At 71.8% G+C, this 111,746-nt stretch carries 111 protein-coding genes, 1 rRNA gene and 1 riboswitch; of the genes, 75 read left to right on the forward strand and 37 right to left on the reverse strand.

Features of this window, described 5'->3' with window-relative positions:
* A 5S ribosomal RNA gene (gene rrf, locus AB0C03_RS32385) occupies positions 1-72 on the forward strand; the annotation flags it as partial.
* Positions 73-157: 85 nt separating this feature from the next.
* On the opposite strand, the gene AB0C03_RS30235 is transcribed toward rrf, so the two are convergent.
* Positions 158-844, reverse strand: a complete 687-nt coding sequence (locus tag AB0C03_RS30235) for a hypothetical protein (RefSeq protein WP_357640572.1) — start codon at positions 842-844, stop codon at positions 158-160.
* Between the two features lie 69 nt (positions 845-913).
* Here AB0C03_RS30235 and AB0C03_RS30240 point away from each other — a divergent pair, with 69 nt between their 5' ends.
* From AB0C03_RS30240 to AB0C03_RS30250, 3 genes are read left to right on the forward strand one after another with little or no spacing between them, the layout of a single operon-like run.
* The gene (locus tag AB0C03_RS30240) at positions 914-3,532 is read left to right on the forward strand and encodes a valine--tRNA ligase (RefSeq protein WP_357640575.1); all 2,619 of its coding nucleotides are present in this window, start codon (positions 914-916) and stop codon (positions 3,530-3,532) included.
* Positions 3,529-4,863: a bifunctional folylpolyglutamate synthase/dihydrofolate synthase gene (locus AB0C03_RS30245; protein WP_030336592.1), complete on the forward strand. Its 1,335-nt coding sequence runs from the start codon at positions 3,529-3,531 to the stop codon at positions 4,861-4,863. Before AB0C03_RS30240 ends, AB0C03_RS30245 begins: the two co-directional genes overlap by 4 nt.
* On the forward strand, positions 4,860-5,294 hold the full coding sequence (locus AB0C03_RS30250; protein ID WP_030336590.1) for a DUF4233 domain-containing protein: 435 nt from the start codon (positions 4,860-4,862) through the stop codon (positions 5,292-5,294). The genes AB0C03_RS30245 and AB0C03_RS30250 overlap by 4 nt, the downstream gene beginning before the upstream one ends.
* A 42-nt stretch (positions 5,295-5,336) precedes the next feature.
* Here AB0C03_RS30250 and AB0C03_RS30255 read toward each other — a convergent pair whose 3' ends face one another.
* Entirely contained in the window at positions 5,337-6,794 is a 1,458-nt protein-coding gene (locus AB0C03_RS30255) for a VOC family protein (protein ID WP_210866644.1), read from the reverse strand.
* Between the two features lie 142 nt (positions 6,795-6,936).
* Between AB0C03_RS30255 and ndk the strand changes: the two genes are divergently transcribed.
* A complete protein-coding gene (gene ndk, locus AB0C03_RS30260) occupies positions 6,937-7,362 on the forward strand; it encodes a nucleoside-diphosphate kinase (protein ID WP_210866643.1) in 426 nt (141 codons plus the stop codon).
* Positions 7,363-7,423: 61 nt separating this feature from the next.
* Here the strand turns inward: ndk and sigJ are convergent, their stop codons facing one another.
* Together sigJ and AB0C03_RS30270 are read right to left on the reverse strand one after the other, a co-directional pair.
* Complete coding sequence (sigJ, locus tag AB0C03_RS30265; RefSeq protein WP_357640581.1) at positions 7,424-8,302, reverse strand: RNA polymerase sigma factor SigJ; 879 nt, start codon at positions 8,300-8,302, stop codon at positions 7,424-7,426.
* On the reverse strand, positions 8,299-8,730 hold the full coding sequence (locus AB0C03_RS30270; RefSeq protein WP_247676182.1) for a carboxymuconolactone decarboxylase family protein: 432 nt from the start codon (positions 8,728-8,730) through the stop codon (positions 8,299-8,301). The genes sigJ and AB0C03_RS30270 overlap by 4 nt, the downstream gene beginning before the upstream one ends.
* Before the next feature lie 216 nt (positions 8,731-8,946).
* On the opposite strand from AB0C03_RS30270, the gene AB0C03_RS30275 reads away from it, so the two are divergent.
* Positions 8,947-10,497, forward strand: coding sequence for an alkaline phosphatase D family protein (locus tag AB0C03_RS30275; RefSeq protein ID WP_030336580.1), 1,551 nt, complete (start codon positions 8,947-8,949; stop codon positions 10,495-10,497).
* A gap of 66 nt (positions 10,498-10,563) precedes the next feature.
* Here the strand turns inward: AB0C03_RS30275 and AB0C03_RS30280 are convergent, their stop codons facing one another.
* Both AB0C03_RS30280 and AB0C03_RS30285 read right to left on the reverse strand, forming a co-directional pair.
* On the reverse strand, positions 10,564-11,742 hold the full coding sequence (locus AB0C03_RS30280; RefSeq protein WP_209444607.1) for an acyltransferase family protein: 1,179 nt from the start codon (positions 11,740-11,742) through the stop codon (positions 10,564-10,566).
* 294 nt (positions 11,743-12,036) lie between these two features.
* Positions 12,037-13,056 (reverse strand): ArsR family transcriptional regulator, encoded by a 1,020-nt coding sequence (locus tag AB0C03_RS30285; RefSeq protein WP_357640586.1) that lies wholly within the window; start codon positions 13,054-13,056, stop codon positions 12,037-12,039.
* A gap of 306 nt (positions 13,057-13,362) precedes the next feature.
* Here AB0C03_RS30285 and ileS point away from each other — a divergent pair, with 306 nt between their 5' ends.
* Positions 13,363-16,509: an isoleucine--tRNA ligase gene (ileS, locus tag AB0C03_RS30290; RefSeq protein ID WP_030336574.1), complete on the forward strand. Its 3,147-nt coding sequence runs from the start codon at positions 13,363-13,365 to the stop codon at positions 16,507-16,509.
* A gap of 96 nt (positions 16,510-16,605) precedes the next feature.
* Positions 16,606-17,295: a lysophospholipid acyltransferase family protein gene (locus tag AB0C03_RS30295; RefSeq protein WP_030336572.1), complete on the forward strand. Its 690-nt coding sequence runs from the start codon at positions 16,606-16,608 to the stop codon at positions 17,293-17,295.
* 9 nt (positions 17,296-17,304) lie between these two features.
* On the opposite strand, the gene AB0C03_RS30300 is transcribed toward AB0C03_RS30295, so the two are convergent.
* Positions 17,305-18,618 carry a hypothetical protein gene (locus tag AB0C03_RS30300; RefSeq protein ID WP_357640591.1) on the reverse strand — a complete coding sequence of 438 codons (1,314 nt, stop codon included), beginning with the start codon at positions 18,616-18,618 and terminating at the stop codon, positions 17,305-17,307.
* 107 nt (positions 18,619-18,725) lie between these two features.
* On the opposite strand from AB0C03_RS30300, the gene AB0C03_RS30305 reads away from it, so the two are divergent.
* The 10 genes from AB0C03_RS30305 to AB0C03_RS30350 all read left to right on the forward strand — a co-directional run bounded on the left by AB0C03_RS30305 (position 18,726) and on the right by AB0C03_RS30350 (position 31,836).
* The gene (locus AB0C03_RS30305; protein ID WP_030336569.1) at positions 18,726-20,720 is read left to right on the forward strand and encodes a TIGR03960 family B12-binding radical SAM protein; all 1,995 of its coding nucleotides are present in this window, start codon (positions 18,726-18,728) and stop codon (positions 20,718-20,720) included.
* Between the two features lie 248 nt (positions 20,721-20,968).
* Positions 20,969-21,409, forward strand: a complete 441-nt coding sequence (locus AB0C03_RS30310) for a hypothetical protein (RefSeq protein ID WP_030336567.1) — start codon at positions 20,969-20,971, stop codon at positions 21,407-21,409.
* A 10-nt stretch (positions 21,410-21,419) separates the two neighbouring features.
* Positions 21,420-22,913: a WXG100 family type VII secretion target gene (locus AB0C03_RS30315; protein ID WP_357640595.1), complete on the forward strand. Its 1,494-nt coding sequence runs from the start codon at positions 21,420-21,422 to the stop codon at positions 22,911-22,913.
* Positions 22,914-22,923: 10 nt separating this feature from the next.
* A complete protein-coding gene (mycP, locus tag AB0C03_RS30320; protein ID WP_210858160.1) occupies positions 22,924-24,342 on the forward strand; it encodes a type VII secretion-associated serine protease mycosin in 1,419 nt (472 codons plus the stop codon).
* Positions 24,343-24,499: 157 nt separating this feature from the next.
* Positions 24,500-25,312 (forward strand): TIGR03936 family radical SAM-associated protein, encoded by an 813-nt coding sequence (locus AB0C03_RS30325; protein WP_081884033.1) that lies wholly within the window; start codon positions 24,500-24,502, stop codon positions 25,310-25,312.
* 131 nt (positions 25,313-25,443) lie between these two features.
* On the forward strand, positions 25,444-28,590 hold the full coding sequence (locus tag AB0C03_RS30330; RefSeq protein ID WP_357640599.1) for an Rne/Rng family ribonuclease: 3,147 nt from the start codon (positions 25,444-25,446) through the stop codon (positions 28,588-28,590).
* 579 nt (positions 28,591-29,169) lie between these two features.
* On the forward strand, positions 29,170-29,484 hold the full coding sequence (rplU, locus tag AB0C03_RS30335; RefSeq protein WP_007464063.1) for a 50S ribosomal protein L21: 315 nt from the start codon (positions 29,170-29,172) through the stop codon (positions 29,482-29,484).
* An 11-nt stretch (positions 29,485-29,495) separates the two neighbouring features.
* Positions 29,496-29,750: a 50S ribosomal protein L27 gene (gene rpmA, locus AB0C03_RS30340; protein ID WP_007464062.1), complete on the forward strand. Its 255-nt coding sequence runs from the start codon at positions 29,496-29,498 to the stop codon at positions 29,748-29,750.
* A gap of 96 nt (positions 29,751-29,846) precedes the next feature.
* Positions 29,847-31,316, forward strand: coding sequence for a GTPase ObgE (obgE, locus tag AB0C03_RS30345; protein WP_030336558.1), 1,470 nt, complete (start codon positions 29,847-29,849; stop codon positions 31,314-31,316).
* A gap of 70 nt (positions 31,317-31,386) precedes the next feature.
* Positions 31,387-31,836 (forward strand): GNAT family N-acetyltransferase, encoded by a 450-nt coding sequence (locus AB0C03_RS30350; RefSeq protein WP_030336557.1) that lies wholly within the window; start codon positions 31,387-31,389, stop codon positions 31,834-31,836.
* Positions 31,837-31,852: 16 nt separating this feature from the next.
* Here AB0C03_RS30350 and AB0C03_RS30355 read toward each other — a convergent pair whose 3' ends face one another.
* Together AB0C03_RS30355 and AB0C03_RS30360 are read right to left on the reverse strand one after the other, a co-directional pair.
* The gene (locus AB0C03_RS30355; RefSeq protein ID WP_030336555.1) at positions 31,853-32,512 is read right to left on the reverse strand and encodes a DUF6766 family protein; all 660 of its coding nucleotides are present in this window, start codon (positions 32,510-32,512) and stop codon (positions 31,853-31,855) included.
* A 64-nt stretch (positions 32,513-32,576) separates the two neighbouring features.
* Positions 32,577-33,068: a DUF4383 domain-containing protein gene (locus AB0C03_RS30360; RefSeq protein ID WP_030336554.1), complete on the reverse strand. Its 492-nt coding sequence runs from the start codon at positions 33,066-33,068 to the stop codon at positions 32,577-32,579.
* A 230-nt stretch (positions 33,069-33,298) separates the two neighbouring features.
* On the opposite strand from AB0C03_RS30360, the gene AB0C03_RS30365 reads away from it, so the two are divergent.
* Genes AB0C03_RS30365 through AB0C03_RS30375 form a run of 3 tightly spaced genes read left to right on the forward strand, consistent with a single transcriptional unit; the run spans position 33,299 to position 35,290 of the window.
* A complete protein-coding gene (locus AB0C03_RS30365; RefSeq protein ID WP_030336552.1) occupies positions 33,299-34,144 on the forward strand; it encodes a hypothetical protein in 846 nt (281 codons plus the stop codon).
* 31 nt (positions 34,145-34,175) lie between these two features.
* Positions 34,176-34,643, forward strand: coding sequence for a phage holin family protein (locus AB0C03_RS30370; RefSeq protein ID WP_030336550.1), 468 nt, complete (start codon positions 34,176-34,178; stop codon positions 34,641-34,643).
* Positions 34,640-35,290: a DUF3618 domain-containing protein gene (locus AB0C03_RS30375; RefSeq protein ID WP_030336548.1), complete on the forward strand. Its 651-nt coding sequence runs from the start codon at positions 34,640-34,642 to the stop codon at positions 35,288-35,290. The genes AB0C03_RS30370 and AB0C03_RS30375 overlap by 4 nt, the downstream gene beginning before the upstream one ends.
* 61 nt (positions 35,291-35,351) lie before the next feature.
* Here AB0C03_RS30375 and AB0C03_RS30380 read toward each other — a convergent pair whose 3' ends face one another.
* A complete protein-coding gene (locus AB0C03_RS30380) occupies positions 35,352-36,407 on the reverse strand; it encodes a glycosyltransferase family 2 protein (protein ID WP_357640607.1) in 1,056 nt (351 codons plus the stop codon).
* 157 nt (positions 36,408-36,564) lie between these two features.
* Here AB0C03_RS30380 and AB0C03_RS30385 point away from each other — a divergent pair, with 157 nt between their 5' ends.
* Positions 36,565-37,203 carry an SRPBCC family protein gene (locus tag AB0C03_RS30385; RefSeq protein ID WP_357640610.1) on the forward strand — a complete coding sequence of 213 codons (639 nt, stop codon included), beginning with the start codon at positions 36,565-36,567 and terminating at the stop codon, positions 37,201-37,203.
* The gene (locus tag AB0C03_RS30390; RefSeq protein WP_210860857.1) at positions 37,200-38,369 is read left to right on the forward strand and encodes a zinc-dependent alcohol dehydrogenase; all 1,170 of its coding nucleotides are present in this window, start codon (positions 37,200-37,202) and stop codon (positions 38,367-38,369) included. The genes AB0C03_RS30385 and AB0C03_RS30390 overlap by 4 nt, the downstream gene beginning before the upstream one ends.
* 48 nt (positions 38,370-38,417) lie before the next feature.
* Here AB0C03_RS30390 and AB0C03_RS30395 read toward each other — a convergent pair whose 3' ends face one another.
* Complete coding sequence (locus AB0C03_RS30395; protein WP_030336540.1) at positions 38,418-39,680, reverse strand: cytochrome P450; 1,263 nt, start codon at positions 39,678-39,680, stop codon at positions 38,418-38,420.
* Between the two features lie 146 nt (positions 39,681-39,826).
* On the opposite strand from AB0C03_RS30395, the gene AB0C03_RS30400 reads away from it, so the two are divergent.
* On the forward strand, positions 39,827-40,228 hold the full coding sequence (locus AB0C03_RS30400; protein WP_357640615.1) for a hypothetical protein: 402 nt from the start codon (positions 39,827-39,829) through the stop codon (positions 40,226-40,228).
* Between the two features lie 120 nt (positions 40,229-40,348).
* On the opposite strand, the gene AB0C03_RS30405 is transcribed toward AB0C03_RS30400, so the two are convergent.
* A complete protein-coding gene (locus AB0C03_RS30405) occupies positions 40,349-40,567 on the reverse strand; it encodes a DUF397 domain-containing protein (RefSeq protein ID WP_030336536.1) in 219 nt (72 codons plus the stop codon).
* Between the two features lie 69 nt (positions 40,568-40,636).
* On the opposite strand from AB0C03_RS30405, the gene pepN reads away from it, so the two are divergent.
* On the forward strand, positions 40,637-43,153 hold the full coding sequence (pepN, locus tag AB0C03_RS30410; RefSeq protein WP_357640618.1) for an aminopeptidase N: 2,517 nt from the start codon (positions 40,637-40,639) through the stop codon (positions 43,151-43,153).
* Positions 43,154-43,201: 48 nt separating this feature from the next.
* On the opposite strand, the gene AB0C03_RS30415 is transcribed toward pepN, so the two are convergent.
* Together AB0C03_RS30415 and AB0C03_RS30420 are read right to left on the reverse strand one after the other, a co-directional pair.
* Positions 43,202-44,407: an FAD-dependent monooxygenase gene (locus tag AB0C03_RS30415; protein ID WP_357640621.1), complete on the reverse strand. Its 1,206-nt coding sequence runs from the start codon at positions 44,405-44,407 to the stop codon at positions 43,202-43,204.
* A 185-nt stretch (positions 44,408-44,592) separates the two neighbouring features.
* The gene (locus AB0C03_RS30420) at positions 44,593-45,261 is read right to left on the reverse strand and encodes a PadR family transcriptional regulator (RefSeq protein ID WP_357640624.1); all 669 of its coding nucleotides are present in this window, start codon (positions 45,259-45,261) and stop codon (positions 44,593-44,595) included.
* Positions 45,262-45,415: 154 nt separating this feature from the next.
* Here AB0C03_RS30420 and nadD point away from each other — a divergent pair, with 154 nt between their 5' ends.
* From nadD to AB0C03_RS30470, 10 genes are all read left to right on the forward strand, one after another.
* A complete protein-coding gene (gene nadD, locus AB0C03_RS30425; RefSeq protein ID WP_030336528.1) occupies positions 45,416-46,012 on the forward strand; it encodes a nicotinate-nucleotide adenylyltransferase in 597 nt (198 codons plus the stop codon).
* Positions 46,013-46,122: 110 nt separating this feature from the next.
* Entirely contained in the window at positions 46,123-46,530 is a 408-nt protein-coding gene (rsfS, locus tag AB0C03_RS30430; RefSeq protein WP_030336526.1) for a ribosome silencing factor, read from the forward strand.
* A complete protein-coding gene (locus AB0C03_RS30435; RefSeq protein ID WP_210866635.1) occupies positions 46,527-47,156 on the forward strand; it encodes a histidine phosphatase family protein in 630 nt (209 codons plus the stop codon). The genes rsfS and AB0C03_RS30435 overlap by 4 nt, the downstream gene beginning before the upstream one ends.
* A 48-nt stretch (positions 47,157-47,204) precedes the next feature.
* Positions 47,205-48,059 (forward strand): DegV family protein, encoded by an 855-nt coding sequence (locus tag AB0C03_RS30440; RefSeq protein WP_030336523.1) that lies wholly within the window; start codon positions 47,205-47,207, stop codon positions 48,057-48,059.
* A gap of 3 nt (positions 48,060-48,062) precedes the next feature.
* Entirely contained in the window at positions 48,063-48,836 is a 774-nt protein-coding gene (locus AB0C03_RS30445; protein WP_210866634.1) for an SDR family NAD(P)-dependent oxidoreductase, read from the forward strand.
* Between the two features lie 240 nt (positions 48,837-49,076).
* Positions 49,077-49,451 carry a VOC family protein gene (locus AB0C03_RS30450; protein ID WP_030336519.1) on the forward strand — a complete coding sequence of 125 codons (375 nt, stop codon included), beginning with the start codon at positions 49,077-49,079 and terminating at the stop codon, positions 49,449-49,451.
* A gap of 185 nt (positions 49,452-49,636) precedes the next feature.
* Complete coding sequence (locus AB0C03_RS30455; RefSeq protein ID WP_357640630.1) at positions 49,637-50,467, forward strand: ComEA family DNA-binding protein; 831 nt, start codon at positions 49,637-49,639, stop codon at positions 50,465-50,467.
* A 110-nt stretch (positions 50,468-50,577) separates the two neighbouring features.
* On the forward strand, positions 50,578-52,917 hold the full coding sequence (locus AB0C03_RS30460) for a ComEC/Rec2 family competence protein (RefSeq protein WP_357640694.1): 2,340 nt from the start codon (positions 50,578-50,580) through the stop codon (positions 52,915-52,917).
* A 135-nt stretch (positions 52,918-53,052) separates the two neighbouring features.
* Positions 53,053-54,033, forward strand: a complete 981-nt coding sequence (gene holA, locus AB0C03_RS30465; protein WP_357640633.1) for a DNA polymerase III subunit delta — start codon at positions 53,053-53,055, stop codon at positions 54,031-54,033.
* A gap of 29 nt (positions 54,034-54,062) precedes the next feature.
* Positions 54,063-54,452: a hypothetical protein gene (locus tag AB0C03_RS30470; RefSeq protein ID WP_357640636.1), complete on the forward strand. Its 390-nt coding sequence runs from the start codon at positions 54,063-54,065 to the stop codon at positions 54,450-54,452.
* A gap of 171 nt (positions 54,453-54,623) precedes the next feature.
* On the opposite strand, the gene rpsT is transcribed toward AB0C03_RS30470, so the two are convergent.
* A complete protein-coding gene (gene rpsT, locus AB0C03_RS30475; RefSeq protein WP_030336508.1) occupies positions 54,624-54,890 on the reverse strand; it encodes a 30S ribosomal protein S20 in 267 nt (88 codons plus the stop codon).
* A 298-nt stretch (positions 54,891-55,188) separates the two neighbouring features.
* Complete coding sequence (locus AB0C03_RS30480; RefSeq protein WP_357640639.1) at positions 55,189-56,175, reverse strand: phosphotransferase family protein; 987 nt, start codon at positions 56,173-56,175, stop codon at positions 55,189-55,191.
* Positions 56,176-56,236: 61 nt separating this feature from the next.
* On the opposite strand from AB0C03_RS30480, the gene AB0C03_RS30485 reads away from it, so the two are divergent.
* The 13 genes from AB0C03_RS30485 to AB0C03_RS30545 all read left to right on the forward strand — a co-directional run bounded on the left by AB0C03_RS30485 (position 56,237) and on the right by AB0C03_RS30545 (position 68,627).
* Positions 56,237-56,773 carry a DUF4240 domain-containing protein gene (locus AB0C03_RS30485; RefSeq protein WP_030336505.1) on the forward strand — a complete coding sequence of 179 codons (537 nt, stop codon included), beginning with the start codon at positions 56,237-56,239 and terminating at the stop codon, positions 56,771-56,773.
* Positions 56,774-56,889: 116 nt separating this feature from the next.
* On the forward strand, positions 56,890-58,767 hold the full coding sequence (gene lepA / locus AB0C03_RS30490; RefSeq protein ID WP_030336504.1) for a translation elongation factor 4: 1,878 nt from the start codon (positions 56,890-56,892) through the stop codon (positions 58,765-58,767).
* A gap of 462 nt (positions 58,768-59,229) precedes the next feature.
* Positions 59,230-59,514, forward strand: a complete 285-nt coding sequence (locus AB0C03_RS30495; protein WP_030336503.1) for a GlsB/YeaQ/YmgE family stress response membrane protein — start codon at positions 59,230-59,232, stop codon at positions 59,512-59,514.
* A gap of 671 nt (positions 59,515-60,185) precedes the next feature.
* Complete coding sequence (locus AB0C03_RS30500; protein WP_030336502.1) at positions 60,186-60,470, forward strand: GlsB/YeaQ/YmgE family stress response membrane protein; 285 nt, start codon at positions 60,186-60,188, stop codon at positions 60,468-60,470.
* Positions 60,471-60,719: 249 nt separating this feature from the next.
* Positions 60,720-62,006: a sugar ABC transporter substrate-binding protein gene (locus AB0C03_RS30505; protein WP_030336500.1), complete on the forward strand. Its 1,287-nt coding sequence runs from the start codon at positions 60,720-60,722 to the stop codon at positions 62,004-62,006.
* Entirely contained in the window at positions 62,003-62,989 is a 987-nt protein-coding gene (locus tag AB0C03_RS30510) for a carbohydrate ABC transporter permease (RefSeq protein WP_210857840.1), read from the forward strand. The genes AB0C03_RS30505 and AB0C03_RS30510 overlap by 4 nt, the downstream gene beginning before the upstream one ends.
* Complete coding sequence (locus AB0C03_RS30515; RefSeq protein ID WP_030336496.1) at positions 62,986-63,816, forward strand: carbohydrate ABC transporter permease; 831 nt, start codon at positions 62,986-62,988, stop codon at positions 63,814-63,816. The genes AB0C03_RS30510 and AB0C03_RS30515 overlap by 4 nt, the downstream gene beginning before the upstream one ends.
* Before the next feature lie 72 nt (positions 63,817-63,888).
* Positions 63,889-64,530, forward strand: a complete 642-nt coding sequence (locus AB0C03_RS30520) for an MOSC domain-containing protein (protein WP_357640646.1) — start codon at positions 63,889-63,891, stop codon at positions 64,528-64,530.
* 81 nt (positions 64,531-64,611) lie between these two features.
* Positions 64,612-65,208, forward strand: coding sequence for a helix-turn-helix domain-containing protein (locus AB0C03_RS30525; RefSeq protein ID WP_210857844.1), 597 nt, complete (start codon positions 64,612-64,614; stop codon positions 65,206-65,208).
* Positions 65,208-65,579 carry a hypothetical protein gene (locus tag AB0C03_RS30530; protein ID WP_210857838.1) on the forward strand — a complete coding sequence of 124 codons (372 nt, stop codon included), beginning with the start codon at positions 65,208-65,210 and terminating at the stop codon, positions 65,577-65,579. Before AB0C03_RS30525 ends, AB0C03_RS30530 begins: the two co-directional genes overlap by 1 nt.
* Entirely contained in the window at positions 65,576-66,496 is a 921-nt protein-coding gene (locus AB0C03_RS30535; protein WP_030336489.1) for an ABC transporter ATP-binding protein, read from the forward strand. Before AB0C03_RS30530 ends, AB0C03_RS30535 begins: the two co-directional genes overlap by 4 nt.
* On the forward strand, positions 66,496-67,293 hold the full coding sequence (locus tag AB0C03_RS30540; protein ID WP_030336487.1) for an ABC transporter permease: 798 nt from the start codon (positions 66,496-66,498) through the stop codon (positions 67,291-67,293). The genes AB0C03_RS30535 and AB0C03_RS30540 overlap by 1 nt, the downstream gene beginning before the upstream one ends.
* 137 nt (positions 67,294-67,430) lie before the next feature.
* Positions 67,431-68,627 (forward strand): low temperature requirement protein A, encoded by a 1,197-nt coding sequence (locus AB0C03_RS30545; protein WP_357640651.1) that lies wholly within the window; start codon positions 67,431-67,433, stop codon positions 68,625-68,627.
* A 28-nt stretch (positions 68,628-68,655) separates the two neighbouring features.
* On the opposite strand, the gene AB0C03_RS30550 is transcribed toward AB0C03_RS30545, so the two are convergent.
* From AB0C03_RS30550 to AB0C03_RS30560, 3 genes are all read right to left on the reverse strand, one after another.
* Complete coding sequence (locus AB0C03_RS30550; protein ID WP_030336483.1) at positions 68,656-69,858, reverse strand: low temperature requirement protein A; 1,203 nt, start codon at positions 69,856-69,858, stop codon at positions 68,656-68,658.
* A 159-nt stretch (positions 69,859-70,017) separates the two neighbouring features.
* Complete coding sequence (locus AB0C03_RS30555; protein WP_030336481.1) at positions 70,018-70,920, reverse strand: phytanoyl-CoA dioxygenase family protein; 903 nt, start codon at positions 70,918-70,920, stop codon at positions 70,018-70,020.
* A gap of 222 nt (positions 70,921-71,142) precedes the next feature.
* Positions 71,143-72,003, reverse strand: a complete 861-nt coding sequence (locus AB0C03_RS30560; protein ID WP_030336480.1) for a hypothetical protein — start codon at positions 72,001-72,003, stop codon at positions 71,143-71,145.
* A gap of 320 nt (positions 72,004-72,323) precedes the next feature.
* On the opposite strand from AB0C03_RS30560, the gene AB0C03_RS30565 reads away from it, so the two are divergent.
* The gene (locus tag AB0C03_RS30565) at positions 72,324-73,088 is read left to right on the forward strand and encodes an SDR family NAD(P)-dependent oxidoreductase (protein ID WP_030336478.1); all 765 of its coding nucleotides are present in this window, start codon (positions 72,324-72,326) and stop codon (positions 73,086-73,088) included.
* A 42-nt stretch (positions 73,089-73,130) separates the two neighbouring features.
* Here AB0C03_RS30565 and AB0C03_RS30570 read toward each other — a convergent pair whose 3' ends face one another.
* Positions 73,131-73,919: an enoyl-CoA hydratase-related protein gene (locus AB0C03_RS30570; RefSeq protein WP_030336476.1), complete on the reverse strand. Its 789-nt coding sequence runs from the start codon at positions 73,917-73,919 to the stop codon at positions 73,131-73,133.
* Between the two features lie 19 nt (positions 73,920-73,938).
* On the opposite strand from AB0C03_RS30570, the gene hemW reads away from it, so the two are divergent.
* Positions 73,939-75,162, forward strand: coding sequence for a radical SAM family heme chaperone HemW (gene hemW, locus AB0C03_RS30575; RefSeq protein ID WP_030336474.1), 1,224 nt, complete (start codon positions 73,939-73,941; stop codon positions 75,160-75,162).
* Between the two features lie 50 nt (positions 75,163-75,212).
* On the opposite strand, the gene AB0C03_RS30580 is transcribed toward hemW, so the two are convergent.
* On the reverse strand, positions 75,213-75,836 hold the full coding sequence (locus AB0C03_RS30580) for a DUF4870 domain-containing protein (protein WP_030336472.1): 624 nt from the start codon (positions 75,834-75,836) through the stop codon (positions 75,213-75,215).
* Positions 75,837-76,061: 225 nt separating this feature from the next.
* Here AB0C03_RS30580 and hrcA point away from each other — a divergent pair, with 225 nt between their 5' ends.
* From hrcA to AB0C03_RS30595, 3 genes are all read left to right on the forward strand, one after another.
* Entirely contained in the window at positions 76,062-77,084 is a 1,023-nt protein-coding gene (gene hrcA, locus AB0C03_RS30585; protein ID WP_030336470.1) for a heat-inducible transcriptional repressor HrcA, read from the forward strand.
* Positions 77,085-77,159: 75 nt separating this feature from the next.
* Entirely contained in the window at positions 77,160-78,302 is a 1,143-nt protein-coding gene (dnaJ, locus tag AB0C03_RS30590) for a molecular chaperone DnaJ (RefSeq protein WP_030336468.1), read from the forward strand.
* Entirely contained in the window at positions 78,303-79,037 is a 735-nt protein-coding gene (locus AB0C03_RS30595) for a 16S rRNA (uracil(1498)-N(3))-methyltransferase (protein WP_030336466.1), read from the forward strand.
* Positions 79,038-79,319: 282 nt separating this feature from the next.
* Here AB0C03_RS30595 and AB0C03_RS30600 read toward each other — a convergent pair whose 3' ends face one another.
* A complete protein-coding gene (locus tag AB0C03_RS30600; protein WP_030336465.1) occupies positions 79,320-80,081 on the reverse strand; it encodes an SDR family NAD(P)-dependent oxidoreductase in 762 nt (253 codons plus the stop codon).
* Positions 80,082-80,180: 99 nt separating this feature from the next.
* On the opposite strand from AB0C03_RS30600, the gene AB0C03_RS30605 reads away from it, so the two are divergent.
* The 7 genes from AB0C03_RS30605 (at position 80,181) to era (ending at position 86,285) form a co-directional block, all read left to right on the forward strand.
* A complete protein-coding gene (locus AB0C03_RS30605) occupies positions 80,181-80,540 on the forward strand; it encodes a histidine triad nucleotide-binding protein (RefSeq protein WP_030336463.1) in 360 nt (119 codons plus the stop codon).
* Entirely contained in the window at positions 80,537-81,925 is a 1,389-nt protein-coding gene (locus AB0C03_RS30610) for a serine hydrolase domain-containing protein (RefSeq protein ID WP_051708795.1), read from the forward strand. The genes AB0C03_RS30605 and AB0C03_RS30610 overlap by 4 nt, the downstream gene beginning before the upstream one ends.
* Before the next feature lie 131 nt (positions 81,926-82,056).
* The gene (locus AB0C03_RS30615) at positions 82,057-83,115 is read left to right on the forward strand and encodes a PhoH family protein (RefSeq protein WP_030336459.1); all 1,059 of its coding nucleotides are present in this window, start codon (positions 82,057-82,059) and stop codon (positions 83,113-83,115) included.
* A 15-nt stretch (positions 83,116-83,130) separates the two neighbouring features.
* Positions 83,131-83,604, forward strand: coding sequence for an rRNA maturation RNase YbeY (ybeY, locus tag AB0C03_RS30620; protein ID WP_030336457.1), 474 nt, complete (start codon positions 83,131-83,133; stop codon positions 83,602-83,604).
* The gene (locus AB0C03_RS30625; RefSeq protein WP_156057900.1) at positions 83,580-85,004 is read left to right on the forward strand and encodes a hemolysin family protein; all 1,425 of its coding nucleotides are present in this window, start codon (positions 83,580-83,582) and stop codon (positions 85,002-85,004) included. Before ybeY ends, AB0C03_RS30625 begins: the two co-directional genes overlap by 25 nt.
* Complete coding sequence (locus tag AB0C03_RS30630) at positions 84,997-85,383, forward strand: cytidine deaminase-like protein (protein ID WP_030336454.1); 387 nt, start codon at positions 84,997-84,999, stop codon at positions 85,381-85,383. The genes AB0C03_RS30625 and AB0C03_RS30630 overlap by 8 nt, the downstream gene beginning before the upstream one ends.
* Positions 85,384-85,388: 5 nt before the next feature.
* A complete protein-coding gene (era, locus tag AB0C03_RS30635; protein WP_156057903.1) occupies positions 85,389-86,285 on the forward strand; it encodes a GTPase Era in 897 nt (298 codons plus the stop codon).
* A gap of 31 nt (positions 86,286-86,316) precedes the next feature.
* Here era and AB0C03_RS30640 read toward each other — a convergent pair whose 3' ends face one another.
* Positions 86,317-86,502 carry a hypothetical protein gene (locus AB0C03_RS30640; protein WP_357640661.1) on the reverse strand — a complete coding sequence of 62 codons (186 nt, stop codon included), beginning with the start codon at positions 86,500-86,502 and terminating at the stop codon, positions 86,317-86,319.
* Between the two features lie 204 nt (positions 86,503-86,706).
* Here AB0C03_RS30640 and AB0C03_RS30645 point away from each other — a divergent pair, with 204 nt between their 5' ends.
* Positions 86,707-87,837, forward strand: a complete 1,131-nt coding sequence (locus tag AB0C03_RS30645) for an acyltransferase family protein (RefSeq protein WP_357640664.1) — start codon at positions 86,707-86,709, stop codon at positions 87,835-87,837.
* Here AB0C03_RS30645 and AB0C03_RS30650 read toward each other — a convergent pair.
* Complete coding sequence (locus AB0C03_RS30650; protein ID WP_210859607.1) at positions 87,824-88,636, reverse strand: DUF4097 family beta strand repeat-containing protein; 813 nt, start codon at positions 88,634-88,636, stop codon at positions 87,824-87,826. The two genes, AB0C03_RS30645 and AB0C03_RS30650, sit on opposite strands and share 14 nt — an antisense overlap.
* Positions 88,637-88,738: 102 nt before the next feature.
* Between AB0C03_RS30650 and recO the strand changes: the two genes are divergently transcribed.
* The 5 genes from recO (at position 88,739) to AB0C03_RS30675 (ending at position 91,868) form a co-directional block, all read left to right on the forward strand.
* Entirely contained in the window at positions 88,739-89,605 is an 867-nt protein-coding gene (gene recO / locus AB0C03_RS30655) for a DNA repair protein RecO (RefSeq protein WP_030336445.1), read from the forward strand.
* 4 nt (positions 89,606-89,609) lie between these two features.
* Positions 89,610-90,422 (forward strand): isoprenyl transferase, encoded by an 813-nt coding sequence (locus AB0C03_RS30660; RefSeq protein WP_030336443.1) that lies wholly within the window; start codon positions 89,610-89,612, stop codon positions 90,420-90,422.
* A 71-nt stretch (positions 90,423-90,493) separates the two neighbouring features.
* Complete coding sequence (locus tag AB0C03_RS30665) at positions 90,494-90,679, forward strand: hypothetical protein (protein WP_030336441.1); 186 nt, start codon at positions 90,494-90,496, stop codon at positions 90,677-90,679.
* A gap of 203 nt (positions 90,680-90,882) precedes the next feature.
* Positions 90,883-91,110, forward strand: coding sequence for a hypothetical protein (locus AB0C03_RS30670; RefSeq protein WP_030336439.1), 228 nt, complete (start codon positions 90,883-90,885; stop codon positions 91,108-91,110).
* Complete coding sequence (locus AB0C03_RS30675) at positions 91,107-91,868, forward strand: pirin family protein (protein ID WP_030336436.1); 762 nt, start codon at positions 91,107-91,109, stop codon at positions 91,866-91,868. Before AB0C03_RS30670 ends, AB0C03_RS30675 begins: the two co-directional genes overlap by 4 nt.
* 240 nt (positions 91,869-92,108) lie before the next feature.
* On the opposite strand, the gene gnd is transcribed toward AB0C03_RS30675, so the two are convergent.
* The gene (gene gnd, locus AB0C03_RS30680; RefSeq protein WP_357640671.1) at positions 92,109-93,551 is read right to left on the reverse strand and encodes an NADP-dependent phosphogluconate dehydrogenase; all 1,443 of its coding nucleotides are present in this window, start codon (positions 93,549-93,551) and stop codon (positions 92,109-92,111) included.
* 189 nt (positions 93,552-93,740) lie between these two features.
* The gene (locus tag AB0C03_RS30685; RefSeq protein ID WP_357640674.1) at positions 93,741-94,037 is read right to left on the reverse strand and encodes a thiamine-binding protein; all 297 of its coding nucleotides are present in this window, start codon (positions 94,035-94,037) and stop codon (positions 93,741-93,743) included.
* A 288-nt stretch (positions 94,038-94,325) separates the two neighbouring features.
* Between AB0C03_RS30685 and AB0C03_RS30690 the strand changes: the two genes are divergently transcribed.
* Entirely contained in the window at positions 94,326-94,766 is a 441-nt protein-coding gene (locus AB0C03_RS30690) for a hypothetical protein (protein WP_357640677.1), read from the forward strand.
* A gap of 336 nt (positions 94,767-95,102) precedes the next feature.
* On the opposite strand, the gene AB0C03_RS30695 is transcribed toward AB0C03_RS30690, so the two are convergent.
* The 3 genes from AB0C03_RS30695 to AB0C03_RS30705 all read right to left on the reverse strand — a co-directional run bounded on the left by AB0C03_RS30695 (position 95,103) and on the right by AB0C03_RS30705 (position 98,032).
* Positions 95,103-95,903 (reverse strand): energy-coupling factor transporter transmembrane component T family protein, encoded by an 801-nt coding sequence (locus AB0C03_RS30695; RefSeq protein ID WP_030338167.1) that lies wholly within the window; start codon positions 95,901-95,903, stop codon positions 95,103-95,105.
* On the reverse strand, positions 95,900-97,330 hold the full coding sequence (locus tag AB0C03_RS30700; RefSeq protein WP_357640680.1) for an ABC transporter ATP-binding protein: 1,431 nt from the start codon (positions 97,328-97,330) through the stop codon (positions 95,900-95,902). The genes AB0C03_RS30695 and AB0C03_RS30700 overlap by 4 nt, the downstream gene beginning before the upstream one ends.
* Positions 97,331-97,444: 114 nt before the next feature.
* Positions 97,445-98,032, reverse strand: coding sequence for an ECF transporter S component (locus AB0C03_RS30705; RefSeq protein ID WP_030338170.1), 588 nt, complete (start codon positions 98,030-98,032; stop codon positions 97,445-97,447).
* Between the two features lie 73 nt (positions 98,033-98,105).
* Positions 98,106-98,210: riboswitch (TPP riboswitch) on the reverse strand.
* A gap of 107 nt (positions 98,211-98,317) precedes the next feature.
* Here AB0C03_RS30705 and AB0C03_RS30710 point away from each other — a divergent pair.
* The 4 genes from AB0C03_RS30710 to AB0C03_RS30725 all read left to right on the forward strand — a co-directional run bounded on the left by AB0C03_RS30710 (position 98,318) and on the right by AB0C03_RS30725 (position 102,643).
* A complete protein-coding gene (locus AB0C03_RS30710) occupies positions 98,318-99,139 on the forward strand; it encodes an alpha/beta fold hydrolase (protein WP_210859058.1) in 822 nt (273 codons plus the stop codon).
* Positions 99,140-99,168: 29 nt separating this feature from the next.
* Entirely contained in the window at positions 99,169-99,918 is a 750-nt protein-coding gene (locus AB0C03_RS30715; RefSeq protein WP_030338174.1) for a sugar isomerase domain-containing protein, read from the forward strand.
* Between the two features lie 119 nt (positions 99,919-100,037).
* Positions 100,038-100,541 (forward strand): DUF6328 family protein, encoded by a 504-nt coding sequence (locus AB0C03_RS30720; RefSeq protein ID WP_030338176.1) that lies wholly within the window; start codon positions 100,038-100,040, stop codon positions 100,539-100,541.
* Positions 100,542-100,645: 104 nt separating this feature from the next.
* Positions 100,646-102,643, forward strand: coding sequence for an acyl-CoA dehydrogenase family protein (locus AB0C03_RS30725; RefSeq protein ID WP_030338178.1), 1,998 nt, complete (start codon positions 100,646-100,648; stop codon positions 102,641-102,643).
* An 88-nt stretch (positions 102,644-102,731) separates the two neighbouring features.
* On the opposite strand, the gene AB0C03_RS30730 is transcribed toward AB0C03_RS30725, so the two are convergent.
* From AB0C03_RS30730 to AB0C03_RS30765, 8 genes are all read right to left on the reverse strand, one after another.
* Positions 102,732-102,899: a hypothetical protein gene (locus AB0C03_RS30730; protein ID WP_167337361.1), complete on the reverse strand. Its 168-nt coding sequence runs from the start codon at positions 102,897-102,899 to the stop codon at positions 102,732-102,734.
* Positions 102,900-102,908: 9 nt separating this feature from the next.
* The gene (locus AB0C03_RS30735) at positions 102,909-103,517 is read right to left on the reverse strand and encodes a hypothetical protein (RefSeq protein WP_357640687.1); all 609 of its coding nucleotides are present in this window, start codon (positions 103,515-103,517) and stop codon (positions 102,909-102,911) included.
* A gap of 109 nt (positions 103,518-103,626) precedes the next feature.
* Entirely contained in the window at positions 103,627-104,025 is a 399-nt protein-coding gene (locus AB0C03_RS30740) for a Fur family transcriptional regulator (protein ID WP_030338188.1), read from the reverse strand.
* The gene (locus AB0C03_RS30745; protein WP_030338189.1) at positions 104,022-104,321 is read right to left on the reverse strand and encodes an ArsR/SmtB family transcription factor; all 300 of its coding nucleotides are present in this window, start codon (positions 104,319-104,321) and stop codon (positions 104,022-104,024) included. Before AB0C03_RS30745 ends, AB0C03_RS30740 begins: the two co-directional genes overlap by 4 nt.
* 42 nt (positions 104,322-104,363) lie before the next feature.
* The gene (locus AB0C03_RS30750; RefSeq protein ID WP_030338190.1) at positions 104,364-105,230 is read right to left on the reverse strand and encodes a metal ABC transporter permease; all 867 of its coding nucleotides are present in this window, start codon (positions 105,228-105,230) and stop codon (positions 104,364-104,366) included.
* 3 nt (positions 105,231-105,233) lie between these two features.
* Positions 105,234-105,995, reverse strand: a complete 762-nt coding sequence (locus tag AB0C03_RS30755) for a metal ABC transporter ATP-binding protein (protein ID WP_030338193.1) — start codon at positions 105,993-105,995, stop codon at positions 105,234-105,236.
* On the reverse strand, positions 105,992-106,933 hold the full coding sequence (locus AB0C03_RS30760; RefSeq protein WP_030338195.1) for a metal ABC transporter substrate-binding protein: 942 nt from the start codon (positions 106,931-106,933) through the stop codon (positions 105,992-105,994). Before AB0C03_RS30760 ends, AB0C03_RS30755 begins: the two co-directional genes overlap by 4 nt.
* A gap of 54 nt (positions 106,934-106,987) precedes the next feature.
* A complete protein-coding gene (locus tag AB0C03_RS30765) occupies positions 106,988-107,245 on the reverse strand; it encodes a hypothetical protein (protein WP_030338196.1) in 258 nt (85 codons plus the stop codon).
* A gap of 29 nt (positions 107,246-107,274) precedes the next feature.
* On the opposite strand from AB0C03_RS30765, the gene AB0C03_RS30770 reads away from it, so the two are divergent.
* The 4 genes from AB0C03_RS30770 (at position 107,275) to dusB (ending at position 110,853) form a co-directional block, all read left to right on the forward strand.
* Positions 107,275-107,616, forward strand: coding sequence for an antibiotic biosynthesis monooxygenase family protein (locus AB0C03_RS30770; RefSeq protein ID WP_030338198.1), 342 nt, complete (start codon positions 107,275-107,277; stop codon positions 107,614-107,616).
* Between the two features lie 24 nt (positions 107,617-107,640).
* A complete protein-coding gene (locus AB0C03_RS30775) occupies positions 107,641-108,120 on the forward strand; it encodes a hypothetical protein (RefSeq protein WP_030338200.1) in 480 nt (159 codons plus the stop codon).
* 116 nt (positions 108,121-108,236) lie between these two features.
* The gene (locus AB0C03_RS30780) at positions 108,237-109,616 is read left to right on the forward strand and encodes a glycine--tRNA ligase (RefSeq protein ID WP_030338202.1); all 1,380 of its coding nucleotides are present in this window, start codon (positions 108,237-108,239) and stop codon (positions 109,614-109,616) included.
* Between the two features lie 64 nt (positions 109,617-109,680).
* On the forward strand, positions 109,681-110,853 hold the full coding sequence (gene dusB / locus AB0C03_RS30785; RefSeq protein ID WP_030338204.1) for a tRNA dihydrouridine synthase DusB: 1,173 nt from the start codon (positions 109,681-109,683) through the stop codon (positions 110,851-110,853).
* Positions 110,854-111,746 lie beyond the last annotated feature (893 nt).

Raw genomic sequence — 111,746 nt, forward strand, 5'->3', positions numbered from 1 at the left:
CCGGAAGCTAAGCCCTCCAGCGCCGATGGTACTGCACTCGTGAGGGTGTGGGAGAGTAGGACGCCGCCGGACAATCTTTCAGAAAAGGCCACCCCACCCGGGGTGGCCTTTTCTGCGTCTGCTCGTTTTCCGTGAACTGGGCGCCGACCGGTGCGGGTCAGTTTCGGGTCTGCATGCCGTCGCGGAGGTCGCGCAGCAGGTCGCCGGCGTCATTGACGGACCGGCCCGGGAACATCGCCATGACCACGCTGCCGTGGTCGGCCCAACCGCACACCGCGAAGTCCCCTCCCTCGCCGCTGGTGCTGCCACACTTCAGCACGCCGCCGAGGTCGCCCGCGGGCAGCTCGCGCAGCCCGTTCACCGCACCGGTCTCGTCCGACATCAGGCGGAAGAGGCTGTCCAGGTCGCGTTCCGGCTGCCAGAGCAGGGTGGTGCCGCCGAAGATGAGCACCGATCGCTTCTCGTCGGCCGGGTCGCGGTAGACGGTGCCGAAACTGCGGTCCAGCTCGATGTTCGCCGCCAGGCCGCTGCGCAGATAGTCGGCGGTGCTCTTCGCCCGCTCGCTGTCGTCGCGGGTCAGGCCCACCACCTGATCGGGTGAGGTCAGTTGGGTGTCCTTCTGCTGCGACACCCGCCACCCAGCGACACCGAGCACCCCGGCACCGGCGAGACCGACCACCAGCGCGGCCCCCCAAGCGATCTTGCGGCGGCGGGACCAGCCACTGGATCGCTCGTCGGGATCGCCCCCGGAGTCTCGGGTGCTCAGCTGGATCGGCTCTTCGGTCAGCTCGACCGGCTCACGGCCGCCGTCGAGCGACCGCTGGGTGAGATGTGCGTCGGACATAGCCGACACCGTACGCGAACGGCAGGTGGCGCACGTCAGGTCTGCGGAAGCGCTCCGTAGACTTGTCCGGTGACCGAGAGACTGGATGCCCGACGCCCCGACGCCCCGACCCTTGCCGGCCAGTATCAGCCCGGTGAGGTAGAGCAGCGACGGTACGAGCAGTGGGTAGCCGGCGGGCACTTCCGGGCCTCCGCCGACAGCGACAAGCCCCCCTTCACCATCGTCATCCCGCCGCCGAACGTCACCGGCTCTCTGCACATGGGCCACGCGTTCGAGCACACGCTGATGGACGCGTTGACCCGTCGCAAGCGGATGCAGGGTTTCGAGGCGCTGTGGCTGCCCGGGATGGACCACGCCGGCATCGCCACCCAGAACCTGGTCGAGCGTCAGCTCGCCGCCGAGGGGCTGTCCCGACATGACCTCGGTCGGGAGAAGTTCGTCGAGCGGGTCTGGCAGTGGAAGGCCGAGTCCGGTGGGGCGATCCTCGGTCAGATGCGCCGCCTCGGCGATTCCGTCGACTGGGACCGCGAGCGCTTCACCATGGACGAGGGGCTGAGCCGCGCCGTCCAGACGATCTTCAAGAAGCTCTTCGACGACGGCCTCATCTACCGGGCCAACCGGATCATCAACTGGTGTCCGCGGTGCCTCACGGCACTCTCCGACATCGAGGTCGAGCACACCGACGACGACGGCGAGCTGATCTCGATCCGCTACAGCGACGAGGTCGTGGTGGCCACCACCCGGGCCGAGACGATGCTCGGCGACACCGCCGTGGCGGTGCACCCCGACGACGAGCGCTACCAGCACCTGATCGGCACCGAGGTCGAGCTGCCGCTGACCGGCCGTCGGATCCCGATCGTCGCCGACGCGCACGTCGACCCGTCCTTCGGCACCGGCATGGTCAAGGTGACCCCGGCCCATGACCCGAACGACTTCGAGATCGGCCAGCGGCACGACCTGCCCGCGCTGACTGTGATGGACGAGCGGGGTGTGATCACCGTCCCCGGCCCGTTCGAAGGGCTGGACCGGTTCGAGGCGCGCCCGGCGATCGTGGCAGCGCTGCGGGAGCAGGGCCGGATCGTCGCCGAGAAGCGCCCGTACGTGCACGCCGTCGGGCACTGCTCGCGGTGCAAGACCACCGTCGAGCCGCGGCTGTCGTTGCAGTGGTTCGTCAACACCGCCCCGCTGGCCCAGGCCGCGGGTGACGCGGTGCGCGACGGCCGGGTCCGCATCGAGCCGGCCGAGCTGGCCAAGCGCTACTTCGCCTGGGTCGACAACATGCACGACTGGTGCATCTCCCGCCAGCTGTGGTGGGGGCACCGCATCCCGGTCTGGTACGGCCCGGCCGGTGAGATCGTCTGCGTCGGCCCGGACGAGGCGCCGCCGACCGGCGAGGGCTGGCACCAGGACGAGGACGTCCTGGACACCTGGTTCTCCAGCGGCCTGTGGCCGTTCTCCACACTGGGCTGGCCCGAGCAGACCCCGGACCTGGCGAAGTTCTACCCGACCAGCGTGCTGGTCACCGGGTACGACATCCTGTTCTTCTGGGTCGCCCGGATGATGATGTTCGGCCTCTACGCGATGGACGGCCGGCCGCCCTTCGACGTGGTCGCGCTGCACGGCATGGTGCGCGACCAGTTCGGCAAGAAGATGTCGAAGTCGTTCGGCAACGTGGTCGACCCGCTGGACTGGATCGACCGGTACGGCGCCGACGCCACCCGGTTCACCCTGGCCCGGGGCGCGAACCCCGGCCAGGACGTCCCGGTGAGCGAGGAGTGGTGCCAGGGCTCGCGCAACTTCTGCAACAAGCTCTGGAACGCCACCCGGTTCGCGCTGATGAACGGCGCCCACACCACGGGTGACCTGCCCCCGACCGAGCAGCTCTCCACCGTCGATCGGTGGATCCTGTCCCGGTTGGCGCACGTCACCGCCGAGGTCGACGAACAGTTCGAGGCGTACGAGTTCGCCAAGGTGTGCGACCTGCTGTACCACTTCGCGTGGGACGACGTCTGCGACTGGTACGTCGAGCTGAGCAAGCCGGTGCTCGCCGAGGGCGGCGAGCGGGCCGAGGCCAGCCGTCGGGTGCTCGGGCATGTGCTCGACCAGCTGCTGCGGCTGCTGCACCCGGTGATTCCGTTCGTCACCGAGGAGTTGTGGCTCGCGCTGACCGGCGGCGAGACGGTGCAGGCCGCCACCTGGCCGGTGGCCGACCGGTCGATGGTCGACGACGCCGCCGAGGCCGAGCTGCTCGGCGTGCAGCGGGTGGTCACCGAGATCCGTCGGTTCCGTTCCGACCAGGGGCTGCGTCCCACGCAGCGGGTGGCCGCCCGGCTGGACGGGCTGTCCGGTGCGGGTATCGCGGCCCACGAGCCGCTGATCCGTTCGCTGGTCCGGCTGGACCCGGCCGGTGACGACTTCCAGGCCAGCGCCACGCTGGCCATGCCCGGCGCGGTCGGTGTCGCGTTGGACACGCGGGGGTCGATCGACGTGGCCGCCGAGCGGGCCCGGCTGACCAAGGATCGCGCGGCGGCCGAGAAGGAGGCCGCGCAGGCCCGGGCGAAGCTCGGCAACCCGGCCTTCATCGGGAAGGCCCCCGAGCCGGTGGTCGCGAAGATCCGCGACCGGCTCGCCACCGCCGAGGCCGACCTGGTCCGGATCGACGCTGCTCTGGAGACACTGCCCTCGTGACCGACCGTACCGATTTCGCCGCCGTCGAAGCCGAGCTGAACGCCCGCGGTTTCACCCGCATGGTCTTCGAGCTGGACCGGATCGAGTCGCTGCTCGACCTGCTCGGCAGCCCGCAGCGGGCGTACCCCGCGATCCACCTGACCGGCACCAACGGTAAGACGTCCACCGCGCGGATGATCGACTCGCTGTTGCGGGCGTTCGGGCTGCACACCGGTCGCTACACCAGCCCGCACCTGGAGACCGTGCGGGAGCGGATCAGCCTGGACGGGGAACCGGTCAGCGAGGAGCGGTTCGCGGCGGTGTATCAGGAGATCAAACCGCTGGCCGAGCTGGTCGACGCGCGGTCGGACGAGCCGCTGACGTACTTCGACATGACCACCGCGCTGGCGTTCGCGACGTTCGCCGACGCGCCGGTCGACATCGCGGTGGTCGAGGTCGGTCTCGGCGGTGCCGAGGACGCCACGAACGTTCTCCAGGCCGGGGTCTGTGTGATCACCCCGATCGGGTTGGACCACACCGAGTGGCTCGGCGACACGCTCCAGGACATCGCGTTGGCCAAGGCCGGCATCATCCACCCGGGCGCCACCGTGATCGCGGCAGCGCAGGAGGAGGAGGCGGCGGGCCCGCTGCTCGAACGCTGCGCCGAGGTCGGGGCCACCATCGCCCGGGAGGGCGGCGAGTTCGGCGTGCTCGGTCGGGCGGTCGCGGTCGGCGGTCAGGTGCTGCGCCTCCAGGGCCTGGGTGGCGTGTACGACGACGTGTTCATCCCGCTGCACGGCGCCCACCAGGCGCAGAACGCGGCGGTGGCGCTCGCCGCGGTGGAGGCGTTCCTGGGTGCGGGGGCTCGACGTCAGCTCGACATCGAGGCGGTCCGGGAGGGTTTCGCCTCGACCAGCTCCCCGGGCCGGCTGGAGCGGGTCCGTAACGCCCCGACCGTCCTGCTGGACGGGGCGCACAACCCGCACGGCATGAAGGCCACCGTCACCGCGCTCCAGGAGGAGTTCGCGTTCAGCAAGCTGGTCGCCGTGCTCGGCGTCCTCGCCGACAAGGACGCGGAAGGGCTGCTGGAGCTGCTGGAGCCGGTGGTCGACCAGGTGGTGGTCACCCGCAACAGCTCGCCACGGGCGATGCCGACGGAACAGCTGGCCGCGCTGGCCGCAGAGATCTTCGGCGAGGAGCGGGTGGCCTCGGCCGAGGAGATGCCGGATGCGATCGAGCTGGCGGTGGCGATGGCCGAAGAGGACGTCCCCGGTGAGCTGAGCGGGGTCGGGGTGCTGGTCACTGGGTCCGTGGTGACTGTCGCCGACGCGCGCCGGCTGCTGAAGCGATGACCAGCCCGGAGCGGGACCCGCACACCGCCGAGGACCCGACCGGTCCGCCGGTCGAGCCGCCGGTGGGGGAGCAGCCCACGGCCGGGCAGCCACGGCGCTCCGGGTTGCGCAACCCGGAGCGGGCGGTACGCGGTCTCGGTGCGGGCACGCTCAGCCTGGAGGCGCTGGTGCTGCTGCTGGCGATCCAGCCGATCCGGGTGGTCGGCGGTGACCTCGGCGGCGCCGCGATCGGCGCGGTGGTGGCGTTGGCGGTGGCCGCCGTGGTGCTCGCCGGCATGATGCGCCGCCCGTGGGCCTGGAACGCCGGCACCGTGCTGCAGGGCCTGCTGCTGCTGGGCGGTCTGCTGCACTGGTCGCTGCTCGGGCTGGGCATCATCTTCGCCCTGGTCTGGGCGTACGCGTTGCACGTTCGCCGCGTCATCCTCGGCTGAGAACGACCCGTCGGCGACGCCCGGAGGCGGGAGCGGGCCGGGTCAGGCGTCGGCGCGTTCGCGCCACTGGGTGAGGGCGACACCGTGGCCGTCCGGGTCACGGAAGGCCGCCGCCCAGCCCTCCAGCTTGGTGCCCCGGTTGACCACCCGGGGCGCGTACGTGAAGCGGACGCCCGACCCGCGCAACCGTTCGTACGCGGCCTCGATGTCGTTGACCTCGAGGTTGACGTGCACGAGGCGGCGGCTGATGGGCGCCGCCCCGGTCACCTCGCGCAGCACGATCCGGGTCGCCCCGGAGGCGAGGACGGCGTTGTGGGCGCCCTGGTCGACCTCGCTGAAGCCGAGCACGTCGCGGTAGAAGCCGAGCGACCGGGAGAGGTCGGTGACCAGCAGGGTGAGGCCCACCCCGCTGATCGGTGCGGCGGGATCCGCTGCCGAGTCGGCGGCGAACCCGAAGATCGCCCGGTCGAACTCCTCGTCGGTCACCGTCTCGGGTGCGGCACCGGCCGGGGAGGGATCGTCCAGCGGAAGGTCGAGCGGGTCCAACGGGTCGGCCGCACCGGGGCCGGACCGCTGCGCGGGCGGCGGGTCGAAGCGCTGCGCCGGCGGGTCGACGGTGTCGTCGGAGGGCGGGATGACAGTGTCGTCCTCCGTGGCGTCGAACCGGTCCGCGACGGGTTCGTCGAAGCGCTCCTCGGCGGGTGAGCGGGGGGCTGGGGTGGCCCGCCGTGGCAGCCCGCCGGCCTGCGGTTCGACGACGACGCCCTCCAACACCACCGGGCCGCCCGGGCTCTGGTGCATCACCACGGGCTCGCGTTCCTCGGCCACGACGCCCGCGTCGTCACGCCGGAGATCGTCACGCCGGGAGTCGGTGCGCAGCGGGTCGGCGCGCACAGGGTCACCGAGCGGGTCCCGGAACGGGTCACCGACCGGGTCACGGAAGTCCTCGCGGAAGTCGTCGTCCGGTGCGCGGTCGGCCCACGGCGGCGCGTCCTGCTGGATCAGCACCTCGTCCATCGCCTCCGCGTCGGCGAACTCCGGCGGGAGGTCGGCGACGGCGGCGGCGGTCTCGGCGTGGGTCGGCACCTCGTCCCAGAGGACCTTGACGTGCCGCTGGTCGTCCAACGCGACCCGGATCGGCAGGGTCTGGCCCAGCGACGGCCACTTGGAGACCGGCACCCTCGGCTCGATGATCTTCTTGGACCGGGGCGGCAGACCCGGGGCGTCGAGCACCAGTTGGAGTTCGCAGCGGCCGAACGCGTACTGCGTGGGTGGTTCCGAGGCGCTGTGCACGTGCCCGACGCCGACCACCCAGGTACGCCCGCCGCCGCGTACGGTCGCCAGCGCGATCGCCAGCACCAGCAGGGCGACCCCGAGAGCCACGATGGCCCAACTGGTCATGCCCAGGCCGAAGAGGACGACGAACGTGGCAACGGTGCCCAGCACCGCGCCGATCAGCTTGCGTACCGGCGCGATGGGTCGGTTCCCGCCATTCGCCACAGTGGACCTCCCGGGGGTCAGGACCAGGCTAGGCCGGATCGGCCACCGGGGGAAAGACCGGCCGCCGCGCCGACGCCGGGGCCGGGTCGCTAGGCTGACCGTACCGACCCCGAGCGTGAAGCGCGTACAGGAGGAACCCAGCGTGTCCAGCAACAGCCCGGAAGAGCGCAGCCTCGTTCTGATCAAGCCCGACGCGGTTCGCCGCGGCCTGGTCGGCGAGGTCCTCTCCCGCTTCGAGCGCAAGGGGCTGCGGATCGACGCGATGGTGCACCGGACGATGGACGCCGCGCTCGCCGACGAGCACTACGCCGAGCACGTCGACAAGGCGTTCTACCCGCCGCTGAAGGACTTCATGACCAGCGGCCCGTTGGTCGCCCTGGTGCTCTCCGGCGACCAGGTCATCGACGTGGTCCGTGGGCTGGTCGGGGCCACCGACGGGCGCAAGGCCGCCGCCGGCACCATCCGCGGTGACCTGTCGCTGTCCAACCGGGAGAACCTCGTGCACGCCTCCGACTCGACGGACAGCGCCAAGCGCGAGATCGCGCTCTGGTTCCCCGAGCTGGGCTGACGCCCCACCGGCCGGGGGCCCGACACCACTGACGGGCCTCCGGCACCACTGACGCCCGAATTCAGCCGGTCGCCGGCACCTTCGCCGGGTTGCCGATCACGTAGATCCCGGTGATCCGTCCGTCGGCCGCGGCGATGGTCAGCGTGTACCGGCTGCCGTCCGCGCGGGTGACCAGCACCGCGGGTTCCGCGTTGAGTTCGATCGGCTCCATGGTCACCTGATGACGTGGGCCGTAGACCCCGGCGTAGAACCGGGCGATCCGGTCCGCGCCGGTGACCGGGTTGAGGGCGGCCCGGGCCCGGCCGCCGCCGTCGTTCCAGGCGGTGGCGTCGGCGGCCACCAGGTCGGTGAGGGTGGCCAGGTCGCCGTCGCGGGCGGCGGCGAGGAACGCGTTCAGCAGCCGCTCCCGCTCCGGGCGGCTGGCGGTGAACCGGCGCTGCTCCTGGCGTACCCGGGCGGTCGCCCGGTGGTACAGCTGCCGGCAGTCGGCGACGGACCGGTCCAGGATCTCGGCGATCTCCGCGTACGGCAGGTCGAAGGCCGTGTGCAGGACGTACACCGCCCGCTCCGGCGGGGTGAGCCGCTCCAGGACGTGCAGCAACGCGGTGGAGAGCGAGTCGCGCAGCTCCACCCGGTCCAACGGCCCGAACGGCGAGGGCGCGGTCGGCACCGGCTCGGGCAGCCACGTGCCCACGTACGTCTCGCGGGCCGCCTGCCGGGCGCGTAGGCGGTCCACTGCCAACCGGGTGACCACCCGGGACAGGTACCGGCGCGGCTCGTCGACCCGTGCCCGGTCCACTCCCAGCCAGCGCAGGTACGCCTCCTGGAGCACGTCCTCCGCGTCGTGCAGGCTGCCGAGCAGCCGGTACGCGAGCCCAAGCAGCATCGGCCGGTGCGCCTCGAGCGCACCGGCCGCCTCTGCTGCCGCCTGGGTGGTCACGCCTGGGCCGGAGGCTCCAGCCGCATCGTCACCCCGATCCGATTCCACACGTTGATTGTGGCAATCGCGATGACCAGGTCGGCCAGTTCCTTCTCCGACCAGACCTTCGCGGCGTCATCCCACACCTCGTCCGGCACCCCGTGCTCGCCGAGCCGGGTGACCGCGTCGGTGAGGGCCAACGCGGCCCGTTCCCGCTCGTCGAAGAAGGGCGACTCGCGCCAGGTGGCGACCGCGAACAGCCGCCGGCTCGATTCGCCGCCGGCGAGCGCGTCCCGGCTGTGCATGTCCACGCAGTACGCGCACCCGTTGATCATCGACGCCCGGAGCTTCACCAGCTCCAGCACCGTGTGGTCGACGTTCGTCTGGACGTACTTCTCCAACCCGAGGACGGCCTTGTACGCCTGCGGCACGACCTCGGTCGGGTTCATCCGTTGCACGACTACCTCCTGATCGGTTCCGACACCCATACGACGGTTGCGCCGGGCGGGGCGTGACAACCGGGACTGTGACCCCGCTCATGCCGGCGGCGATCGGGGGCGACTGACGACCGACGGCCGGCGTTCGCGTCCGCGTCACCCGGGCCGCCGCTCACTGTCACCTCCGCCCGATAGACCCACGGGGTCAACCCATGATCGGGAGGAAGCATGACCGAGCTTGATCGACGTACCCTGCTGCGCACCGGCCTGATGGTCGGCGCCGGAGCCGCCGGCGGCGCGCTGTTGGGCGGTGCCGGCGCGAACGCCGCCCCGGCCTGGCGCCCGGCGGCGCGCCCGGTGCTCACCCACGGGGTGCAGAGCGGCGACGTGACCGCGGACTCGGCGCTGGTCTGGACGCGGGCCGACCGGCCGGGCCGGATGCTGGTCGAGGTGAGCCGACGACCGGACTTCCGGGGGGCGCGTCAGCTGCGCGGTCCGGTGCTCACCCCGAACGGCGACTTCACCGGGAAGGTCCGGCTGCGGGGCCTGCCGGACGCCGAGCGGCTGCACTACCGGGTGCGGGTGGAGAGCCTGGATCGGCACGGGGTGGTCAGCGAGCCGCGGACCGGGACGCTGACCACCGCGCCGGGACGGCACCGCCGACGTGACGTGAAGTTCGTCTGGACCGGCGACGTGGTCGGGCAGGGCTGGGGCATCGCCCCCGACTTCGGCGGCATGTCGATCTTCCGGGCGATGCGGCAGGCCCGACCGGACTTCTTCCTGTGCAGCGGCGACACGGTGTACGCCGACGGCCCGCTGGTCGAGTCGGTGACGCTGCCCGACGGGCGGATCTGGCGCAACCTGGTCACACCGGAGAAGAGCAAGGTCGCCGAGACGCTGGCCGAGTATCGCGGGCAGTTCGCCTACAACCTGCTCGACGAGCACCTGCGGGAGTTCGCCGCGGCGGTGCCGCAGATCAACCAGTGGGACGACCACGAGGTCCTGAACAACTGGTACCCGGGCGAGATCCTGGACGACCCGCGCTACACCGAGCGGCGGGTGGACGTGCTCGCCGCGCGGGCCCGCCAGGCGTTCAACGAGTGGCTACCGGTGCCGGTCGACGGGCCGATGTACCGGCGGCTGTCGTACGGGCCGTCGCTTGACGTGTTCGTGCTCGACATGCGCACCCACAAGGACCCGAACGACGGCAACACGTACGCCGACCCGAAGCGTGGTCTGCTCGGCCGGCAGCAGCGGGAGTGGCTGATCCGGGAGCTGAAGCGCTCCACGGCGACCTGGAAGGTGATCGCCAACGACCTGCCGATCGGAGTGGTGGTGCCGGACGGTCCGGGCGCGCAGGAGGGTGTCGCGCAGGGCGACCCGGGTGCGCCGGCGGGTCGGGAGCTGGAGTTCGCCGAGGTGCTGCGGGCCACCCACCGGGCCGGGGTGACCGGCATGGTCTTCCTCACCGCCGATGTGCACTACTCCGCCGCGCACCACTACGACCCGTCCCGCGCGGCGGTCGGCGACTTCACCCCGTTCTGGGAGTTCGTCTCCGGCCCGGCGCACGCCGGCGCGTTCGGCCCGAACGCGTTGGACGGCACGTTCGGGCCCCGGGCGGCCTTCGTGCACGCGCCGCCGGTGGCCAACACGTCTCCGGCGGAGGGCTTCCAGCACTTCGGTGAGGTCACCATCGACGGTGAGTCCGAGGCCCTGACAGTCCACCTGCGCGACCGGGACGGCGCCTCGCTGTGGAGCACCACCCTCCCGGCCCCCTGACCACAGCTCGTTGATCGTGAGGTTGGCGGGGCGGACTGGGCAACCTGCCGTCCGCCAACCTCATGATCAGCGGCGGTCGCCGCCGGGAGTGAGGGCCGGCAGGGCGGGCACCGTCCGCTCGTTGGGGTCGGCCGACATGGAGGGCTCGGGGGTCGTCGGCGCGGGGGACGTCGGCGTGGCGGCCGGTGTGGCGGGGACCACCTTTCCCCGGCCGGAGAACCGGCGTCCCACCCCGATCATCGGCTGCTCCACCCAGCGGTAGAGCAGATCGGCGGCGAGCAGACCGACCACCGTGGTGGCGACGAACAACCGGGTGCTGTGCCCGGCGTACGACGGGACCAACGCGATCACCGTCGTCATGGCGAGGTACTGCACCAGGTACAGCGAGTAGGAGCGTTCGCCCACGAACACCAGCGGTCGCCAGGAGAGCAGCTTCGTCGGCAGGCCCGAGGCCAGCATGGCCGGGAGCAGCACCGCCACCGCCACCGCGTAAACGCCGATCATCAACTCCGAGTGACCGTCCTCGGCGGGCGGCCAGTACGGCAGCGACAGGTGCACGGCGACGAACCCGACGAGTACGGCGAGGGACGCCACCGGATGGGTCAACGGCCGGAACAGCGCGTACCCCCGGGGGTGGTGCATGACGACCGCCAGCAGGCAACCCACCAGGATCGACACGTAGTGGATCGGCCAGTAGGGCCAGTCTTTCTCGAACGGGATCAGCGCGACCAGAGCGGCGATGGCCAGCAGCGTCACCGCCATCCGGCGTAGGAACGCGGTGCGGACGAACACGAAGGCGAGCAGCGGCCAGACCAGGTAGAACTTCCACTCGATCGCGATCGTCCAGGAGTGCGGGAACGCCTGGTTCGGCGCGAACTCGTTGACCATGAGCAGGTAGAACGGCATCGACTCGCGCAGCCTCGCGCTGGCGCCGTTGAGGTGCGCGAGGGCGTACGTCGCGGCGAGCACCACCAGGTAGACCGGCAGGATCCGGAAGATGCGCCGGACGTAGAAGGACCGCAGCGACACCCGCCCCCGCGACTCCTCCTCGCGCAGCATCAGCGTGGTGATCAGGAAGCCGGAGAGCACGAAGAACAGTTGGACGCCGACCCAGCCGGACAGCCAGGTCCATCGCGGCCCCCCGAAGTGGAAGGCGACGACGATCACCGCGGCGATCGCACGGAGCCCGTCGAGGGCAGGAAACCGGCGCATCGCTCGGTATTCGGCGTAACTTATCGTGGCCACCCGCTGAATTCTGGGGAGCGGCACACAACGCGTCAAGGCGGCTCTCTGACGCCGCCTCGCTCCGGAACGCCACCCTCCCCGTGACCCCGAGCCGTCGAACGGGGCGACAACTCCTTGATCAACAACGGTTGGGTGCCGGTCTTGCCAGCGCCGTTCGGCCCGGGCAGGCCGAACAGCTCCCCGTTGCCGACCGTCAGGTCGACGCCGCGGACCGCCTGGACCTTACGACGCTGTGATCCGCAGGCTAGGAGCGACGGGGACGGGTGGGAAACGGATTCGGATCGAGCCGAATGCTCAGGCCGAGACGTCCGCCGGCTCGTCACCGACGAGCTGTACCAGTGCCAGACCGGCCGGTTCCAGGCCGTACAACACCCGCCGGCCCACCCGGCGACGATGCACCACACCGGCGGCCAGCAGCGCGGAGAGCTGCTCCGACACCGTGCTCGGGGCGAGCCCCAGAGCGGCCGCGAGGCCAGCGGTGGTGGCTGGCCGCGCCAGCGCCCGCAGCACCTGGGCACGACCTCGGCCGACCAGCATCGCCAGCCGGTCCGTGACCGGTGTCGTCCGGGCCGTCGAGGTCGGCCCACCCTCGGCGAGCACCACCGCCCCGCGCGCCTGGTAGGAGACGGCGATGATCTCCGGATGGTCGGTGGCGCAGATGAGTGCTCCCTGCGCGAAGACCAGGGGAATCAGCAGCAGCCGCTGGTTCACCGCCGTGAACTCCTGCTCCGACGGCTTCACCAGCGTCAGCACCGGCTTGTCCCAGCGCACCCGCTCGTGCAGGTCGGCCAGCAGCGCGTCCGGACCGTACGCGGCGAGCGCCCGGGCCCGGTGCAGCACCTCCTCGTCCAGCGCCGCCTGCATCGCCGGCCACCACGGTGCGATGGCCGCGTCCCAGTACGCCTCGATGCCGTCGGCGAGTCGCTCCAGGGCGGCCCGCCGGTCCGTGACGAACGGGCGGAGCCACTCCGGCAGGTCGTCCGGCTGGTAGTAGTGGGGGATCTGCTCGGCGATCACCTCAGCCGGCGTCGCGCGCAGCTCGGCGAGCTGGTCGGCCAGGGTCGGCGCGGCCGACGTGGGGATCGGGCTGAGGAAGTCCGGTGCGGGTAGGCCGACGGTCAGCAGCCGGGCCGGCGCGGTCGCCGGCACCTCGTCGAGCACCCGCCGTGCGTGCCGCGCCCAGGCGGTGTACGGCCAGGGCGCCTGCACCGGATGGCGCTGCAGCACGAACAGGCTGGTCAGCACCTCCCAGAGCGGGCTGGTGGCGATCCGGGTGCGGGACAGGGTCGGCTCGTCCAACTCGATCCGGATCACCCGGTCAGCCTAGGGTGCCGGAGCGCGCGTCACTCGGCGGTGGGGTGGGGTGCGGGTCTTGTATCGTTGAGCACCGTAAGGCGATGACCCGGCCATCACCGGTGAGCCTCCGGAAGAACAGCCGGGCGACCGGCCCAGTAGAACCGGACGGGTGCGGCCCGTCACAGCCGGCAATGAGCGGGCGGTCGATCCTGACCGCCAAGCGGGGTGGTACCGCGGGCCACCCGGGAGCGCCGTCGTCGGCGTACCCGGACGGTTCGTCCTCGCAGACCCACGTTGAGTGAGCTGCGAGGAGAGCGACCCCCGATGGCCTATCCGTTGCACGACCCGACCGCCGCCGGTGTGCCGGCGAGCCCGGACCTGCCCGCGGTCGAGCGCCGGGTGCTGGAGCACTGGACGGCCGACAAGACCTTCGAGGCCAGCGTCGAGGCCCGTCCCGCCGGCACCGACGGTAAGAACGAGTACGTCTTCTACGACGGCCCGCCCTTCGCCAACGGTCTGCCGCACTACGGTCACCTCTTCACCGGCTACGTCAAGGACGTGGTGCCGCGCTACCAGACCATGCGCGGCCGGCACGTCGAGCGGCGCTTCGGGTGGGACTGCCACGGCCTGCCCGCCGAGGTGGTGGCCGAGAAGCAGCTCGGCATCACCAGCAAGGCGGAGATCATCGACCTGGGCGTGGCCCGGTTCAACGAGGCCTGCCGGACCTCGGTGCTGGAGTTCACCCAGGACTGGGAGCGGTACATCAACCGGCAGGCCCGCTGGGTCGACTTCACCAACGACTACAAGACCCTCGACCTGGACTACATGGAGAGCGTCATGTGGGCCTTCAAGACCCTGCACGACAAGGGTCTGATCTACGAGGGTTTCCGGGTGCTGGCGTACTGCTGGCGCTGCGAGACGCCGCTGTCGAACACCGAGACCCGGATGGACGACGTCTACCGGGACCGGCACGACCCCACCCTGTCGGTGTGGTTCGAGCTGACCGCCGACGAGTCCGCCCCGGAGCTGGTGCGCGGGCCGGTCAAGCTGGGCGTCTGGACCACCACGCCGTGGACCCTGCCGTCGAACCTGGCGCTCGCCGTCGGCCCGGACATCGAGTACGCGGTCCTGGAGCGCGAGGGCGAGCGGTTCGTGGTCGGGGCGGCGCGGCTGGCCGCGTACGCCAAGGAACTGGACGGGTTCGAGCAGGTCGGCACCGTGTACGGCCGGGACCTGGTCGGACGCCGCTACACGCCGCTGTTCGACTTCCTCGTCGAGCAGGCCGGGGAGAACGCCTACCAGGTGCTCGGCGCGGAGTTCGTCACCACCGAGGACGGCACCGGGATCGTGCACCTGGCCCCGGCCTTCGGTGAGGACGACCAGAACGTCTGCAACGCCGCCGGCATCCCCACCATCGTCACCGTGGACGACCACACCCGCTTCACCGCGCTGGTTCCGCCGTACCAGGGTGAGCAGGTCTTCGACGTCAACAAGCCGGTGATCCGGGAGCTGAAGGACCGGGGGGTGGTGCTCAAGCAGGACACCTACACCCACTCGTACCCGCACTGCTGGCGCTGTGACACCCCGCTGGTCTACAAGGCGGTCTCGTCGTGGTTCGTCGCCGTGACGAAGTTCCGGGACCGGATGGTCGAGCTGAACCAGGAGATCAACTGGACGCCGGCGCACATCAAGGACGGCTCGTTCGGCAAGTGGCTGGCCAACGCCCGGGACTGGTCGATCAGCCGTAACCGGTTCTGGGGCTCGCCGATCCCGGTGTGGAAGTCCGACGACCCGAACTACCCGCGCCTGGACGTCTACGGCTCCCTCGCCGACATCGAGCGGGACTTCGGCGTACGCCTGACCGACCTGCACCGGCCCGAAGTGGACGACCTGGTCCGCCCCAACCCGGACGACCCGAGCGGTCAGTCGATGATGCGCCGGGTGCCGGAGGTGCTGGACTGCTGGTTCGAGTCCGGTTCGATGCCGTTCGCCCAGGTGCACTACCCGTTCGAGAACGCGGACTGGTTCGAGCACCACTACCCGGGTGACTTCATCGTCGAGTACATCGGGCAGACCCGCGGCTGGTTCTACACGATGCACGTGCTGGCCACCGCGCTGTTCGACCGGCCGGCGTTCCGCAACTGCCTGAGCCACGGCATCCTGCTCGGCTCGGACGGGCGCAAGATGTCCAAGAGCCTGCGCAACTACCCGGACGTCTACCACGTCTTCGACTCGTACGGCTCGGACGCGATGCGCTGGATGCTGATGTCGTCGCCGGTGCTGCGCGGCGGGGACATGGCGGTGACCGAGACGCTGATCCGCGACGCGGTACGCCAGGTGCTGCTGCCGCTGTGGAACGTCTGGTACTTCTTCACGCTCTACGCCAACGCTGACGGGTATCAGGCGCGGCGGCGCACCGACTCCACCCATCTGCTCGACAGGTACATCCTGGCGAAGACGAACGAGCTGGTGTCGACGGTCGGCGCGCAGATGGACGCCTACGACATCTCCGGCGCCTGCGCCACCGTCCGGTCCTACCTGGACGCGCTGACCAACTGGTACGTGCGCCGGTCCCGGGACCGGTTCTGGTCCGGTGACGCCGACGCGTTCGACACCCTGTCGACGGTGCTGGAGACGCTCTGCCGGGTGGTGGCGCCGCTCGCGCCGCTGACCGCGGAGGAGATCTGGCGTGGGCTCACCGGTGAGCGGTCGGTGCACCTGACCGACTGGCCCTCGGCGGAGGAGTTCCCGGCCGACCACGACCTCGTCGCCGCGATGGACAACGTGCGGGCGGTCGCCTCGGCGGCGCTGTCGCTGCGCAAGGCCAAGGGGCTGCGGGTGCGCCTGCCGCTGTCGACGCTGACAGTGGCCTCGCCGGCGGCGGAGCAGTTGCGCCCGTTCGCCGACCTGGTCGCCGACGAGGTCAACGTGAAGACGGTGGAGTTCAGCGCGGAGCTGTCCGCGTACTGCGAGCAGGTGTTGACGGTGGTGCCCCGGGCCCTCGGCCCGCGCGTCGGCAAGCAGGTGCAGCAGGTGATCAAGGCGGTCAAGGCCGGTGACTGGGAGCTGGTCGACGGCGCCCCGGTGGCCGCCGGTGTCACCCTCGCCGAGGGCGAGTACGAGCTGCGCCTGATCGCGGCCGACGCCGAGCACTCCGCCCCGCTGCCCGGCGGCGAGGGCGTGGTGGTGCTGGACACCGACGTCACCCCGGAGCTGGCCGCCGAGGGGCTGGCCCGCGACGTGGTGCGGGTGGTGCAGCAGGCCCGCCGGGACGCCGACCTGGACGTCTCGGACCGGATCGTGGTGTCGGTGTCGGCGTCCGACGAGGTACGCGCGGCGGTGGCGGGGTACCTCGACTTCGTGGCCGGCGAGGTCCTGGCCGACTCGGTGGACTTCGCCGAGGGCCTCGACGGCTTCGCCGGCGAGGTCGGCGAGGGCGAGCGGGTCACGGTCACCGTCCGCCGGTCGTAGCACGCGGGGCGGACGCCGCCGCACCTCCGTCTGCGGGGTGTGGCGGCGTCCGCTACCGTGACACCGCCCGCTCGCACCTCATCTGCCGGAGGACCAGTGCCCCTGCTCTACACCATCGGCAAGCTGACCGTGGCGCCCACGCTGCGGGTGGCGTTCCGCCCGACCGTGGAGGGTCTGGAACACGTGCCGGAGACCGGCGGCGCGATCTTCGCCGGCAACCATCTCTCGGTGGCCGACGAGCTGTTCCTCGGCACCGTCGTGCCCCGGCACCTGGCGTTCTGGGCGAAGTCGGAGTACTTCAAGGGCGCCGGCGTGAAGGGCGCGATCTCCAAGTTCGTGCTCACCGGCCTGGGCGCGATCCCGGTCGAGCGGGCCGGCGGTCGGGCGGCGCTGTCCGCGTTCGACGCGGCGATCCCGGCGCTCAAGGGCGGTGACCTGGTGGTGGTCTACCCGGAGGGCACCCGCTCGCCGGACGGCAAGCTCTACCGGGGGCGTACCGGCGCGGCCCGGCTGGCCATCTCGGCCGGCGTGCCGATCATCCCGGTCGGCATGATCGGTACGGACAAGGCGCAGCCGATCGGCGCCCGGGTGCCCCGGCCGGGCGCTGCCAAGATCACGGTCCGGTTCGGCAAGCCGCTGGACTTCACCGGCCGGCCGGACGATCGCACCTCGCTACGGCAGATGACCGACGAGCTGATGAGTGAGATCCAGAAGCTCACCGGCCAGGAGTACGTGCCGCGCTACGCCCCGCCGCGGGCCCACCCGGACCCGACCCGCGACGCCTGAGGGCGCGGCTCAGCCCCGTTCGGGCTGGACGATCTGGGCGCGCAGGCTGGCCAGCAGGTCGGCGCTGTCGGCCACCGAGAGTCGGGTGAACACGCCGGTGGCGATGCTGCCGTGGTCGACCGACGTGCAGACCACCACGTCACTGCCGTCGGCGCTACCCACAGCGCATCGTTCGTGCCGGCCCCGGACACCGGTGTCCACGCTCTCCGGGGCGCTCAGCGCGTACCGATCGGTGAGCCGGCTGATCTCGGCCTCCGCGTCCGACTCCGGACTGAACCGGAAGCCGGTGCCGCCGAAGACCGTCACCCGCTTGCCGCTCGTCGTGGCGTAGACGCCGGCGAAGGTGTCCTCGGCCAGCCAGTGTTCCTTGCGTACCTCGTTCTCCAACTTCTTGGCGGTCTCGGTGCTGCGGTTGTCCTGGCGCAGGCTGAGGTCGTCCACCTGGACGGGCAGTGCCGCCCGCGCCGGGTACTGGGCCGAGATCGGGAACCCGTAGTAGGCGGGGCAGCCACAGCAGCAGGCCAGCGTGAGCAGCAGCAGCCACGGCCAGCGGCGTCGTCGGCGGACCGGGACCGGCACGTACCCCTTGGGCGCCTGCCAGCCCGGCGGCGGGGCGGGCGGTGACGCGGTGAACCGCTTGCCCCGGCGCTGCTTGGGCACCTTCGGCGGCGCGGGTGGCGACATCGGTCGGGCCGGCACCATGGGTCCGGCGGCTCGCGGCGCGCTCGGGGCGGCCGGCGGCGGCGCCACAGGTCCGACGGCCCGCGGTGCGATCGGGGCCGACGGCGACACCGGATACGGCCCGACCGGGGGAGCGGGCGGCCCGGAGGACCACTGCCGGGTCTCCGGCGGCGCCGGGTACGACAACGTCGGTGGCAGCGGCGGCAGCTCGGCGGAGGGCAGGTCCCAGCCGCCGGTGTCCACGCCGGCCCACGGGTCGACGGGCGTCTGGTGCTCGGGCGGCCCGACGGAGACCGGCGGGACAGGGGTCGGCTCGGCCGACTCGCCCCAGGCGGCCCGGCGGGGCAGCGGCGGCGGCACCGGAGCCGAACCGCTCCACCTGGGCGCCGGGACCTCCGCGGTGGCGGCAGGTTCCGGCTCGTCCGGCGGGTCCGGCTGGCCCGAGGGGTCCGGGGGGTCCGGCTGGGTCGGTGGTTTCGGCTTGTCCGGCTGGTCCGAGGGGTCCGGCTGTTCCGAGCGGTCCGGCTGGGTCCGGGGTACGGGTGGGGAGGTCGGCTCGTCGGCGACCGCCGGGTCCCGCTCCGGCTCGGTGCCCGGGGTGCTCCCGTCGGCCGGCCGTGCTCCCGGCTGGGGGTCCGGCATCGCGGCAATCTCCTCTCGCGCCGATCCGAGGTTAGTACCGCGCCGCCACCACCGCCGATCGGGCGTGCGCGCGATCCGCGCCGGGCGAACGCGTACCCTTGGGCATCATGAGTGCCCCGTCCACGACGCCGCGCGCGGCCGCGACCAATTCCGTGTGGTCCCAGCTCGAGCCGCTGCTGCCCCAGGTCTCCAAGCCCATCCAGTACGTCGGTGGCGAGTTGGGTGCGGTCACGAAGGACTGGGACGCCGCCACCGTGCGCTGGGCGCTGATGTATCCCGACGCGTACGAGGTGGGCCTGCCCAACCAGGGCGTGCAGATCCTCTACGAGGTGCTCAACGAACTGCCCGACACCCTCGCCGAGCGGACGTACGCGGTCTGGCCGGACCTGGAGACGCTGATGCGCACGCACGGCGTGCCGCAGTTCACCGTCGACGCGCACCGGTCGGTGCGCGGCTTCGACGTGTTCGGCATCTCCTTCTCCACCGAGCTGGGCTACACCAACATGCTCACCGCGATCGACCTGGCCGGCATCCCGATGCTGTCCGCCGACCGCACCGACGCCGACCCGGTGATCGTGGCCGGTGGGCACGCCGCGTTCAACCCGGAGCCGATCGCCGACTTCATCGACGCCGCGGTGCTCGGCGACGGTGAGGAGGCGGTCCTGGAGATCACCGCGATCGTCCGGGAGTGGAAGGCCGAGGGCTCCCCGGGTGGCCGCGACGAGCTGCTGCTGCGGCTGGCCCGCACCGAGAGCGTCTACGTGCCGCGCTTCTACGACGTCGACTACCTGCCCGACGGCCGGATCCAGCGGGTCGTGCCGAACCGGGCGGACGTGCCGTTCCGGGTGCACAAGCGCACGACGATGGACCTGGACGCCTGGCCGTACCCGAAGAAGCCCCTCGTGCCGCTGGCCGAGACGGTGCACGAGCGGTACGCGGTGGAGATCTTCCGGGGCTGCACCCGGGGTTGCCGGTTCTGCCAGGCCGGGATGATCACCCGGCCGGTGCGGGAGCGGTCGATCACCACGGTCGGGCAGATGGTCCGCGAGGGTCTGGAGTTCTCCGGCTTCTCCGAGGTCGGCCTGCTGTCGCTCTCCTCGGCGGACCACTCCGAGATCGGCGACATGTGCTCCGGCCTCGCCCAGCAGTACGAGGGCACGAACGTCTCGCTGTCGCTGCCGTCGACCCGGGTGGACGCCTTCAACATCGACCTCGCGCAGGAGCTGTCCCGCAATGGTCGGCGTACCGGCCTGACCTTCGCCCCGGAGGGCGGGTCGGAGCGGATCCGCAAGGTCATCAACAAGATGGTGTCGAAGGAAGACCTGATCCGGACAGTCGTCACCGCGTACACCAACGGCTGGCGACAGGTGAAGCTCTACTTCATGTGCGGCCTGCCCACCGAGACCGACGAGGACGTCCTCGAGATCGCGGAGATGGCCCACGAGGTGATCAGGGCCGGCCGCGCCGCGACCGGCTCCAAGGACATCCGCTGCACGGTCTCGATCGGCGGGTTCGTGCCGAAGCCGCACACCCCGTTCCAGTGGGCGGCGATGGACCGTCCGGAGGTCATCGACCACCGGCTCAAGATCCTCAAGCAGGCCATCAACGCGGACCGCTCGCTGGGCCGGGCCATTGGCTACCGCTACCACGACGGCGAGCCGTCCCTCATCGAAGGGCTGCTCTCCAGAGGTGACCGCCGGGTCGGCTCGGTCATCCGCAAGGTCTGGGAGAACGGCGGCCGGTTCGACGGGTGGAGCGAGCACTTCTCGTACCAGCGGTGGGTGGACGCGGCGGCCGAGACGCTGCCCGCGTACGGGGTGGACCTCGACTGGTTCACCACCCGTCAGCGCGACGAGCTGGAGGTCCTGCCCTGGGACCACCTCGACTCGGGCCTGGACAAGGACTGGCTCTGGCAGGACTGGCAGGACTCGGTGAGCGGGTTCGAGCAGGACGACTGCCGGTGGACGCCCTGCTTCGACTGCGGCGTCTGCCCGTCGATGGACACCGAGATCCAGATCGGCCCCACCGGCAAGAAGCTGCTGCCGCTCACGCCGCTGGGCGGCAACGGCATGAAGGTTCCGTCGGGCCACTCGCACCCCTGACCAGGCTGCCGCCGGCTGGCGGCGCCCGACCACCCTCCACATCCGACATGTTTTCCAACGGGCCCACGTCTCGCGGGCCCGTTGGCGTTGTCAGGGCCTCGCCGCGCTGTCGCCCGCACCGGACCCACCGGGATCGGCCGTCATCTGTACCACGTGGTGGTGGCTGGGGCTGCCCCGCCTAGGTCAGACTCGATACGCTGCGTCTGACATGGACCGACCCGGCGGGTCGGGGACGGGGGAGGAATCGCATGGGGAGCATCCCGCCGCCGAGCATCGGCGATCTGCACGTCAGCGTCGAGGACCTGGACGCCGCCGCAGCGTACGTCGAGCGGCTCAGGCAGTACGTCGACGACACCATCAAATACGAGATGGAACGCATCAAGACGCGGATGAAGGGCGACAGCAACAACGCCCAGACCGTCCCGAACGGCACCCCGTTCGGCGCGTACGAGGACGCCGTCATGCAGTGGCGGGCCCTGGAGACCTCCACTGCGAACATGGAAGCGCACCTCACGACGCTCTCCCAGAAGCTCGCCGCGCTGAAGGAGGGCACCGAGGAGATCGCCAAGGCGTTCCGCGACACCGAGGCGCGTAACGGCGCCAACGGCAAGGAGATCGAGCGGCTGCTGGAGTCGGCGTCGCCGCCGCCCACTGCCAGCGGCGCACCCACCTACCCGTACACGGCCTGAGGGGGACGTCATGGCTGGAGGAACCTGGGAGCGGTGCGTCCGCGAGGTGACGCTCTCCGCGGACCCGGAAACGGTCGGTTCGGTCGGAGCGGGCTGGAGCAATCTCTCCAGCGGCCTGCAACAGCTGCGCGACGCGCTCGTCGGTCGGTCGTTCGTCGGCCCGGTCGCGACAGGTCAGGAACGCCCCAACGTCGGCGGTCTGCCCGGGATGCTCGCCGGTTGGAAGGGCAGCGGTGGCGACGCGTACCGCGAGCACCTGGGCAAGATCGGCAAGCAGATCGAGGATCTGATCACCGACGCGACGAACGTCAGTGGCGCGTTGACGCGGATCGAGGGCGACATCCGCAAGTCGGTCTCCACGATCCCGATCCCGCTGATGGACGACTTCGGCTTCAACGAGTGGAGCCTGCCCAACGGCACCGAGCTCGACGACGCCCGCGACGGCGAGAGTTCGTCGGGGTTCCTCGCCGCCCTGCGTCAGGACTACCAGAACAATCCCGCCTCGTACGCCGACGGCGCGTTCCGGGACAAGGCCGACGACCTGGAAGCGACGATGAAGGTCGACGGTCAGGCCGGTGACCAGAAGCGGGGCGGCTGGTGGGACACCAAGTCCCACCTGGACAACTGGTACCGGGACAACCAGCAGGCGGCGAACACCGCGATGGCGCCGCTGCCCCAGGCGGTCTACACGGAGCGTCCCAAGCTGACAGTGGTCCCGCCGACAGGCATCGGTGATCCTCCGCGTGACGACGAGAACGACATCAGGCGTGACACCCGGATTCCGCCAACCGGGCGACCCGACATCGGTGGTGGGGATTTCGGCGGGAAGCCCGATATCGGTGGTGGCCCCACCATCGGCAGCAGGCCGCCGGGCATCGGCGAAACGGGCGGCCCGACGTCCACCGTCGGCCCGTTCTCCCCGACCACGCCGGGCGGGATCGGCGAGGGCTCACCCACCGGCGGCACCGGTCAGCTCACCTCCCCGTCGACCGGTTCCAGCTACCCGGGCAGCGACGCTGGCTACAGCAGCGGTCTGGCCGGCGCCAGTCCGAGCGGCGTCAGCGGCCTGGGCGGTGGCATCGGTGGCGGCGGGGTCGGCAGCGCCGGCCTCGGTGGCGCCGGCGGCGGGTTCGGTGGCGGCGGTGCCGGCGGCGGGTCGGCCGGCGGGATCGGTGCCGGTGGTGGCATCGGCGCGGGCGGTGGCATCGGCGTGGGCGGCATCCCCGGCATGGTGGGTGGCGGCAACGGAAAGCTGCCGCCGATGACGAGCGCCGCGAACGCGCTGCGCGCTGCCGCTGCCGCTGGCCCTGGTGGTGCCGGGATGGCGGGCGGCGCGCGTGGTGCGGGCATCGGCGGCGCCGGAATGATGGGCGGCGGCATGATGGGCGGCGCGGGCGGCGCCGGACACGGCGGTGGCGGCGGCTCCGAGCACTCGTCGTGGTTGACTGAGGACGACGATCCGTGGGGCCCCGGTGACGGGGCGTCCCCGGGCGTCCTTCGGTGAGGATGGACGGATGAGGGTGAACGTCGGAAGCCTCCGGCCGGTAGTCGCCTGTCTGTTGGCGGGGTTCCTGGTGGCGGGGGTCGCCCAGCCGGCGGCCGCCGCGCCTCGGCGGGCCGAGCAGTGGTATCTGGACGAGCTGCGGATCGACCAGGTGCACAAGGTCTCGACCGGGCGGGGCGTGGTCGTGGCCGTGCTCGACAGTGGCGTCGAGGCCAGCCACCCCGACCTGCGTGGCCAGGTGCTTGCGGGTGGTCGCAGCTACGGCGCGGCCGGCGACGGCCGGGCCGACGAGGACGGGCACGGCACGCACATCGCCGGCATCATCGCGGCGAAGGGTGGCTCCGACGGTGTGGACGGCATCGCTCCCGGCGCGAAGGTCCTGCCCATCAAGCTGCGCAAGGGCACCGGGAGCAACAGCGAGGCCGCGGTCGCCCTCGGCATCCGGATGGCCGTCGACGGCGGCGCCAAGGTGATCAACATGTCCTTCGGTGGCCCGGGCATGGCCAGCCCTCAGGAGGCGAGCGCGATCAAGTACGCGCTGGACCATGACGTCGTCGTGGTCGGCTCCGCCGGCAACACCGCCAACGGCAGAAACACAGTGAGCAGCCCGGCGAATACCCCGGGCGTGATCGCGGTGACCGGGACGACAAAGGGTGGCAAGTTCTGGTCCGGCTCCGTCCGGGGGCCGGAGGCGGTGGTCGCCGCTCCGGGCGACAGCGTCTACAACATCACCAACGAGGCGGGCTACGGCTGGGGCGACGGGACCTCCGATTCCAGCGCGATCGTCTCCGGCCTGGCCGCGCTGATCCGGGCGAAGTACCCGGACCTCAGCGCTCCGAGCGTGATCAACCGGATCATCCGGACCGCCCGGGACGCCGGCCCGTCCGGACGGGATCCGCAGTACGGCTTCGGGGTGATCGACCCGATGAAGGCGCTGACCGCCAACGTGCCGCCGGTCACCAGCAACCCGCTGCTCGGTCCGGCCGCCGCGACCGATCCGGACCCGGCCGGCACCGGCGGCCCGGCCCGTACCGGGGGTGCGGACGAGGAGTTCGACGTCACCCAGCACGGTGACCGCGGTGGTCCGACCGACCAGCAGGTGATGGTGGTGGGCATCGGCATCGCCGTGGTGCTGGTGTTGCTGCTGGGGCTGGCGGTGTTCCTCATCTGGAACCGGCGGCGCTACCGGCGGGAGGCGGCCCGAGCAGCCCAGATCCCGGACGAGGTGCTCGACCGGGTGACCCCTGGCGCACCTCCGTCGCCGGACGCGTACTACGGCCAGCCCTCCGGCTACGCACCTCCTCCCGGCTACCCGCCGCCACCCGGCCACGGCCAGCCCTCCGGCTACGCACCTCCTCCCGGCTACGGCCCGCCGTCCGGTTACGGCCCGCCGGGCGGGCCACCGCCGGTCCCGCCGACAGAGCGGTAACCGGTCCCGATCGTGATGGCCGGCTGGTGACCTCCGGGTCACCGGCCGGCCATCGGCATTCGCACCGGGTGGTCGCGCCCCTGCTGACCGGTTTGCACCCGTCTGCCGGGGCCATTCGGCTGCCCCGGCTGCGTACCGCCACGGGCTCTGCGCCAGGATGGGCGGACACGCAGGTACACCCGAGGAGCCCACGATCGCCAAGAAGCCTCAACCCGAGGGCGGCCAGGCACCGGTCGTCCAGCGCGTCCGCATCCGGTACGCCAAGCGCGGGCCGCTGCGATTCACCTCGCACCGGGACTTCGCCCGGGCGTTCGAGCGCGCGCTACGCCGGGCCGCCGTGCCGGTCGCCTTCTCGCAGGGTTTCCACCCGCACCCGAAGATCTCCTACGCCAGCGCCGCGCCCACCGGGGTGGCCAGCGAGGCGGAGTACCTGGAGATCGCCCTGCAGGCCGCTGTCGACCCGGAGGCGCTGCGCGCCGCGTTGGACGCCGCGCTCTCGCCGGGGCTGGACGTCCTGGACGCTGTGATCGCCGAGGGCGGCAACCTGCCGGAGCGGATCGAGGCGTCGCGCTGGTACATCGAGTTGCCCGAGGTCGACCCGGCGGTGCTGCGCGCCGCCGTGGACGCCTTCGTCGCGGCCGAGGAGGTGCTGGTCGAGCGGATGACCAAGCAGGGGCGACGTACTTTCGACGCCCGCGCCGCCGTGATATCGATCGATGTCCAACTACCTACGCCGACGCCTTCCGGGGCACCGGCCGTACCGTGTGCGATACTCGAACTGGTCGTGCGGCAGGTCACCCCGTCCGTACGGCCCGATGACGTCCTTTCCGGCCTCCGCGTGGTGGCCGACCTGGAGCCGCCGGTTTCGCCGAGGGTGACCCGGCTGGCTCAGGGCACGTTGACCGCGCAGGGTGCGATCGTGGATCCGTTGGATGCGGACCGCGACGGGGCAGCCATCGTTGGGCACTGACCGACGGTCCGTGCTCTGGCAGGCAGACTTCGGCGGTCGCGCACCACGCGCGCCCGGCGGAAACACTTTTGCGGCGACCCTGCGTGGCAGCGCTCACCCGCGCCCGGGGTAGCCAGAACTGGAGAACGTCCATGCTCGAGAACGAGCCCGAGGGCGGCGAACGGACCGGTTCACAGCCGGCCGGCGAGACCGCCGACCAGAGCAGCACTGCCGACGGCGCCGCTGTCGCGCCCCCCACCACCGAGGTCGGTTCGGCCTCGGTGGAACCAGCCGGCGCCCAGAGCGCTCCCGAGGCCGCCGAGCCGGCCGCGCCGGTGCGGCGCACCCGGGCGACCCGTCGCCGGGCCGCCCCGCTCAACCAGCCGGAGCAGACCGACGCCCCGGTCGAGGCGTCCACCGGTGGTGCCGGCAGTGCCGAAGCACCGCAGGCGGAGGTCTTCGCACCGATCTCCGGCGACCAGGACGTCGCTCCGAAGACCCCCCGGCGTCGCCGCAAGGCCACCGCCGTCGAGACGACCGCTGAGGAGCCGCTGGTCGCCGCCTCCGCGGAGGCGGCCTCGGCCGAGGTGGTTCCGCCGGTCAAGGTGACCCGTACCCGGCGCAAGAAGGCCACGCCCGCCGCCGTCGAGGAGCCGCCCGCCACCGAGCAGCCGGCCGCCGCCGTCGAGGAGCCGGCCGTCGAAGAGCCGGCCGTCGAAGAGCCGGTCGTCGAAGAGCCGGTCGTCGAAGAGCCGGTCGTCGAGGAGCCGGCGGAGTCCGACCTGCGCGAGGCCGAGGCCGAGTTGACCGACTCCCCGGCCCTCCCGAGCACGTCCGCCGCCGAGCTGGCCTGGAGCAGTGGCCCGCAGGAGCGCGCCGGCGACGTGGCACCGGGCGTGGCCGTGTCCGGTGTGACGGACGAGCCGAACGAGCCCGCCGAGATCGAGCCGGAGCAGCCGCGTACCCGTCGTCGGCGGGCTGCGCTCTCCGCGCCCACAGTGCTGTTCATGGCACCCCAGCCGGACGCGGTGCCGGTGACCCGACCGGTGGAGCCCGCCGCGGCGGCCGAGGAGCCGGCCGTCGAGGAAGCTGCCGAGCCGTCCCGTCGCCGTCGACGTGGCCGCCGCGAGGTCGAGCCGGTGGAGCCGATCGAGGCGATCGAGGCCGAAGAGGAGCCGACCGAGGAGGCCGACGAGGCCACCGAGGCGGATGAGGACGACGAGGACAGCGCCGCCGCGCGCCGTCGCCGCCGGCGTGGTCGTCGGGGTCGCGGCCGGGGCAAGGGCGGGGCCGACGACGCCGAGGACGAGGAGTCCGAGGAGGCGGCACAGACCGACGAGGAAGAGACCGCCGAGGCCGAGACCGAGGGTGACGAGGACGAGGAGTCCGAGGGCGGGGACGGCCTGACCCGTCGTCGCCGTCGTCGCCGCCGTCGTGGCGCCGGTGACACCGAGGGCGCCGCGGACGACGGCGTGCCCACCGTGGTGAAGATCCGCGAGCCGCGCCGCACCGTCGACGAGGTGCAGGGTGTGTCCGGCTCGACCCGGCTGGAGGCCAAGCGCCAGCGCCGCCGCGACGGCCGGGAGCAGCGCCGTACCCGCCCGCCGATCCTCAGCGAGTCGGAGTTCCTGGCGCGCCGGGAGGCCGTCGACCGGGTGATGGCGGTCCGCCAGCGCGGTGACCGTACCCAGATCGCCGTTCTGGAGGACGGGGTGCTGGTCGAGCACTACGTCACCCGCAACTCTTCCGCGACCATGGCCGGCAACGTGTACCTCGGCAAGGTGCAGAACGTGCTGCCGAGCATGGAGGCCGCGTTCGTCGACGTCGGCCGGGGCCGCAACGCGGTGCTGTACGCCGGTGAGGTCAACTGGGACACCTCCGGGCTGGAGGGGCGGGCCCGCTCGATCGAGCAGGCGCTGCGCTCCGGCGACTCGGTGCTGGTCCAGGTCACCAAGGACCCGATCGGGCACAAGGGCGCACGGCTGACCAGCCACATCGCGCTCTCGGGTCGGCACCTGGTCTACGTACCCAACGGCAACGCCTCCGGGATCAGCCGCAAGCTGCCGGACAACGAGCGTAAGCGGCTGCGGGACGTGCTCAAGAAGCTGGTCCCGGACGGCGCGGGCGTGATCGTCCGGACGGCCGCCGAGGGCGCCACCGAGGACGAGCTGGCCCGTGACGTCAAGCGGCTCCAGGCGCAGTGGGAGGACATCCAGGCCAAGGCCGCCGAGGGTGGTGCTCCGGTGCTGCTCTACGGGGAGCCCGACCTGGTCATCCGGGTGGTCCGGGACCTGTTCAACGAGGACTTCCGCGAGCTGGTGATCGAGGGCGAGCAGTCGTACGACATGGTCGAGTCGTACCTGTCGCACGTTTCTCCTGACCTGGTCGACCGGGTCCGCCGGCACGTCGGCACGAGTGACGTCTTCGCCGAGTACCGGATCGACGAGCAGATCATCAAGGGCCTGGACCGCAAGGTCTTCCTGCCCTCCGGTGGCTCGCTGGTGATCGACCGCACCGAGGCGATGACTGTCGTCGACGTCAACACCGGCAAGTACACCGGCTCCGGGGGCAACCTGGAGGAGACCGTCACCCGCAACAACCTGGAGGCGGCGGAGGAGATCGTCCGTCAGCTCCGGCTGCGCGACATCGGCGGCATCGTGGTGATCGACTTCATCGACATGGTGCTGGAGTCGAACCGTGAGCTGGTGCTGCGTCGGCTCACCGAGTGCCTGGGCCGGGACCGCACCAAGCACCAGGTCACCGAGATCACCTCGCTCGGTCTGGTGCAGATGACCCGGAAGCGGATCGGCGCGGGCCTGCTGGAGGCGTTCAGCGAGACCTGCGAGTGCTGCAAGGGCCGGGGCGTCATCATCCACACCGAGCCGGTGCCGGAGAAGCCGCGCCCCGCCGGTGCGGGAGAGAAGGTCAAGGCGGTCGCCGCGTCGGTGGCTCCCGCTCCGGCGGCCGAGCAGGGCGCCACGTCGTCCCGCCGGCGGGCCCGCAAGAACGCCCCGGCGGCGGCCGAGCGGACCGTGGTCGAGGTCGTCGACACCGATTCCAGCCCTGAACCGGACGCCGACTACCAGGACACCATGGGCTACGACCTGTCCCGCTACGAGTCGGACACCCCGGCCGCGCCGGCGATCTCCGACGCCCAACAGGGCGAGTCGGCTCGGCTGGCCGCGGCGGACGACCCGGACGCGCTCGCTGACGGTGAGGGCGACGAGGAGAGCACCGACGGCGGTGGCGGCCGTCGTCGGTCGCGTCGGGGTGGCGCCCGTCGGCGGACCCGCCCCTGAGCACCTGACCGGCCACGTGCGTTGACAAGGTCCCTCTCCCTGGCACAGTGCCCGGGAGAGGGACCTTGCCGTTGCGGTCAGCTGGCGACACCACCCAGGTTCGCGCCGCCGCGCAGGCGGCCCGCCGGCCCCGCTGCCGTGTGGACCTGCCGGAGCGGGACCCGCCGCTCGCGGCGGTGGGCGCCGGGGACGGCCGTACGACCGAGGGCTGCCCGGCGGCGGGCCGGGGCGGCGCTGGTCGACTGACGGACCGTGCGGCGGGGGCGGTCGGAGTGGGCCGACGATCCGCAGCTCACGACCCTGCTCACCGGAGTCGGGCCGAGGTTCGCGCGCGCGGGGTCGACGTCGGGTCGATCGACGATGGCGAACCCGGCCGGCTTCAGCAGCGCCTCGACCGGCTCTGCGCGCGCTGACCAGGGCGGGCCGGTTTGGGGTCCGGGCCGGCAATGGCGTACTCTTGCCTGCGGCCCACCTTTGGTGTGCCGAGTTCCCGTGTGCCCGCGCCGCCGTGCACTGCTACCCGGCGAGCCGCTGCGGGGACGACCGCCAGCAGCCTCAACGACAGGGAGTCCGCCTCCGATGTACGCGATCGTCAAGACCGGCGGCAAGCAGTACAAGGTCGCCGAGGGCGACGTGATCGAGGTCGAGAAGCTCACCGGTGCCCCCGGTGACGCGGTGAAGCTCACCGCGGTGCTCCTCGTCGACGGTGACGACCTGGTGACCGACGCGGCAAAGCTTGCCGAGGTCGCGGTGTCCGGCGAAATCGCCGCGCACACCAAGGGCCCGAAGATCCGGATCCACAAGTTCAAGAACAAGACCGGCTACCACAAGCGCCAGGGTCACCGCCAGCCGTTGACCCAGGTCAAGGTGACCGGCATCTCCAGCGGGAAGTAGGTCGTCCTCCAATGGCTCACAAAAAGGGTGCGTCCAGCTCGCGTAACGGTCGTGACTCCGCGGCCCAGCGACTCGGCGTGAAGCGCTTCGGTGGTCAGGTTGTCAGCGCCGGTGAGATCATCATCCGGCAGCGTGGCACCAAGTTCCACCCCGGTGACCTGGTCGGCCGTGGCGGCGACGACACGCTGTTCGCGCTGTCCGCCGGTGCGGTCCTGTTCGGCACCAAGCGCGGTCGCAAGACCGTCAGCATCGTTCCGCAGCAGTAGTTCTCGGGCTTAAGCGGGCCGCGGACCTCCGGGTCCCGGCCCGCTTAGCCTTTTTCGCGAAGTGCGGGGGTGGACCTCGCTGGAAGGATTGACGCCGTGGCAACGTTCGTTGACCGGGTCGTTCTGCATCTGCAGGCCGGCGATGGCGGGCACGGTTGTGTCTCGATCCACCGCGAGAAGTTCAAGCCCTTCGGCGGGCCGGACGGCGGCAACGGCGGACACGGCGGCAGCGTGTCCCTGGTGGTCGACCCGCAGGTGACCACGCTGCTCGACTTCCACTTCCACCCGCACGTCAAGGCCGACAACGGCAAGGGCGGTGCCGGCTCGAACCGGGACGGGGCCAACGGCCACAACCTGGTGCTCAAGGTGCCCAACGGCACCGTGGTGCAGACCACCGACGGCACTGTGCTGGCCGACATGGTCGGCGCCGGCACCACCTTCGAGGTCGCGCGCGGCGGGCGCGGCGGGCGCGGCAACGCCTCGCTGGCCAACGCCAAGCGCAAGGCGCCCGGCTTCGCCGAGCTGGGGGAGCCCGGCGACCAACTCGACATCGTGCTGGAGCTGAAGAGCGTCGCCGATGTGGGCCTGGTGGGCTTCCCGTCCGCCGGTAAGTCGTCGCTGATCTCGGTGATCTCCGCCGCGAAGCCGAAGATCGCCGACTACCCGTTCACCACCCTGGTGCCCAACCTCGGTGTGGTCCGGATGGACAACCACACCTTCACCGTCGCTGACGTGCCGGGCCTGATCCCCGGCGCGGCCACCGGCAAGGGCCTGGGCCTGGAGTTCCTGCGGCACATCGAGCGCTGCGCGGTGTTGGTGCACGTCATCGACTCGGCGACGTTGGAGCCGGGCCGTGACCCGGTGGCCGACATCGACGCCATCGAGGCCGAGCTGAGCCAGTACGGCGGCCTGGCCGACCGCCCCCGGCTGGTCGCCGTCAACAAGGTCGACGTGCCGGACGGCCGCGACCTCGCCGAGATCGTGCGTCCCGACCTGGAGGAGCGCGGTTACCGGGTGTTCGAGGTCTCCGCGGCCACCCGGGAAGGGCTCAAGGAGCTGACCTACGCGATGGCCGAGCTGGTAGAGGCAGAGCGCAAGGCCGCGCCGCCCGCCGAGCCGACCCGGATCGTGATCCGCCCGATCGCCGTGGACGACGACGGTTTCACCATCACGGCCGAGGCGGACGGCTCGTTCACCGTGCGCGGTGTCCGCCCGGAACGCTGGGTCAAGCAGACCAACTTCGACAACGACGAGGCGGTCGGCTACCTGGCTGACCGGCTGGCCCGGCTCGGGGTGGAGGACAAGCTGGCCAAGGCCGGCGCGCAGCCCGGTGATCTGGTCCGGATCGGCGTGCGCGAGTTCGACTGGCAGCCGACGCTCTTCGCCGGCGTGGAGTTCGTACCCGGCAACCGGGGCACCGACGTCCGCCTGGAAGAGAAGTCGAACCGGGCCTCCGCCGCGGATCGGCTCGCGGCCCGCAAGGCTCGTCGGGTGCGGTCGGCGGACGAGGTGGGCGCGGACGCGTCCGACGACCCCGACGACGAGGACGAGGACGACGCCGAGTAGTTCGTTGCGCTCCGTGATGGGGTTGATTTCCGGAAACCTTCGCGAAATCGGCGCGTCCTAGCGTGGGGTGATGCTGATCGAGTCCCGGCCTGCCATCGATCCGGAGATCGCCGCCATGGTCACCGCGCAGCAGCGTGAGCTGCGCGAGGCCGATGGCGGGTTGGACGGGCAGGTCTTCATGCCGCACGACGACGTCCGCTACCTGGCGGTGGTGGTGAACGGTCGGGCGGTGGCCTGCGGTGGGCTCCAGGCGCTCGACGCCGAGACCGGCGAGGTCAAGCGGATGTACGTCCGGCCCGCGTACCGGGGGCGGGGGATCGGTCGTCAGTTGCTCGCCGCGTTGGAGGAGTGCGCGTTCCGGCAGGGGCACTCGGTGGTCTGCCTGGAGACGGGCACCTACCTGCCGGCGGCGATCGCGCTGTACACCTCGTGTGGCTACCAGCAGATCCCGGTCTACGGCGAGTACGTGGGCAACCCGTACAGCGTCTGTTTCGCCAAGCGGCTGCCGGTCGCGGCCTGACTGCCGCGTCGCCCCCTCAGGCGCCGGTGCTGGCGTGCGCGACGGTCACCGGCTTCGACTCCGGCGAGGCGTGCTGGCGCAGCACGATGCTCAGCAGGATCAGCGCGCCCACAGCGAGGAACTCGCTCTGCCAGTTCTGCATCGACTGGAACCAGAAGTCGCTGGTGCCGAGGAACTCCCACACCCCGATCGGCGGCGCGCCGCTCTGGAGCGCCTGCTCCTGGTTGTAGGCGGCGGTGCCACCGAGCAGGTGACCGACGAAGGAACCGGCGAAGATCAGCAGCAGCGCGATGGAGAGGCTGTTCCGGTAGACCACCAACGGCAGGCCGCCGACGCGGACCGGCCAGGGTGACTGCGGGGTCGCGCGGCGCTCGTCGTCCTCCGGCCGGTCGGTCTGGTCCACCGGCTTGGACTCGGCCGAGCCCCGCTGCACCAGGTACGCGGTGAGCAGTACGTAGCCGCCCATCTGGAGGAACTCCGACTCCCAGTTCTCGAAGACCGCCTCGGCGAAGTGCCCGCTGGTCAGGTACGCCGGCCAGCTCAGCGGTGCGGCCCCGAACTCGGTCAGCTCCTCGTTGTGGGTCTGCCAGCCGAAGACGCTCTGCAACACGAGGAAGACCAGGAACGCGCCCAGCATGGCGACCGCCAGGGCGTTGTCACGCAGCCAACGAGGCATGATCGCACCTCCTTCGCCGGTCGATTACCCCTGTTTGCCTGGCGGCGAAACAAAGAGCGCCAGGTCAGCGCCGTTCAGCGGGGCTGTCCAGGCGTCCACCGGTGCCCGCCTGGTTCGACAGCAGCAGCCCGAGCGCCAGCATCCCGAAGCCGAGCGCGAGGTGCAGCCAGTTGTCGGCGTCGTTGACCGGCAGGATGTTCGCCCCGCCTTCCGGGTTGACCGCCTCGATGGCCAGGCCGTACAGCCAGAGGGCGAGGTAGATCGCGCCGCCGGCGGCCAGGAACACGCGGGCGCCGGCGATGCTGCGGGCCAGCACCAGGCCAGCCAGCCCGAAGAGCAGGTGCACCGCGTTGTGCAGGATCGACACCTGGAACAGCCCGAGCAGGCGGGCGTCCGAGTGGTGCCCGGCGAACCTCAGCTCGCCGTAGTCGGTGGTGATGCCGGGGATGAAGCCGAGGACACCGATCAGCAGGAAGACCCCGGCCACGACCAGTGCGGCCAGCTGGACGCGGGGTCGGGGACCGGCCGCCCGACCGCCTCGTGCGCCTCGTGCCATCGCTGCCCCCTCCGTGGATCTGTCGGCCTCGCGAACCTCACTGTCCGCAGCGGCGACGTGACGCAGCCCGACGATCCTCCATTTTGAAGTTCATCCGGTGGGCCGCGCAGAGAAATGCACGAAGAGGTATGGAAGCCGAAACGCAGGGTAGGTCAATGGTCAGCGGCGGCAACATCGCGCCGCATCCCCCCAGCACATACCGCGACGACTTGCTGAGCGGAAGGGAAATCATGACTTACGATCTTTCACCGACCTCCTCCACGTACGGGCAGCCCTCGACCAACGGCGGCGGCGTCCGCGACCAGGCGCGCCAGGTCGGGTCGGAGGCCGCGCAGGCCGGCGGTGCGGTCGCCCAGACCGCCAAGGAGCAGGGCACCGAGGTCGGCCGTGAGGCGGCCCGGCAGGCCCGCAACCTGTACGGCGAGGCTCGCAACCAGCTCGCCAGCCAGACCGGTGAGCAGCAGCGCAAGGCGGCCGGTGGGCTGCGTTCGCTGGCCGACGAGATGCGCTCGATGGCCGAGCAGGGTGGCCAGGCCGGCCCGGTGACCGAGCTGGCCCGCCAGGCCGCCGACCGGGTGCACGGTGTGGCCGGCTGGCTCGAGGAGCGCCAGCCCGGTGACCTCGTCACCGAGGTCCGCGACTACGCGCGGCGCAACCCGGGCACCTTCCTGGTCGGCGCGGCGGTCCTCGGTGTGCTGGCGGGTCGGTTGACCCGTGGCATCTCGGCGGCGGGTGACGACTCCGGCAACGGTTCCGCCGGCTACCGGGGTGCCGGCGCGTACGACCCGGAGCAGACCGCGGTGATCCCGACGCCGCCGCCGGCGCCTCGCGCGGTGCCGGACGCCGTTCCGGCCGGTGGCTACCTCGACCCGACCCCCGGCACGCACACCCCGCCGACGTCCGGTGGCTACGCCGACCAGACGGCTGCCGGCTACGCCGACCCGGCGTCCGGTGGTTACGCCGAGCCCGGCCGGGGCGACCACCCGGAGCACTCCGGCACCGGTCAGCCGCTGCCGCCGGTGACCCAGACCGACCCGCTGCCGGGCGTGCCGTCCAGCGGCAACCCGCGCCCGTGAGCCGCCGAGTCATCCGAAGGGAGACGACGGCATGAGCATGCCGACGCAGGGGTCCGGCCTGGACTCCGGTTACCACCCCACCGCGGGGGCCCCGCACACCGACGCGGAGGTGAAGAACAGCTCGCTCGGCGACCTGATGCGTCAGGTCACCACCGACCTGTCGACGCTGATGCGTCAGGAGGTCGAGCTGGCCAAGGCCGAGATCCGCCAGGAGGGCAAGAAGGCCGGCAAGGCCGCGGGCCTCTTCGGCGGTGCCGGCTTCGGCGGCTACATGGTGGCTCTCTTCGTGTCCATCGCCGTGTGGCAGTTCCTGGACAACGTCATGGACTCCGGTCTGGCCGCGCTGATCGTGGCCGTGATCTGGGCCGTGGTCGCCGCCGTCCTCTACTCGGCGGCCAAGAAGAACGCCCAGCACGTACGCGGGCTCAAGCAGACCAACGACAGCGTGCAGCGGATCCCCGACGCGCTCAAGCCACACCCGGAGGGAGTCACCCGATGAGCACCGATCCCGATCAGATCCGCCGTGAGATCGAAGCCACCCGCAACAGCCTCAGCTCCGATGTGGATGCGCTGGCGTACAAGGTCAGCCCCAGCCGCATCGTCGACGACCGTAAGCAGCGGGCCCGCTCCGCTCTGCAGAATGTGAGGGACAAGGTCATGGGAACTGCGTCTGACCTCGGCCACGGCACCGGCCAGGCCGCCCACTCGGTGGGCGACCACGCCTCGTCGGCGGCCTCCAGCGTCAGCGACGCCGCGCACTCGGCGGCGGCCACCGTCAGCGACGCCGCCCACAGCGCGCCGCGGGTGATCCGGCAGAAGTCCCAGGGCAACCCGCTCGCCGCCGGTCTGATCGCGTTCGGGGTCGGCTGGCTGGCCTCGTCGCTGATCCCGGCCTCCCGTCGTGAGCAGCAGGCCGCGACCCAGCTCAAGGAGCGGGTCAGCGAGCACAGCGGGGCGGTGACGGAGAAGCTGGGCGCGGTCGCGAACGAGCTGAAGGAAGAACTGCGCGAGCCGGCCCAGCAGGCCGCCGCGTCGGTGAAGTCCACCGCTCAGGATGCCGTGCACGCGGTCAAGGACGACAGCAAGTCCGCCGCGCAGGACGTCAAGGACCAGGCCCAGCAGGCCCGGCACCAGGTCAGCCCCTGACCGGGTCGACCACCGTTGCGACAGCTCGCGGCCACTGCGGTGACCGCGAGCTGTCGTGCTGTCAGGGGCGGTCACCCACCTGTGGGCGCAGGGCCCGGACCGGGTGGGCGGCCCGGCGGATGCGGGTGTCGCCGTACCGGACGCCGCCAAGCAGGAACCGCTGGGCGACCGCGAGCCAGCCGCACACGCCACGCTCCAGCAGCCAGAGCGGTGCCGCCAGCGCCGTCGTCGCGGGGAAGACCGCGACACCGCCTGCTCGACGGCGACCGACCTCGGCGAGCGCGACAGTGCCGGCCGCCGCGCCGAACACCAACCCGGGTCGCCGGGCCGCGACCGCCGCGGCCAGTGCCGGAAGGACCGCGAGCGCGGTCAGCAGGCGCGCCGGCTGCGCCAGATCGTCGTACGCCTGACGGACCCGTTGGCCGCGGAAGTGCGCGGCGTCCGGTGGCAGTCGGCGGACGTACAGCCAGGCCGGGGCGGCCTCGGTGCCACCGTACGCGCGCACGGTGCGGATCAGCTCCAGGTTCTCGAAGAGCACGTCCGGGTCGTACCCGCCCATGCCGAGGAAGGTGCTGTGCCGCACGGCCAGGGTGCCCGGGTAGTCCGCCCCGAGCGCCCGGTTGAGCAGCGTGCGACCGGTGTCCCACCAGGCGTGCCAGGGCAGCGGGTCGAAGTAGTTCTGCGGCCGGACCAGATCGACCTCGTCGAGCAGTAGGTGCACGGCGGTCAGCCCAGCCTGGTCGTACCGGACGTCGTCATCGGCGATCACCACGTGCTCGTGCTCCGCCGCGCGTACCCCGGTGCGTACGCCGACCACTTTTCCGTTGAGACCGGCACCGGTGACGTCGGGCGGGAGGTGCCGGACCAGCCCCGCCCAGGCGTCGGCGTGCCGGGCGAAGAGGTCCGGAGGTGAGCCGTCGACCACGAGCACCTCGACCCGGTCGGACAGCCAGCGCAGGTAGTCGGTCAGCTCGGCCAGGCCGTTGTCGGAGTGCCAGCGCAGCGGCAGGACGTACGTCATCGGCAGACGGACCGGCGACGGGCCGGCGCCCTCGTGTTCGACCTCCCGCCGACGCGCACCGCGCCGGGTGTCACCAGTGGGGCTGGACGGGGACATGACAACTCCGTGACGGACAGGGCCGCGGCCGGTGCCGAGCAGCGTGTGCCCGCAATCGCGGGGATCAAACGGCCGGGTCGTTTCGACGGCCGGGCCCGGGGTAGCGCTGCCCGTAAGGGCGGTCCATGCCCGGTTTTCCGTGGAGGAGAGAGACGTGATGACCAACAACGGAACCAGGTGGGCGCTGCTCGGCGTCACCGCGGCGACGGCGGTCGGCGTGGGCCGGGCGGTGGCCCGCCGCCGGCATCGGCATCAGCCGCAGCGGCAGGACGGCTGGTACGTGGTGCGTCGCGCAGTGACAGTGGACCGGCCCCGGGACGAGGTGATCGGCTTCTGGGCCGACCGCGAACGGCGGGACCGGGCGCTGGCCGGCTGGGCCACGTTGCGACAGCTCGACGAACGCCGGTGGCGGTGCGTGGCCCGGGACCGGGCCGCCGGTGAGACGCAGTGGCAGGCCGAGATCACCGTCGAGGAGGCGGGCACGCTGCGGTGGCGGGTCGAGGACGGGCCGATGCCGCAGCTGGGGCGAATCGAGCTGGCCGAGGCCCCGCAGGGCCGCGGCACCGAGATCCGCGCCGAGATGCGCTACCGCTCCGGCCCGCTGCGCCGGTTGGTCGGCCTGGTCGGCGGCGACGAACCGGACCTGGCGCTGCGGGACGCGCTGCGGCGGGCGAAGGCGCTGGTCGAGTGCGGCCAGGTGTTGGACACCCGGGACGACCCGTCCGGCCGCAGCCGGGCCCAGGAGAAGAGGACCGACAGGATGCGGGAGACGTTGATGACGGGAGGACGGGCGTGAGGGCGCTCTGCTGGGAAGGCGTCGGCAAGCTGGCGGTCCGGGACGTGCCGGAGCCCCGGATCCGCGCCGAGGGGGACATCATCGTCCGGGTCCGGGCCAGCAGTGTCTGCGGATCCGACCTGCACCTGATCAACGGGTACCTGCCGGCGATGCGGGAGGGGGACATCCTCGGCCACGAGTTCATGGGCGAGGTGGTGGAGACCGGGCCCGGCGTACGGCGGCACCGGGTCGGCGACCGGGTGGTGGTGGGGTCGGTGGTCGCCTGCGGTGGCTGTTGGTACTGCCGGACGGAGCAGTACTCGCTCTGCGACAACTCCAACCCGCAGCCGGTGTTCACCGAGAAGCTGTGGGGGCACGCGGCGGCCGGCATCCTGGGGTATTCGCACGCCGCTGGCGGCTACGCCGGATCGCACGCCGAGTACATCAGGGTGCCGTTCGGTGACATCGGCGCATTCGCCGTACCCGAGGGAGTGCCGGACGACTCGGTGGTGTTCGCCTCCGACGCGATGCCCACGGGATGGATGGCGGCGGACTTCTGCGGGCTGACCGGTGGCGAGGTGGTGGCCGTCTGGGGTGCCGGGGGAGTCGGTCAGATGGCGGCCCGCTCGGCGCAGCTCCTGGGCGCCGAACGGGTCATCATGATCGACCGGTTTCCGGATCGGCTCGCCACCGCCGCCGAACGGATCGGGGTCGAGACGATCAACTACGCGGAGACCGACGTGTTGGAGGCGCTGCGGGAGTTGACCGCCGGGCGCGGGCCGGACGCCTGCGTCGAGGCCGTCGGAATGGAGTCGCACGACGTCGGGCCGACCTACGCGTACGACCGGGTGAAGCAGGCGGCCCGGTTGCAGACCGACCGCCCGACGTCGGTCCGGCAGGCGATCATGGCCTGCCGCAAGGGCGGCACGGTGAGCATCGTCGGTGTCTACGCCGGCCTGGTCGACAAGTTTCCGCTCGGCGCGGCCATGAACAAGGCCCTGGTGCTGCGGATGGGACAGATGCACGCGCAGCGCTACATTCCGATGCTGCTCGACCGGCTCGCCGCCGGCGAGATCGAGCCCGGCTATCTGGCCACCCACCCGCTCTCCCTGGACGAGGGCGTCCACGGGTACGAGCTGTTCGAGAAGAAGGAGGACGGCTGTCTGCGCAGCGTGCTGCATCCCTGACGGGCCGGGGGCACCGGTCTCGCCGGGCACCGTGACCGGTGGGGCGGGTCAGGCCGGGCGGAGGTCGGGCGCGCGGCGGACGTTGGTGACGGTCAGGCCCAGCGGCGGCAGCGCCGGCATCCGGTGCAGGTCCAGGGCCAGGTCCTGGACCGGCACGTCGTAGCGCATGGCGGCGGTCAGGTTGGTGACCGCCCGCTTCATCAGGTCGATGGTGAGCCACTCGCCGGCGCAGCGGTGACCGGCCCAGTGATCACCGCCGCCCTGCGGGATCAGCTCGAACGGGTCCACCCGGCGGCCGGCGAACCGCTCCGGACGAAACAGCTCAGGTTGCGGCCAGATCGCCGGGTGGTGGTTGGTGCCGTAGAGGTCGAGCAGCACCCGCCGGCCCTTCGGAAAGTGATGGCCCTGCCAGTCGAAGGACCGCCGGACCCGGGCCGCCGCCAGCGGGAAGAACGGGTAGTAGCGGCGGACCTCCTGGACGAAGTGCTCGGTGGCCTCGTCGTCGTCGCGGACCCGTTCCCGCCAGGCCGGATGGTCGTGCAGGGCGAGCGCGGCGAAGGCGATGTACTGGTCGACGGCGACCACCGGGCGCAACACGTTGAGCAGCTCCACCGCCGCGATCCGGCGGGGGAGGAGGCGGCCGGCTCGGTCCCGGTGTTCGGCGATCACGGCCAGGGCGCTGCCGGCCGGCGCCGGGGCTGAGCCGACCCGGGTCCGTTCGACGAGGTCGGTGAGCCAGTGTTGGGCGCGGTACCGGGCGAGCCGCCCCCGCCAGTGCCGGGGGCCGATCGCCGCTGGGGCTTCGATCATGGCGTGCAGCTCGGTGGCACGGCGTTCGACCTGCGACGTCGGCAGTGGCACCCCGGCCCAGGCGCAGACCACCCGGGTCAGCAACCGGCCCAGCTCGTCGTAGAGCGACACCGGGCCGGCGCCCTCCCAGGCGGTGATCCGGGTCCGCCACTCGTCGTCGAAGAGCTGGCCGAGTTGCCGGATCGCGGTCGGTGTCATGATCGACATGAACATGGCCTTGCGGTCGTCGTGCTCCGGCCCGTCCAGGCCCTGCACCCCACCCCGACCGGTCAGGGTCCGCTGCACGCGCAGCGGCATCGCGGTGTCACGTTGGAAGCGGTCGTTGTCGTAGAACAGCTCCGCCGCCGGCCGGCCCCGTAGGCAGATGGTCGGGGTGAGCAGGATCCGGGTCTGGAAGACGTCGCTGCCGTACCGCTCGCAGCGCTCGCTGACGAACCGGTAACCGGCGCGCAGCAGTGCGAGGGTGCTGTCCGGGCTGCGGTCGGCCGGCATGGTCGCCATCGGGTCTCCTCACGCGCGGGCGCGGCTGGTCGCCGCCGCCCACCGCGGTTACCCCGGTCGACGCCGCTGAACCCCGGTGCGGCTGGCCCCTCCCAGGGGCGGCGGAACCTGGTTTGCTGCTGGTGGGACAACCACGGGGAGGGCGGATGCGTGACAACAGATCGCCGCACTGGCGGCAGCGGCGAGGGGCCGGAGCACTGGGCGGAGGCCGCGACGGGCGGTCACTGATCGGGCCACCACGGCGGCCCACCCGTCCGCACCGGTTCTTCACAGTGCACCTGGGCTTCACCGCGCCCGGCCCGGCCGAGGCGCGTGAACTGGCAGTGGCGTACGCCGAGGCGTTGAGCCTGCTCCGCTCGGAGGTGGCACTCGGGGCGGCGGCCCTGTCACCGGCCGACGCCTGGCAGCGGGCCGAGCGGCTGTTCTGCGGCGCGGTCGGCCCGGACGGGGAGCGCTGCGTCGACGTGGCCGACCACCCGGGCTTCCACCACGCCCCCGGTCCCGGTGGCCTCGGCTGGGGCGGCGGCGACGGCCCTGGCGATGACTGACCAGCGGCCCCGGGTGGTCGACCCGGGAGGGCGTCGACCCGGCCGCCCGCGTGGCCGTGCCGGTGTCCGCAGCACGGGCACCGGCACGGCGATCCAGCACCGACGGGTCGGCGGGCGCGATCAGTCCAGGTCGAACTCGCCGTCCTGCGCGCCGGCCACGAAGGCGTCCCACTCGGCCTGGGTGAAGACCAGCACCGGCCCGTCCGGCTCGGCCGAGTTACGCATGCCGATCAGGTCGTCGACGAACGCGACCTCAACGGCGCTGTCGGAGGTGTCCCCCTCGGCCCGCTGCCAGACCGCCCGAGAGAGGTCGAAGTCGCCCTTGGGGTGCTGCGCCATGGTTCTTTCCTCCAGTGCCGAGGGTCGTCTGGTGACCGGGTACCGATCCCCATCGGGCAGGATAAGCGGATGCCGAGCCTGACCCGTGTAGAGGCGACCGCGCGTGGCGCGGCGATTACTGTCGAGTCCTATCAGGTGGACCTCGACCTGACCGGTGACGGTGACGTGTTCCGTTCCCGCGTCGAGATCCGGTTCCGGGCGACCGCCGGCGCCGAGACCTTCGCCGAGGTCAAGCCCGTCAAACTGCTCGGGGTACGCCTCAACGACAGTGACCTCGACCTCGACCTGCTCACCGACAACCGGCTGCCGATCGGTGACCTGGCCGCGGAGAACACGCTCGTCGTCGAGGCGGAGATGGCGTACTCCAACGCGGGCGAGGGGATGCACCGCTTCGTCGACCCGGCCGACGGCGAGACCTATCTCTACGCGATGTCCTTCCTCGACAATGCGCAGCGCATCTTCGCCGCCTTCGACCAACCCGACCTCAAGGCCCCGTTCACCCTCTCGGTCACCGCGCCGCCGCAGTGGCTCGTCGCGGGCAACGCCGAGCTGGCCGCCAACCCGGCCCCCGGGCGCTGGGAGTTCGCCCCGAGCGCGCCCCTGGCCACCTACTTCTTCTCGTTGATCGCCGGGCCGTACCACGTCCGGCGGGCCGAGCACGACGGCGTACCGCTGGGCATCTACTGCCGCCGGTCGCAGGCCGAGCACCTGGACGCCGACGCCGACGAGATCTTCACCGTCACCCGGCAGTGCCTGGACCGGTTCCACCAGCTCTTCACCGAGCGCTACCCGTTCGGCAAGTACGACCAGGCGTTCGTGCCCGAGTTCAACGCCGGGGCGATGGAGAACCCGGGCATCGTCACCTTCCGCGACGACTACATCTTCCGCTCGGCGGTCACCGACACCCAGCGCGAGCAGCGGGCCGGCACCATCGCCCACGAGATGGCCCACATGTGGTTCGGTGACCTGGTCACCATGCGCTGGTGGGACGACCTGTGGTTGAACGAGTCCTTCGCCGAATACCTGGGCACCCGGGTCACCGCCGAGGCGACCCGCTTCGACCAGTCCTGGACCACCTTCGCCATGCGCCGCAAGGCCTGGGGGTATGCAGCCGACCAGCGCCCCTCCACCCACCCGGTCGCCCCACAGGAGGTGGCCGACGCCGACGAGGGCCTGCTCAACTTCGACGGCATCTCGTACGCCAAGGGGGCCAGCGTGCTGCGGCAGCTGGTCGCGTGGCTCGGCGACGAGGCGTTCCTGGCCGGTTTGAACGCCCACTTCGCGGCGCACCGCTTCGGCAACGCCACCCTCGACGACCTGCTCACCAGCCTCTCCGCCAGCAGCGGGCGGGAGCTGTCCGGTTGGGCCGAGCTGTGGTTGCGCCAGCCGCAGGTCAACACGTTGCGCGCCGAGGTCGCCGTCGACGCCGACGGCCGCTACACCGAGGTCGCCGTGGTGCAGACCGCACCCGAGTCGCACCCGGTGCTGCGCCCGCACCGGATCGGCGTGGGCCGCTATGCGGCGGACGGCACCGTCCGGCGCGACGAGGTGGACATCGACCCGGCCGCCGACGGTGGGCGCACCGTGCTGGGTCAGCTGACGGGTGAGCCGGCGGCCCGGCTGCTGCTGCTCAACGACGGTGACCTCACCTTCGCCAAGGTGCGTCTCGACCCGGCGTCGGCCGAGGCCGTCCCGCTGGTGCTGCCCGGCCTGACCGACCCGCTGGCCCGGGCGGTGCTGTGGGGTGAGGCGCTGGACGCGGTGACCGACGGGGAGCGGCCGGTCGCCGGCCTGGTCGACCTGATCGTCGCCGCGCTGCCCACCGAGACCGAGGTGATCATTGCGGAGGACGTGCTGACGCTCAGTCGGTCACTGATCGACCGATACCTCGACCCGCTGACCCGCTCGACAGCGTTGGCCCGGGTCGCCGAGGCGTGCCGGCGCCTGCTCGACGGCGCGCCGGCCGGGGAGTCGTTGCAGCTCGCCGCCGCACGGGGCTGGATCGCCGCCACCACCGACGCCGACCTGCTCGTCGGCTGGCTCGTCGGCCGGGACGTGCCGGCCGGCCTGAAGGTCGACGCGGAGCTGCGCTGGGCGGTGCTGCGCCGACTGGTGGTGCTGGGTGCCGCGGGCGAGGCGGAGATCGCCATCGAGGCGGCCGCAGACGTCAGCTCCGCTGGCGCGGAACGGGCCGCGCGGTGCCGGGCCGCCCTGCCCGACGCGGCGGCGAAGCAGGCGGCCTGGGAGATCATCGTGCGGGGCGACGACCTGTCCAACCGGCTGTTGGAAGCGACAGCCGAGGGGTTCTGGCAACCCGAGCAGGCCGAGCTGACCGCCGCGTACGTCGATCGATACTTCGCGGAGATGCCGGCCGCCGCGCGCCGGCGTACCCCCTGGACGGCCGACCGGGTGGCGGCCCTGGCGTTCCCCCGCTACGCCGTGGCGCAGCCGACCCGGGAGGCGGCCGCGGCGTTGCTGGCCCGCGACGACCTGACCCCCGGCCTGCGCCGGGTGGTGACCGACGCCGCCGACGACCTGCGCCGCGCGCTGGTCGTCCGGACGGCGGTGGCCGCCGCCTCGGCCTGAACGTTGACCAGCGGGGTGGCCGGCCGGCCACCCCGCTGGCCCACAACCTCAGCGCGGGGCGGGTACCGCAGTGACCGGCGCGTCCCAGTCGATGACGTAGCGCTGCTCGTCGGCGACGGTCTTCTCCGGGTCCAGCACCGTGCGCACCATCAGTGGCATCAGCAACGGCATCAGCGTCCGCGCGACTGCCCCGGGAGCCTTCGCGTGGTTGATCCGGGCCGCGCGCGCCGCCACCTTCTCCACCCGGGTACGACGCAGCCGCACGTACGCGTCGAACGCCGCCTCGACGTCCGGCAGGTCGCGGAGGCAGCGGGCGAGTTGCACGGCGCTCTCGATGGCCAGTGACGCGCCCTGCCCCGAACTGTTCGACGGCGCGTGCGCCGCGTCGCCGACCAGCACCATCCGGCCCCGATGCCAGTGCGGCACCGGCGGCATGATCTGCAACGACCCGACCACCTGGAGGTCGGCGGCGTTGCTGGTCGCCATCAGGTCCCGGCCCGGGTCGTCGTCGCCGTAGCTGCTGCGCAGCGTGTCCAGCCACTGCTCCGCCGGCACCGCCCGGGCCTCGACCAGGCTCATCGGCCGCTGCTGCGGCAGGTTGGCCCCCCACCGGGTGCCGCCGCCGGGCTCCGGCCAGTACAGGTAGTAACCCCGTCGCCCGAACGCGAACGTCATCGTGCCCGGCTCGGCGTCGACCTCGTGTCGGGCCACCGCCTCGAAGCCGAGCAGCCCGGTGAACCGAGGGCCGGGCGCGGCCGGGTCGATGAGACCCCGGATTGTGGAGCGGATTCCGTCCGCGCCGACGAGGATGTCGGCGGTGGCGGTGCTGCCGTCCTCGAAACGGGCGATCACGCCGTCGCCGGTCTGCTCGGCGGCGACCAGCCGCTTGCCGTACGCGAACGGCACGCCCTCAGCGGACGCCTGATCGTGCAGCACCTGGTGAAGCTCGGCCCGGTGCACCACGTGCAGCGGCGGCACCCCGGTCAGGGTGGGCAGGTCGATGCGTCGGCGGCCGACAGCCAGGGCGTTGCGTCCGATCGGTGTGGCGATCGCCGTCACCGCGTCGTGGACGCCGACCGTCCGCAGCGCCGCCATCCCGTTGGGCGCGAGGGCGAGGGTGCCGCCGATGCCGGTGGCCGTGCTCGGGTACGCCTCGTAGACGGTTGCGGTGATGCCGGCGCGGCGCAGCGCGAGCGCTGTCACCGGCCCGGCGATGCCACCGCCGATGACGATCGCGGTTCGTACCGTGGTCATGGTCTCTCCCTGGGTGTGGTCGGTGCCGACGCGCGGACCTGGTGTGGTCGGTGCGCGGGCACGCGGACCTGGGAGGGAGCCCGGTTATCCTCGTGGTTGCCGCTTCGGGCCGGGTGCCTTCCCAGGCGTCGGTTCGGGGTCAGGGCCCCGGTGAGGTGTTGGCGCACCTCGCCGGGGCCGTTCTTTCAGCCGGTGGGATCGCCCCCGCGGCTGTCGGTGCTGGTTCTCTCGGCCAGATCGGTCAGTTCGGCGGGCATCTCGCCGGTCTCGTGGAAGGCCCGCCAGGTGTCCAGGCCGGGGTAGCTTCCCGAGGTCAGCTCGGCGAGCAGGGCCCGCAGCCAGGCTGCCTCCGCGTCCCGGATGGCGAGGTCGTACTCCGACTCCACCAGGAACAGCCGGGGAATCTCCCGCAGGTGCGCGTCGAGCGTTTCGCGGTCCTGGCGGATTGCGTCCTCCAGCCGGGAGAGCCGTTGCCGCAGCAGGTCGGTGGCCTCGTCGGGGTGCAACGCGGCGAGCACTGACAGCCCGGCCCGGAAGCGGGGGTGCTCCGCCATCGGGGTGGAGACCAGCTCGCGGGCCCAGTCGATCAGCTCCGCCCGCCCGGCGTCGGTGATCCGGTAGACGGTGCGTTCCGGGCGGCGGCCCTCGCGCACGCTCTCCGCCGCCTCGATCAGGTGGTGTTTGTCCAGGTTGCCGATCACCGTGTAGAAGGACCCCCACTTGAACTCCATGTCCTGGTCCTTGCCCCAGGCGCGGAGTGCGGTGGCGATCTCGTACGGGTGCATGGGCCGCTGGACCAGGGCGGACAGCACGGCCAGCGCCAGCAGGTTGCCGACCTTGCGCCGCTTCGGCACGACGACCCCCTCGCTCGTCGACGGTTACTCGTCGACGAATATACGCCGCCGTGCAGGCTGCCGCGACCCCCTGTCGCACCGATGTCCGGCGACGCACGGGCCGACGGTGCCGGGCCGGGACGGTCGTCAACCACGCTCGGCCTACGATCACTGGGTGGAGGAAGATATCCGGCGGATCGGCATCATGGGTGGCACCTTCGACCCGATCCACCACGGGCACCTCGTCGCGGCCAGCGAGGTGGCGGACCGGTTCGGCCTGGACGAGGTGGTCTTCGTCCCCACCGGCCAGCCGTGGCAGAAGGCCGACGAGCCGGTCAGCCCGGCCGAGGACCGGTACCTGATGACCGTCATCGCCACCGCCTCCAACCCCCGCTTCCAGGTCAGCCGGGTCGACATCGACCGCAGCGGACCCACCTACACCGTCGACACGCTGCGTGACCTCCAGGCTGAGTACGGCCCGAAGGTGCAGCTCTTCTTCATCACCGGCGCGGACGCCCTGCAACGCATCCTGTCCTGGAAGGACCTGGACGAGATCTTCGAGCTGGCGCACTTCATCGGGGTGACCCGGCCCGGCTTCCCGCTGAGCGACAAGCACCTTCCGGCGGACACCGTCAGCCTGATCCAGGTGCCCGCGATGTCCATCTCGTCAACCGACTGCCGCGCCCGGGTCGCCAGAGGTGAGCCGGTTTGGTATCTGGTGCCCGACGGTGTGGTGCAGTACATCGCCAAGCGGAGCCTCTATCAGCGCTGAGCGCACCCGTTATGCCCAGGTTTGTGCAGCTAACCGGGCAGAACTGCACGATCGCGATGCCGTCGGGTATGAGACGCTTGGAGGATCGCACGCTTGATCGAAGGAGAACGGTGACAGTTTCCGAACGCGCTCACGAGCTGGCTATCGCGGCCGCCCAGGCCGCCGCCGACAAGAAGGCGCAGGACATCACGATCATCGACGTCGGCGACCAGCTCGCCATCACCGACGCGTTCGTGCTCGCCGCCGCCCCCAATGAGCGTCAGGTGCTGGCCATCGTCGACGCCATCGAGGAGAGCCTGCTGGAGCTGCCGGAGAAGGCGAAGCCGGTGCGGCGCGAGGGCGAGCGCGGTGGCCGCTGGGTGCTGCTCGACTACGTCGACATCGTGGTGCACGTCCAGCACACCGAGGAGCGCGAGTTCTACGGGCTCGACCGCCTCTGGAAGGACTGCCCCACCATCCCGTTCGTCGATCGCGACCTGGTCGAGGCCGACGCCAGCGGGTCCGCCGCCGCCGAATGAGCCGACTGATCGTCTGGCGGCACGGCAACACCGACTGGAACGCCGCCAACCGCGTCCAGGGGCAGACCGACGTACCCCTCAACGAGCTGGGCCGCGACCAGGCCCGCGCCGCCGCCCCGCTGCTCGCGGCGCTGCGGCCCGACGCGATCGTGGCCAGCGACCTGAGCCGCGCCGCGGACACCGCCGCCGCGCTCGCGGCGCTGACCGGGCTGCCGGTCCGCACCGACGCCCGGCTCCGTGAGCGGCACTTCGGCCAGTGGCAGGGTCTGCACCTCACCGAGGTCGCCGCGCGCTTTCCCGACGAGTACGCGCGCTGGCGAGCCGGCGACCCCGACCCGGGGGCGGGCCTGGAGCCCCTGCACGACCTCGGCGAACGGGTCGGTGTCGCGTTGCAGGAGGCAGCCGACGCGGCCGCGGGCGGCACCGTGGTGATCGCCACGCACGGTGGCGGCTCCCGGCAGGGCATCGGTCACCTGCTCGGCTGGGACAATGCCGTGCTGCGCACCGTCGGCTCGTTGGCCAACTGCCACTGGACCGAACTGCGTCACGACGACGTCCGTGGATGGCAGTTGCGGGCGCACAACGTCGGCCTGATCACCGCACCGGTCGCCGTCGACGCGGTCTGAGCAATCGCGCCTCGGCGTTCGCGGCCTCGATCGGCTAGCGTGCCGGGCATGCCCGTCGCGGTTGTCACCGACTCCACCGCCTACCTTCCGCCCGAGCTGGTGCAGGCGCACCGGCTGACCGTCGTGCCGTTGACCGTCGTCCTCAACGGCGCGGAAGGGCTGGAGGGGGTGGAGACCCAGCCGTCCGACGCGACAGTCGCACTGAGCGCCCGCCGGGTCACCGCGACCACCTCCCGCCCGGCACCGGAGCAGTTCGCCCGGACGTACCGCCAACTGCTCGACGCCGGCGCCGACGGGATCGTCTCGGTGCACCTCTCCGCCGCGCTGTCCGGCACCGTGGAGGCCGCCCGGCTGGCCGCCGCCGACCTGGACGGCCGGGTGGAGGTCGTGGACAGCCGCTCGACCGGCATGGGGCTGGGCTTTCCCGCCATCGCCGCCGCCACCGCAGCCCAGGCCGGCGCCGATCTTGCCGTGGTACGCGACGCGGCGCTCGCCGCCGTGGCCCGCACCACCGTCTGGTTCTACGTCGACACGCTGGAGTTCCTCCGTCGCGGCGGCCGGATCAACGCCGCCGAGGCGCTGGTCGGCACCGCGCTGTCCGTCAAGCCGATCATGCACATGCCGGACGGGGCGATCGTGCTGCGCGAGAAGGTCCGCACCGCCAGCCGGGGAGTGGCCCGCCTCGTGGACCTGGCCGTCGAGGCGGCCGGCGACGACGACGTGGACCTCGGGGTGCACCACCTGGCCGCACCGCAACGGGCCGAGGCGTTGCGTGCCGCGCTGACCGAACGGTTCGGCGACCGGCTGCACGACACCTACGTCTCCGAGGCGGGTGCCGTCATCGCGGCGCACGCCGGGCCGGGGCTGGCCTGCGTGGTCGTCCACCGCCGTCCGCAGGGCTGAGCAGTGCCCACGTCGTACGTGGTGACCGGGGGTGGGCGCGGTGTCGGCCGGGCTGTGGTGCAACGGCTGGTGGCCACCGGTGCCACCGTCGTCGTCCTGGAACGCGACGCCGAGGCTGTGGACTGGTTGGCCGGCCACCCGGCCGCCGATCGGCTCGTCGCGGTTCTCGGCGACGCCGCCGACGAGCAGGTGGCCGAACGCGCCGTCGAGCTGGCGGACCGGGCCGCGCCGCTGACCGGCTGGGTGAACAACGCGGCGGTGTTCCGCGACGCCGCGCTGCACTCCGCGTCGGCCGACACGGTGCTGGACCTGATCACCGTGAACCTGCGCCCGGCAGTGGTGGGCGCCGCGGTCGCCGTCCGCCACTTCCTGGCCCGCGCCACCGGCGGCGCGATCGTCAACGTCTCGTCGCACCAGGCCCGCCGGCCGGTGCCCGGTGCGCTGCCGTACGCAACGGCGAAGGCCGCCGTGGAGGGGCTGACCCGGGCGCTGGCCGTCGAGTATGGACGGCACGGCATCCGCGCCAACGCGGTAGCGCTCGGCTCGATCGCCACCGAGCGGCACGCAGAGTTCCTGGCCGCTCAGGAGCCCAGCCAGGCTGAGTGGATCACCACCGAGCTGAACCGGCTGCACCCGGTGGGCCGGATCGGGCGTACCGACGAGGTGGCCGAGGCGGTCGCGTACCTTCTGTCACCCGCGGCGAGCTTCATCAACGGGGTGACACTGCCGGTGGACGGGGGACGGGCCGTGCTCGGCCTCGACCCGGAGGCCCGCTGACAGGTTCTCGGGGGGCAGCTGCTCCGCGCCGCTGTGTTAGCCTCCGTGCGCGCCCCAGATGGGCCTACCCCCGGAGGTTCTGGCTACTTCAGCCACCACGCCGAGATCGACGCGTCGTCCGCGTCTCTCGTGCGGGATCCGGGGCGTCGGTGCCCCCGGGGCTTCGTCATCTGCGTGGCTGGGTGAATGCTGTGGGCCTGCGGTCGGGTCGTCGGATCGACCGGAAAGAAGACCGTACGCATGACAGTCACGTTCAACCACACCATCATCGCGAGCAAGGACAAGAGCGCCTCGGCCGCGTTCTACCGCGAGCTGTTCGACCTGCCGGAGGCCCCCTCGTGGGGGCCGTTCGCCAACGTGCGGTTGGACGACGGCGTACTGCTCCAGTTCGCCGAGCCGCCGGTGGACATCCAGATGCAGCACTACGCGTTCCTCGTCGACGACGAGGTGTTCGTGCGGTGCCTGGCGTTCGTCGAGGGGCGTGGCATCACGTACTGGGCCGACCCGCAGCTGAAGCGGGAGGGGGAGACCAACACCGAGCACGGTGGGCGGGGCTTCTACTTCTTCGACCCGGCCGGCCACGCCATCGAGATCATCACCCGGCCGTACCTGTAGGGGGCGACGGCGTCACCCTCAGCATGCGCGTGGTCTGGAGCCCGGTTACCCAGGCCACGCGCGGCGATTCGGCTCCGCCATAGCAGATCGGGGCATGATCAGGGCGTTGTCCACAGTGGGGGTGGTTGTCCACAGGATGCCGTCGTCACCCTCCACCGTCCCGGCCGCCGCCATAGCGTCGCGCTGTGTCGCACGACGAGGAGACAGAGGTACGCCAGCGCCTGCGCCGGCTGACGGAGGCGGCTGTCGCGCCGTCGCCCCGGCCGGCGGCGCCGCTCACGGGCGTACCCCCGTCGTCTCTGGTCGGCGCGCCGCCTGCGGACGTGCTCTCTTCCCAGCCTGCCGCGCCGGCAGTGGAGCCGGCGCCGGGCGGCCTCGCGGTTCCACCCGAGTCGCGGTTGCCCGGCCCGGGGGCGTTCGACCCCGGGCGACGCGGTGTGCGGGCGTTGGCGGTGGTGGCCGCGGTGGTGGTGGTGGGTGCGGCCGGTTGGGCCTGGCAGGCCCGGCCACGGTCGGAACCTGTCGCCCCTTTGCTCAGCGACGCCGCGTCGGCCGCACCGTCGGGTGGCCCCAGCGTGTCCAGCTCCGGCGAGGTGGTGGTGGCGGTCGCGGGCAAGGTCCGCAAACCCGGTCTGGTACGTCTACCGGCCGGGTCCCGTCTCGCCGATGCGGTGCAGGCGGCCGGCGGCGCATTGCCCGGGGTCGACGTGGCGCTGCTCAACCCCGCCCGCAAGGTCACCGACGGTGAGCTGATCGTGGTCGGGGTGACACCACCGCCGGACGGCGCGGCCGGGCCTGCGGCGGGCGGTGCGGCACCCGCCGTCGGGCCGCTGAATCTCAACACCGCGACGCTGGCGCAGCTCGACGCGCTGCCCGGGGTGGGGCCGGTGCTCGCCCAACGCATCCTCACCCACCGGGATCAGCACGGCGGGTTCACGTCCGTCGGCGACCTACGCCAGGTCGACGGGATCGGCGATGCCCGTTACGAGCAGCTCAAGGATCTGGTGACGGTGTGAGCGGGCCCGCCGCTGGTCCACCGCCGCCTCGCATCGCCCAGCCCGGCCCTCCGGTCGAGCAGTCGCAGACCGCGCCCCCGGCTGGTCGGGCCGGATCCGAGCCGCCGGACCTGCGACTGGCGGGGCTCGCCGTGGCGGCCTGGCTCACCGCGCTCGCCGGCCTGCACCTCGGCAGCCGCACCGTGCTGCTGGTGGCCGGCACGGCGGCCGGGCTGACGACGGTTGGTGCCGGGCACCTGCTGGGCCGCCTCGGCGGTCCCCGAGCCGTGGTGCGGCGTTACGGGTGGGTGGCGGTGGCGGTGGGCCTCGGTGTGGTCTGCGGTGGTGCCGCCACCGCCGCCCGGCTCGCCGTCCGCGACGCGCCGCCGATCCGGGCCCTCGCCGAGCAACGGGCTCCGGTCACCGCCGACCTTGTCGTCCGGGACGACCCCCGCCCGATCCGCAGCGCCGGGCGGCCGGGCATGTTGCTGGTGTCGACGCAGCTGGTCCGGCTCACCGGCCCGGACGGCCGGCGGATCCACGCGTCGGTGCGGCTGCTCGTGCTGACGACCGACCCGGCCTGGCGGGGCCTGCTGCCCGGGCAGCGCCTCAGCGCCGACGGCCGGCTCGGCGTTCCGCGCGGTGGCGACCTCACCGCGGCGGTGCTCAGCACCAACAGTCCACCGCAGCGGCACGGCGCGTCGTCCTGGGCGCAGCGGGCCGCCGGGGTGCTGCGTACCGGCCTGCAACGCGCCTGCGCGCCGCTGCCCGACGACCCCGGTGGGCTGCTGCCCGGTCTGGTGGTGGGCGACACCAGCCGACTACCGCCCGCCGTCGAGGAGGACTTCCGAGCCACCGGGATGACCCACCTCAACGCGGTCTCCGGCTCCAACGTCGCGATTGTGGTGGGTGCGGTGTTGTTGCTGGCCCGGTGGGCACGGGCCGGTCCGTGGCTCGCCGCCGCGCTCTGTGCGGTGGCGCTGGTGGGGTTCGTCATCCTGGTCCGCCCGTCGCCGAGCGTCGTACGGGCCGCCACGATGGGGGCGATCGGGCTCGCCGCGCTCGCCGCCGGTCGTCCTCGGGCGGCGCTGCCCGCGTTGGCCGCTGCCGTGACCGTGCTGGTGCTCGTCGACCCGGAGTTGGCCGGGGACCCGGGGTTCGCGCTCTCCGTGCTGGCCACCGGTGGCCTGCTGCTGCTCGCGCCGCGCTGGCGGGACGGGCTGCGGCGGCGAGGCGTACCGACAGGGCTGGCCGAGGCGCTGGCCGTGCCGGCGGCCGCCCAACTTGCCTGCGGCCCGGTCGTCGCCGGCATCTCCGGCACGGTCAGCCTCGTGGCGGTGCCGGCGAACCTGCTGGCCGTGCCGGCCATCGCGCCAGCAACAGTGCTGGGCGTGCTGGCGGCACTGGTGTCGCCGATCTGGCCGGCCGGTGCCGGGTTCGTCGCGTGGCTGGCGAGTTGGCCGGCCTGGTGGTTGGTGCTCATCGCCCGGCAGGGGGCTCGGCTGCCGGGCGGCACCCTGCCGTGGCCGGGTGGTGTGCCCGGGGCCCTGCTGCTGACCGGGCTGACAGTCGCGCTGCTGATCGCGGTGCGCCGACCACTCGTCCGCCGGCTGGTCGCGGTGGTCGGTGTCGCCGCGGTGCTGGGTGCCCTGCCGGTGCGGCTGGTGGCCGCCGGCTGGCCGCCCGCCGGTTGGGTGGTGGTGGCCTGTGCGGTCGGGCAGGGCGACGCCGTGGTGCTTCCGGTCGGCAGCGGCCGGGCCGTGGTGGTGGACGCCGGGCCGGAACCAGGTGCGGTGGACGGTTGCCTGCGCCGGCTCGGAGTACGGGAGGTGCCGCTGCTGGTGATCAGCCACTTTCACGTGGACCACGTGGGCGGGGTGGCCGGGGTGTTCCGAGGGCGGCGGGTGGGTGCCGTGCTGACGCCGTCATCGACGGACCCGGAGAGCGGCCGGGACCTGGTCCGGGCGGCGGCCACCGGCGGGCAGGCCGCGCTGCTGACCACCGTGGCCGGCGCTCGCCATCCCGTGGGCGGGGTCGACCTGTTGGTGCTCGGCCCGCCGTACCCGCTGGCGGGGACCAGATCCGACCCGAACAACAACTCACTGGTGCTGCGCGCCACGGTGGCCGGGGTGCGGATCCTGCTGGCCGGCGACGCGGAGACCGAGGAGCAGCACGCGATGGTGACCCGGGCAGCGCCCGGCCAGTTGAGGGCGGACGTCTTGAAGGTCGCGCACCACGGTTCGGCGTATCAGGACCCGGGCTTCCTCGACGCGGTGCGGCCGGCGGTGGCGCTCGTGCCGGTGGGCACCGGCAACACCTACGGGCACCCGAGCCCGGGGCTGCTCGCCCGCCTGAACAGCGGCGGCGTCCGGGTGCTGCGCACCGACACGGACGGCGATGTGGCGGCGGTCCGGACGGGCAACGGTCTCGCGGTGGCCCGGCGAGGTCTGCCCGCAGGCCGGCAGCCCTGAGCCGCACTCCGATTCGATGAACGATTTGCGGATTAAGGAGGGAATTGAGTTAGATGTCTTGATTTGCACTGTGTGCGGGCTGCGCCGACCAAGCAGCGAATGAGCAGGCACGATCCCGCCGCAGGCCGTGCGAATATGGGCGACGTGACCCCCGCCAGCCTCGCCCCCATTCTGCTCGTCCTCGGTGACGAGGAACTGCTCGCCACGCGCGCGGTCACCGAAGCTGTCGCGAAGGTTCGCGGCGTCGACCCCGAGGTGGACGTCCGCGAGTACCAGGCCAGTGCGCTCACCGTCGGTGAGATCGCCGAGATGCTCAGCCCCTCACTGTTCGGCGGACGGCGGCTGCTGATCCTGCGCTCCGGCCAGGATGCCCGCAAGGACCTGGTCGCCGCGCTGTTGGCGTACGCGAAGAACCCCGACCCGGACGTCCAACTGCTGGTGCTGCATCTGGGCGGCGCGAAGGGCAAGGCGTTCGCCGACGGCCTGCGGGCGGCCGGCGCAACGGTGGTCCCGGCCGGCAAGCTCAAGGGGCACCGCGAGCGGGTGGCCTTCGTCCGTGACGAGATCCGCCGGGCCGGGGGGAAGTGCACCGACGACGCCGCCGAGGCGCTCATCGCCGCCGTCGGCAACGACCTGCGCGAGCTGGCCGCCGCCTGCTCCCAACTGATCGCCGACACCGATGGGCGGATCAGCGCCGAGACGGTGTCCCGTTACTACCGGGGTCGGGTCGAGGTGACCGGCTTCACCGTGGCGGACGCCACAATGGTCGGCGACGTGCCGGCCGCGCTCGAGGCACTGCGCTGGGCCCTGCACGTCGGGGTCGACCCGGTGCCCATCGCCGACGCGCTGGCCGACGGGGTGCGGACGGTGGCCCGGGTGGCGTCGGCCGGGCGGGGCAGCCCGTACCAGCTCGCCAGCAGCCTCGGCATGCCCGCCTGGAAGATCGAGCGGGCGCAGCGGCAGGGGCGGGGCTGGACGCCGGAGGGACTGGTCCGGGCCATGCAGGTCGCCGCCGAGTGCAACGCGGCCGTCAAGGGCGGGTCCGACGACCGGGCGTACGCCCTGGAACGTGCGGTCTTCTCGGTTGCGGCGGCCCGGCAGGGCAGCGCCAGGTGACGGGGGCGAACCGCCCAGTGTGGGCCACCATGTCCGTGGACGAGGAGCGGTACCGGCCGCTCTACGCCCGGCTCCTCGGCCTGCGGTTCGTCAACCCCGGTGGCGTGCTGTGCTTCCTCTTCTTCGAGGGTGCCATCGCCCTGGCGGTCCTGCTCGCCCTCGCCGAGTTGGTCAGCTGGTGGGCGGTGCTGGTGCTGCCGGTCGTGGTGGCGGCCATGGTCAAGCTCAACGACATGGTGGCCGCGGTCGTGGTCCGCTCCGCCGCGCTCGTACCCGAGCAGGAACGGGACCGGTTTCGCCGGCAGATGGAACCGGTGGTCGGCCGAGCCCGGGTGGAGTGGATCTCGCACAGCGTTCCCGGCGTGGTGATCAGCGCCGACCCGCCGCCACCGCAGCGGCGGGCCAACCCGTCCGACTGAGCACCGACCCCCGCAGGGGCCCCGCACCGAGCGGCCGGCCCGGAGAAGCCCGGCCGGCCGGTGGCCCGGCGCTGTTCGAGGAGGCACGTCGGCCGACCGACGACTACCAGGACACACGGAAGCCCCGGACCTGGGCCCGGGGCTTTCCGAATCAGTCTGACGGTGAAGTCGTCAGGCGGAGAGCGCCACCACGCGCTTTGCGATCGCGGACTTGCGGTTCGCGGCCTGGTTGGAGTGGATCACGCCCTTGCTGACGGCCTTGTCCAGCTTGCGAGAGGCGTCCAGCATGAGCGCGGTCGCCTTCTCGACGTCACCGGCCTCGGCAGCCTCGTGGAACTTCCGGACGGCGGTCTTCAGCGACGACTTGACCGACTTGTTGCGCAGCCGGGCCTTCTCGTTCTGCCGGTTGCGCTTGATCTGGGACTTGATGTTCGCCACGCGACAGCCTCGTCTTGATAGCTCGGGTTGGTCAGCTTATTGCGCATGATGACGAACATGCGTCACCGCTGCGCGAAGAGCCAGGTTACCAGGTCGCCCGGGACGAGCCAAAACGGCTCGGCCGAAACCGCCTCCGCCCGGTTCGCGGGCTCATCCGGACGCTCGACGCTTGATCCACTCGCCTTCCTGCAAACCGGGCCATCCGACCACGGCTGACAGCCCGACTTCAAGAAACCCGAGTCGATCACGGGCCGCCCGGGCCGCCGGGCCGCCGGGCCGCCGGGCCGCCGGGCCGCCGTCACTGCCAGCCCTGGCGGTCGGCCAGCCAGCTGAGCGACTGCTCGCCGCTCCATCGCTGGTGTGCGCGCCGGTGCGGCGAGGCCGTGGGCGGTGCGGACGTGGCGCCGGTGAGGTAGTAGCCGGCGAGCGCGGCGAGCGCGGCGTCCAACGCGTCGGCGGGCGCGCCCGCGCACGCCGGGTGCGTGGCGAAGAGCCGGTCCGCGTCCAGCCCACTGGCGTACGCGGTGAGCAGCAGGCCGGCCAGGTCGAACCAGGCGGGCCCGGAGCAGACCCAGGTCCAGTCGCAGAACCAGGCTCGGCCGTCCGACCCGATCAACACGTTGTCGAGCCGTAGGTCGCCGTGGATCAGACCGGTCGCCCCGGCGGCGTACCGGGGGAGGAGCGACTCCAACTCCACCAGCTCGGGCAGCCGGGCCAGCAGCGGCGCGGGCAGGGGTGGGGTCGGCTCGCGACCGGCGGCGACCTCCTCCCACCAGAGGATGTCCGACCGGGCCAGGTCGGCCAGGCGCGGCAGGCCGAGCGCGGTCAGCTCGGCCGGCGGGTCGGCCAGGGCGGCGGCGATCTGCGCGTACCCGGCGAGGGTGGCGTCCAGCTCGGCGGGCGCCCAGGGCAGGCTCGGGGTGTGTCCGTCGACGGCGTCGGTGCACAGCACGAACCAGCCGGCCGCGGAGAGGGTCCACCGGGGGCGGGGCGCCGGCAGGTCCACCGGCAGCCGGTCGAGGATCGCTGCCTCTCGGGCGTACCAGTCGACCAGATGCGGTTGCTCGGCGGCGGGTGCGGCCTTGACGAAGGCCTGAGCACCGTCGGCGGTGTCGAGCACGGCGGCGAAACCTCTGGTGAAGCCCGCGCCCGCGACCCGGGCGGTGACCACCGGCGCGCCGAGCCGGTCCGCGACCGCGGCCCGCAGCGCCGCCGGTAACGCCGGCCACGACGGGCGCTGGGCGCTCGCGTGGTACGGCACCGGCGGCAGTTGGGGCGAGGACACCCCACCATGCTGCCCTGGGGTACGTGCACGACGCGCGGCGGCACTGCCAGACTGCCAAGCCATGAGGACCGAGGACTTCTGGCAGCTGATCGACGAGGCGCGGGCGGGCGGCGGTGGTGAGCCCGGCCCGGTCGCCGCGCGGGCCGTCGCGCTGCTCGCCGAGCGCGACCCGGAGGACATCATCGGGTACGCGCGGCATCAGACGCGGGTGCTCGCCGCCTCGCACAAGGCGGATCTGTGGGGCGCGGCGTACCTGATCAACGGCGGTGCCTCGGCCGACGGCTTCGAACACTTCCGGGGCTGGCTGATGACGCAGGGGCGTGCCGTCTTCGCCCGCGCTGTCGCCGAACCGGACTCGCTGGCCGAACTGCCCCAGGTGCGGGCGGCCTCGCTCACCGGCGAGGAGTTCTCCGCCGAGCAGATGCTCTCGGTGCCCTGGGACGCGTACCGCAAGGCCACCGCTACCGACCTGCCGGCGGACCGTGACCCGGTGCGGACGCCCGACCTCAACGACTTCTGGGACTTCGACGACGAGGACGAGGCGCGCCGGCGGCTGCCCCGGCTGGCCGCGCTCTTCGTCGAGCCGCCGATGGAGTGAGGGGTTCTCGGGCCGATCCATCGCCCGCGCAGTGGGGGCACCCCGGCGGCGTGGGAACATAGAGGGGGTCGGCGGCGCGCCGGCCTGTTCACGTCAGCCGACCAGAACGGACCGCTGTGCCACCGAAGCTCGATCCCGGCGCGAACGCCCCTGGTGCCACCGACCCCGGTCGCATCCGGAACTTCGGCATCATCGCCCACATCGACCACGGGAAGTCGACCCTGGCCGACCGGATGTTGCAGCTCACCGGCGTGGTCGACCCCCGGCAGATGCGCGCGCAGTACCTGGACCGGATGGACATCGAGCGCGAGCGCGGCATCACCATCAAGAGTCAGGCCGTCCGCATGCCGTGGACGATCCGCGAGGGTGAGCGGGCCGGCGAGCACGCCGTGCTCAACATGATCGACACCCCGGGGCACGTGGACTTCACCTACGAGGTGTCCCGGTCGCTGGCCGCCTGCGAGGGCGCTGTGCTGCTGGTCGACGCCGCCCAGGGCATCGAGGCGCAGACCCTGGCCAACCTCTACCTGGCCCTTGAGAACGACCTGCGCATCATCCCGGTGCTCAACAAGATCGACCTGCCGGCCGCGCAGCCGGAGAAGTACGCCGAGGAATTGGCCCACCTCATCGGCGGCGACCCCGCCGACTGCATCCGGGTCTCCGGCAAGACCGGCGAGGGCGTCCCGCACCTGCTCGACGAGATCGTCCGGCAGTTCATCCCACCGGTCGGCGACGCCGAGGCGCCCGCCCGGGCGATGATCTTCGATTCGGTGTACGACGTCTACCGCGGCGTCGTCACCTACGTCCGCGTCATCGACGGTCGGATCAGCGCCCGCGAGCGGATCAAGATGATGTCCACCGGCGCCGTGCACGAGCTGCTGGAGATCGGCGTCATCTCACCCGAGATGGTCAAGGCCGAGGCGCTCGGCGTCGGCGAGGTCGGCTACCTGATCACCGGCGTGAAGGACGTCCGGCAGTCCCGGGTCGGTGACACTGTCACCATCAACAGCCGGCCGGCGGCCGAGGCGTTGGGTGGCTACAAGGACCCGAAGCCGATGGTCTACTCCGGCCTCTACCCGATCGACGGGTCCGACTACCCGAACCTGCGCGAGGCGTTGGACAAGCTCAAGCTCAACGACGCCGCGCTGGACTACGAGCCGGAGACCTCCGGCGCGCTCGGCTTCGGCTTCCGCTGCGGCTTCCTCGGCCTGCTCCACCTGGAGATCATCCGGGAGCGGCTGGAGCGCGAATACAACCTCGACCTGATCTCCACCGCCCCGAACGTCGTCTACCGGGCGATCACGGACGACGGCGAGGAGATCGTGGTGACCAACCCGAGCGAGTACCCCACCGGCAAGATCGCCGAGGTGTACGAGCCGGTGGTCCGGGCCACCGTGCTGACCCCGAACGACTACGTGGGCGCGGTGATGGAGCTGTGCCAGGGCCGGCGCGGCACCCTGCTCGGCATGGACTACCTCTCCGCGGACCGGGTGGAGCTGCGCTACACGCTGCCCCTCGCGGAGATCATCTACGACTTCTTCGACCAGCTGAAGAGCCGCACCAAGGGCTACGCGTCGCTGGACTACGAGCCCTCCGGCGAGCAGGCGTCCGACCTGGTGAAGGTGGACATCCTGCTGCACGGCGAGCCGGTGGACGCGTTCAGCGCCATCGTGCACAAGGACAAGGCGTACAACTACGGCGTCACCATCGCCGCGAAGCTGCGCACGTTGATCCCGCGCCAGCAGTTCGAGGTGCCGATCCAGGCGGCCATCGGCAGCCGGGTCATCGCCCGCGAGACCATCCGGGCGATCCGCAAGGATGTGCTCGCCAAGTGCTACGGCGGTGACATCAGCCGCAAGCGCAAGCTGCTGGAGAAGCAGAAGGAAGGCAAGAAGCGGATGAAGATGGTCGGCCGGGTCGAGGTGCCGCAGGAGGCCTTCATCGCCGCCCTCTCCTCCGACTCCGGCGACGGCAAGGCCGCCGGCAAGAAGTAGTTCACGACGCTGTACGCGCCCGGGTGTCACACGCCCGGGCGTGTCGCGTTTCAGGGCGTCCCGGTCGCCCCGCGTGGTGTGGGCGTCGGCGTCGGCACCGTCTCCACTGGCGCGGGGCGCGGGGCGCGGGGTGCTTCGTGCTGGGAGCGTCGGCGCTGTGGCGCGGGGCGCTGTGGTGCGGGTGTTGGGGCGCGGGGTGCTGGGGCTCGGCGCTGTGGTGCGGCGGTGCGACCGTCGGTGCGGCAATTTTTTCCGTCGCTGTCGTCGGGTCGGTGGGTCGACGAAACCGCCTCCTACCTGTGTGGACGCACTCACGGGCCAATCGACGCGTCGCTGGAGCATCGACGAGTGACGCTCTTCTTCGGGGTGAGTCGGTTTGGGTTTTCGGGGGGCCGGGCACTTAGCCGTCACGACAGGAAGCACACAGCTCGTGTGTCAGACATTCTTAGAAGGAGGGCGACCGTGGAGTTCACCGTGTGGGGCATCATCACTGCGATCGTTGTTGGTCTCATCGTCGGCGCGCTCGGCCGTCTGGTCGTCCCGGGCCGGCAGAACATGCCGATCTGGCTGCACATGCTGATCGGTATCGGTGCGGCACTGCTGGGCACCGTTCTGGCGCGGGCCATCGGCATCGCGACCGAGACGAGCGGTGTCGACTGGGGCGAGCTGCTGGTGCAGGTCGTGGTCGCGGCGATCGCTGTCGCGCTGGTGGCCGGTGTGGGTGGCCGCCGCCGCGTGACCCGGTAACACCACGGCACCAACCCTTACCAGCGACACCATCGATGGGCGCCCGGCCGACAGGTCGGGCGCCCATCGACGTTCCGCCCGCCACGGGTGGGGCGTCGCCGTCTTCATACCGTCGCGACGGCCTCCCGCCCGACGTTTCGGCAGGCGGCCCGATGTCTGTCTGTGCGGCCGAAGGTCCGCGGCGTGCAGCTCGCGGTCTACGCGGCGCAGCCTCCCGAGTCTGCTGGCGACTTGCCAGGCGTGCGGCGAGCCGGACCGCGGTCATCGTTTCGGTTCCCGGGGGAGCCGGGGGTTCCGGGTCGCCGCACTGGCACGCCGCAGCCCCGTATCTCTGCCAGCTCCGGTCGAACGACGACACCGCCGAATGCGGCGACCCCTTGTTGAACGCGGCCAGTGGTCGTGGGTGGGTCCCCGGTGGCCGGGCTGGCCGGGAATGGGCCGGGTGGCCCGTGCCGGTTGTCTGTGCCCGGAGGCCGGGGCCGGTGTCCGGTGTCCGGAGGCCGGTGGGCGGTGGGCGGGGGTCGGGGCCTGCGGTGGAACGTGCTCCTGTCGGCCAGATCGTGATCGTTTGGTGAGTGAAGTCGGTTTGGAATTTGGGTGGGTCGGGCAATTAACGGTCACGACAGGAAGCACACGCACCGTGTGTCAGACATTCTTGAAGGAGGGTGGCCGTGGAGCTCACCGTGTGGGGCATCATCACTGCGATCGTTGTTGGTCTCATCGTCGGCGCGCTCGGCCGCCTGGTCGTTCCGGGCCGGCAGAACATGCCGATCTGGCTGCACCTGCTGATCGGTGTCGGTGCGGCACTGCTGGGCACCGTCCTGGCGCGGGCCATCGGCATCGCGACCGAGACCAACGGTGTCGACTGGGGCGAGCTGCTGGTGCAGGTCGTGGTGGCCGCGATCGCTGTCGCGCTGGTGGCCGGCGTGGGTCGCCGCCGCAGCATCACCCGATAACGACCCGGCATCATCTGGTAACACCCCACCACCGGTGGGACAGCACCACTCGAAAGAGCGCCCGGCCACGCCGGGCGCTCTTTCGTGTTGAAGCGCCCAACTTTGGCCCGACGTCGGAGTGCCCGCCGGTGGGGCGCTGCGGTACGTTCGCCACGCTTCGGCCAGCGCCACCCACTGTCGTAAAGGAATTCTCCGTACTAGGGTGCGGCGGAGAAGGTTAGTTCCAGGCGGCGCGAGGGGAGAAGTGGCGTGAACAGGTGGAAGCGGTTGGCCCCGGTCACCGCCATGGTGGCCTCGGCCGCGATGGTGCTGACCGGCTGTGGGGGCTCCGGCGACGACGCGGCCGACGACAGCAAGCTCACGGTCTGGATGATGGGCGAGGGCGGGGACGCGCAGAATTCCTTCCTCGACGGGGTCGAGGCCGAGTTCCGTCAGAAGCACCCCGACACCGATGTGGTCGTGCAGTACATCCCCTGGCTGGAGGCGCCCAAGAAGTTCCAGGCCGCGCTCGCCGGCGGTGAGGGACCGGACATCACCGAGCTGGGCAACACCGAGACCCAGGGGTGGGCCGCCCAGGAGGCGCTCGCCGACGTGAGCAGCCGGATGGGTGGCTGGGCGGACGGCAAGGACCTGCTGCCCGACCTGGTGCGTAACGCGCAGCTCGACGGCAAGCAGTACGGCGTGCCCTGGTACGCGGGTGTGCGGGCCATCTACTACCGCACCGACTGGTTCGCCGAGGCCGGCGTGCAGCCCCCGAAGACCTGGGACGACCTGGTCAGCGTGGCCAAGGCCGTGCAGGCGAAGAAGAAGGGCACCTACGGCATCGCCCTGCCGGGCAACTCCGAGCTGCCCTTCTACTCCTTCCTCTGGGGAGCCGGCGGTGAGATCGCCAGCAACCAGGGCGGCACCTGGAAGTCCGGCTACACCACGCCGGAGGCGCAGCGGGCGGTCAAGTTCTGGACCGACCTGGTGACCGTCCACAAGGTGGCCCCGCCGGCCGCCGCGGGCTGGAACGAGATCGACGCGCGTACCCAGTTCGCCACCGGCAAGGCCGCGATGGCCTTCGCCGGCAGCTGGCAGCAGGGTGCCATCAAGAAGGACAACCCCGAGATCGAGAAGGTCTGGGGTACGTTCCCGATCCCCGGCCCGGACGGCAAGGCGGCGCCCGGTTTCGCGGGCGGCTCGGACGTGGCGATCTGGAAGGACAGCGAGCGGCAGGACCTGGCCTGGGACTACCTGACCGTGCTGCTGAACAAGAAGAACGCGCAGAGCTTCGCGAGCAGCCTCGGCTTCTTCCCGGTCTACCAGGATCTGGTGTCCGGTGACGCGTACGCGAACGACAAGGTGATGGCGGCGTTCGCCACCACGATGCAGAACACCAAGCTCACGCCGCTCACCCCGAAGTGGGTGGAGGTCAGCCGGACGAAGACGGTGACCCAGGCGATGAACAGCTCGGTGATGAAGGGTCAGAAGACGGTCGAGAAGGCCACCGCCGACGCGGCCACCGAGATGGAAAGCATCCTCAACGCCAAGTGAGCACGCTGACCGAGGTGCCGGAGACGGCCGCCGCGCGGGACACCCCCGCGCGGCGCCGTCGCCGGGTGGACCGCCTGCCCTACCTGCTGCTCCTGCCCGCCCTGCTGATCATCGGGGTGCTGCTGCTCTGGCCGCTCGGCCAGGTGGTGGTGATGTCCTTCTACCGGCTGAACAGCGTCCGGCAACTACGCGGCGATCGGGAGTGGCCGTGGGTGGGGCTCGGCAACTACACCGACATTCTCTCCGATCCGTTCTTCCTGACCGTGCTGCGCAACACGGTGCTGTTCGCCGCGGCCAACGTGCTGCTCACGATGGTGCTCGGCACCCTGGTGGGGTTGCTGCTCAACCGGCTCGGTCGCAAGATGGCGACGTTCGTGGCGAGCTGCGTGATGCTCGCCTGGGCCACGCCGGCGCTGACCGGCACCATCGTCTGGAAGTGGATCTTCGACGATACGAGCGGCCTGGTCACCTGGTTGTTCAACGCGCTGCCGGACGGGCTCTCGAACGGCCTGTTCGGGCGCAGCGACTGGACCGGCTACGGCTGGTTCAACTCGCCACTGCTCTTCTTCGCCATCCTCACGCTGGTGGTGGTCTGGCACTCGTTCCCGTTCATCGCGGTGAGCGTGCTCGCCGGGCTGAAGAGCGTGCCGAGTGAGCTGCACGAGGCGGCCCGGGTGGACGGCGCCAGCCCGTGGCGGGTCTTCTGGAAGATCACCTTTCCGTTGCTGCGCCCGGTCTTCGGAATCCTGATCGTGCTCTCCACGATCTGGGACTTCAAGGTCTTCACCCAGCAGTTCGTGCTGGCCGGCGGCACCCAGGACCGGCCGACGTTCATGCTCGCCATCTACTCGTACGCCGAAGCATTCTCTCCGCCGCCGAAGTACGGGCTCGGCGCGGCCATTGCGGTCATCCTCACGCTGATCCTGTTGGTGGTCACCGGCTTCTACGTACGCATGGTGCTCAGGCAGGAGGACGAGTCGTGAAGAAGGTCGCCCTCAACGGCGCCGGGCTGCTGGTCGCGCTCTTCGCGGCGTTCCCGGTCTACTGGATGATCTCCACCTCGCTGAAGCCGAGCAGAGAGATCTTCTCGGCCACCCCGCAGCCGGTGCCGACCCACCCGACGCTTGAGCACTACCGGGAGATCCTGACCGGCAACCTGATCCCCGGTGTCAGCTTCCTCGACTTCTTCCTCAACAGCGCACTCGTCGCCGTCTCGACAGTGGTGCTCAGCGGTCTGGTGGCGTTGCTCGCCGCGACAGCTGTGGCCCGGTTCCGCTTCAAGCTGCGGACCAGCTTTCTGATCATGCTGCTGGTGGTGCAGATGATCCCGCTGGAGGCGTTGGTCATCCCGCTGTTCCTGATGATCCAGCGGCTGGGGCTCTACAACACCCTGCCCAGCCTGATCCTCACGTACCTGGGTTTCTCGCTGCCGTTCGCGGTCTGGATGCTGCGCGGCTTCGTCGCGGCGGTGCCGAAGGAGCTGGAGGAGGCGGCGGCGATCGACGGGGCCAGCCGGGCCCAGACCTTCCGCCGGGTGCTCTTCCCGCTGGTCGCGCCCGGCCTGGTGGCCACCAGCATCTTCTCCTTCATCACCGCGTGGAACGAGCTGATCTTCGCGTTGACGTTCATCAACGACCAGGGCAGCTACACGCTGCCGGTGGCGATGACCTTCTTCTTCGGTCGCGACGACACCAACTGGGGTCCGGTGATGGCCGCGTCCACCCTGTTCACCCTGCCGGTCATCATCTTCTTCCTGCTGGTGCAGCGTCGGATGGTCTCCGGTCTGGTGGCCGGCGCCGTCAAGGGCTGAGGGTCGCCCCGGGTACCGGTAGACGATCTTGAGGGCGGGTCGATCCCGCCGGCCCCCGCTAGGCTGACCGTCATGACGGGCAGGGTGGCAGCGGTGAACCTCGGCGTGGTGACCGAGGCGGAGTGGGCCGGCGACGCGAGCGGGCGCAGCGGCATCGACAAGCGGTCGGTGGGCTCGCCTGTGCAGTTCCGCGTCGACGGGGTGGTTGGCGACTTCATCGGCGAGCGGGCCCACCACGGGGGCGAGGACCAGGCGGTCTACGCCTACGCGGAAGAGGACGCCGCCTGGTGGGCCACCGAACTGGGGCGCGGTATCGGACCCGGCGGCTTCGGCGAGAACCTCACCACGTACGCGGTGGACCTGACCGGCGCGGTGATCGGTGAGCAGTGGCAGGTTGGATCGGCAGTGCTCCAGGTGACCAAGCCGCGAACGCCGTGCGCCACCTTCGCCGGCTTCTGGGGCGTACCGGATCTGATCAAGCGGTTCACCGTCCGGGCGCTGCCCGGTGCCTACCTGCGGGTGCTTCGCGAGGGGGAGGTGGGCCCGGGTGACCCGGTCGACGTGGTGGACCGGCCCGCGCACGGGGTGACCATCGGTGAGGTGTTCCGGGCCACCACCCTGGAGCCGGAGCTGCTGCCCCGCCTGCTGGAGGCACCCGACCTGCCGGAGTCGATCCGGGACAAGGTCCGCCGGCGTCTCGCCACCCGTAACTGACATCGAGGGCCGAAGGGCCCACCCGGGTGGAACGCCACGTTTTGTTATCACTATCAATAGTGATAACGTTCGGGCGTGGAGATGTCGAGAGAACGCTGGGCGGACCTGGCGCTGCACCCGGTGCGGATCCGGATCCTGCGTGCGGTCGCGGGCACCCGCCTGACCACGCAGGGCCTGCTTGAGCTGCTGCCCGATGTCCCACAGGCCACGATGTACCGGCACCTGGCGATCCTGGTCAAGGCCGGGCTGGTCGAGGTGATCGATGAACGCAGGGTGCGCGGTGCCGTCGAGCGGGTGTACGCGTTGCCCGCGCGCGGCGCGACGCTCGACCCTGCGGCCCTCGCCACGGCTACGCGGGAGGACCACGCCCGTTACTTCACGGCGTTCATGTCGAGCCTGCTGTCGGAGTTCTCCCGCTATCTCACCCGGGAGCGGATCGACTTCACCGCCGACGGCGTGGGCTACCAGCAACTCGTGCTGCACCTCACCGACGCCGAACTGGGCGAGTTCGCCGCCGGGCTCAACGCACTGGTGGGCCCGTTGCTCGGCAACCAACCCGGCGGCGGGCGGATACCGCGACTGTTGGCGACCGTCCTGCTGCCCACCGATCTGCCGACGGCCGACAGGCGCGCACCCGCGTCGACTGACGACTCCGACACGACGAGAGGGGAAGACTGATGGCATCGGTCATGGTGACCAACGATGTGATCGACATTCGATTCACCGGATGGGAGCGGGTCTGGGTCGGGCGGGAGCGGTTCGCACCGCCCCTCACCGCGGTGCGGCACGTCGCCCTGGTGGACAGCCCGCTCCGCCTGGCCCGTGGCGCACGCCGCGGATACGTGGTGTCCGGCTTCGCCAAGATCGGAGTGTGGGGCCTGTACGGCGGTCCTCGGCAGCTCGTGGCGGCCCGCCGGGCGGAACCAGGGCTGCACCTCGTTCTGGACCGGGCGGCGGTCGACGGCGAGTTCGACGAGGTGGTGCTCTCCAGCCCCGCCGCGCCGGGCCTCGTGGAGGCGATCACCCGTGCCATGGCGGCCCGCGCGTGACCGGCGACCACCTCGCGATCGAGGTGTCGCGCCTGACGAAGCGCTTCGGTGACGTCACCGCCGTGCGTGATCTGAGCTTCACCGTGCGACCCGGCGTGATCACCGGGTTCCTCGGCCCGAACGGCGCCGGCAAGACCACCACGATGCGCATGATGACCGGGCTGGTGTCGCCGACCGGTGGCACCGCCACGATCGGCGGGCGGACGTACGGCCAACTGGCCCGGCCGTCGCGCACGGTCGGCGCCGTGTTCGACGCCAACGCGTTCCACAGTGGACACACCGCCCGTGACCACCTGCGCGTCTACGCCGCGATGGGCGGATACCCGGACAGCCGCGTCACCGACCTGCTCGACATGCTCGGCCTCGCCGAGGCCGCACACCGGCGCACCCGAGGATTCTCCACGGGCATGCGGCAGCGGCTCAACCTCGCCACAGCGTTGCTCGGCGACCCCCGCGTCCTGCTGCTGGACGAGCCCGGCAACGGCCTGGACCCGGAGGGCGTGTCATGGCTACGCGGCTTCCTGCGCCAGTTCGCCGACGAGGGCCGTACCGTCCTGATCTCCAGCCACGCGCTCGGCGAGATCCAGCAGCTCGTGGATGACGTCGTGGTGATCCGGCGTGGCGAACTCGTCGCCGCCGGGCCCTGTTCCCAGCTCGCCGGCCCGCCGGCGGTGCTGGTCACCTCACCCGACGCGGCCGCGCTCGCTGCCGTCCTGACGGCCGGCCCCGCCAACGGCGGCCCGGCACCGCACGTCGAAGCCGCCGGGCCCGACCGGCTGCGGGTACGGGGGCTGGACGCGCCGGGCCTCGCCGACCTCGCCGCCGCCCATCACGTGCGGGTGCACGAGCTGGTCGTCGAGACCACCAGCCTCGAAGAACTCTTCCTCCACCTCACCAGGGACAAGGCGGTCAGCTGATGAACCTCCTGATCAGAGCGGAGTTCCGCAGGCTGCTGGCCACCCGGATGTGGGGCGGCCTGCTGCTCGCCGCCGCTGCGCTGGGCGGCGGCATGTTCGGGGCCATGGCGCTGGCGGGGCCGGAGAACTTCGACCCGCCGATGCCCGGTCTGGACACCGAGGCCGGCCTCCGCGCGATCCTCGGCATCCTCGGCTACACCGCGTTCGTGCCGGCCGCAGCCGGGGCCCTCGCGGTCACCTCCGAGCACCGACACCACACCGCCGCGGTCACCTTCCTGTTCGCGCCGCGCCGTGGGCGGGTGCTCGCCGCCAAACTCGCCACGTACGCGGTGGTCGGTCTCGCCTATGGGCTCGTCCTCGCGGGCACCGCCGCGGTGGCGCTGTTCGCCGTCGCCGCCGCCCGCGGCGTCGCACTCGGTCTGCCAGCCACCACAGTGCTGGCGCTGCTCGGCCGTATCGCCGTCGCGATGGTGGTCTACCTGCTCCTCGGGGCCGGGGTGGGCGCCCTCGTCCACCACCAGATCGCGGCGCTGTGTGTCGTGACCGGCTATCTGTACGTGGGGGAGCCGGTGCTGATGATGATCCCGGGCGTCAACACGCTGTACCCGATCCTCCCCGGCGGAGCCACCGCCGCGCTCACCGATTTCACCTACGTCGCCGACGCCATCTCCGCGGAACTCGGCAGCGGCGCCGTCCACCTCCTCCCACCGGCGGCCGGGGCTCTCCTGCTCACCGCGTACGCGGTGGCCGCCTCGGCGATCGCCGTGTTGCTGCCCCTGCGCCGGGACGTCACCTGACCGTCCCGTGCCGCCGGGACGACACGCCAGTGTCGGGGTGACCGGCGGACGGTAAGAAACGGATGACAGGGCCGAGCCCGAGCCGTTGCCCGTATTGTCCCCTTTGGGGGCGTGCGGTGGAGGCCGGGTGGAGCGCGATGTCGATGGCAACGGACGGCGGCGCCACGGCAGCGGCACCCGCCGATCCGGACCTGGAACGTCCGGCGTTTCTGGAACTCTTCTTCGACCTCGTCTACGTCTTCGCGCTGGTCACCCTGGCGAACATGCTCGCCAACGACCTGACCTGGACGGGCCTCGCCGAGGCGTTGGTGCTGCTGCTCGCGTTCACGATGATCTGGGCGCTCACCGTGTGGACGGCGGACACCATCGACCTGACCCGTCCATCAGGGCAGGGGCATCTCATCTGGGTGGCGGCGGCCAGTCTGCTGTTGGCGGCGACCGCGGCCGACGCGTACGGCGATCGTGCGCTGCTCTTCGCGATCACCTTCGTGATCATTCCCCTCAGCACCACCGCCTACTACGCCGTTGTCGTCTCGAAGGGCTGGCCCCCGCGGCGTTCGACGATCCGGATCCAGACCTGGAAGTCCATCACCGCCGTCGGATGGATCGGCGGGGCGCTCGTGGGCGGCTCGGGCCAGCTGCCGATCTGGGCGCTCGCGGTCGTCGTCGAGTACGTCGGGGCGGTGTGCGGCTGGCCGCTGCCCCGGATCGGTCGCTCACGACCCCGGGACTGGCGGCTGGTCCACGCGCGGGTGGCCGAGCGCTACCGGCAGTTCGTCATCATCGCGCTCGGGGTGTCGATCTTCGTGACCGGGACGACCTTCAGCAGGAGCGAGTACACGCTGGAGAGCGCCTGGGCGCTGCTCGTGGTGTTCAGCACGGTGGTGCTGATGTGGCGGATCTACATCTACCGCGCCGGTGAGCTGCTGACCGACGCGATCGTCCGGTCGACCGACCCGGCGTTGTTCACCCAGTCCGCCGCGATCACCCATCTGATCATGGTGGCCGGCATCGCCGGCGCGGCGGTCACCAGCGACCTCGTGGTGAATCGACCGTTGGGTGAGACCCCGCCGTCGTGGGCCGCTGTCATCCTCGGCAGCCCCGCGTTGTACCTGCTCGGCCGGGGCCTCCTCGATTTCACCGTGTTCGGACGCATCTCGCGCTCCCGGCTGGCCGGCGTGGTGCTGCTGGGGTGCCTGGCGCCGGCCACGCCCGTGCTGCCGCCGATCCTGGTCGCCCTGCTCGCCATGATCGTGCTGGCCCTGATCGCCGTGGCGAACCTGGCCAGCACCCGACGACACACCCGTACCCCGGCGCCGCCGATGCTGGGGTGAGACTCCGCGCGGCCGGTGGGGCGACCTCTCATCGGGCCGCCGTGGTGACCTCGGCCGGTCTGCGCCGTGCAGCCAGGCCTTCCCCGGCCAGGGTGAGCAGCAGGACCAGGTTCGCCACCACCAGGACTGTCAACGGCGGCAGCCGGAACGCGCCGGGCGCGACAAGCGCGCCCAGCAACACGCCCGCCAGCAGCACGATCGCCAGCACCCGGGACCAGAGAATCCGGGCCGTCACCACGGCATCGAACAGCACGCTGCCGAGCAGGAACAGCGCCGGGCCGCCGAGGATGGCAACCATCACATCCACCGGGGTGTGACCGGACGGCCGAGCGATGACCATCGAGGTGCCGGTCGAGACCAACACCACCCCGGCCACCATCACCAGGTGCGTGTACGAGGTGGAGGTGCCGGAGCGGACCCTCTCCACGGTCGTGACGCTCGGTGGGGCCAGGATCCGCTGGACGCGCTGGAAGTAGAGCTGGAACAGCAGGACCGCGCTGACGAACGCGACTGCGCTCGCGGTCACCTGACCGGCGGTGAACCCGCTGCCGGCCAGCCCCATGCCGGTGCTCAGGATCAACTCGCCGAGCGCGACGATGAAGATCGCCCGGTGCCGCTCGGAGAGGTGCACCCCGGTGAAGATCTGGCTGGCGAGTTCGGTGCGCCCCAGCCCCGGCGTCGGCCAGCCGAACCGTGCCGAGCCGAGGTCGACCACCACCGCGAGCGACCAGAGCGCCAGCCGAGCCGTCCCGTCCACGAACACCCCGGCCACCCAGGGCGCCACGGTCACGCCGAACCAGAAGAAGACCCTGATGCTCCGGGCCTGGATCGGACGATTGACCCGGGTGCCGGGGATCAGGACGGCGTCGCGGACCAGGTGGATGCCGAAGTACGCGGCGACGAAGAGCCACCCGTACCTGCCGAAGGCGTGCGGTGTCGCGATCGCCATCAGCAGGGTGCCGAGCATGACCAGCAGGACGGTCGCCTGGATGATCGGCAGTCGGGGGTCGAACAGGTCGGTGAGCCACGCCGTGAGCACCCAGACCCACCAGGCGGCCAGCAGCAGGACGGCGGTCTGCGCCGCGTTCCGTACGGTGAGGTCCTCGCCCAGGCTGGCGGAGAGCCGGGAGAGCAGGAAGATGTAGACCAGGTCGAAGAAGAGTTCCAGGAAGGTCGGGTATTCCGGCTCGCCGCGACGGCGGAGGATCCGGGGGAGCGGAGCGGACGTCACTGCGGCTGCCTCCTGTGCCACCCCGCGCCCCGGCCAGGCGCTGCGCCCCGGCTCTGCCTACCCGTCACGCTACCGACACCGCGGCGCCCGGTGGCCCGGAAGCGGATACGGGAACGGCCCCCGCCAGCGGTGGCGGGGGCCGTTCTCAGACGCAGGTGATCAGCGCAGCCAGGGGATGCTGCGGTCGAGCAGACCGCGCTCCTTGAGCTCCTTGCGCAGCGGGATCTCGTCGTCGACGTACCCGTCCCAGTTGATGCCCCAGTAGTTGGCGGTGTGGGTGCCCTCACCGATCAGCTGACGCTGCACCGGGGTGCGGTTGCGGTACCACTCGCCGTTCACGTCGGGGTGCAGCTCGTCCAGCGGACGGATCCACCGGTAGGTGTAGCCGACGAAGAGCATCTTGCGGGTGATGGTCGACAGGTTCGTCGAGCGCGAGTGCCACTGCCGGCGGTCGAAGATGAAGGCGTCGCCCGGGTTGGCGGTGATCTCCACCGTGCCCTCCGGGTCCGGGTTGTGCACGCTGAGGTCCTTGGGACGGTCCAGCGAGTTCCACAGGTGGCTGCCCGGGATGACCTTGGTGGCGCCACGGCCGGTCTCGGACAGGTCCGACAGCACGTACGCGACCTTCAGCGAGAACATCGGCCGGGGCAGGTTCGGGTCCATCGTCTCCGGGTCGGAGTTCTGCCGGTACCCGTCCTGGTGCCAACCCCAGTACGGCTTCTCCGGCTCGGCGGCCGGCGGGGTGACGTCCAGGTGGTTGTGGTGGGTGTAGATGTTCCAGCCGGCCAGCCCCCACATGTACGGGAAGGCGATCGGGTGGGTCAGCAGCTCACCGAAGAGCTCGTCGCGCTCCAGGAAGCCCAGCAGGTGCAGGGTGCCGTCCTTCTTGGTGGTGCCCTTCGCCTGCTCCTCCGCGTAGACGCGGTCGACCGCCGCCTCCAGCGCCGCCCGGTGGTCCTCGGTCAGGACGTTGCGCAGCAGGAGGAAACCCTGCTCGTGGAACTCCTTGCGGTCAATGTCGCTGATCGGTTCGTAACCGGTCCGGTCGCCGTAATCGAACACCGCGTCGTACCCCTCCCCATGAGGTGAAACCTTTTCTGGCACAGGCCGCCGATCGTAACGCGGTGGCCCAGGCATCGGGGAGGGTGTGTTGGGGGATTGGGTCGCAGTGGGACCCCACGCAGCGAGAGAAACGCACAGAGTGAGATCAAGGCGATCAATAGCCGGGTTTAATGCATTTTGCCGGATTGTGCGGTCACTGCCGGTTAGGAGATCCGGGTCGGGTCAACCCTCGTTGAACACCTCGGCCACCACCTGACCGGCCGGGCTCTGCTGCCCGTCCACCCGACCCCACGAGCCGTTGCGCGCGGTCCACTCCAGGTCGCCGAAGCGAACCCGCTTCACCCCGTGGTCCTGGGCGTGTGACACCAGCCAGTGCGCGTACCGCCAGCCGTCGCGTTGGTCGCCCGGGGTGACCGCCAACCCCGTCGGGTCGGTCGGGTCGGTGCCCTTCAACCCCCAGTCCAGCACCAGGTTGCGGGTCAGCTGCGCCGCCGCAGCCGCGCCGTACATCGCCGGGGTGCGCCCCACGGTGCAGGCGACAGCGCCGCTGGCGTCGCCGAGCAGTGCCCGGCTGAGCACCTCGGAGTCGTCGGCCCACTTCTGGTACGCCTCGGGGAACGCCGAGCGCTGCACCCGCTGGGCGGCATCGGTGACGCGCATCTTCTCCCAGCCGCGCACCTTCTTGAGGGCCGCGTAGAACCGGTTGGCCGCGTAGCGCGGATCGCGGATCTGCGCCGGGGTGCCCCAGCCCTGGCTCGGTCGCTGCTGGAACAGGCCGACCGAGTCGCGGTCGCCGTCGGCGAGGTTGCGCAACCCGGACTCCTGGTACGCGGTGGCGAGCGCGACAACGACGGCCCGCTCGGGCATGCCACGCTTCGCGCCGATCGCCGCGATGGTCGCCGCGTTTGCCATCTGGTCGGCGTCCAGCGCGACCCGACCATCGGCCTGCACCGTGCACTTCCGCGCCACCAGCGGCAGCGTGAGGTTGTCGCCGACCTGCCGTACGACGAGCCAGATCGCGATCACGGCGACGAGGATGAGCACCACTCCACCCGCCACGGTTGCCCGAGTTCGCACCCACACCCCCAGATCGACAGTCCGCCAAGCGTACGTCCCCGCACGCCCCCTCCGGGTCGTCCGAGCGGTTCGGGCCCGACTCGGGCGCCTCGGACCGGTTCGGGTCGGCTCCGTTGTCGCGTACCGGTTGGCGACGTTCCCGCTTCGGTGGCGATCTCACCTGCTCGCTGGTTCTGTCACGTGCCCGGTGCCGGCCTGTCGGGAGTGTCACCGGGTGCGCGATGGCGGGAAGCGATTGACCAGTCAAGGACTTATCCCTGTTGACATGTCAATCCGACCGACCGCCACCACCTGGGCGAGTCGGTCACCGAACGAGGAGGAGTGTCATGGGAACGCTTGACGGCAAGGTCGTGCTGATCACCGGCACCGGGGGTGGTCTGGGCCGCGTCGCGGCGCTGACGTTCGCCCGTGAGGGCGCGAAGGTCGTCGGGGCCGACCTCCAGGTCGCCGCGAACGACAAGACGGTCGACCTCGTCCGCCGCGCCGGGGGCGAGATGACCGGCATCGCGCCGGTCGACCTCACCGACCCCGAGCAGGTACGCACGCTCGTCGACGACGCTGCCGCCGCCTACGGCGGACTGGACGTGGTCTACAACAACGCGGCAGCGCTCCGCTTCGGCCCGATGCCCGACTTCTCCGTGGCGGACTGGCGCTACACCATCACCGGGGAACTCGACATTCCGTACTTCGTGTCGAAGTTCGCCTGGCCGCACCTGGTCCGGCGCGGCGGCGGCGTCATCATCAGCGCCGCCTCCATCGCCGGGACGATCGGCGGCCACGTGCCGCCGATGGTCGGTCACACCGCCGCGAACGCCGGCATCATCGGGATGACCCGACAGCTCGCGCTCGAAGGCGCCCCGCACGGGATCCGCGCCGTGGCGGTCAGCCCCGGGCCCACCCTCACCCCGGCCAGCGAACGCGACCTCGGTGACAACCAGGAGGCCCGGGACGCCATCACCGCCAAGACGCTGCTCAAGCGCTTCGCGCGCCCCGAGGAGGTCGTCGAGCTGGTGGTCTTCCTCGCCTCGGACCGGGCGTCGTACATCACCGGGGCGAACTACCCGGTCGACGGCGGCGCGACCGCCTGGTGAGCCGAGCATGGGCGCCGCGGCTCCCGGCGGCGCCCCTGACCCTCAGTCGTCCTGAGCGGGCACCCAGCGCGCCGGACGTTTGTCGCGGAACGCGGTGACCCCCTCGCGTCCCTCGTCGGACAGGAAGTAACCGGTCGAGACGGCGGAGAGCCGGGCCAGTTCGGCACGCAGCTCGGCGGTGGCCGGCCGGCGCAGCAGATCCTTCGCGCCGGCCAACGCGCCCGGCGCGCCGCGCACCAGCGAGTCGCAGTAGCCGCGCACGGCGTCGTCCAGCCCGTCCGCCGGAACCGACGCCGTGACCAGGCCGATCTCGGCGGCCCGGCGACCGTCGAAGGTGTCGCCGGTCAGGTACAGCTCGGCGGCGGCGCGGGGGTGCAGCCGGGGCAGCACGGTCGCCGAGATCACCGCCGGGATCACCCCGATGCGGACCTCGGTGAACGCGAACGTCGCCTCGTCGGCGCAGACGGCCAGGTCGGCGGCGGCGATCAGGCCGAGGCCACCGGCCCGCGCCGGCCCGGCCACCCGAGCCAGCACGGGCTTCGGGCACTCCCAGACCGCGGCGAGCACATCACCCAACATGCCGGCCGGAACCGTCCCGCTGGCGTACGCCATGGCGGTTTCCTTCAGGTCCGCCCCGGAGCAGAAAACCGGGCCGGTGTGGTCGAGCACTACCGCTCGGACCGCCTCGTCGGCCACCGCGTCCGCCAGCCCGGCCAGCAACTGGGTCATCAGGGCGGTGGAGAGCGCGTTGCGGTTGTGTGGGCTGTCCAGGGTGAGGGTGGTCACCCCACGGGCCGTGGCGACCCGCACGAGGACGTCGGGAGAGGTCATGCCGGGCACACTAGTGGCCATGCCCGGCGTCCTTCCAGATGGTGAGACCGTCCCCGTCGACGGATCGTTGCCCGCCACCGCCACCGCAGCGGTCGGCGCGCGCGGCTTCGGCGTGTACGTGCACGTGCCGTTCTGCGCCAGTCGCTGCGGCTACTGCGACTTCAACACCTACACCGCTGCCGAACTGGGCGGCGGTGCCAGCCGCGAGGGGTACGCCGACACCGTCCTGGCCGAGCTGGCGCTCGCCGCCCGGGTGCTGGGCGACAACCCGCCGCCCCGGGTCGACACCGTCTTCGTCGGTGGTGGCACGCCCACCCTGCTCCCCGCCGACGACCTGGCCCGCATCCTCGACGGGATCGACCGCACCTGGGGGCTGGCCGCCGACGCCGAGGTGACCACCGAGGCCAACCCCGAGTCGGTCACCCCGGAATCGTTGAAGCTGCTGCGGGCGGCCGGCTACACCCGGATCTCGCTGGGCATGCAGTCCGCCTCCCCGGGGGTGCTGGCGATCCTGGACCGCACACACAGCGCCGGCCGGGCCACCGCCGCCGCCCTGGAGGCGCGCGACGCCGGGTTCGCGCACGTCAACCTGGACCTGATCTACGGCACTCCGGGGGAACGGGCCGAGGACTTCGCCGCCTCGCTGGAGCAGGTGGTCGCCGCCGGGGTGGACCACGTCAGCGCGTACGCCCTGATCGTCGAGGACGGCACCCGGCTCGCCGCCCGGATGCGGCGCGGCGAGCTGGCGTACCCCAGTGACGACGTGGCCGCGGACCGCTACCTGGCGGCGGAGGCCGCGCTCGACGCGGCCGGGTTCTCCTGGTACGAGGTCTCCAACTGGGCCCGCAGCGACCAGGCCCGGTGCCGGCACAACCTGCTCTACTGGACCGGCGCGGACTGGTGGGGCCTCGGCCCGGGGGCGCACAGCCACGTCGGCGGGGTGCGCTGGTGGAACGTCAAACACCCCTCCGCGTACGCCCAGCGGCTGGCCGCCGGTGCGTCTCCCGGGCTGGCCCGGGAGGTGCTCACTGTCGACGAGGCGCACATGGAGGACGTGATGCTGCGGCTGCGGCTGGCCAGCGGTCTCCCGCTGGCGGTGCTCGACGCCGCCGGGCGGGCCGGCGCGGAGCGGGCGCTGGCCGGCGGCCTGCTGGCCGCCGACGAGTACGCCGCCGGCCGGGCGGTGCTCACAGTGCGCGGGCGACTGCTCGCCGACGCGGTCGTCCGCGATCTGCTGCCCTGAGCGCAGGGCGGGCGGTGTGCCGAACCGGCCGGGGGAGCGGCCGGCCCGGTTCACTTGATGAAGTTGGCGGTCATCGGGTAGCGGTACGGGGTGCCCTCGTTGGCCTTCACGCCGGCGATGATCCCGAACAGGATCTGGATCACCACGACGGCGATGCTGGGCAGGAAGAGCAGGCACCAGCTCACGAAGAGCAGCACGAACGCGATGATCGACCAGAGGATCTGGAAGTTCAGGGCGGCGAGGGCGTGCGCCCGGACGGTCGGCGACTGCTGGCCACGGGCCAGGTAGGCGATGAGCGGGGCGACGAAGCCCAGCGGACCGAAGCTGATCAGCGCGCCGAGCGCGCCGCCGAAGTGGGCGACCAACGCCCAGGTCTTGTCCTCGTTGGTGGCGTAGCCGCCGCCGGGGCTGCCGTAGGCCCCACCGGCCGGATAGCCGCCGGGCGGGTAGCCCCCGGGCGGGGGGTAGCCGCCTGCCGGAGGGTAGCCACCTGACGTCGGTTGGTCACCGGTGGGAGGCGGATAGCCACCGGCCGGGGGATAGCCGGCCGGGCCGGGTGCGCCCGACAGTGGTGCGGTGGGCGGCTCGGCCGACGGGAACGGGCCCGGGGAGGTCGGCTCCGGCGGGTAGTTGCCGGGCTCACCCGAACCGGGAGGGCGAGGAGGTTCAGTCATGGATGTCACGGTAGGGGCCCGTGGCAACGCCGCACCAGAGCGACACCGCCCGGCAGTGCGGGCCGATCGGCCCAGTGCGGTGGCGCGGGCCGCACCGACCGGTGGCCGTTGATCATCGCGTCGGCGGGCCTGCCGACGTAGACTGGCACTCGCTACAGTCGAGTGCCAGGACGGCTCGGCCGGCCCAGGGCGCCGGCGGCCGACGTGCGACAGGAGGTGCGGAGGATGGGTCTCGACGACCGGAAACTCGCAGTGCTCCGCGCCATCGTCGAAGACTACGTCTCCACCCAGGAGCCGGTCGGCAGCAAGGCGCTGGTCGAGCGGCACCAGCTCGGGGTCTCCCCGGCGACGGTCCGCAACGACATGGCCGTGCTGGAGGAGGAGGGTTACATCCGGCAGCCGCACACCAGTGCCGGCCGGGTGCCCACCGACCGCGGCTACCGCCTCTTCGTCGACCGGCTGTCCCGGGTCAAGCCGCTCAGCCCGGCCGAGCGCCGGGCCATCGAGCGCTTCCTGGTCGGCGCTGTCGACCTCGACGACGTGGTGCACCGCACGGTGCGGCTGCTCGCCCAGCTCACCCGGCAGGTCGCCGTCGTGCAGTACCCGAGCCTGGCCCGCTCCTCGGTGCGTCACCTGGAGCTGGTGCCGATCTCCACCACCCGGCTGATGCTCGTCATGATCGCGGACACCGGCCGGGTGGAGCAGCGACTCGTGGAGCTGCCCGGGCCGGTGCCCGCCGACGACGTCACCGACCTGCGCCGACTGATCAACGAGAAGCTCGCCAACGCCCGGCTGTCCGAGACGCCACCGCTGGTGCAGGCGCTGGTCGAGGAAGCGCCGACCGGGCTGCGACCGACCATGACCACGCTCGCCAGCGTGCTGCTGGAGACGCTCGTCGAACGGCACGAGGAACGGATCGCCCTCGCCGGCACCGCCAACCTCACCCGGGGCGGGCTGCTCGACTTCCAGGGCTCGCTGCGGCCGATCCTCGAGGCGCTGGAGGAGGAGGTCGTGCTGCTCAAGCTCATCGGTGAGACCGAGCCGAGCACGACCCGGGTGCTGATCGGCGACGAGAACGAGTTCGACAACCTGCGCGCCGCCTCGGTGGTCAGCACCGGCTACGGCCCGGGCACCACCATCGTGGGCGGGCTCGGGGTGCTGGGGCCCACCCGGATGGACTACCCCGGCAACATCGCCACGGTGCGCGCCGTGGCACGCTACGTGGGCGAGTTGCTGGCCCAGAACTGATTGGTCAGGGCCGATGCGGCCGGCTGCGGCCGCCGACCGGCGCAACGCGAGACGAACATGAGGACACGGAACGCAGTGGCCAGGGACTACTACGGCATTCTCGGTGTGAGCCGGGAAGCCTCCGATGACGAGATCAAGCGCGCCTACCGCAAGCTGGCACGCCAGTTCCACCCGGATGTCAATCCGGACCCGGAGGCTCAGGAGAAGTTCAAGGACATCAACGCCGCGTACGAGGTCCTCTCGGACGACCGGAAGCGGCAGATCGTCGACCTGGGTGGCGACCCGCTCGCCCCGGGTGGCGGCGCCGGTGGCCCGGGCGGCCCCGGTGGAGCCGGCCCGTTCGTCGGCTTCCAGGACATCATGGACGCGTTCTTCGGCGGCGCGGCGGGTGGCGCCCGTGGCCCTCGGCCGCGTACCCGCCCGGGTGCCGACGCGATCCTGCGACTCGAACTCGACCTGCACGAGACGGCGTTCGGCGTCGAGGCGCCGATCACCGTCGACACCGCTGTGCTCTGCACCACCTGCTCCGGTGCCGGCACCGCCGCCGGCACGCACCTGGCGACCTGCGAGGCGTGCGGCGGTCGGGGCGAGGTGCAGTCGGTGCAGCGGACGTTCCTCGGTCAGGTGGTCTCCGCCCGGCCGTGCACCGTCTGCCAGGGCTACGGCACCACCATCCCGCACCCCTGCCCCACCTGCGCCGGTGACGGCCGGGTGCGCACCCGCCGGTCGCTGACCGTCAAGATCCCGGCCGGCGTCGAGGACGGCATGCGGATCCGGCTGGCCCAGCAGGGCGAGGTCGGCCCGGGCGGCGGCACCGCCGGTGACCTCTACGTGGAGATCCACGAACGTCCGCACGACGTCTACTCGCGCAAGGGCGACGACCTGCACTGCCGGGTCACCGTGCCGATGACCGCCGCCGCGCTCGGCACCCGGCTGACCATCAAGACGCTGGACAGCGAGGAGCCGGTCGACGTCAAGCCCGGCACCCAGCCGGGCAGCACGCTGCGGCTGCGCGCCCGAGGCGTCCCGCACCTGCGCGGCACCGGCCGGGGTGACCTCTACGTCCACCTGGACGTGCGAACCCCGACCAAGCTCGACGCCGACCAGGAGAAGATGCTGCGCGACTTCGCCAAGACCCGTGGCGAGGAGGTCGCCGAGCTGTCCAAGCAGGGCGGCTTCTTCTCCCGGATGCGCGACGCGTTCAACGGGCACGCCTGAGTGTCCGCGCCGCTGTTCCTGGTCGAGGCGCTGCCCACCGGCGACACGCTGACCCTGGACGGCCCGGAGGGGCACCACGCCGCCACCGTGCAGCGGCTGCGCGTCGGCGAGGAGCTGCTGCTCGCCGACGGCCGGGGTGGCACGGCCGCCGCCGTGGTCACGGCCGTCGGCCGGGGCAGCCTGGAGGTCACCGTCACCTCCCGGGGGTACGCGGACGCGCCCGTACCCCGGCTGGTGACGGTGCAGGGCATCGCCAAGGGCGACCGGGGCGAGCTGGCCGTGCAGGCGATGACCGAGGTCGGGGTGGACGAGATCGTCCCCTGGGCGGCATCGCGTTCGGTGGTCCAGTGGCGCGGCGACCGGGGCGTACGCGCCCGGGAGAAGTGGGTGGCCACCGCCCGGGAGGCGGCCAAGCAGGCCCGCCGACCGTGGCTACCGGTGGTGGCCGGTGCGCCGGACGAGTCCACCGCCACGGTGGCCCGCCGGATCGCCGGTGCCGCCGCCGGGTTCGTGCTGCACGAGGAGGCCGAGGAGCCGCTGACCGGCGTCGACCTGCCGTCGGCCGGGGAGATCGTCCTCGTCGTCGGCCCCGAGGGTGGCATCGCCCCGGCTGAGCTGACAGCCTTCCGCGAGGCCGGTGGCCGGCCGGTACGCCTCGGGCCGGAGGTCCTGCGTACCTCCACGGCCGGCGTGGCCGCGCTCAGCGTGCTCGCCACCCGCCTCGGCCGCTGGTAGCTGGCCACCCCTGACGCCGCCGCTCGTTGCGGCCGCTGGTGGCCCGTCGCTCGTTTCGGCCGCTGGTGTTCCGCCGCGCGCTGGCTTGTGGTCCGGCCGGATCGGAGCCGCCCGCTCGATTGAGCGTGATGCCTCTGGGTCATCACGATGACTGACAGGCATCACGCTCAATGTGGTGTTCGCCGTCGGCCCGCAGGGCCGCGGCCCACCGCCGGTCGGTCGGGGGCCGCGGCCCACCGCCGGTCCGTCGGGCGGACGCCGCAGCGGGTTCGGGTCGCGAGGTCAGCTGCGCAGGTACGAGGCGCCGTTGAGGTCGACGATCGTGCCGGAGGCCCACGTGGCCTGCGGCGAGGCCAGCCAGTGCACGGCCGCGGCGATCTCCTCCGGTTCGCCCACCCGGTCGAACGGGCTCTGCGCCCGGATGGCGGCGCCCTCCTCACCGCGCAGGTACTCGGTGACCATGTCGGTCGCCACGAACCCCGGCGCGACGGTTGCCACCGTGATGCCGTACGGCGCGAGCGCCACCGCGAGGGACTGACCCAACGCGTTCAGCCCCGCCTTGCTGGCACCGTACGCCGGCTGGTGCGGCTCGCCGCGGAACGCGCCCCGGGACGAGACGTTGACGATCCGCCCGCCGCGCTCCCGCATGTGCTGGGCGGCGCACCAGATGACGTTGCCGGCACCGGTCAGGTTGGTCTCCAGCACCTGCCGCCAGCGGTTCTGCCACTGTTCGTACGAGGCGCCGAAGACCGGGTGCGGGTCGTCGCGGTCGCCGTACGTCCCGGCGTTGTTGACCAGCACGTCCAGCCCGCCGAGCAGCTCCGCGGCCCGGTCGACCATGGCCCGGACCGCGTCCGGATCGGTGAGGTCGGCGCGGACCACCACGTGCCCGGCGCCGGGTAGCCGCGCGCGTAGCCGCTCGGCCGCGTCGGCGGAGTCGCGGTGGTGGATGGCCACCCGGTCACCGCTGGCCGCGAACGCCATTGCCACCGCGCTGCCGATCCCGCGCGAGGCCCCGGTCACGAGTACCGCCCGATCCGTCATGCCGGCCATCCTGCCTCAGCCGTTTCTATGCCGGCGAACGGGCCGGCGGCGCGGGCCGCGCCACGGCGGCACCGGCCCGTTACTCCTTACACTGCCCCGATGGGATCCGACTGCCTGTTCTGCCGCATCGTCGCCGGGGAGATCCCGGCCACCGTGGTCCGGGAGACCGACACCACGCTCGCCTTCCGTGACATCGACCCGAAGGCGCCGGTGCACGTGCTGGTCATTCCGAAGGAGCACTACGCCGACGTGGCGACGCTCGCCCAGGGTGACCCGGCGCTCGCCGCCGACGTGCTGGCGACGTCCGCCGCCGTGGCCGAGGACGAGGGCCTGCTCGGCGACGGTTTCCGGCTGATGTTCAACACCGGCGCGTACGGCGGGCAGGAGGTGTTCCACGTGCACGCGCACCTGCTCGGTGGCGCGCCGCTGGGCCCGATGCTGGCCCGGGACCTCGGGTGAGCGTGCCGGACAGCCGCGTGCACGAGCACCTGGACCGACTCGTCCGGCGGGTGCAGGCCGACGCCCGGGTGCCGGCGGTGTCGGCGGCGCTGCACCGGGCCGACCGACCGCTCTGGACCCGTACCGTCGGCGGGACCGGCACCGACAACCCGCTGGGGCCGGGCACCCAGTTCCGGATCGGCTCGGTCACCAAGACGTTCACCGCGGTGCTGGTCCTGCAGTGCCGCGACGACGGGCTGCTGGACCTGGACGACCCGGTGGGCCGGCACCTCGACCTCCCGGCGCACGGCGAGCTGACCGTACGCCGGTTGCTGTCGCACACCGCTGGCCTGCAACGCGAGCCGTTCGGCGACGTCTGGGACAGCCTGCGCGCACCGGACGCCGACCAACTGGTCGCCGAGCTGGACCGCGCCGAGCGGGTGCTGCCGACCGGCCGCCGGTTCCACTACTCGAACCTGGGTATGGCAGTCCTCGGCCAGCTCGTCGCCCGACTGCGGGGCGGGAGCTGGGCGCAGGCCCTCACCGAGCGGATCCTGACGCCGCTGGGGCTGACCGACACCACAGTGACCCCACGGCCGACGGCGGCCACCGGGTTCCTGGTCGACGCGTACTCCGACGAGGCGCACCCGGAACCGCCGACCGACTTCGGCGCGGTCGGCCCGGCCGCCCAGCTGTGGAGCACCGCCACCGACATGGCCCGCTGGGCGGCGTTCCTGGCCGACCCGGCTGCCCTGGACCCGGCCGGCGCGGTCCTCGCCCCGGCCACCCTGGAGGAGATGCGCTGGCCGTTGACCACCACTGACGAGACGCTCTGGGGCGCGGGCTTCGGGCTCGGGCTGATCCTGATCCCACAGGGGGAACGGGTGATGCACGTGGGGCACGACGGGGCGATGCCCGGCTTCCTCGCCGGGGTGTACGGCCGTCGCGGTGGTGACGGCACGGCAGGTGCGATGGGCGCCGCGGTGCTCGGCTCGTCCGGCACGGCGACCGAGGTGTTCGACCTGCCGCACCGGCTGCTCGCCGCGGCGGTCGAGCACGATCCGGCCGAGATCGAGCCCTGGCGGCCCGGCGCACCCGCTCCGGCGGCCCTGCGGGGTGCGCTCGGCCGTTGGTGGGGCGAGGGCAGCGAGTATGTCTTCTCCTGGCACGACGGCACCCTGCGGGCGCGCGGGGTCGCCGACCCGGCCGGACGACCGCCGGCGATCTTCACCCCGTTGGCGGACCAGCCGGACGTGTTCCGGGTGGTCTCCGGTCGGGAGGCCGGTGAGCTGCTGCGACTGACCCGGGACGAGGCCGGCGTGGTGGTCCGGATGCACTGGGCGACGTACCGGTTCACCCGCCACCAGGAGACCTTCGACCGGTACGACTTCCGGGCCGGGGGTTGATCGCGGCCAGCGGAAATGGGCGCGATGCGGCCCGTGTTGAACCGATACGATGGGTGTAACGTCCGCACGCCAGGCCAGCAGGCCGGCGCCGAGATCGAGAGCAGGTGGCGCAGGGCCCTTCGGCCCGACCTATGACCGGCACCCCACCTCCCGGCCCGCCCCGGGTGCAGACCAGGATCACCGTGCCCGACCCGAAGATCATGGTGAATCTGCTCGGCGCGGGCGACGAGATCCTCCGACTCGTCGAACGCTCGGTCACCAGTGACGTGCACGTCCGCGGCAACGAGATCACCATCACCGGTGACCCCGCGGACAACGCTCTCGCCGAGCGGGTCTTCAGCGAGCTCCTCGAACTCATCGAGAAAGGCGAGACCCTGACCACTGACGCCGTCCGGCGTACCGTCGGCATGCTCGAGCAGGGCAGCGCCGAGCGGCCCGCCGAGGTTCTGACGCTCAACATCCTCTCCCGGCGCGGGCGCACCATCCGCCCCAAGACGCTCGGGCAGAAGCGGTACGTCGACGCGATCGACACGCACACCATCGTCTTCGGCATCGGCCCGGCCGGCACCGGCAAGACCTACCTGGCGATGGCGAAGGCCGTCCAGGCGTTGCAGGCCAAGCAGGTCAACCGGATCATCCTCACCCGTCCGGCGGTCGAGGCGGGCGAGCGGCTGGGCTTCCTGCCCGGCACGCTCAACGAGAAGATCGACCCTTACCTTCGCCCGCTCTACGACGCGCTGCACGACATGCTCGACCCGGAGACGATCCCGAAGCTGATGGCCGCCGGCACGATCGAGGTCGCGCCGCTGGCCTACATGCGGGGCCGCACGCTCAACGACGCGTTCATCATCCTGGACGAGGCGCAGAACACCACGCCCGAGCAGATGAAGATGTTCCTCACCCGGCTCGGCTTCAACTCGAAGATCGTCGTGACCGGTGACATCACCCAGGTGGACCTTCCCGGCGGGACGAGCAGCGGCCTGCGGGTGGTCCGGGAGATCCTGGAAAACGTCGACGACGTGCACTTCTCGCAGCTGTCCAGCTCCGACGTGGTCCGCCACCGGCTGGTCGGCGAGATCGTCGACGCGTACGCCCGCTGGGACGCCGAGCGGGAGAATCAGCAGGCGCAGGGCGTTCACGCCGTGCCTGGGCGACCCGCCCAGGGCGGCCGGGCCGGCCGCCGCCGCTAAAGCAGAGGAAAGCAGTTGTCCATCGAGATCGCCAACGAGTCCGGTGTCGACGTCGACACCGACGCCGTGCTCGCCGTCGCCCGGCACGCCCTCGACGAGATGGGGGTCAACCCCCTCGCCGAGCTGTCAGTGCTGCTGGTCGACATCGACTACATGACCGAGCTGAACCACCGCTGGATGGGTGGCGACGGCCCGACCGACGTGCTCGCCTTCCCCATGGACGAGGGCAGCGTCGACCACGGCCCGGGTGAGTCCGCACCGGCCGGCGGCGAGCCCGCACTGCTCGGCGACATCGTGCTCTGCCCCGAGGTGGCGGCCAAGCAGGCGGCGACCGCCGGGCACGCGTCGGCCGACGAGCTGCACCTGCTCACCGTGCACGGGGTGCTGCACCTGCTCGGTTACGACCACGCCGAGCCGGAGGAGGAGCGGGAGATGTTCGCGCTCCAGGCTCGGCTGCTGGCGAGCTGGCGGTCGACCCGCACCCAGTGATGTCAACTCCTCCGTTACTGGCGGCCGGCGCCACCGCCGGCCTTCCCGACTTCCAGCTGATCGTCTTCGCGGCCGGCCTGGTGGTGCTGGCCGGCCTGATCGCGATGACCGAGGCGGCCCTCGCCGCCGTCTCACCCGCCCGCGCCGCCGAGCTGGCCCGCGACGGTGTGCGCGGCGCCCGTACCCTCCAGGTCGTCGCCGGCGACGTGGTCCGGCACCTCAACCTGCTCCTGCTGTTGCGGCTGCTCGCCGAGCTGACCGCCACCACGCTGGTGGCGCTCGTCGCGGTGGACAGCTTGGGCGCCGGCTGGTGGGCCGCGCTGGTGACCGCCGGTGCGATGACAGTGGTCAGCTTCGTGGTCGTGGGCGTCGCCCCGCGCACCCTCGGCCGGCAGCACGCCTACGCCGTGGGTCGTGCGGTGGCGCCGCTGGTCCGTTGGTTGGGCCGGGCGCTCAACCCGCTCGCGTCGTTGCTGATCCTGATCGGCAACGCGGTCACCCCGGGGCGCGGCTTCCGGGAGGGCCCGTTCGCCTCCCAGGTGGAGCTGCGGGAACTGGTCGACCTGGCCGAGCAACGCGGCGTGGTCGAGCACGGCGAGCGCCAGATGATCCACTCCGTCTTCGCGCTCGGCGACACCATCGCCCGCGAGGTGATGGTGCCGCGTACGGAGATGGTGTGGATCGAGGAGGGCAAGACGCTCGCGCAGGCGCTGGCGCTGTTCCTGCGCTCTGGCTTCTCCCGCATCCCGGTGATCGGCGAGAGCGTCGACGACGTGCTGGGCGTGCTCTACCTCAAGGACCTGATCCGGCGCTCCCGCGGCGGTGACCCGGGAGCCGAGCAGTTGCCGGTGGCCGAGCTGATGCGCCCGGCGACCTTCGTACCGGAGTCCAAGCCGGTCGACGACCTGCTGTCCGAGATGCAGGCGGCCCGCAACCACCTGGTCATCGTGGTCGACGAGTACGGCGGCACCGGCGGTCTGGTCACCATCGAGGACATCCTGGAGGAAATCGTCGGTGAGATCACCGACGAGTACGATGTCGAGCGCCCGCCCGTCGAACGGCTGGGGGACTCCTCGGTGCGGGTGACCGCCCGCCTGCCGGTGGAGAATCTCGGCGAGATGTTCGACACCAACCTGCCCACCGACGAGGTGGAGACGGTTGGCGGCCTGCTCGCCCAGTCCCTGGGGCGGGTGCCGATCCCGGGTGCCGAGGCCGAGGTCGCCGGCCTCCGCCTGGTCGCCGAGGGCACCACCGGCCGGCGCAACCGGATCGACACCGTGCTGGTCAGCCGGGTGGAGCCGGGCCACGAGCAGGACACCGCGGGGCGCGGCGAGCACGCCGGCCCCGGGGACGACACGGACAACTACCGAGACGACGAGAGGCAACCCGCCGATGCCTGACACACCCGCCGCGCCTGTCGCCCGGCCCACCCCCACCGCGTCGGGCGCGCTGAGCGCCGAGGACGGCAAGCTCGTCGTCCTGGCCCGGGGAGCCCGCGCCCGGGTCGGTGCCGTGGAGGGTGCCGCGGTCCGCGACCAGGACGGCCGGACGTACGCGGCGGCAAGTGTCGCGCTGCCGTCGCTGACGCTCACCGCGTTGCAGTTGGCTGTCGCTTCGGCGGTGGCGGCCGGGGCGAGCCGGTTGGAGGCAGCGGTGGTGGTGACCGAGGCGTCGACGCTGGACGGTGCCGGGCACGCGGCGGTGCGGGACCTCGCGGCCGACGCGCCGGTCCACGTGGCCGCTCCGGACGGCACGGTGCTCGGCACGGTGACCGAGTGAGCCCGGTGCAGGATCCGCAGGCGCGACCGTACCGGGCCGGGTTCGGCTGCTTCGTCGGTCGTCCCAACGCTGGCAAGTCGACGCTCACCAACGCCATCGTCGGCACCAAGATCGCCATCACCTCGAACAAGCCGCAGACCACCCGGCACGTCATCCGGGCGGTGCTGCACCGCCCGGAGTCGCAGCTGGTCCTCGTCGACACGCCGGGCCTGCACCGCCCCCGTACGCTGCTCGGTGAACGTCTCAACGACCTGGTCCGGTCCACCTGGACCGAGGTCGACGTGATCGGCCTGTGCATCCCGGCCGACGAGCCGGTCGGGCGCGGTGACCGGTTCATCACCGGTGAGCTGGCCGGGTTGAAGGCGACAGTGCTGGCGGTGGTGACCAAGACCGACCTGGTGGACAAGCGCCGCCTGGCGGAGCAGCTGCTAGCGGTCAGCGAGATGGGGGAGTTCGCCGAGATCGTGCCGGTGAGCGCGGTGTCCGGGCACCAGGTGGACACCCTGGTCGACGTGATGACCAGTTACCTGCCACCGTCGCCGCAGCTCTACCCGGACGACATGCTCACCGACGACCCCGAGCAGGTGCTGGTCGCCGAGCTGATCCGGGAGGCCGCGCTGGAGGGGGTCCGCGACGAGCTGCCGCACTCCATCGCCGTGGTCGTGGAGGAGATGATCCCCGAGGGCCAGGTCATGAAGATCTACGCTGACCTGTACGTGGAGCGGCCCAGTCAGAAGGCCATCGTGCTCGGGCACAAGGCGAGTCGGCTCAAGGAGGTCGGCACCACCGCCCGCAAGCAGATCGAGGAGCTGCTGGGCAGCCGGGTCTACCTCGACCTGCACGTGCGGGTCGCGAAGGACTGGCAGCGTGACCCGAGGCAGCTGCGCAAGCTGGGTTTCTGATCCACCAGCATTCACCGGCCGGGTGATCCGGTCACCCCTCGCCCGGACGTGCGGCCCAGAAGCGGACCCGGAACCGTTCCACGCCCATGATGGGGATGGGGTGGTCCGGTCGGGCTTCGACGCGGCGCAGTTCGGCACGCTCGGTGACATCGACCCGGGCGTGGTAACGGCCCGGCGGACCGAGGGTCAGGATCGGGCTGGCCAGTGGTTCAGTCATCGTCCCTCACGGTGGTTGCGGGGCCGGCTGAGCCGCCGGCCCCGCAATCGTCGGTGTTCCGGCAGTTGGATCTCGATTAGCCAGAGGTCATTTCGGTCAGCTGGGTGGAAAGGATCACGTTTGGTCGGGGTGGTGACCGTTTCGCGCGGGCACCGCGCAGGGTAGGGGAGTTACGCCCCGCGTCCCCGACCCAGATGCAGGCTGATGCGCAACCGGTATCTCGATCTGCTCCGTTCCCTGGCCATCGTTCGAGTCGTCGTCTACCACGTCACCGGATGGGCGACCCTCACCCTCGTCTTCCCCGCCATGTCGGTGATGTTCGCGCTGGCCGGCTCGCTGATGGCCGCCTCGCTGACCCGCTCCGGGCCGGCGGCGGTCGGGCGTCGGCTGCGTCGGCTGCTGCCGTCGCTGTGGGTGGTCGCTGTGGTCTTCGTGCCAGCGATGCTGTTCACCGGGCTGCCGGTGAGCCCCCGGGTGCTGCTGTGGCTGTTCCCGGTGGCCGACCCGCCGGCCAACCACTGGGGCGCGCTGGCGCTGAGCGTCATCTGGTACCTGCGCGACTACCTGTGGTTCGTGTTCGCCTCACCGGTCGCGTTCTGGCTGTTCCGGCGTGCCCCGCTGCCGACCCTGCTCGCCCCGTACCTCCTGCTGGTGATGATCGAGGTGGGGATCTACCCGGCGCCGCCGGTGCTGCGCGAGTTCGGGCTCTACTTCGGAGCGTGGCTGCTCGGCTTCGCCCACCACGCCGGGATGCTGCGCCGACTTTCCGGTTGGCTGCTGTACCCGTTGGCGCTTGCTCTCGCCGTGGGCGGCGGTGCCTGGATCGTCGGGCATCCCGGGCCGCGTGGGTACGACCTGAACGACAACCACCTCGGCAACGCCCTCTGGTCGGCCGCATTCATCCTGATCGTGCTGGGTCGGGCACCGGCCGGGCTCTCCTGGCTGAGCCGGAGCCGACTGGCCGAGCGGGCGGTCACCGTGCTCAACCGGCGCGCGCTCACCGTCTACCTCTGGCACATGCCGTTCGTGGTGGCGCTCACTCCACTGGTCGACGTGGTGGGCTGGTCCCACCAGGACCCGGTGGGCCTGGCCATCCGGGTGCTGCTGGTCTTCGCCCTGGTCGGGTTGGTCACACTGGCCGTCGGCTGGGTCGAGGACGTCGCCGCCCGCCGCCGCCCGGAGCTGATCCCCGGTGGCGCGGCGCAGCCCGCCGACGAGGCGGCCCAGCCGGGCGGCGACACGTCGGACGGTGCCGGGACGACCGGCGGTCGAGTGGTGGTGCCGGCGCAGCGGGTGGCCCGGGAGGAGGCCAGCGTCACGCTCAACGCTGGCTGATCGTGAGGTTGCCGCTGTTGGCCGAACCGTCGAGCACCAGGGACGCGGCCGGGTTGTCGGCGACGGTGACGGTCTCGTCGCCGGAGTCGGCGTTGGACCGGACCCGGTAGCTGCCCTGGGGCACCAGCAGCGTGACATCACCGCTGGAGGCGTGCACCCGGGCCGAGGCGGGCTGGTCGAGCTGGACGTCGACGTTGCCGGAGTTGGCCTCGGCGTCGACAGTGCCGGCCAGCCGGCGTGCGGTGATATCCCCGGACGAGGCACGCAACCGTACCGCCGCGGTGGCCTCGCTCACCTCGATGTTGCCCGAGCGGGCCTCCACCCCGACCGCGCCCGACGCGCCGGAGATCCGCACGTCGCCCGAGCTCACCTGCAGCTCCACCGCGCCGACCCGGCTCAGCTCGACGTTGCCGGAGCTGGTCTCGCCCTGCACCGCCACGCCCTCCGGCACCGTCACCTCGTAGGAGATGCTGCACCGCGAGCCGCAGTCGGTGTCCAGCACCAGTTCGGTGCCCTTGATCTCGTACCGGGTGTTGTCCGGTTCACCGCCCTGGTAACGCACCACCCGCTTGATCCGCACCTCGGACGCCGGGCCGGTGCCCCGCACCACCACGTCACCCGAGCCACCGGAGACCCGGACCGTGGTGATCCGGACCGCCTCGGTGTTGTCGTAGTCGAGCCGGCGGAACGACAGGTTGTCGCACCCGGCGAGCACGATGAGGGTGGCGGTGAGTCCCAGCGCGACGGGAGCGGCGACGCGACGCCGGCGGGGGGTGGTGGAGGTCAGGCGCAGTTGCATGAGCAGCACGCTACGGCCGGGCACGACTCGGCCGCATCGGGGTTCATCCGCGCTTGCACCCCGAACCAACCCTGATTTCGCACCCCGAGGGAGAATGGCCCGATGGCCGGGTATCGCCGACAGCTCTACCGCGACGACGCGGTGGTGCTGCGTGTGCAGAAGCTCGGCGAGTCCGACCGGATCATCACCCTGCTCACCCGCCGGCACGGCCGGCTGCGCGCGGTGGCCCGAGGGATCCGCCGCACCACCAGCAAGTTCGGTGCCCGGCTGGAGCCGTTCGGCCACGTCGACCTCCAGCTCGCCGGTGACCCGAAGGGCAACCAGGGCAGCTCGTTGCACACCGTCAGCCAGGTCGAGGGCATCGACCTGTACGGCAAACGGTTCCTGGGTGACTATCCGCGCTACACGGCGGCCAGTGCGATCGCCGAGACCGCGGAGCGGCTGACCCCGGTGGAGCGGGAGCCGTCGCTGCGGCTGTTCCAGCTCACCGTGGGCGCCCTGAAGGCGCTGTCCCGGGGCGAGCACGCCACCACCCTGGTGCTCGACGCGTACCTGCTGCGGGGGATGTCGCTGGCCGGCTGGGCACCGGCGCTGGTCGCCTGCGCGGTCTGTGGCACGCCCGGGCGGCACCGGGCGTTCTCCGTACCGGCCGGTGGTGCGGTCTGTCCGGATTGTCGGCCACCCGGGGCGGCTCATCCCGCGCCGGCCACCATCGATCTGATGTCCGCGCTGACCACCGGCGACTGGGTGATCGCCGACGCCACCGACGCCGCCGTACGTCGGGAGTGCAGTGGGCTGGTCGCGGCTCACCTGCAGTGGCACCTGGAGCGCGCGCTACGCTCGCTGCCGCTGGTCGACCGGGGTCCCTCGGCGGCCGGCGCGGCCTCGCCGCCGGAAGGCACCGGGGCCGTGGTGCTCCGGCCACGTGGCGACGTCGAGGCCGGGGCGGACGGCGCGAACAGGGAGTGACCGAGTGATCCGATCGAAGAAGGCTGGCCGGCGCGAGCCGACCCCGCCGGTGCCACACCCGTCCGGGGCCCGCCCCCCGGCGCTGCCCGCCGAGGCGGTGCCGAGGCACGTGGCGGTGGTGATGGACGGCAACGGCCGCTGGGCCAAGGACCGCGGGCTGCCCCGCACCAAGGGGCACGAGGCGGGGGAGCACAGCCTCTTCGACACCATCGAGGGCGCCATCGAGATGGGCATCCCGTACCTGTCGGCGTACGCGTTCTCCACGGAAAACTGGCGGCGCTCGCCCGACGAGGTCCGGTTCCTGATGGGGTTCAACCGGGACGTGATCCGTCGCCGTCGTGACCAGCTGGTCGACCTCGGTGTCCGGGTGGTGTGGTCGGGCCGGTCCGGGCGGCTGTGGAAGAGCGTCATCTCCGAGCTGCAGACCGCCGAGGAGATGTCCCGCGACAACTCGACGTTGACCTTGCAGTTCTGCGTGAACTACGGCGGGCAGGCCGAGATCGGTGACGCCGCCGCCGCGATCGCGCGGGACGTGGCCGCCGGCCGGCTGGACCCGGCGAAGGTCACCGAGAAGACCGTGGCGAAGTACCTCTACCACCCGGAGGTCCCGGAGGTGGACCTGTTCCTGCGCCCCTCCGGGGAGGAGCGGATCTCCAACTTCCTGCTCTGGCAGACCGCGTACGCCGAGTTGGTCTTCCTGGACACGCTCTGGCCCGACTTCGACCGCCGCCACCTCTGGTACGCGTGCGAGTTGTACGCGCAGCGGGACCGACGCTTCGGCGGCGCGCTGCCCAACCCGGTCGCCCCGGTTATCTGAGCCGACGCGCTTACCCGCACGTCACTCTGGGTATCAGAGTCGTCAGGAGCCACTGACGGAGGTGAACCCACATGATCCAGAAGCGCATTGCCCAGTGGGCGGTGATGGCGATCGCGGTGCCGCTGGCCGCTGCCGGTGCCCGCCGGCTCAGCCACACCCTGGAGGCCCGGCGTGGTCCCTCCGGGGCGACCCGGTTGCTGACGAAGGGTGCGGACCTGATCCGTCCGCAGAAGGCCAAGCGCCGCCGCTTCTTCTGACCAACCCCCAGCTCTCCCCGGCGCCGCCCGCACCCCGTGCGGGCGGCGTCGTCGTGTCCCTCGGTGGCGAGACGACGTTGCCGGCCGACGCGCGGGTGGGCAGCGCGGTGTGCCGAGCCGGGGTGGTGTGCTCGTTTCGGGGTCCTGCGCAAGGGCGGCGGGTAGGGTCCGGAGGTGGTGGGACGACGGCGGCGGGGGGCGAGATGCGGGATCTCCGATTCAAGATGATCATGGCGTTGAACGCCGCCGATCTGGGCGACCCGATCTGTGAGCAGGTGGCCGAGATCTGCGCCGAGATCGCCGAGCAGCACTGCGCCGAGTTCGGCCACACACCGTCGCTGCGCAGCGGTGAGATCGCCGAACTGGCCATCGGTGAGCCGGCCCTGGGCTGGGCGCCGTCGACCCCCGACGCCGGGCAGCGTGCCTGGTGACCGCACCCGCGCCCGCCGTCGACATCCGGCGGGCCGATGATCGCTTCGCCACCCGGATCTCCTGGCTGGACTCCAAGCACTCCTTCTCGTTCTCCCGGCACTACGACCCGGCCAACACCCACCACGGCCTGCTCCTGGTCAACAACGACGACGTGGTCCGGCCGGGGGCCGGCTTCGAGACCCACCCGCACCAGGACATGGAGATCGTGACCTGGGTGCTGCGCGGCTCGCTGGTGCACCAGGACTCGACCGGGCACTCCGGGGTCATCTACCCGGGTCTGGCCCAGCGGATGAGCGCCGGCACGGGCATCCTGCACTCGGAGAAGAACGACGCCTGGCGGCTGAACAACCAGGAGCCGCACAGCGACCCGGTGCACTTCGTGCAGATGTGGGTGCTCCCCGACGAGCAGGGCGTCGACCCCGGCTACGAGCAGCTGGAGATCGAGGACGAGCTGCTGCGCGGCGGTCTGGTGCCGATCGCCTCCGGGATGGACCGCTACGACGGCGCGTCCGCAATCCGCATCCGCAACCGGTACGCGACCCTGCACGCCGCCCGCCTCGCGCCCGGCGACGAGGTCACCATCCCCGACGCGCCCTATGTGCACCTCTACGTGCCCAACGGCACCGTGACGCTGGAGGGCAGCGGCCCGCTCGGCACCGGCGACGCCGCCCGGCTCACCATGACCGGTGGCCGACGGGTCACCGCCGACGAACCGGCCGAGATCCTCGTCTGGGAGATGCACGCCACGGTCGCCTGACCGCCGCCGGCTCGCATCGCCCTCCCACGATCACCCTGGAACATGGATGTAGTGGCCTCCGCCTTCGCGGAGGCCACTACATCATGGATCCAGCACGATCATGCTGGGCGCTGGGCGCTGGGCGCTGGGCGCTGGGCGCTGGGCGCTGGGCGCTGGGCGCTGGGCGCGCGGGGTGCCGGGCGCCCGAGGTGTCGGTCGCGCGGGGTGTCGGTCGCGCGGGGCGCCGGGGTGCTGCGCCGGCTACGCCGGGGACTCGGTGCGGTCGCCGGCCCAGGTGGTGTGGAACGAGCCGTCGCGGTCCACCCGCTGGTAGGTGTGCGCGCCGAAGTTGTCCCGCAGACCCTGGATCAGCGCCGCGGGCAGCCGCTCGGCGCGCAACGCGTCGAAGTACGCCAGCGACGACGAGAACGCGGGCGTCGGCACCCCGGCCCGGGTCGCGTCGCCCACCACCCGTCGCCAGCTCGGCACACCGGCGCTGACCGCCTCGGCGAAGTACGGGGCCACCAGCAGCGTCGGCAGGTCCGGCTGCTCGTCGTACGCCTCGCGGATCCGGTTGAGGAAGCGGGCCCGGATGATGCAGCCGCCCCGCCAGATCGTCGCGGTGCCCCCGAGATCGATGTCCCAGTTGTATTCCTGGCTGCCCGCGCGGATGTGGTCGAAGCCCTGCGCGTACGCGACGATCTTGGAAGCGAGCAGCGCCCGGCGGACGTCCTCGATGAAGGTCTCCCGGTCGGTGACCTGCCACTTCTCACCCGCGTCGGGGAACGCCCGGCGGGCCGCCTCACGCTGGTCGACGTGCCCGGAGAGCGAGCGGGCGAAGGTCGCCTCGGCGATCCCGGTGATCGGGATGCCCAGGTCCAGGGCGCTCTGCACGGTCCACCGACCGGTGCCCTTCTGCTCGGCCCGGTCCTGCACGATGTCCACGAAGGAGCGGCCGGTCGCCGCGTCAGTGTGTGCCAGCACGTCGGCGGTGATCTCGATGAGGAACGACTCCAACTCGCCGTTGTTCCACTCCCGGAAGATCTCCGCGATCTCGGCTGGCGTCGCGTCCAGGCCGGCCCGGAGCAGGTCGTACGCCTCGGCGATGAGCTGCATGTCGGCGTACTCGATGCCGTTGTGCACCATCTTGACGAAGTGCCCGGCGCCGTCCGGCCCGACGTGCATGCAGCACGGCACACCGTCCACCTGGGCGGCGATCTTCTCGAACATCGGCCCGAGCTTCGCGTACGACTCGGCGGAACCGCCCGGCATGATGCTCGGCCCGCGCAGCGCGCCCTCCTCGCCGCCGGAGACGCCAGTGCCGCTGAAGTGCAGCCCCTGCGCCCGCAGAGCCTCCTCACGGCGACGAGTGTCCGCGAAGTGGGCGTTACCGCAGTCGACGATGATGTCGCCCTCGTCGAGCAGTGGCACCAACTCGTCGATCACCGCGTCGGTGGGCGCGCCGGCCTTCACCATCACGATGACAGCGCGGGGCCGCTCCAGCGACGCCACGAAATCGGCCATCGTCTCGCCCGGCACGAACGTGCCCTCGTCGCCGTGCTCGGCGACCAGGCTGCGGGTGCGCTCCGGCGAGCGGTTGTGCACTGCCACCGTGAAGCCGTTGCGAGCCAGGTTGCGGGCCACATTGCGACCCATCACCGCCAGCCCGGTCACCCCGATTTGAGCCCTCGCCTGATCAGCCATCCGTGCCGCCACCTCTCGTCACACCACTATCAGCGTTTGGAAACTTACCGTGATGTGAGCCGATACGGACCAGTGACCGACGTCGCGTTACTGCACGTGATGTGGACGATGACGCTGGCGGTTTCGACGCCCGACGGTGGTCGGCGAGCCGCGCACAGGGAAACCTGTCGTCATTGCCCGCCGCGCGCGTCAGCCTTCGGCGAGACGGGCTTCGGTACGGGCGATCTTCCCGGTGAGCGCGTCGGTGACCCCGGGCCGGACGTCGGCCTTGAGCACCACACTCACCCGGGGTGCCCGCGCGGCGACCACGTCGACCGCTCGCTTCACCACCGCCATCACCTCGTCCCACTCACCCTCGACGGTGGTGAACATGGCATCGGTCCGGTTGGGCAGGCCGGACGCACGGACCACCCGAACCGCCTCAGCGACCAGGTCACCCACCGAATCGTCACCGCCGAGCGGGGTGATCGAGAACGCGATCAGCATGAGCCGATGGTGCCAGGAAAAACGGATGCGCGCCGGTGCGGCGGTGGCTACGGTACGGACATGCGTAACTGACGCCCCACTTCCGAGCCGGCCCGCCGTCCCGCGTCGCGGTCCGTGCGCTCCCGGGCGTCCCGCATCCCCCTCCCGCCGTTCGGCGGCGACGGTCTGCCGACACCGGTGAGCAGTCCCTTCCCCACTCGACCGTCGCGCGACGGCGGTCACCAGCCGATCCGACCGACCGCCGCAGCGCGGGACCGGCCGTGCCGGTCGGCACTGAAGGAGGCCCGGATGCCTGCCAGGCGTAACCCGAAGAAGACCCGTACCCCCAGCACGACGCCGCTCGGCGTCGACCCGGCGGCCGGCCACGGCCCGCTGCCACCCGCCCTGCCGTCCCGCGACCCGTCCCTGCCGGCGGCGCTGGTGGAGCCCGGGTCGCTGGCCGAGCCGCCGGCGCTGGTGGAGCCGGCAGCGCTGGCCAAGCCGGGGGCGCTGGTGGAGTTGGCGCAGCCGGCGGCCGTCCCGGACGAGGTGGTGCTGCCGGTCGATCTGCCGGACGCGGTCGACGTGCCGGTGGTTGTCGACGCGCCGAAGGTGGCAGACCTGCCGAAGTCAACCGGGCGGCCGAAGGCACCGACGGCCGGTCCGCCGCAGGGCGGCGGCAACCGCTCCGGCAGCGGCCGCAGCCAACAGGCCGGCCAAGCCCGCCGCTACGCCTTCCGCCGCAGCTAACCACCCCACCCCACCCCACCCCGCCCCGCCCACCCCACCCAGCCCGACCCGCCCCGCCCCGCCCGCCGATCTTGCACTTTCTGTCCTCGCACAACCGGCATACCGGGATGAAACAACGACAGGAATCGCAAGATCGATGGGGTGCGGCGGGGCCGGGCCGGGCGGGGGTTGCGGCGTGGACGGTGGGTGGTGGGTGGTGACGACAACATCAGGGATGTAGTGGTCTCCGTCGGCAGCGAGGCCACTACATCCCTGATGTTGTGCGGATCTTGCCGCCGGCAGGCGCCAGAGCCGGGCGGCGCCGCGCGGTGAGTGCGCGGCGCGCGGCGGGTGGGGTCAGCTGATCAGGGGGCGGAAGGTGCCTAGGAGGATGCTGGTGGTCAGGGCTGCTGCGGCGAGCATGACGGCCCCGGCGATGAGGAGCGCGTCGGCGCGGGTGAAGTGCTGCCGGCGGGCGACGGTACGGGGGGTGCCGGCGTCGAAGCCACGCGCGTCCATCGCCACGGCCAGCCGGGTGCCTCGACGGATCGCCCCTACCAGCAGGGCGAACGCGGTGGAGGTGAAGAGCCGCAGCTTCGCCACCGGATTGCGTCCCGCGTCGACGCCGCGCGCACGCCGAGCCATGCTGATCATCTGCCACTCCTGGCCGAGCAGCGGCACCAGCCGGAACGCGGCCAGCGCCCCGATGGCGAACCGGGCCGGCGCCTTCGCGTTCTGGATCAACGCGTCGGCCAGGTCGGTGGGGTCGGTGGTCGCGAACACGATCACGCCGGGCAGCGCCACCGCGAACACCCGCAGCACCAGGCCGAGCGCGGTGAGCAGCACGCCGGTGCTCACCAGCACCGGCCCCGCGTCCAGCAGGACCCGACCGGACCGGTCGGCGGCGAACAGCACCAGGGTGACCAGGATGCCGGCGGCGCTGAGCAGCAGGGGCCAGGCCCGTCGGGCCAGTACCCGGTAGCGGATGCCGAACAGCGGCAGCACGGCCAGTTCGAGGGCGATGGCGATCGCCGGGGCGACCGGGTCCAGGGTGGCCAGCAGGATGAACGAGAAGGCGAGTGCGGCGGCGACCTTCGCCACCGGGTTGCGGCGGGCCAACGGCGCGTCCGGCGCGGCGACCGGCTCGATGCTGATCATCGATGGTCGTCCGGGGCGCGGTGCAGGGTGACGGTGCGGTCGGCGAGCGCGGCGACGAAGTCCGCGTCGTGGGTGACGGTGACCACCCCGTGCCCGGCGTCGCGCAGGTCGGCGAAGAGGTCGACCAACTCCCGCCAGGTCCGCCGGTCCTGGCCGAAGGTGGGTTCGTCGCAGATCAACAGGCGGGGCGCGGTGGCCAGGGCGGTCGCCACGCTCAGCCGCCGCGCCTCACCACCGGAGAGGGTGTACGGGTTGGCGGCGGCGAGTCGGGCCAGCCGCAGCCGTTCCAGCAGCCCGGCCACCGTCTCGTTGACCACCGCCTCCGGTTGACCGGTGCGGCGTGGGCCGAGCGCCAGCTCGTCGAAGACGGTGCTGGTGACGAACTGGTGTTCCGGATCCTGGAAGACCGACCCGATCCGCCGGGCCAGCGCGGGCGCCCGCCAGCGGTGCGGGGGAGTGCGGTGGTCCGGGCCGGCCAGTTCGGCGGACGCGGTGACCCGCCCACTGCCCGGCCGGAGCAGACCGCCGAGCAGCAACGCCAGGGTGGACTTGCCGGCACCGTTGGGTCCGCGTACGGCGAGTGCCTCACCGGCGCGTACCGACAGGTTGGTGTCGCCCAGCCGGGGTGGCAGGCCGACCTGGTCGGCGGTGAGCAACAGCTCCCCGGGCCCGGCGGTGGCGGCCCGGGGCGTGATGGGGTGACCGGGCACCCAGACGCCCTCGGCGGCCAGGGCGGCGCCGTGGGCGGCGAAGACCGCCTCGGGGGTGCCGTCCGCGCGGACGCCGCCTCCCGGTTCCAGGACGACCACCCGGTCCACCAGTGGCAACGCCTCGGCGACCCGGTGCTCGACCAGGATCAGCGTGGTGTCGGCGTCCAGCGCGCCGGCCACCGCGTGCCGGACCAGGTCGGCCCCGGCCGGGTCGAGGTTGGCGGTCGGCTCGTCGAGCAGCAGCAGGGCGGGGCGCAGGGCCAGCGCGCCGGCCAGGGCGAGGCGTTGCTGCTCGCCGCCGGAGAGCGCCGCCGTGCGGCGGTCGCGGGGGTACGGGAAGCCGACCCGGTGCAGGGCCTCGTCGACCCGGGGCCAGATCTCGTCGGCAGGTACCCCCCGGTTCTCCAGCCCGAACGCGACGTCGTCGCCGCAGCGGGCCATCACCAGTTGGGTCTCCGGGTCCTGGAAGACGACGCCGACCCGTTCCCGCCCCTTGCGCGGGTCGAGCCCGTCGATCTCGACGGTGCCCTCCTGCTCGCCGGAGTCGTCGGGAAGCAGCCCGGCCAGCGCGCTGAGCAGGGTGCTCTTGCCGGCCCCCGAGGGCCCGAGCAGCAGCACCCGTTCCCCGACCTCGATGCGCAGGTCGACCCCGCGCAGCGCCCAGGCCCGCCGCCCGGCGTGCCGCCACCCGAACCCCCGCAACACCACAGCGCCCACCGAACCCCCTCCCAACCTGTCCAGCCCCGCCTCATCCACGTTGATCAAGAGGTTTGCGTCAGAAAACCGGCTTCTGTTGACGCAAACCTCTTGATCAACGCCATCGGGTGGGGGTTAGACCAGGGCGCGGTCTCGGCCTACCGGGAAGCGGTCCAGGACGCCGGTGTTGGCCAGGGCCCTGGTCAGCAGCCAGCCGCCCGCGCCGGCGATCACGGTGGCGCTGACGACGGTGAGCAGCGCGTACGGGATGCGGTAGTCGGCCAGCGCGTAGTCGACGTTCCAGACGAAGAAGTCGAACAACGCGGCGCTGAGACCGGTCAGCGCGCCGGCGAGCACGGCTGTCGGCAGCCGGAACGACCGGTACCGGAAGGCGGCGAAGGCCAGCTCGGCGCCGATGCCCTGCACGATCCCCTGCGGGATCACGGTGCCGGCCCACTGGCTGCCCAGCAGCGCGGACAGGACCGCGGCCACGGTCTCGCAGTAGAGCGCGGCACCGGGCTTGCGGATGACCAGCCCACCGATCACCGCCGGCATCAACCAGACGCCGTAGAGCAGCGTCTGCGCCGGCGGGAAGAAGGCGAACGCGCCCTCGGTGGCGCTCCAGACCAGGCCCCAGGCCCAGAAGATGACGCCGAAGGCGACCGCGATCACCGAGGCGACCACGATGTCGATGGTGCGCCAACGGTTGGTGGTGTTGTCCATGATTGCTCCCAGTTCAACGAAGAGAACCAGGAGAAGACGCACGCCGCGTCCGGTGGCACCGGACTGCGGCGCGGCTGGAGGTCGACCGAACTCCCTGCGCTGGCATTACCCAGATCAGGTTCGAGGGTCTGCGGGCGTACCCGCACTCTCAGCGCTGTGCGCTCCCCTGTCGGATATGAAGTTGTCTCGGTGACGCTAACACCGACCCGGGTCGTGGGCCCAGCAGGGCATGCGCCTGACCTGCGGGAGCGGCCGGCCCACCGTCTTCTGGGTACGCTTCCGATCATGCGGGTTGATGCACGAGGCCTCACGTTCGACGTGACAGTCGACGGTCCACCGGACGGCGTGCCCGTCCTGCTGCTGCACGGTTTCCCTCAGCACAGCGGTGAGTGGGACGACGTGGTGCCGCGGCTGCACACGGGTGGGCTGCGCACGTACGCGCTGGACCAGCGCGGCTACTCGCCCGGCGCCCGGCCCACTGCGGTGGCCGACTACCGCATCCCCGAACTCGTCGCCGACGTGGTGGCGGTGCTCGACGCGCTGGAGCTGGACGCCGTGCACCTGGTCGGCCACGACTGGGGCGCGGTGGTGGCGTGGGCGGTCGCCGCCCGGCACCCCGACCGGGTGCACACACTGACCGCGGTGTCCGTGCCGCATCCGGCGGCCATGGCGCACGCCCTGAGCACCGACAGCGGACAGAAGGCCCGCTCGTCGTACATGGCGTTGTTCCGCAAGCCGGACAAGGCGGAGAAGGTGCTGCTGGCGTGGCACGCCGCCGCGCTGCGCAAGCTGCTCGGCGGGGTGGGCGACGCGTCCCGGGTGAACAGGTACGCCGACCCGATGCGCGAGCCGGGGGCGCTCACGGCGGCCCTGAACTGGTACCGGGCGATGTCCCGCGCCGACCTGGCCGGCGTCGGCCCGGTCACGGTGCCCACCACGTACGTCTGGAGTGACCGGGACGTCGCCATCGGCCGGACCGCCGCCGAGGCGTGCGCGCCGAACGTCACCGGGGACTACCGCTTCGTGCAGCTGTCCGGGGTGAGTCACTGGATCCCGGACGAGGCGCCGGCCCCACTCGCCGAGGCGATCCTGGCCCGGGCCGGCTAAGTGGCAGGCAATCGAACGACGGAGGACGTATGACGGTGAGTGCCGAGGACTACCTGGCCGTGGTGACCGAGACGATCGGCCGGGTGGCCGCCAGCCAGCGGGAGGCGGTGGGGCGGGCCGCCGACCTGATCGCCGAGGCGGTCCGGGCCGACGGCGTGGTGCACGCGTTCGGCACCGGGCACTCGGAGGCCCTCGCGATGGAGATCGCCGGGCGGGCGGGTGGTCTGGTGCCGACCAACCGGATCGCGCTGCGCGACCTGGTGCTGATCGGCGGCGAGCCGGCCGACCGGCTCGGCCCGCTGCTGGAACGGGACCCGGCCGTCGCGCACCGCCTCTACGAGCTGGCCCCGGTGCGCCCCACCGACGTCTTCGTGCTCGCCTCGAACTCCGGGGTCAACGGCGCGATGGTGGAGTTCGCCACGCTGGTGAAGGAGCACGGTCACGGGCTGGTGGCGATCACCTCGGCGCAGCACTCCGGCCGGATGACGTCCCGGCACCCGTCGGGGCGCAAGCTGAGCGACCTCGCCGACGTGGTGCTCGACAACGGTGCCCCGTACGGCGACGCGACGCTGCCCCTGCCCGGCGGTGGCGCGGTCGGCGCGGTCTCCTCGATCACCGCGGCGTTGCTGGCCCAGCAGGTGACGGTGGAGGTCGTGGCGCGGTTGCTGGCGGCGGGGCAGCGGCCCCCGGTCTACCTGTCGGCGAACATCCCCGACGGCGACGCGCACAACAACGAGCTGGAAGCCCGGTACGCGGGCCGCATCCGACGCGGGTCCTGACGTTGCCACGCGATGAACGGCCGATGTCGTGAACCTGTTTCGCGCTCGGCCGGGTGGGGCATTGGCGTTGCTGCCGGCGGCCGGGACCGCCGGCAGTAGCGTCTCACCGGAGGTAGCGCGTGTCCAAGGAGACCGAGAAGCAGCGTTGGCAGCGCAACTTCGCCGACCTGCTGCAGGAGTTGCGGGTCGCTCAGACTGGCGTTCAGATCCTCTTCGCCTTCCTGCTCACCCTGCCGTTCAGTAACGGGTTCACCAGGACCAGCGAGTTCCAACGCGACGTGTACATCGTGGCGTTGCTCGCGGCGGCCGCCGCCACCGCGATGATCATCTCGCCGGTGGCGTTCCACCGGGCGCTCTTCCGGCAGGGGCGTAAGCCCGAACTGGTGCGGTTCGCCCACCGGATGGCCACCGGCGGTCTCGCCTTCATGCTGATCGCGATGGTCAGCGCCGTCCTGCTGATCACCGACTTCGTGTTGGACCGGCCGATCGCCTTCCTGCTCAGCGCCCTGACCGGGCTGTGGTTCCTCACGTTCTGGATGATCCTGCCGTTCGCCCGGCGCAACTGGGGTGAGGACGACATCGACGACGATGACGACGACCCGGACACGATCGACGGCCGCTGACCGCACCGATCCGCACGCAGCGCTACCCCCGGGTAACAACCGGGGGTAGCGTGACGGTAGTCGCACACGTCGACGCAGCCGCACCGAACTTCGAGGGGGCAGCCGTGACCACGACGCAGAACGGCCGACCGGCACCGGACGGCCCCGACTCCGAAGCCACCGCCCAGGCCGCGGCGCCACTGCCCGCGGAAGCCGGACAGGTCTCCGAGAAGGAGGCCCGGCAGGTCGCCGAAGCCGCCCGAGAGTCCACCTGGGACCGACCCAGCTTCGGCAAGGAGTTGTTCCTCGGCCGCTTCCGGCTCGACCTGATCGACCCGTGGCCCCGATCCGACCCGGACGACGTGGCCCGGGCGGAGGAGTTCCTTGGTCGGTTCCGCGCCTTCCTGGCCTCCGAGGTGGACGGCGCCGCCATCGAACGGGACGGCTCCATACCCGACTCGGTGTTCCACGGCCTGGCTGACCTCGGCGCGTTCGGCATGAAGATCGACCGGAAGTACGGCGGGCTCGGGCTGAGCAACCTGCACTACTGCCGGGCGCTCATGCTGGCCGGCTCGGTCAGCCCGGCCATCGGCGCGCTGCTCTCGGCCCACCAGTCGATCGGTGTGCCACAGCCACTGAAGATGTTCGGCACCGCCGAGCAGAAGCAGCGCTTCCTGCCCCGGCTCGCGGCCGGTGAGGTGTCGGCGTTCCTGCTCACCGAGCCCGACGTCGGCTCCGACCCGGCCCGGCTGGCCACCGTCGCCGAGCCGACCGAGGACGGCACCGGTTACCGGCTCAACGGGGTGAAGCTCTGGGCCACCAACGGCATCGTGGCGACCCTGCTGGTGGTGATGGCCCGGGTGCCGGCCACTGAGGGCCGCCGGGGCGGGATCACCGCGTTCGTGGTGGACGGCGACAGCGAGGGCATCACCGTCGAGCGGCGCAACGAGTTCATCGGCCTGCGCGGCCTGGAGAACAGCCTGACCCGGTTCCACGACGTGTTCGTCCCCGCCGAGAACGTCATCGGCGGCGAGGGCAAGGGGCTGAAGATCGCCCTGACCACCCTGAACACCGGCCGGCTCTCACTGCCGGCGATGTGCGTGGGCGCCGGCAAGTGGGCGTTGAACGTGGCCCGTGGCTGGGCCGCCGACCGGGTCCAGTGGGGTCGACCGGTGGGCGAGCACGAAGCGGTCGCGCAGAAGCTGTCCTTCATCGCCGCCACCACGTACGGCATGGAGACCATGCTCGACCTCTGCTGCCTGCTCGCCGACGACGACCGCAACGACATTCGGATCGAAGCGGCGTTGGTCAAGCTGTACGCCAGCGAGATGGCCTGGAAGATCGCCGACGAGCTGGTCCAGATCCGGGGCGGGCGCGGCTACGAGACGGCCGATTCGCTGGCGGCCCGTGGCGAACGCCCGGCCGCCGTCGAGCAGATGCTGCGCGACCTGCGGATCAACCGGATCTTCGAGGGCTCCACCGAGATCATGCACCTGCTGATCGCGCGGGAGGCGGTCGACGCCCACCTGTCGGTGGCCGGCGACATCATCGATCCGGACGCGGGGCTGGGCCGCAAGGCCCGCGCCGGCGCGCGGGCGGGCGCCTTCTACGCGAAGTGGCTACCCACCCTCGCCGTGGGCCGGGGGCAGACCCCCTCGGCGTACGCCGAGTTCGCCCCGCTCGCCGCGCACCTGCGCCAGGTGGAGCGTTCCTCGCGCAAGCTGGCCCGGTCGACGTTCTACGCGATGTCCCGCTGGCAGGGAAAGATGGAACGTAAGCAGGCGTTCCTCGGCCGGGTGGTGGACATCGGCGCCGAGTTGTTCGCGATGTCGGCGGTCTGCGTCCGGGCCACCGCCGAACGTGACAGCCGACCGGAGAACGTCGAGCTGGCCGACCTGTTCTGCCGGCAGGCGCGGGTGCGGGTCGACGCCCTGTTCGCCGCACTCTGGGACAACACCGACTCGGTCGACACCGCCGCCGCGAAGCGCATCCTCGCCGGCCGCTACGCGGGCCTGGAGGAGGGTGTGCTCACCCCGTCCGAGGAGCTGCCCTGGGTGGCCCGCTGGTCGCCCGGTCCGTCCACCGCCGAGGACGTCCGCCGCCGCATCCCCCCGAAGCCGTGAGCGCCGCGCCGCGCGGACTGGCCGCCGTGCCGGCCCGCCGTGCCGGCCGGCGGTGCGGGTCGTCGACCGGTCGGGCCGGCGGTGTTGGTCAGCGGGAGACCGCCCAGGCCAGCACCCCCGCCAGGATCAGACCGTTGAGCCCGGCCAGCGCCAGGTACGCCGCAGGTGGGATCTTCTTGCCCCGGCGGACGAAGGAGACCAGGACGGCGGCGTAGCCGAGCAGCAGGACGGCGATGACGACGAGGAAGTAGAACACCCGACGACCTTAGCGGCCCCGGCCGCGCAGGCCGAGTTGGCGCAGCTCCAAGGCGGCCAGAGCGTCGACAGTCGCGTCGTCGCCGCGACGCCACGCCTCGGCGACGTCCGGGCCGATCCGGGTCAGCTGGCCCAGCGGCTGGGTGGCCAGCGCGCGCAGGGCGAGCAGGTCCCGGCCGGCCGGCCCGGCCGCCAGCTTCGCCGCCGACCCGGCCCGACGCATCCAGCGGACCCGCAACGGCAGCCAACCGAGGAGCACGATGCCGAGCGGGAAGATCAGCACCGCGATGGCCAGGGCGAGGGCCAACTGGTCGACCAGGTGCTGCTGATCGCGGCCGGCGTCGGCGAGCGATCGGGCGGCGTCGGCGGCGCGTTGGAACGGGGCGGTGAGTTCGTCGCCGACCAGCGGCACCCGGCCGACCTTGCTGCCGGCGTCGCCCAGGTTGTCGGCGAGGCCACTACCGGCGCCCTCCAGCTTCTGCCCCGGTACGGCGAGCTTCTGCACCAGGTCGTGCAGCCACAGCGCACCGCGGATCGCCGCGTACACCCAGACGACGACGAGCAGGTCGGTGAGCACCTGACGGACGGCGGTCGGAAACCGATCGGCATAGATTTTCACGCCGGCCAGCGTGCCACGAACGTCCCGCTCCGTGCAGCAGTGATGTGAGCGCGGCACGCGACCGGCCGCCGACCGCACCGGAGCGTCGCGCCAGCGGCGGCGCTGCCGGTCAGCGCGGGCAGGTCGGGCAGGTGCCGAAGATCTCCAGCGTGTGGCTGACGTCGGCGTAGCCGTGCTGCGCGGCGACCCGGTCGGCCCAGCTCTCCACGGCCGGGCCGGCCACCTCGACGGTACGACCGCAGACCCGGCAGACCAGGTGGTGGTGGTGCCCCTCGCTGCACCGGCGGTAGAGGTGCTCGCCGCCCGGCGGGCGCATCACGTCGATCTCACCCGCGTCGGCCAACCCCTGCAGGGTGCGGTAGACGGTGGTCAGGCCGACCCGCTCGCCGCGCTGGCGCAGCATCGCGTGCAGGTCCTGAGCGCTGTGGAAGCCTTCCATCTCGCCCAGCAGCGCGCTCACCGCCGAGCGTTGCCGGGTGTTGCGCACCGCGGCGCCGCTCTCGCTCATGATCCCTCCCCGGCGTGGCTGACCGCGTCCGCCACGATGTGCGCGACGTGTTCGTCGACCAGGCTGTAGGCGATCTCCCGACCTCGGCGGGAGCCGCGCACCACGCCCGCTCCGCGCAACACCCGCAGGTGCTGTGAGACCAGCGGTTGCGCGGCCCCGAGCTTCTCGACCAGCTCGTGCACGCACCGCTCGCCGCCGGCCAGCTCACTGACGATGGCCAGCCGAATGGGCGCGGACAGGGCGCGGAGCAACTCGCTGGCCCCGTCGAATCCGTCGTAGCCCGTCGCGCTGGTCATCCTGCAACGGTAACCAATACCACCGACGTCCACCGCGCAGGCTCAGCTCAGCACGACCTCGTGCGGCTCCGGTGCCGGTGCGGCGGTCGGCGTCGTGCGGCGGCGCACCACCCGCCAGACACCGCCCGCCACGGCCACCACCAGGAACGAGGCGATCGCCACCAGCACCACCGACGCGCCCGGCGCGGTGTCCGCGGTGGCCGCCACCCAGACACCCGAGCCGGCGGCGAACAACCCGAGCGCCATCGCGGCCGCCATCGTGCTGCGGAAACCCCGGGTGACCTGTTGAGCGGTGGCGACCGGCACCACCATCAGCGCGCTGATCAGCAGCACCCCGACGGCCCGCATGGCGATGGTCACGGTGACCGCCGTGGCGACCGCGATCAGCAGGTTCAGCGTGCGGACCGGGAGGCCGGAGACCCGGGCGTACTCCTCGTCGTGGCTCACCGCGAACAGCGCCGGGCGCAGCGCGATCATCGTGACCAGGATCGCCGCGCCGAGCACCGCGATGGTGGTCAGGTCGGCGGGCGAGATGGTGGTCAGCGACCCGAACAGGTACGCGTTCAGGTTCGCGCTCGTCGCGTCGGAAAGACCGACCAGGAGTACGCCGCCCGCGATACCGCCGTAGAAGAGCAGGGCCAGGGCAAGATCACCGGAGGTACGCCCGCGAGCGCGGACGATCTCGATGGCGATCGCGCCGATGGTGGCGGCGATCACCGCCACCAGCACCGGTGAGCGGTTGAGCAGCAGCCCCGCCCCAACCCCGGTCAGCGCCACGTGCCCCACCCCGTCGCCGATCAACGCCAGCCGGCGCTGCACCAGGTAGATGCCGAGCGCCGGCGCGGCCAGGCCGATCACCAGCGCGCCGATCAGGGCGCGCTGCATGTAGGGGTACTGGAAGAGTTCCATGGGTCAGTTGCTCCACAGCCCGGCGGGCTCGTCGTAGCAGTGCGGGTGCACGTGGTCGTGGTCGGGCTCCGCGTGGTGGCCGGCCGGGTCCGGCACCGCGCCGTCATGGGCGATGCGACCCTCGTGGACGACCACGGCCCGGCTGATCACCGGGCGCAGCGGGCCCAGCTCGTGGGCGACGAGCAGCACGGTCCCGCCACGGGCGACGAAGTCGCGCAGCGCGCCGGCGAACGCCTCCTGACTGGCCGCGTCCACCCCGGCGGTCGGCTCGTCGAGGACCAGCAGCTCCGGCTCGCCGGCCAGGGCGCGGGCGATCAGGGTGCGCTGCTGCTGGCCGCCGGAGAGCGTGGACACCGGGTCGCCGGCCCGGTCGGCGAGCCCGACCGCGCGCAGCGCCGCGTCGACGGCGGCCCGGTCGGCCCGACCCGGCGGACGCAGCACCCCTCGACGGGCCAGCCGGCCGGAGGCCACCACCTCGCGGACGGTGGCCGGCACGCCGCCGCCGGCGCCCAGGCGCTGCGGGACGTACCCGATGCGCGCCCACTGTCGGAAACGGCGCAACGGCCGGTCGAAGAGGGTGACCGAGCCGGCGCTGATCGGCACCAGGCCGAGCACGGCGCGGATCAGGGTGGACTTGCCGGAGCCGTTGGCGCCGAGAATCGCGACCACCTCGCCCGCGCCCACGGTGAGCGAGATGTCCCGGAGCACGGGGCGGCCGTCGTAGCCGACCACCCCGTGCTCGACGGTGATGACAGGTGAGGTCACGAGCAGCCCAGGGCGGTCTGCAGGGTCCGCAGGTTGGTGCGCATCACCGAAAGGTAGTCCCCGTCGCTGCCGGCGGCGAGCCCTTCGATCGGGTCGAGCACGGCGGTCTTCGCGCCGACCTGACCGGCGATGGTCTCGGCCACCTTCGGGCTGACCAGGGTCTCGAAGAAGATCGTGGTGGCCTGGTGCTCCTTCGCCTCCTCGATCACGTGCGCGAGGCGCTGCGGCGAGGGCTCGACGTCGGGGCTCAGCCCGGTGATGCCGACCTGGTCGAGCTGGTACCGGTCGGCGAGGTAGCCGAACGCGGCGTGGCTGGTCACGATCTCCCGCCGCTGGCAGGTCGCCAGACCGTGCTTGAACTCGTCGTCAAGCGTCGTCAGATCGGCGCGCAGGGCCGCCGCCCGGGCGGTGTAGTCGGCGGCGTGGTCCGGGTCGGCAGTGCCGAGTCGCTGGGCGAGCTGGTCGCCGATGCCGGCCAACCGGGTCGGGTCGAGCCAGACGTGCGGATCCTTGCCGCCGCTCTCCTCGGTGTGCCCCTCCTCGCCCTCGTGGTCGTGGCCGCCGGCGGACGCGTCCAGCAGCGGCTGCACGCTTGTCACGTCGAACGCCCGGTCGCCGCCGTTCTGGGCCACGGCGTCGTCCACCGCCGGCTGGAACCCCTTGAGGTAGACGATCAGCTCGGCGTCGCTGACCTCACCGACCTGGCTCGGGTTGAGTTCCAGGTCGTGCGGCTCGGCGCCGGGCTTGGCCAGGTTGGTGACCCGGACCGCGTCGCCGCCGATCCGCTCGGCCAGGAACTGGAGGGGGTAGAACGCGGCCACCACGTCGACTCGTTGCGGGTCGGCGCCGGCGCCGCTGGAGGAACAGCCGGCCCCTGCGGCCAGGGTGAGCAGGGCGGTCGCGGCGGCCAGGACACGGTACGTGGTGCGGTTGGTCATGTCGTCAACTGTCCGTGGCAACGATAATGATTGTCAAAAACGCATGATTGCATGTCAGAGGAGCTTCGCGAGACCCACCGTCACCAGCAGGGTGAGCATCACCAGCCGGATCAGCCGGGTCTGCGGCGCCTGAACCGCCCAGGTCGTCGCCAACAGGGCGATCAGGACCCCGGCGAGCGCGAGCGTCAGCAGCCCGCCGATCACCCCGGGCGTGAAGAACGCCACCAGCACCACCACCAGGGTGAGCAGGAACACCGACGTCGGGTTCGCCCCGGCCAACCGGGCGAGCAGAGGGCGCTGCGTACGCTGCATCCCACAGACTCTACGAGGAGGAACCCCCGGTGCTGGTGACCAACCGGTTCGTGGTCGACGTCGATACCGCCGACGACTTCACCGAACGGGCGCACGCCGCCCTCACCGCGCTGGCCGCCCGCCCCGGCTACCTGCGCGGTCAACTGGTCCGGGCACTCGACGACCCCCGGCACTGGTCACTGGTCACCGAATGGGAGTCGGTCGGCACCTACCGGCGGGCCCTGGGCGCCTTCGAGGTCAAGGTCAGCGCCGTACCGCTGCTCGCGGAGTCGATCGACGAACCCTCCGCCTACGAGGCACTGGCCACCGCCGCCCCCGGCGGGGCCGTGGTCGTCGCCGAGAGTGATCGGGCCGCGGGTCCTTACCGCTGAGCCGCCGGACACTACGCTGCTCCTATGACCGCACCCGCCCCGCCACCCGGTCCCGGCGTGGCTCCGCCGTTCGCCGCGCCCCCCACCGAGGGCCGCCGGACCCGGCTCTGGATCGGCCTCGGCGTCGGCGCGCTCGCCGTGGCGCTCTGCTGCGGCGGGGGTGGCACCGCCGTCGTCGGCCTGGCCGTCAGCGGAGTCCAGGCGATCCGGGAACAGGGCCGCACCGTGACCGGCGACTACTACCAGGCGCTGGTCGAGCGGGACTATGGGCGGGCGTACGACCAGCTCTGCGACGACGCGCAGCGGCGTGAGTCCCGGCCGGAGTTCGAGCGGCGCGCCGCCGCCGAGCCGCAGGTGACCGCGTTCCGGGTGGGTGAGGTCGACACCACCTACCTGACCGTGCCGGTCGACGTGACCCTTGCCGGCGGCGATCGGGAGCGGCAACAGGTCAGCCTCGGCCAGGACGGGCAGACCGGCGGCGTGGAGGTCTGCGAGGTCAGCTGACCCGTCCCCGGTATTCTGCTGGGGCTCGGGGGGTCGATCGTCGTACCGTGGTCCCCGAACCGACCGTTCCATCCACATCTCGCCCCCGCCGACCGCCAGCCGGCGTAGGAGGAAACATGCCAGCCGACCGTATCGACGCCGTCGTCAGCCTCGCCAAGCGCCGAGGCTTCGTCTTCCCCTCCAGTGAGATCTACGGGGGCACCCGATCGGCGTGGGACTACGGTCCGCTCGGCGTGGAGCTCAAGGAGAACGTCCGCCGGCAGTGGTGGAAGACCATGGTCCAGCAGCGCGACGACGTCGTCGGCCTGGACTCCGCCGTGATCCTGGCCCGGAAGGTGTGGGAGGCGTCCGGCCACATCGCCGAGTTCGTCGACCCGCTCACCGAGTGCCAGTTCTGTCACAAGCGGTTCCGCGCGGACCACCTTGAGGAGGCGTACGCCGAGAAGCACGGCAAGCCGCTCACCTCCCTGTCGGAGCTGAACTGCCCCAACTGCGGCAACAAGGGCACCTTCACCGAGCCGAAGATGTTCAACGGCCTGATGAAGACCTACCTGGGCCCGGTGGAGAGCGACGAAGGGCTGCACTACCTGCGCCCGGAGACCGCGCAGGGCATCTTCGTCAACTACAAGAACGTCGAGACGGTCGCCCGCAAGAAGCCGCCGTTCGGCATCGCGCAGACCGGCAAGTCGTTCCGCAACGAGATCACCCCGGGCAACTTCATCTTCCGGACCCGCGAGTTCGAGCAGATGGAGATGGAGTTCTTCGTCGAGCCGGGCACCGACGAGCAGTGGCACGAGTACTGGCTCCAGGAGCGCTGGAACTGGTACCTCGACCTGGGCCTCTCGGCGGACAACCTGCGCCTGTACGAGCACCCCAAGGAGAAGCTGTCGCACTACTCGAAGCGGACTGTGGATATTGAGTACCGCTTCCAGTTCGGCGGCACCGAGTTCGCCGAGCTGGAGGGTGTCGCCAACCGCACCGACTTCGACCTCTCCACGCACAGCAAGCACTCCGGCGTCGACCTGTCGTACTTCGACCAGAGCAAGAGCGAGCGGTGGATGCCGTACGTCATCGAGCCGGCCGCCGGTCTGACCCGGGCGGTGCTCGCCTTCCTGCTGGAGGCGTACGACGAGGACGAGGCGCCGAACACCAAGGGCGGCGTGGACAAGCGCACCGTGATGCGGTTCGACCCGAGGCTCGCCCCGGTCAAGGTGGCGGTGCTGCCGCTGTCCCGCAACGAGGCGCTGTCGCCCAAGGCGAAGGACCTCGCCACGCTGCTGCGCAAGCGCTGGGTGGTGGAGTTCGACGACTCGCAGGCGATCGGCCGCCGCTACCGCCGGCAGGACGAGATCGGCACCCCGTTCTGCGTCACCGTCGACTTCGACACCCTGGACGACAACGCCGTGACGGTGCGCAACCGGGACACCATGGCCCAGGAGCGGGTCTCCCTGGACCAGGTCGAGCGCTACCTGATCGAGCGACTCCCGGGCTGCTGAGACTCCGCCCACGGGGCCTCGGCCGACGCGATCAGCGCCGGTCGGGGCCCCGTACACTTGTGCGGTGACTGCCTCGACCGTGCCGGCGCTGCGCCCGCTGACTCTCGGCCAGCACCAGGTGTGGCCGCCTGTCGTGCTCGCGCCGATGGCCGGGATCACCAACGTCGGGTTCCGCCAGCTCTGCCGTGAGCAGGGCGGCGGCATCTACGTCTGCGAGATGATCACCACTCGGGCGCTGGTCGAGCGCAACCCGAAGACGCTGCGCATGATCGCGTTCGGCGACGACGAGAAGCCCCGCAGCCTCCAGCTCTACGGCACCGACCCGGAGATCACCGCCGCCGCCGTGCGGATCGTCGTCGAGCGCAACCTGGCCGATCACATCGACCTCAACTTCGGCTGCCCCGTACCCAAGGTCACCCGGCGGGGCGGCGGCGCGGCGCTGCCGTGGCGGCGCCGGCTTTTCGCGCGGCTGGTGCGGGCCGCGGTGGCTGCCGCGGCACCGTCCGGGGTGCCCGTCACGGTCAAGATGCGCAAGGGCATCGACGACGACCACCTGACGTACGTCGAAGCCGGGCTCGCCGCCCAGGACGCCGGCGTGGCCGCGGTGGCCCTGCACGGGCGAACGGCCTCGCAGCGCTACTCCGGCACCGCCGACTGGGACGCGATCGCCACCCTCAAGCAGGCCCTCGACGTGCCGGTGCTCGGCAACGGCGACATCTGGGAGGCCGACGACGCGCTGCGGATGGTGGCCCACACCGGCGTCGACGGCGTGGTCGTCGGGCGCGGCTGCCTGGGCCGGCCGTGGCTCTTCGCCGACCTGGAAGCCGCCTTCAACGGTCGGCCGGAGCGGCGGCTGCCCACCCTCGGCGAGGTGGCGGTGACCATGCGGCGGCACGCCGAACTGCTGGTCGACCAGTTCTCCGCCGGCGCGCGCAACCCGGCCCGAGGCGAACGCGACGGCTGCACCGACTTCCGCAAGCACGTCGCCTGGTATCTCAAGGGCTTCCCGGTCGGCGGCGAGCTGCGCCGCTCCCTGGCGATGATCGAAAGCCTGGCCCAGCTCGACGACCTGCTCGGCAAGCTCGACCCGGCGGAGCCGTTCCCGGTGACCGCCCTCGGGCAGCCGCGCGGGCGCACCAACTCGCCGGGCAAGGTCGCCCTGCCAGACGGTTGGCTGGCCAGCCGGGACGACGACACCGTCCCCGAGGGCGCCGAGATGGACGACTCCGGCGGCTGAACCCTCGGTCCGCGACGGGTCGCCGTCGGCGGGCGCGTCTCCGGCGGGGCGCGCGACCAGGTCGCGCCGGGCGCAGGGGGCGCGTCTCTGCCGGGGCGCGCGACCAGGTCGCGCCGGGCGCAGGGGGCGCGTCTCTGCCGGGGCGCGCGACCAGGTCGCGCCGGGCGCAGGGGGCGCGTCTCTGCCGGGGCGCGCAACCAGGTCGCGCCAGGCGCAGGGGGACGGACATAGGTGTACGGCAGGCTGTAGAGCTGATGTCGTAAACGAGTCATGACCTCAGCTCGTCATGACCTCAGCTCGGAGTGCGCTGCTCGGCGCTGCCGCCGAACTTCTACGGCCACCAATACCCCGTCGTTGCCTGCGGGCGGGGTTGCCCCCGCACGGCGTTGCCTGGGTGAGGTTTGCCCCCGCACGGCGTTGCCTGGGTGGGGTGTTGCCCCCGCACGGCGTTGCCGCCGCACGGTGTTGCCCCCGCACGGTGTTGCCCCGGCAAGGCGTCGCCTGGGTGCGGCTCGCCCCCGCACGGCGTTGCCTGCGTGCGGTATTGCCCTCGCGCGGTGTTGCCCTCGCGCGGTGTTGCCCTCGCGCGGCCCTTGCAGCAGGACCAAGTGCTGCCACCGCAATGCCCTGGATGCCGTCGCGACGCTGATTCGTCTACGACATCAGCTCCAAAGGATCCGTGACCCCAACCAAGGGGCTCGCCCCGGGCGCTCGTTGCCATGATGCGCGCAACTTCCAGGATGTTGGTGTCTCCTGCGTGTCTGAGGCAGCAACATCCTGGAAGTTGTGAGGATCTTGGGCGCGGGGCGCGGGGCGCGGGGCGCGGGGCGCGGGGCGCGGGGCGCGGGGCGCGGGGCGCGGGGCGCGGGGCGCGGGGCGCGGGGCGCGGGGCG

This window comes from Micromonospora parva (assembly GCF_040649675.1).
Taxonomy (GTDB): Bacteria; Actinomycetota; Actinomycetes; order Mycobacteriales; family Micromonosporaceae; genus Micromonospora; species Micromonospora parva.

Bases quoted from the DNA above. Each gene is read 5' to 3' on its own strand.
- AB0C03_RS30235 (WP_357640572.1), bottom strand. From the start codon at position 844: ATGTCCGACGCACATCTCACCCAGCGGTCGCTCGACGGCGGCCGTGAG.
- AB0C03_RS30250 (WP_030336590.1), top strand. From the start codon at position 4,860: ATGACCAGCCCGGAGCGGGACCCGCACACCGCCGAGGACCCGACCGGT.
- AB0C03_RS30270 (WP_247676182.1), bottom strand. From the start codon at position 8,730: ATGAACCCGACCGAGGTCGTGCCGCAGGCGTACAAGGCCGTCCTCGGG.
- AB0C03_RS30275 (WP_030336580.1), top strand. From the start codon at position 8,947: ATGACCGAGCTTGATCGACGTACCCTGCTGCGCACCGGCCTGATGGTC.
- ileS (WP_030336574.1), top strand. From the start codon at position 13,363: ATGGCCTATCCGTTGCACGACCCGACCGCCGCCGGTGTGCCGGCGAGC.
- AB0C03_RS30300 (WP_357640591.1), bottom strand. From the start codon at position 18,618: ATGCCGGACCCCCAGCCGGGAGCACGGCCGGCCGACGGGAGCACCCCG.
- AB0C03_RS30305 (WP_030336569.1), top strand. From the start codon at position 18,726: ATGAGTGCCCCGTCCACGACGCCGCGCGCGGCCGCGACCAATTCCGTG.
- AB0C03_RS30310 (WP_030336567.1), top strand. From the start codon at position 20,969: ATGGGGAGCATCCCGCCGCCGAGCATCGGCGATCTGCACGTCAGCGTC.
- AB0C03_RS30315 (WP_357640595.1), top strand. From the start codon at position 21,420: ATGGCTGGAGGAACCTGGGAGCGGTGCGTCCGCGAGGTGACGCTCTCC.
- mycP (WP_210858160.1), top strand. From the start codon at position 22,924: ATGAGGGTGAACGTCGGAAGCCTCCGGCCGGTAGTCGCCTGTCTGTTG.
- AB0C03_RS30325 (WP_081884033.1), top strand. From the start codon at position 24,500: ATGGGCGGACACGCAGGTACACCCGAGGAGCCCACGATCGCCAAGAAG.
- AB0C03_RS30330 (WP_357640599.1), top strand. From the start codon at position 25,444: ATGCTCGAGAACGAGCCCGAGGGCGGCGAACGGACCGGTTCACAGCCG.
- rplU (WP_007464063.1), top strand. From the start codon at position 29,170: ATGTACGCGATCGTCAAGACCGGCGGCAAGCAGTACAAGGTCGCCGAG.
- rpmA (WP_007464062.1), top strand. From the start codon at position 29,496: ATGGCTCACAAAAAGGGTGCGTCCAGCTCGCGTAACGGTCGTGACTCC.
- AB0C03_RS30350 (WP_030336557.1), top strand. From the start codon at position 31,387: ATGCTGATCGAGTCCCGGCCTGCCATCGATCCGGAGATCGCCGCCATG.
- AB0C03_RS30355 (WP_030336555.1), bottom strand. From the start codon at position 32,512: ATGCCTCGTTGGCTGCGTGACAACGCCCTGGCGGTCGCCATGCTGGGC.
- AB0C03_RS30360 (WP_030336554.1), bottom strand. From the start codon at position 33,068: ATGGCACGAGGCGCACGAGGCGGTCGGGCGGCCGGTCCCCGACCCCGC.
- AB0C03_RS30365 (WP_030336552.1), top strand. From the start codon at position 33,299: ATGACTTACGATCTTTCACCGACCTCCTCCACGTACGGGCAGCCCTCG.
- AB0C03_RS30370 (WP_030336550.1), top strand. From the start codon at position 34,176: ATGAGCATGCCGACGCAGGGGTCCGGCCTGGACTCCGGTTACCACCCC.
- AB0C03_RS30375 (WP_030336548.1), top strand. From the start codon at position 34,640: ATGAGCACCGATCCCGATCAGATCCGCCGTGAGATCGAAGCCACCCGC.
- AB0C03_RS30380 (WP_357640607.1), bottom strand. From the start codon at position 36,407: ATGTCCCCGTCCAGCCCCACTGGTGACACCCGGCGCGGTGCGCGTCGG.
- AB0C03_RS30385 (WP_357640610.1), top strand. From the start codon at position 36,565: ATGACCAACAACGGAACCAGGTGGGCGCTGCTCGGCGTCACCGCGGCG.
- AB0C03_RS30395 (WP_030336540.1), bottom strand. From the start codon at position 39,680: ATGGCGACCATGCCGGCCGACCGCAGCCCGGACAGCACCCTCGCACTG.
- AB0C03_RS30400 (WP_357640615.1), top strand. From the start codon at position 39,827: ATGCGTGACAACAGATCGCCGCACTGGCGGCAGCGGCGAGGGGCCGGA.
- AB0C03_RS30405 (WP_030336536.1), bottom strand. From the start codon at position 40,567: ATGGCGCAGCACCCCAAGGGCGACTTCGACCTCTCTCGGGCGGTCTGG.
- pepN (WP_357640618.1), top strand. From the start codon at position 40,637: ATGCCGAGCCTGACCCGTGTAGAGGCGACCGCGCGTGGCGCGGCGATT.
- AB0C03_RS30415 (WP_357640621.1), bottom strand. From the start codon at position 44,407: ATGACCACGGTACGAACCGCGATCGTCATCGGCGGTGGCATCGCCGGG.
- AB0C03_RS30435 (WP_210866635.1), top strand. From the start codon at position 46,527: ATGAGCCGACTGATCGTCTGGCGGCACGGCAACACCGACTGGAACGCC.
- AB0C03_RS30440 (WP_030336523.1), top strand. From the start codon at position 47,205: ATGCCCGTCGCGGTTGTCACCGACTCCACCGCCTACCTTCCGCCCGAG.
- AB0C03_RS30450 (WP_030336519.1), top strand. From the start codon at position 49,077: ATGACAGTCACGTTCAACCACACCATCATCGCGAGCAAGGACAAGAGC.
- holA (WP_357640633.1), top strand. From the start codon at position 53,053: ATGGGCGACGTGACCCCCGCCAGCCTCGCCCCCATTCTGCTCGTCCTC.
- AB0C03_RS30470 (WP_357640636.1), top strand. From the start codon at position 54,063: ATGTCCGTGGACGAGGAGCGGTACCGGCCGCTCTACGCCCGGCTCCTC.
- AB0C03_RS30485 (WP_030336505.1), top strand. From the start codon at position 56,237: ATGAGGACCGAGGACTTCTGGCAGCTGATCGACGAGGCGCGGGCGGGC.
- AB0C03_RS30520 (WP_357640646.1), top strand. From the start codon at position 63,889: ATGACGGGCAGGGTGGCAGCGGTGAACCTCGGCGTGGTGACCGAGGCG.
- AB0C03_RS30525 (WP_210857844.1), top strand. From the start codon at position 64,612: ATGTCGAGAGAACGCTGGGCGGACCTGGCGCTGCACCCGGTGCGGATC.
- AB0C03_RS30530 (WP_210857838.1), top strand. From the start codon at position 65,208: ATGGCATCGGTCATGGTGACCAACGATGTGATCGACATTCGATTCACC.
- AB0C03_RS30540 (WP_030336487.1), top strand. From the start codon at position 66,496: ATGAACCTCCTGATCAGAGCGGAGTTCCGCAGGCTGCTGGCCACCCGG.
- AB0C03_RS30545 (WP_357640651.1), top strand. From the start codon at position 67,431: ATGTCGATGGCAACGGACGGCGGCGCCACGGCAGCGGCACCCGCCGAT.
- AB0C03_RS30565 (WP_030336478.1), top strand. From the start codon at position 72,324: ATGGGAACGCTTGACGGCAAGGTCGTGCTGATCACCGGCACCGGGGGT.
- AB0C03_RS30570 (WP_030336476.1), bottom strand. From the start codon at position 73,919: ATGACCTCTCCCGACGTCCTCGTGCGGGTCGCCACGGCCCGTGGGGTG.
- hemW (WP_030336474.1), top strand. From the start codon at position 73,939: ATGCCCGGCGTCCTTCCAGATGGTGAGACCGTCCCCGTCGACGGATCG.
- AB0C03_RS30580 (WP_030336472.1), bottom strand. From the start codon at position 75,836: ATGACTGAACCTCCTCGCCCTCCCGGTTCGGGTGAGCCCGGCAACTAC.
- hrcA (WP_030336470.1), top strand. From the start codon at position 76,062: ATGGGTCTCGACGACCGGAAACTCGCAGTGCTCCGCGCCATCGTCGAA.
- AB0C03_RS30600 (WP_030336465.1), bottom strand. From the start codon at position 80,081: ATGACGGATCGGGCGGTACTCGTGACCGGGGCCTCGCGCGGGATCGGC.
- AB0C03_RS30605 (WP_030336463.1), top strand. From the start codon at position 80,181: ATGGGATCCGACTGCCTGTTCTGCCGCATCGTCGCCGGGGAGATCCCG.
- AB0C03_RS30615 (WP_030336459.1), top strand. From the start codon at position 82,057: ATGACCGGCACCCCACCTCCCGGCCCGCCCCGGGTGCAGACCAGGATC.
- AB0C03_RS30630 (WP_030336454.1), top strand. From the start codon at position 84,997: ATGCCTGACACACCCGCCGCGCCTGTCGCCCGGCCCACCCCCACCGCG.
- AB0C03_RS30640 (WP_357640661.1), bottom strand. From the start codon at position 86,502: ATGACTGAACCACTGGCCAGCCCGATCCTGACCCTCGGTCCGCCGGGC.
- AB0C03_RS30645 (WP_357640664.1), top strand. From the start codon at position 86,707: ATGCGCAACCGGTATCTCGATCTGCTCCGTTCCCTGGCCATCGTTCGA.
- AB0C03_RS30650 (WP_210859607.1), bottom strand. From the start codon at position 88,636: ATGCAACTGCGCCTGACCTCCACCACCCCCCGCCGGCGTCGCGTCGCC.
- recO (WP_030336445.1), top strand. From the start codon at position 88,739: ATGGCCGGGTATCGCCGACAGCTCTACCGCGACGACGCGGTGGTGCTG.
- AB0C03_RS30665 (WP_030336441.1), top strand. From the start codon at position 90,494: ATGATCCAGAAGCGCATTGCCCAGTGGGCGGTGATGGCGATCGCGGTG.
- AB0C03_RS30670 (WP_030336439.1), top strand. From the start codon at position 90,883: ATGCGGGATCTCCGATTCAAGATGATCATGGCGTTGAACGCCGCCGAT.
- gnd (WP_357640671.1), bottom strand. From the start codon at position 93,551: ATGGCTGATCAGGCGAGGGCTCAAATCGGGGTGACCGGGCTGGCGGTG.
- AB0C03_RS30685 (WP_357640674.1), bottom strand. From the start codon at position 94,037: ATGCTGATCGCGTTCTCGATCACCCCGCTCGGCGGTGACGATTCGGTG.
- AB0C03_RS30690 (WP_357640677.1), top strand. From the start codon at position 94,326: ATGCCTGCCAGGCGTAACCCGAAGAAGACCCGTACCCCCAGCACGACG.
- AB0C03_RS30695 (WP_030338167.1), bottom strand. From the start codon at position 95,903: ATGATCAGCATCGAGCCGGTCGCCGCGCCGGACGCGCCGTTGGCCCGC.
- AB0C03_RS30705 (WP_030338170.1), bottom strand. From the start codon at position 98,032: ATGGACAACACCACCAACCGTTGGCGCACCATCGACATCGTGGTCGCC.
- AB0C03_RS30710 (WP_210859058.1), top strand. From the start codon at position 98,318: ATGCGGGTTGATGCACGAGGCCTCACGTTCGACGTGACAGTCGACGGT.
- AB0C03_RS30715 (WP_030338174.1), top strand. From the start codon at position 99,169: ATGACGGTGAGTGCCGAGGACTACCTGGCCGTGGTGACCGAGACGATC.
- AB0C03_RS30740 (WP_030338188.1), bottom strand. From the start codon at position 104,025: ATGAGCGAGAGCGGCGCCGCGGTGCGCAACACCCGGCAACGCTCGGCG.
- AB0C03_RS30745 (WP_030338189.1), bottom strand. From the start codon at position 104,321: ATGACCAGCGCGACGGGCTACGACGGATTCGACGGGGCCAGCGAGTTG.
- AB0C03_RS30750 (WP_030338190.1), bottom strand. From the start codon at position 105,230: ATGGAACTCTTCCAGTACCCCTACATGCAGCGCGCCCTGATCGGCGCG.
- AB0C03_RS30760 (WP_030338195.1), bottom strand. From the start codon at position 106,933: ATGACCAACCGCACCACGTACCGTGTCCTGGCCGCCGCGACCGCCCTG.
- AB0C03_RS30765 (WP_030338196.1), bottom strand. From the start codon at position 107,245: ATGCAGCGTACGCAGCGCCCTCTGCTCGCCCGGTTGGCCGGGGCGAAC.
- AB0C03_RS30775 (WP_030338200.1), top strand. From the start codon at position 107,641: ATGACCGCACCCGCCCCGCCACCCGGTCCCGGCGTGGCTCCGCCGTTC.
- AB0C03_RS30780 (WP_030338202.1), top strand. From the start codon at position 108,237: ATGCCAGCCGACCGTATCGACGCCGTCGTCAGCCTCGCCAAGCGCCGA.